The 93,869-nt window shown below is 64.4% G+C and carries 85 protein-coding genes (1 of these 85 only partly in view); 41 read left to right on the top strand and 44 right to left on the bottom strand.

Translation table 11 applies throughout. The features are described from left to right. The first annotated feature begins 469 nt into the window (after positions 1–469). Together AB4097_RS02055 and AB4097_RS02050 are read left to right on the top strand one after the other, a co-directional pair. Positions 470–1,234, top strand: coding sequence for an alpha/beta fold hydrolase (locus tag AB4097_RS02055; protein ID WP_442036751.1), 765 nt, complete (start codon positions 470–472; stop codon positions 1,232–1,234). 13 nt (positions 1,235–1,247) lie between these two features. Continuing rightward, positions 1,248–1,739 carry a class I SAM-dependent methyltransferase gene (locus AB4097_RS02050; RefSeq protein ID WP_442036749.1) on the top strand — a complete coding sequence of 164 codons (492 nt, stop codon included), beginning with the start codon at positions 1,248–1,250 and terminating at the stop codon, positions 1,737–1,739. A gap of 152 nt (positions 1,740–1,891) precedes the next feature. On the opposite strand, the gene AB4097_RS02045 is transcribed toward AB4097_RS02050, so the two are convergent. After that, positions 1,892–2,692, bottom strand: a complete 801-nt coding sequence (locus tag AB4097_RS02045) for an enoyl-CoA hydratase (protein WP_442036747.1) — start codon at positions 2,690–2,692, stop codon at positions 1,892–1,894. Positions 2,693–2,769: 77 nt separating this feature from the next. Here AB4097_RS02045 and cysE point away from each other — a divergent pair, with 77 nt between their 5' ends. The 5 genes from cysE (at position 2,770) to AB4097_RS02020 (ending at position 5,116) form a co-directional block, all read left to right on the top strand. Continuing rightward, positions 2,770–3,606, top strand: a complete 837-nt coding sequence (cysE, locus tag AB4097_RS02040; protein ID WP_442036745.1) for a serine O-acetyltransferase — start codon at positions 2,770–2,772, stop codon at positions 3,604–3,606. A gap of 92 nt (positions 3,607–3,698) precedes the next feature. Then, positions 3,699–3,911: a DUF3126 family protein gene (locus AB4097_RS02035; RefSeq protein WP_040637969.1), complete on the top strand. Its 213-nt coding sequence runs from the start codon at positions 3,699–3,701 to the stop codon at positions 3,909–3,911. Positions 3,912–3,972: 61 nt separating this feature from the next. After that, positions 3,973–4,503 carry a gamma carbonic anhydrase family protein gene (locus AB4097_RS02030; protein ID WP_442036743.1) on the top strand — a complete coding sequence of 177 codons (531 nt, stop codon included), beginning with the start codon at positions 3,973–3,975 and terminating at the stop codon, positions 4,501–4,503. A 96-nt stretch (positions 4,504–4,599) separates the two neighbouring features. Beyond that, positions 4,600–4,845, top strand: coding sequence for a type II toxin-antitoxin system prevent-host-death family antitoxin (locus AB4097_RS02025; protein ID WP_442036741.1), 246 nt, complete (start codon positions 4,600–4,602; stop codon positions 4,843–4,845). Then, the gene (locus AB4097_RS02020; protein ID WP_442036759.1) at positions 4,835–5,116 is read left to right on the top strand and encodes a type II toxin-antitoxin system RelE family toxin; all 282 of its coding nucleotides are present in this window, start codon (positions 4,835–4,837) and stop codon (positions 5,114–5,116) included. The genes AB4097_RS02025 and AB4097_RS02020 overlap by 11 nt, the downstream gene beginning before the upstream one ends. A gap of 50 nt (positions 5,117–5,166) precedes the next feature. Here the strand turns inward: AB4097_RS02020 and AB4097_RS02015 are convergent, their stop codons facing one another. After that, a complete protein-coding gene (locus AB4097_RS02015) occupies positions 5,167–5,850 on the bottom strand; it encodes a transglutaminase-like cysteine peptidase (protein WP_442036739.1) in 684 nt (227 codons plus the stop codon). A gap of 350 nt (positions 5,851–6,200) precedes the next feature. On the opposite strand from AB4097_RS02015, the gene AB4097_RS02010 reads away from it, so the two are divergent. Next, positions 6,201–7,016 (top strand): rhomboid family intramembrane serine protease, encoded by an 816-nt coding sequence (locus AB4097_RS02010; RefSeq protein WP_442036737.1) that lies wholly within the window; start codon positions 6,201–6,203, stop codon positions 7,014–7,016. Positions 7,017–7,267: 251 nt separating this feature from the next. Further along, the gene (locus AB4097_RS02005) at positions 7,268–7,699 is read left to right on the top strand and encodes a CBS domain-containing protein (RefSeq protein WP_442036735.1); all 432 of its coding nucleotides are present in this window, start codon (positions 7,268–7,270) and stop codon (positions 7,697–7,699) included. On the opposite strand, the gene AB4097_RS02000 is transcribed toward AB4097_RS02005, so the two are convergent. The 4 genes from AB4097_RS02000 to folE form a co-directional block, all read right to left on the bottom strand. Then, positions 7,700–8,710, bottom strand: a complete 1,011-nt coding sequence (locus AB4097_RS02000) for a patatin-like phospholipase family protein (protein ID WP_442036733.1) — start codon at positions 8,708–8,710, stop codon at positions 7,700–7,702. An 88-nt stretch (positions 8,711–8,798) separates the two neighbouring features. Next, complete coding sequence (locus tag AB4097_RS01995) at positions 8,799–9,953, bottom strand: MFS transporter (protein WP_442036731.1); 1,155 nt, start codon at positions 9,951–9,953, stop codon at positions 8,799–8,801. An 83-nt stretch (positions 9,954–10,036) separates the two neighbouring features. Beyond that, positions 10,037–10,453 (bottom strand): phosphoribosyl-AMP cyclohydrolase, encoded by a 417-nt coding sequence (gene hisI, locus AB4097_RS01990; RefSeq protein WP_442036729.1) that lies wholly within the window; start codon positions 10,451–10,453, stop codon positions 10,037–10,039. A gap of 9 nt (positions 10,454–10,462) precedes the next feature. Next, positions 10,463–11,098, bottom strand: a complete 636-nt coding sequence (gene folE, locus AB4097_RS01985; RefSeq protein WP_442036727.1) for a GTP cyclohydrolase I FolE — start codon at positions 11,096–11,098, stop codon at positions 10,463–10,465. Between the two features lie 160 nt (positions 11,099–11,258). On the opposite strand from folE, the gene AB4097_RS01980 reads away from it, so the two are divergent. After that, a complete protein-coding gene (locus tag AB4097_RS01980; RefSeq protein ID WP_442036725.1) occupies positions 11,259–11,705 on the top strand; it encodes an iron-sulfur cluster assembly scaffold protein in 447 nt (148 codons plus the stop codon). Positions 11,706–11,710: 5 nt separating this feature from the next. Here the strand turns inward: AB4097_RS01980 and AB4097_RS01975 are convergent, their stop codons facing one another. Then, the gene (locus AB4097_RS01975; RefSeq protein ID WP_442036723.1) at positions 11,711–12,742 is read right to left on the bottom strand and encodes a radical SAM protein; all 1,032 of its coding nucleotides are present in this window, start codon (positions 12,740–12,742) and stop codon (positions 11,711–11,713) included. A gap of 254 nt (positions 12,743–12,996) precedes the next feature. Between AB4097_RS01975 and yidD the strand changes: the two genes are divergently transcribed. Both yidD and thrS read left to right on the top strand, forming a co-directional pair. Next, on the top strand, positions 12,997–13,317 hold the full coding sequence (yidD, locus tag AB4097_RS01970; RefSeq protein ID WP_442036757.1) for a membrane protein insertion efficiency factor YidD: 321 nt from the start codon (positions 12,997–12,999) through the stop codon (positions 13,315–13,317). Between the two features lie 74 nt (positions 13,318–13,391). Continuing rightward, positions 13,392–15,404 carry a threonine--tRNA ligase gene (gene thrS / locus AB4097_RS01965; protein ID WP_442036721.1) on the top strand — a complete coding sequence of 671 codons (2,013 nt, stop codon included), beginning with the start codon at positions 13,392–13,394 and terminating at the stop codon, positions 15,402–15,404. A 187-nt stretch (positions 15,405–15,591) separates the two neighbouring features. Here thrS and AB4097_RS01960 read toward each other — a convergent pair whose 3' ends face one another. The 3 genes from AB4097_RS01960 to AB4097_RS01950 form a co-directional block, all read right to left on the bottom strand. Then, positions 15,592–16,965 carry a CBS domain-containing protein gene (locus AB4097_RS01960; RefSeq protein ID WP_442036719.1) on the bottom strand — a complete coding sequence of 458 codons (1,374 nt, stop codon included), beginning with the start codon at positions 16,963–16,965 and terminating at the stop codon, positions 15,592–15,594. A gap of 220 nt (positions 16,966–17,185) precedes the next feature. After that, on the bottom strand, positions 17,186–18,067 hold the full coding sequence (locus tag AB4097_RS01955; protein WP_442036717.1) for a hypothetical protein: 882 nt from the start codon (positions 18,065–18,067) through the stop codon (positions 17,186–17,188). A gap of 16 nt (positions 18,068–18,083) precedes the next feature. After that, positions 18,084–20,528: a YfhO family protein gene (locus AB4097_RS01950; protein ID WP_442036715.1), complete on the bottom strand. Its 2,445-nt coding sequence runs from the start codon at positions 20,526–20,528 to the stop codon at positions 18,084–18,086. Positions 20,529–20,819: 291 nt separating this feature from the next. Between AB4097_RS01950 and AB4097_RS01945 the strand changes: the two genes are divergently transcribed. Further along, positions 20,820–21,383: a nitroreductase family protein gene (locus AB4097_RS01945; RefSeq protein WP_442036713.1), complete on the top strand. Its 564-nt coding sequence runs from the start codon at positions 20,820–20,822 to the stop codon at positions 21,381–21,383. Positions 21,384–21,408: 25 nt separating this feature from the next. Further along, on the top strand, positions 21,409–22,017 hold the full coding sequence (locus AB4097_RS01940) for a flavin reductase family protein (protein ID WP_442036711.1): 609 nt from the start codon (positions 21,409–21,411) through the stop codon (positions 22,015–22,017). A 106-nt stretch (positions 22,018–22,123) separates the two neighbouring features. Here the strand turns inward: AB4097_RS01940 and AB4097_RS01935 are convergent, their stop codons facing one another. Then, positions 22,124–26,923 carry a hypothetical protein gene (locus AB4097_RS01935; RefSeq protein ID WP_442036709.1) on the bottom strand — a complete coding sequence of 1,600 codons (4,800 nt, stop codon included), beginning with the start codon at positions 26,921–26,923 and terminating at the stop codon, positions 22,124–22,126. Positions 26,924–27,239: 316 nt separating this feature from the next. Here AB4097_RS01935 and AB4097_RS01930 point away from each other — a divergent pair, with 316 nt between their 5' ends. Both AB4097_RS01930 and AB4097_RS01925 read left to right on the top strand, forming a co-directional pair. Then, the gene (locus AB4097_RS01930) at positions 27,240–27,560 is read left to right on the top strand and encodes a 2Fe-2S iron-sulfur cluster-binding protein (protein WP_442036707.1); all 321 of its coding nucleotides are present in this window, start codon (positions 27,240–27,242) and stop codon (positions 27,558–27,560) included. Positions 27,561–27,574: 14 nt separating this feature from the next. Continuing rightward, the gene (locus tag AB4097_RS01925; RefSeq protein WP_442036705.1) at positions 27,575–28,000 is read left to right on the top strand and encodes a universal stress protein; all 426 of its coding nucleotides are present in this window, start codon (positions 27,575–27,577) and stop codon (positions 27,998–28,000) included. A 128-nt stretch (positions 28,001–28,128) separates the two neighbouring features. On the opposite strand, the gene AB4097_RS01920 is transcribed toward AB4097_RS01925, so the two are convergent. The 5 genes from AB4097_RS01920 to AB4097_RS01900 form a co-directional block, all read right to left on the bottom strand. Beyond that, the gene (locus AB4097_RS01920) at positions 28,129–28,698 is read right to left on the bottom strand and encodes a hypothetical protein (protein ID WP_442036703.1); all 570 of its coding nucleotides are present in this window, start codon (positions 28,696–28,698) and stop codon (positions 28,129–28,131) included. Between the two features lie 44 nt (positions 28,699–28,742). Beyond that, positions 28,743–29,918 carry a vWA domain-containing protein gene (locus AB4097_RS01915; RefSeq protein ID WP_442036701.1) on the bottom strand — a complete coding sequence of 392 codons (1,176 nt, stop codon included), beginning with the start codon at positions 29,916–29,918 and terminating at the stop codon, positions 28,743–28,745. Positions 29,919–29,962: 44 nt separating this feature from the next. Further along, complete coding sequence (locus AB4097_RS01910) at positions 29,963–31,810, bottom strand: cation:proton antiporter domain-containing protein (protein WP_442036699.1); 1,848 nt, start codon at positions 31,808–31,810, stop codon at positions 29,963–29,965. A 243-nt stretch (positions 31,811–32,053) separates the two neighbouring features. After that, complete coding sequence (locus AB4097_RS01905) at positions 32,054–33,340, bottom strand: cystathionine gamma-synthase family protein (protein WP_442036697.1); 1,287 nt, start codon at positions 33,338–33,340, stop codon at positions 32,054–32,056. 65 nt (positions 33,341–33,405) lie between these two features. After that, positions 33,406–34,233, bottom strand: a complete 828-nt coding sequence (locus AB4097_RS01900) for a hypothetical protein (protein ID WP_442036695.1) — start codon at positions 34,231–34,233, stop codon at positions 33,406–33,408. 138 nt (positions 34,234–34,371) lie between these two features. Here AB4097_RS01900 and AB4097_RS01895 point away from each other — a divergent pair, with 138 nt between their 5' ends. Continuing rightward, positions 34,372–35,217: an AAA family ATPase gene (locus tag AB4097_RS01895; RefSeq protein ID WP_442036693.1), complete on the top strand. Its 846-nt coding sequence runs from the start codon at positions 34,372–34,374 to the stop codon at positions 35,215–35,217. Then, positions 35,217–35,741 (top strand): SixA phosphatase family protein, encoded by a 525-nt coding sequence (locus AB4097_RS01890; protein ID WP_442036691.1) that lies wholly within the window; start codon positions 35,217–35,219, stop codon positions 35,739–35,741. Before AB4097_RS01895 ends, AB4097_RS01890 begins: the two co-directional genes overlap by 1 nt. On the opposite strand, the gene AB4097_RS01885 is transcribed toward AB4097_RS01890, so the two are convergent. The 4 genes from AB4097_RS01885 to AB4097_RS01870 form a co-directional block, all read right to left on the bottom strand. After that, positions 35,738–36,262 (bottom strand): GNAT family N-acetyltransferase, encoded by a 525-nt coding sequence (locus tag AB4097_RS01885; protein WP_442036689.1) that lies wholly within the window; start codon positions 36,260–36,262, stop codon positions 35,738–35,740. The two genes, AB4097_RS01890 and AB4097_RS01885, sit on opposite strands and share 4 nt — an antisense overlap. Before the next feature lie 74 nt (positions 36,263–36,336). Then, positions 36,337–37,773, bottom strand: a complete 1,437-nt coding sequence (locus AB4097_RS01880) for a M20 family metallopeptidase (protein WP_442036687.1) — start codon at positions 37,771–37,773, stop codon at positions 36,337–36,339. Positions 37,774–38,021: 248 nt separating this feature from the next. Further along, on the bottom strand, positions 38,022–39,875 hold the full coding sequence (locus tag AB4097_RS01875) for an ABC transporter ATP-binding protein (protein ID WP_442036685.1): 1,854 nt from the start codon (positions 39,873–39,875) through the stop codon (positions 38,022–38,024). 152 nt (positions 39,876–40,027) lie between these two features. Continuing rightward, positions 40,028–41,572: a helicase HerA domain-containing protein gene (locus AB4097_RS01870; RefSeq protein ID WP_442036683.1), complete on the bottom strand. Its 1,545-nt coding sequence runs from the start codon at positions 41,570–41,572 to the stop codon at positions 40,028–40,030. Between the two features lie 202 nt (positions 41,573–41,774). Here AB4097_RS01870 and AB4097_RS01865 point away from each other — a divergent pair, with 202 nt between their 5' ends. After that, positions 41,775–42,023, top strand: coding sequence for a hypothetical protein (locus AB4097_RS01865; protein WP_442036682.1), 249 nt, complete (start codon positions 41,775–41,777; stop codon positions 42,021–42,023). A gap of 10 nt (positions 42,024–42,033) precedes the next feature. On the opposite strand, the gene AB4097_RS01860 is transcribed toward AB4097_RS01865, so the two are convergent. Next, positions 42,034–43,536, bottom strand: a complete 1,503-nt coding sequence (locus AB4097_RS01860) for an MDR family MFS transporter (protein ID WP_442036680.1) — start codon at positions 43,534–43,536, stop codon at positions 42,034–42,036. Between the two features lie 265 nt (positions 43,537–43,801). Between AB4097_RS01860 and AB4097_RS01855 the strand changes: the two genes are divergently transcribed. From AB4097_RS01855 to dksA, 6 genes are all read left to right on the top strand, one after another. Continuing rightward, positions 43,802–44,866 carry a hypothetical protein gene (locus AB4097_RS01855; protein ID WP_442036678.1) on the top strand — a complete coding sequence of 355 codons (1,065 nt, stop codon included), beginning with the start codon at positions 43,802–43,804 and terminating at the stop codon, positions 44,864–44,866. Between the two features lie 92 nt (positions 44,867–44,958). Then, positions 44,959–47,547, top strand: a complete 2,589-nt coding sequence (locus AB4097_RS01850) for a calcium-binding protein (protein WP_442036676.1) — start codon at positions 44,959–44,961, stop codon at positions 47,545–47,547. A 129-nt stretch (positions 47,548–47,676) separates the two neighbouring features. Then, on the top strand, positions 47,677–49,125 hold the full coding sequence (locus tag AB4097_RS01845; RefSeq protein ID WP_442036674.1) for a YcjX family protein: 1,449 nt from the start codon (positions 47,677–47,679) through the stop codon (positions 49,123–49,125). Then, a complete protein-coding gene (locus AB4097_RS01840; RefSeq protein WP_442036672.1) occupies positions 49,122–50,108 on the top strand; it encodes a YcjF family protein in 987 nt (328 codons plus the stop codon). Before AB4097_RS01845 ends, AB4097_RS01840 begins: the two co-directional genes overlap by 4 nt. Before the next feature lie 38 nt (positions 50,109–50,146). Further along, positions 50,147–50,946, top strand: a protein-coding gene (locus tag AB4097_RS01835) for an IS5 family transposase (RefSeq protein WP_442036670.1) whose coding sequence is annotated in 2 segments (ribosomal slippage) — positions 50,147–50,480 and positions 50,480–50,946 — 801 coding nt in all. Because the reading frame shifts where the segments join, the coding sequence is not laid out codon by codon here. 247 nt (positions 50,947–51,193) lie between these two features. Beyond that, a complete protein-coding gene (gene dksA, locus AB4097_RS01830) occupies positions 51,194–51,613 on the top strand; it encodes an RNA polymerase-binding protein DksA (protein WP_114945722.1) in 420 nt (139 codons plus the stop codon). A 183-nt stretch (positions 51,614–51,796) separates the two neighbouring features. Here dksA and AB4097_RS01825 read toward each other — a convergent pair whose 3' ends face one another. Next, entirely contained in the window at positions 51,797–53,023 is a 1,227-nt protein-coding gene (locus AB4097_RS01825; protein WP_442036667.1) for a hypothetical protein, read from the bottom strand. 388 nt (positions 53,024–53,411) lie between these two features. On the opposite strand from AB4097_RS01825, the gene cckA reads away from it, so the two are divergent. Next, on the top strand, positions 53,412–55,943 hold the full coding sequence (cckA, locus tag AB4097_RS01820) for a cell cycle histidine kinase CckA (protein ID WP_442036665.1): 2,532 nt from the start codon (positions 53,412–53,414) through the stop codon (positions 55,941–55,943). 171 nt (positions 55,944–56,114) lie between these two features. Beyond that, a complete protein-coding gene (recA, locus tag AB4097_RS01815) occupies positions 56,115–57,209 on the top strand; it encodes a recombinase RecA (RefSeq protein ID WP_442036663.1) in 1,095 nt (364 codons plus the stop codon). Between the two features lie 129 nt (positions 57,210–57,338). Here recA and AB4097_RS01810 read toward each other — a convergent pair whose 3' ends face one another. Together AB4097_RS01810 and AB4097_RS01805 are read right to left on the bottom strand one after the other, a co-directional pair. Further along, positions 57,339–58,667 (bottom strand): PQQ-dependent sugar dehydrogenase, encoded by a 1,329-nt coding sequence (locus AB4097_RS01810; protein WP_442036661.1) that lies wholly within the window; start codon positions 58,665–58,667, stop codon positions 57,339–57,341. Further along, the gene (locus AB4097_RS01805; RefSeq protein WP_442036659.1) at positions 58,664–59,113 is read right to left on the bottom strand and encodes a DUF2231 domain-containing protein; all 450 of its coding nucleotides are present in this window, start codon (positions 59,111–59,113) and stop codon (positions 58,664–58,666) included. Before AB4097_RS01805 ends, AB4097_RS01810 begins: the two co-directional genes overlap by 4 nt. Positions 59,114–59,318: 205 nt before the next feature. Between AB4097_RS01805 and alaS the strand changes: the two genes are divergently transcribed. Together alaS and AB4097_RS01795 are read left to right on the top strand one after the other, a co-directional pair. Continuing rightward, positions 59,319–61,973 carry an alanine--tRNA ligase gene (alaS, locus tag AB4097_RS01800; RefSeq protein ID WP_442036657.1) on the top strand — a complete coding sequence of 885 codons (2,655 nt, stop codon included), beginning with the start codon at positions 59,319–59,321 and terminating at the stop codon, positions 61,971–61,973. 74 nt (positions 61,974–62,047) lie between these two features. After that, positions 62,048–63,151 (top strand): cyclic nucleotide-gated ion channel, encoded by a 1,104-nt coding sequence (locus tag AB4097_RS01795; RefSeq protein ID WP_442036655.1) that lies wholly within the window; start codon positions 62,048–62,050, stop codon positions 63,149–63,151. Positions 63,152–63,271: 120 nt separating this feature from the next. Here the strand turns inward: AB4097_RS01795 and AB4097_RS01790 are convergent, their stop codons facing one another. The 6 genes from AB4097_RS01790 to AB4097_RS01765 form a co-directional block, all read right to left on the bottom strand. After that, positions 63,272–63,736, bottom strand: coding sequence for a GFA family protein (locus AB4097_RS01790; RefSeq protein WP_442036653.1), 465 nt, complete (start codon positions 63,734–63,736; stop codon positions 63,272–63,274). Between the two features lie 125 nt (positions 63,737–63,861). After that, a complete protein-coding gene (locus AB4097_RS01785; protein WP_442036651.1) occupies positions 63,862–64,542 on the bottom strand; it encodes a hypothetical protein in 681 nt (226 codons plus the stop codon). A gap of 145 nt (positions 64,543–64,687) precedes the next feature. Further along, on the bottom strand, positions 64,688–65,071 hold the full coding sequence (locus tag AB4097_RS01780; RefSeq protein WP_442036649.1) for a hypothetical protein: 384 nt from the start codon (positions 65,069–65,071) through the stop codon (positions 64,688–64,690). Beyond that, positions 65,068–65,808 (bottom strand): hypothetical protein, encoded by a 741-nt coding sequence (locus AB4097_RS01775; RefSeq protein WP_442036647.1) that lies wholly within the window; start codon positions 65,806–65,808, stop codon positions 65,068–65,070. Before AB4097_RS01775 ends, AB4097_RS01780 begins: the two co-directional genes overlap by 4 nt. A gap of 240 nt (positions 65,809–66,048) precedes the next feature. Beyond that, positions 66,049–67,263, bottom strand: coding sequence for an NADP-dependent isocitrate dehydrogenase (locus AB4097_RS01770; protein ID WP_442036645.1), 1,215 nt, complete (start codon positions 67,261–67,263; stop codon positions 66,049–66,051). Between the two features lie 110 nt (positions 67,264–67,373). Continuing rightward, positions 67,374–67,757: a phospholipase A2 family protein gene (locus tag AB4097_RS01765; protein ID WP_442036643.1), complete on the bottom strand. Its 384-nt coding sequence runs from the start codon at positions 67,755–67,757 to the stop codon at positions 67,374–67,376. 249 nt (positions 67,758–68,006) lie between these two features. On the opposite strand from AB4097_RS01765, the gene AB4097_RS01760 reads away from it, so the two are divergent. Further along, positions 68,007–68,294 (top strand): hypothetical protein, encoded by a 288-nt coding sequence (locus tag AB4097_RS01760; RefSeq protein ID WP_442036641.1) that lies wholly within the window; start codon positions 68,007–68,009, stop codon positions 68,292–68,294. Positions 68,295–68,407: 113 nt separating this feature from the next. On the opposite strand, the gene AB4097_RS01755 is transcribed toward AB4097_RS01760, so the two are convergent. Beyond that, on the bottom strand, positions 68,408–69,160 hold the full coding sequence (locus AB4097_RS01755) for a hypothetical protein (protein WP_442036639.1): 753 nt from the start codon (positions 69,158–69,160) through the stop codon (positions 68,408–68,410). A gap of 227 nt (positions 69,161–69,387) precedes the next feature. Between AB4097_RS01755 and AB4097_RS01750 the strand changes: the two genes are divergently transcribed. From AB4097_RS01750 to rpsD, 7 genes are all read left to right on the top strand, one after another. Next, entirely contained in the window at positions 69,388–70,254 is an 867-nt protein-coding gene (locus AB4097_RS01750) for an alpha/beta hydrolase (RefSeq protein WP_442036638.1), read from the top strand. A 19-nt stretch (positions 70,255–70,273) separates the two neighbouring features. Further along, the gene (locus AB4097_RS01745) at positions 70,274–71,020 is read left to right on the top strand and encodes an RNA methyltransferase (protein WP_442036636.1); all 747 of its coding nucleotides are present in this window, start codon (positions 70,274–70,276) and stop codon (positions 71,018–71,020) included. A 65-nt stretch (positions 71,021–71,085) separates the two neighbouring features. Then, positions 71,086–72,411, top strand: a complete 1,326-nt coding sequence (locus AB4097_RS01740) for an alpha/beta hydrolase (protein ID WP_442036634.1) — start codon at positions 71,086–71,088, stop codon at positions 72,409–72,411. A 38-nt stretch (positions 72,412–72,449) separates the two neighbouring features. Continuing rightward, complete coding sequence (murI, locus tag AB4097_RS01735) at positions 72,450–73,337, top strand: glutamate racemase (RefSeq protein ID WP_442036632.1); 888 nt, start codon at positions 72,450–72,452, stop codon at positions 73,335–73,337. 92 nt (positions 73,338–73,429) lie between these two features. After that, on the top strand, positions 73,430–74,626 hold the full coding sequence (locus AB4097_RS01730; protein ID WP_442036630.1) for an efflux RND transporter periplasmic adaptor subunit: 1,197 nt from the start codon (positions 73,430–73,432) through the stop codon (positions 74,624–74,626). Continuing rightward, positions 74,623–77,784: a multidrug efflux RND transporter permease subunit gene (locus AB4097_RS01725; RefSeq protein WP_442036628.1), complete on the top strand. Its 3,162-nt coding sequence runs from the start codon at positions 74,623–74,625 to the stop codon at positions 77,782–77,784. Before AB4097_RS01730 ends, AB4097_RS01725 begins: the two co-directional genes overlap by 4 nt. 207 nt (positions 77,785–77,991) lie before the next feature. Further along, on the top strand, positions 77,992–78,609 hold the full coding sequence (gene rpsD, locus AB4097_RS01720; protein WP_009494134.1) for a 30S ribosomal protein S4: 618 nt from the start codon (positions 77,992–77,994) through the stop codon (positions 78,607–78,609). Positions 78,610–78,666: 57 nt separating this feature from the next. Here rpsD and AB4097_RS01715 read toward each other — a convergent pair whose 3' ends face one another. The 5 genes from AB4097_RS01715 to rpe all read right to left on the bottom strand — a co-directional run bounded on the left by AB4097_RS01715 (position 78,667) and on the right by rpe (position 83,341). Next, positions 78,667–79,266 carry a Spy/CpxP family protein refolding chaperone gene (locus AB4097_RS01715; RefSeq protein ID WP_442036626.1) on the bottom strand — a complete coding sequence of 200 codons (600 nt, stop codon included), beginning with the start codon at positions 79,264–79,266 and terminating at the stop codon, positions 78,667–78,669. A gap of 114 nt (positions 79,267–79,380) precedes the next feature. Further along, the gene (locus AB4097_RS01710; protein ID WP_442036624.1) at positions 79,381–79,932 is read right to left on the bottom strand and encodes an RBBP9/YdeN family alpha/beta hydrolase; all 552 of its coding nucleotides are present in this window, start codon (positions 79,930–79,932) and stop codon (positions 79,381–79,383) included. 31 nt (positions 79,933–79,963) lie between these two features. Next, on the bottom strand, positions 79,964–81,217 hold the full coding sequence (locus tag AB4097_RS01705) for a class I SAM-dependent methyltransferase (protein ID WP_442036622.1): 1,254 nt from the start codon (positions 81,215–81,217) through the stop codon (positions 79,964–79,966). A 74-nt stretch (positions 81,218–81,291) separates the two neighbouring features. Continuing rightward, positions 81,292–82,605: an adenylosuccinate lyase gene (gene purB, locus AB4097_RS01700; RefSeq protein ID WP_442036620.1), complete on the bottom strand. Its 1,314-nt coding sequence runs from the start codon at positions 82,603–82,605 to the stop codon at positions 81,292–81,294. 58 nt (positions 82,606–82,663) lie between these two features. After that, positions 82,664–83,341: a ribulose-phosphate 3-epimerase gene (gene rpe, locus AB4097_RS01695; RefSeq protein WP_442036755.1), complete on the bottom strand. Its 678-nt coding sequence runs from the start codon at positions 83,339–83,341 to the stop codon at positions 82,664–82,666. A 253-nt stretch (positions 83,342–83,594) separates the two neighbouring features. Here rpe and AB4097_RS01690 point away from each other — a divergent pair, with 253 nt between their 5' ends. After that, positions 83,595–84,836, top strand: a complete 1,242-nt coding sequence (locus AB4097_RS01690) for an NAD(P)/FAD-dependent oxidoreductase (RefSeq protein ID WP_442036618.1) — start codon at positions 83,595–83,597, stop codon at positions 84,834–84,836. Here the strand turns inward: AB4097_RS01690 and AB4097_RS01685 are convergent. Beyond that, positions 84,833–85,834, bottom strand: a complete 1,002-nt coding sequence (locus AB4097_RS01685) for a P1 family peptidase (protein WP_442036616.1) — start codon at positions 85,832–85,834, stop codon at positions 84,833–84,835. The two genes, AB4097_RS01690 and AB4097_RS01685, sit on opposite strands and share 4 nt — an antisense overlap. 97 nt (positions 85,835–85,931) lie before the next feature. Between AB4097_RS01685 and AB4097_RS01680 the strand changes: the two genes are divergently transcribed. Together AB4097_RS01680 and AB4097_RS01675 are read left to right on the top strand one after the other, a co-directional pair. Next, a complete protein-coding gene (locus AB4097_RS01680) occupies positions 85,932–86,660 on the top strand; it encodes a cytochrome c biogenesis CcdA family protein (protein WP_442036614.1) in 729 nt (242 codons plus the stop codon). 71 nt (positions 86,661–86,731) lie between these two features. After that, a complete protein-coding gene (locus AB4097_RS01675) occupies positions 86,732–87,199 on the top strand; it encodes a DUF1203 domain-containing protein (protein ID WP_442036612.1) in 468 nt (155 codons plus the stop codon). Here AB4097_RS01675 and AB4097_RS01670 read toward each other — a convergent pair whose 3' ends face one another. The 7 genes from AB4097_RS01670 to AB4097_RS01640 form a co-directional block, all read right to left on the bottom strand. After that, a complete protein-coding gene (locus tag AB4097_RS01670) occupies positions 87,200–87,586 on the bottom strand; it encodes an ACT domain-containing protein (RefSeq protein ID WP_442036610.1) in 387 nt (128 codons plus the stop codon). A 266-nt stretch (positions 87,587–87,852) separates the two neighbouring features. Then, complete coding sequence (locus AB4097_RS01665) at positions 87,853–88,980, bottom strand: ABC transporter substrate-binding protein (protein ID WP_442036608.1); 1,128 nt, start codon at positions 88,978–88,980, stop codon at positions 87,853–87,855. 242 nt (positions 88,981–89,222) lie between these two features. Then, the gene (locus AB4097_RS01660) at positions 89,223–89,585 is read right to left on the bottom strand and encodes a DUF6867 family protein (protein WP_442036606.1); all 363 of its coding nucleotides are present in this window, start codon (positions 89,583–89,585) and stop codon (positions 89,223–89,225) included. Continuing rightward, entirely contained in the window at positions 89,585–90,355 is a 771-nt protein-coding gene (locus AB4097_RS01655) for an ABC transporter ATP-binding protein (protein ID WP_442036604.1), read from the bottom strand. The genes AB4097_RS01660 and AB4097_RS01655 overlap by 1 nt, the downstream gene beginning before the upstream one ends. Continuing rightward, positions 90,352–91,194, bottom strand: coding sequence for an ABC transporter ATP-binding protein (locus AB4097_RS01650; protein ID WP_442036602.1), 843 nt, complete (start codon positions 91,192–91,194; stop codon positions 90,352–90,354). The genes AB4097_RS01655 and AB4097_RS01650 overlap by 4 nt, the downstream gene beginning before the upstream one ends. Then, the gene (livM, locus tag AB4097_RS01645) at positions 91,194–92,606 is read right to left on the bottom strand and encodes a high-affinity branched-chain amino acid ABC transporter permease LivM (RefSeq protein ID WP_442036600.1); all 1,413 of its coding nucleotides are present in this window, start codon (positions 92,604–92,606) and stop codon (positions 91,194–91,196) included. The genes AB4097_RS01650 and livM overlap by 1 nt, the downstream gene beginning before the upstream one ends. Positions 92,607–92,620: 14 nt before the next feature. Beyond that, on the bottom strand, positions 92,621–93,541 hold the full coding sequence (locus tag AB4097_RS01640; RefSeq protein WP_442036598.1) for a branched-chain amino acid ABC transporter permease: 921 nt from the start codon (positions 93,539–93,541) through the stop codon (positions 92,621–92,623). Between the two features lie 301 nt (positions 93,542–93,842). Here AB4097_RS01640 and AB4097_RS01635 point away from each other — a divergent pair, with 301 nt between their 5' ends. Further along, positions 93,843–93,869, top strand: the 5' end (the start) of a protein-coding gene (locus AB4097_RS01635) for a flavin reductase (RefSeq protein WP_442036596.1). 501 nt of this gene lie beyond the right edge of the window; only the first 27 of its 528 coding nucleotides appear in the window; its start codon is at positions 93,843–93,845; its stop codon lies beyond the right edge, outside the window.

The following is a 93,869-nucleotide window of genomic DNA, read 5'->3' as shown; positions in this document are numbered from 1 at the left end:
TCATCGCTCGGCTACAAGCCACCCGCACCCGAGGTAGTGCTATGGCCGGCTGCGCAACCCAGACCAGCTCCGCAGGCCACACCCACCGTAGCCCCACGACCCATCATGCACTAACATTAACCCCGGACCACCTCGCGGGGGCTGGCCAGGACTTCAGCCCGGTGAACTCGCTTGTCACGTCCTCCCACCTCATCCTGAGGAGCAGCCGTGAGGCTGCGTCTCGAAGGAGGATTCAGCGCGCACTTGATGATCCTTCGAGACGCCAGCTGCGCAGGCTCCTCAGGATGAGGGCAAAGAGTTGGACAGGACGATAAGTCCGGCCATGACGGTGAGGGTGTCAGTTTCGGCCAGAGCGTCAGCGGAAACACCTCTGGCCTTCGTCCATTCGCATTTTTTAACGGCGAACCGGATCCACTTCTTCGAAAAATGCTTTAGGTTGCGCCCATCCGGCAACCTTCTCCTTGGGTCCATGCGCTATTTCAATTCCGACGGCGTGAGCATCGCCTATATCGACGTTCCGCCTCATGAGGGTCAGGGCGATCCGATCCTCCTCATTCACGGCTTCGCCTCGAACCACGCGGTCAACTGGGTCAACACGCTCTGGGTCAAGACCCTGACGCGGGCCGGATACCGGGTGGTCGCCTTCGACAATCGCGGCCATGGGCAGAGCGAGAAGCTCTACGATCCGGCGGCCTACGATTCCTACCGCATGGCCGAGGACGGCCGCCGGCTTCTCGATCATCTGGGCATCGAGCGGGCCGACGTGATGGGCTATTCCATGGGGGCGCGCATCGCCGCCCATATGGCGCTCGCCTCGCCGGACCGCATGCGATCCATGCTGCTCGGCGGCCTCGGCATCCATCTCGTGGAGGGCGTCGGCCTGCCGCTCGGCATCGCCGACGCCATGGAGGCGCGCTCCCTCGCCGATCTGACCGACCCGATGCAGCGCATGTTTCGCGCCTTCGCGGACCAGAACGGCAGCGACCTGCACGCGCTCGCCGCCTGCATCCGGGGCTCGCGGCAGGTGCTGACGAAGGCGGAGGTCGCCTCCATCACGCTCCCGACCCTGGTCTCCGTCGGCACGGCGGACGACGTGTCGGGCTCCGGCCCGGAACTGGCCGCCCTGATGCCCAATGCGACCGCGCTCGACATCCCCGGGCGGGACCACAACCTTGCCGTGGGCGACAAGGTGCACAAGCAGGGCGTGCTCGATTTCCTGGCCAGCCGGCCATGATGGGGAGGGGCGCATGACCCGGCTCGACAGCGCCATCCGGCGCCTGACCGCCCAGCGCGACCTGCTCGACTGGGCCGTCCGGGAGATCGGTCCCGCCGGGCTCGTGCTGGAAGTCGGCCTCGGCAACGGGCGCACCTTCGACCATCTGCGCGACCGGCTGCCGGGGCGTGAGATCTACGCCTTCGAGCGCTCGCCCGCCGCCCATCCCGATTGCTATCCGCCGGAAGGCTACCTGATCGTCGGCGACCTGTTCGTCACCCTGCCGCCCTTCATCGAGAAGCACGGGCGGGGTTCCGCCGCCCTGATCCACATCGATATCGGGACCGGCGACGAGGACGCGAACCTGAGCCTCGCCCGCCGCCTGGCGCCCTTGCTCGAAGGACTGCTCCAGCCGGGCGGTATCCTGCTCGGGGACCGCGCCTTCCCCATGCCCTCGTGCCGTGACATCTCGGCCGAGACGAAGGTGCCGGAAGGGCGCTATTTCGTGTACCGGCGGGAGGCTTGAGGTCAGCGCATCGCCTGGATCCTTGCCAAGCGATATACTTGTCTCGTCATCACCGGCCTTGTGCCGGTGATCCCGATGCTGTGAAGCGCTGTGCTTTTCCGTACCGAGATGGCCGGGACAGGCCCGGCCATGACGTGGGGGCCGTATCGCGCTCAGCGGCCTTTGAAAACCGGGCTCCGTTTCTCCAGAAACGCGTTGCGTCCCTCGACGGCGTCGGCGCTGTCGAAGCAGAGGTCGGCGAGGGCGACGGGATCGACGTTAGGATGCCCCGCCCCGGCCGCCTCGTCGATGGCCGCTTTGGCGGCCTTGATCGTCAGGGGCGCGTTCTCCGCCATCGTCCGGGCCAGCGCCAGGACGGTCTCCTCCAGCCGGTCGTCGGGGACCACGCGCTGCACCACGCCCAGGCGCGCGGCCTCCTGGGCGTCGATCCGCCTCGCGGTGAAGAACAGGTCCTTGGCGGCCGGGGCCCCGACGGCGGCCGTGACCAGCTTCATGGCGCCGGGCGGGTAGCCGATCCCGAGCCGCGCGGCCGGGATGCCGAAGACGGCGCTCTCGGAGGCGACGCGCAGGTCGCAGGAGAGGGCGAGGCCGAAGCCGCCGCCGAGGCAGAAGCCGCGGATCATGGCGACGACCGGCTTGGAGCAGCGGGCGACGGCCCAGAAGGCGGCCTCGTTCGTGGCCTCGTAGCGGCGTCCGCCTTCCGCATCGGCCCGCAGGGTCGCGAACTCGCCGATATCGGCGCCTGACGCGAAGGATTCCCGACCTGCGCCCCGCAGCACGACCACGCGCACCTGCGGATCCCGGTCGAGTGCGACCATGATGTCCGGAAAGGCCGTCCACATTTCCAGGTCGAGCGCATTGTGCTTGGGGCGGTTGTCGATGGCCAGGGTCGCGATGCCGCCGGACAGGGACACGACAAGCTTGGACGTCGAGGGCGAAAAAGAGTAGGTCATGGCTCGTTGGAACCTATGGTAAGGGGCTTGGGCTTCTTATCTATGAAGACGGTCGAGAAGTCGCCGAGGAGAGTACGATGACACAGACGCGCCTCAAGCCGGGAGCCCCGGACGCCGTGGCCGGCAAGGTCGATCCGGTGTGGAATCGCCTGCGCTCCGAGGCCGAGGCGATCGTTCAGGCCGAGCCGGCGATTGCCGGTTTCGTGCTGAGCGCCATCCTGCACCAGCCGAGCCTGGAGGCCGCCGTCATCCATCGTGTCGCCTCGCGCCTCGGCCATGCCGCCGTCCCGGCCGACATCATCGAACAGATCTTTCTCGAGGCCGTCGAGAACGACAAATCCATCGGCGCGGCCTTCCGGGCCGACATCAGCGCCGTCATGGACCGCGACCCGGCCGTGACCCGGGCCATCGAGCCCGTGCTCTACTTCAAGGGCTTCCACGCCATTCAGACCCATCGCCTGGCCCATTGGCTCTGGACGAGGGGGCGCCAGGATTTCGCCCTCTATCTTCAAAGCCGCTCCTCCGACACGTTCCAGACCGACATCCATCCGGCGGCCCGCATCGGGCGCGGCATCTTCCTCGACCATGCCACCGGACTCGTAGTGGGCGCCACCGCGGTCGTCGAGGACAATGTCTCCATGCTCCAGGACGTGACGCTCGGCGGCACCGGCAAGGAGCGGGGAGACCGGCATCCCAAGATCCGCCACGGGGTTCTGATCGGCGCCGGAGCCAAGATCCTCGGCAATATCGAGGTCGGGCATTGCGCCCGGATCGCCGCCGGGTCCGTCGTGCTCAAGCCCGTGCCCCACAATGCCACGGTGGCGGGCGTCCCGGCGAAGGTCGTCGGCACGGCCGGCTGCGAGGAGCCTTCCCGCTCCATGGATCATTGCTTTTCCGAATCCGACGGAATCTGAGGGGTACTATCCCTCCAGGGACCTAACCCCGCTTGCTCGCGTTTGCCGGGCATGGCAAGTGCACCATCCGTGACATCAAGAAAGGACCTGTAGTGGATAAAACCGAGATGGCTAAAGTCGAGCGCTACCTGCGCCAGACCTTTGCGAACCACTCGATCCGCGTCGTCGGTCGCCCGAAGAAGGCTGACTCGGCGGAAGTTTACATCGGTGAGGAATTCGTCGGCGTGCTCTTCCTCGACGACGAGGACGGCGATCGCTCCTACAATTTCACCATGGCGATCCTCGACACGGATCTCGAGGACTAACCGGCTCTCCCGCAGCAGAACCTCTCCCTCAGGTTCTGCTGTTTTTTCATGTGGACCTGCGATGCCGATCTACAGCCTCGACGACACTGCTCCGATCCTTCCCGAACCCGGGCGCTTCTGGGTCGCTCCGGATGCCCACGTGATCGGCAAGGTGCGACTGGGATCGGATGTGGGCATCTGGTTCGGAGCCGTGCTGCGGGGCGACAACGAGCTGATCGACATCGGCGAGGGGACGAACATCCAGGAAGGAGCATTGCTCCACACGGATATGGGCGCTCCTCTCGCGGTCGGAGCGGGCTGCACCATCGGCCACAAGGCCATCCTGCACGGCTGCACGATCGGCGATAATTCCCTGATCGGCATGGGGGCCACGGTGCTCAACCATGCGCGGATCGGGGCCAATTGCCTGGTCGGGGCCAATTCACTCGTGACCGAGGGGAGGCAGTTTCCGGACAATTCCCTCATCGTCGGAGCACCCGCCAAGGCCATCCGCGTGCTCGACGAGGAGACGATCGAGCGGCTCCGCTGGTCCGCCAGGAACTACGTAGACAACTGGAAGCGTTTCGCGAAAGGACTGAAGCGGATCGGTTGAGCTGTGCTGCAGAATTTGCACTGAAATTCGGACCTGAAAGAGCATTGAAATCAGGTCAAATTTTACTATATTACGTCTCTGCAAGGGAGGCGTTCGATGCAGCGCGTGGAAGCGGAGATCGCAGTGAGCGTCTCCGATCTGAAGAAAAATCCGACAGCAATCATGAATGAAGCCGATGGTTCTCCAGTGGCGGTCCTGAACCACAACCGGGTCATGGCCTATATGGTGCCGGCCGAAACATTCGAGGCCATGATGGAGCAGCTGGACGATATTAGACTGGTGCAAACGATCGAAGAGCGCTCCGGCGAAGTCCCGGTGCCCGTCACGCTTGATGATCTATAAGCTGGAGTTCCTGCCGTCAGCTCTGAAAGAGTGGAGCAAGCTGGGGAGCACGCTTCGCGAGCAGTTCAAGAAGAAGCTTGCGGAGCGGTTGAAGGAACCCCGCATTCCGGCCGATGCGCTCAGAAACATGGCGGATCACTACAAGATCAAGCTTCGGGCGGCAGGCTACCGTCTCGTTTATCGGGTCAATGACGACACCATCACAGTGCTCGTCGTGGCGGTCGGCAAACGTGAGGGGGCCGAAGTTTACAGGTCGGCGAGGAAGCGCTGACGGTCGGCCTCATCGTCCGGGGCATCCGATGTGCGACCCCGGTTTCCGCTTTACCGGTTCGCCGTGGTGGTGGGCGACGAGATGATGCCGCCGAGAGACACCCAGCCGACCACGTCCTGGCTCTCGCGCTTGATGTAGACGTAGCCCGTCTGGTGCCAGGGCAGAATGGCATTCTTCTTGTTGTCGAGGACGAAATCGCCCCGGCTGGTGCGGACCATCAGCACCGCATGACCCTCGCCGAGCTCGTCGATCACGACCGTCATGCGCATGGCGCGGCGAGGCAGGCCCGCCTCGGCCAGGAGCTTGCGCTTCAGGAGTTGGAAGTCCTCGCAGTCGCCTTTGCCGTCATCGGGAAAGCCCCAGATGTCGACGACGCCCCAGTGATCGGCATCCGTCACGGCCTTGATCGTGGAATTCACGCGCTGATTCACGGATACGAGGGCTTTCCAGGCCTCGGGAGTCATCTCGATTGTGTCGGCCTCGGACACGTTCACGGCGCATTCGGACCGATATTTCGCGCAGAACTCCGACCAGCCCTGGAGCGGTCTGGCAGAGCCGACACTCATGATCGGAGCGCTGGACGAGGGCAGGGACGCCAAGGTCTGGGCCTGAGCGCCGGTTCCGCAGAGGAGGAAGGATAGGCCCAGCAGAGCTGCCTTGACGGACGTCCTGAAAGCGACAGACTTCTCATTTGCGCCACAGAAAAGGCTGTTCTTGAAATAATCCTGCCGCATGCCCCACCAGCCGGTTAACGTTCTTTTAACCAAACTGACATGGTTACATTTCAGGCTCAAGGAAAAAGTAAAAGGTGAGTTAACGCGTCGCGGTCCGGGCGGTTCCATCATGGTTAACAAAAAGATCAAGGCACCCGCGAAGACGAAAGAGCACATTCCTCTCAGGCAAGCTTGGCCGTTAAAGCATCGTGCGTACCCAGAGGGGCGCCTCAGGTGATGCGCCAGCTAGGGGAGGGCACCGGATCTTGTGGGTTTTACTCGACGGACGACCCTGATCGGGGCTACTCAAATGAGAAATCGAATGCTGCCGGCTTAAGGATTGAGGTCGGTGGCCAGACAAAAAGCTGTTCATGCCCCCACATCCGCCCCGCGTCCGTGAGCCGATCCTCAACCTGCCGACGGCCATTGCCCTATCCTTGGCTGTGCTGATCGGCATTCATGCCGTTCGGCTCCTCCTGTCCGATGAGACGGATTTCACGCTGATCATCGACTGGGCGGTCATTCCCGCGCGCTGGTCCGTGGCGTTCGGAGGGGTTCGGATCGACGAGGTCATGCAATCCCTTCGGGAGGGCGTGCCGGAGGATACGATTTCCCCCATGATGGCGCTGGCGCAATACGTGCTGGCCAAGGAGGAGGGGCGGCCCTGGACCGCCCTGACTTATGCCTTCCTCCATGGCTCCTGGGCCCATGTCCTCATCAACAGCGTCTGGCTCGCCGCGTTCGGCACGCCCATCGTCAGGCGCGTGGGCGCCGGACGGTTTTTCATCCTCATGGCCGTCTCGGCCGTGTGCGGCGCGATCTTCTACGCGTTCATGAATCCCATGCAGGTCCTGCCGATGATCGGTGCCTCCGGCGCGGTGTCCGGTCTCATGGCGGCCGCATCCTGGTTCATCTTCTCTCCGCCGGCCTGGCACCGGGAGGGGCGTCTCGCGCAGCCGCACGAGAGGCCGCGCGAAACCTTGGGCCATATGGTGCGCAACCGTCAGGTGCTGATTTTCCTCGGCATCTGGTTTGCGGCAAACTACGTGTTCGCCTTCGTCCAACCCGTTGGAATGATGGATGCGAGCATCGCCTGGGAGGCACATATCGGCGGCTTCCTGGCCGGCCTCGCGATTTTCCCTTTCCTGGACCCCTTTCCAGCCCGGCCGAGCCGCATCTCGGCTTGAAACCACCACGGTTTCCTCCAATCATCTTATGGCTGACGTAGGGCTCTCGTCCCAATATCTTTGGGGAGGTTGACCCGGACTTCAGTAAGCGCATCGTGCGGAAAAGCGGATCCGGTTTTCCGCGTCAACGATGCGCCATACTAAAGAATAAGCATCGGATGGATCCCAAAAGTGGAATCCACTTTTGGGTCCGATGCTCTGGCGAACGGAGGGCTGATCGTCCTTCGCGTTCGCACAACGGGAGGGAATGAATGATCGTCAATCGAATCCTTTCGATCAAAGGCCGCGACGTCGCCACCATCGAGCCGAGCCGATCCTTAAGCGAAGCGGCCAAGGTACTCTCAGAGCGAAGAATCGGTGCTCTGCTCATCGTGGACGCGAACCGCCCGGTTTCCGGCATCATCTCGGAGCGCGACATCGTTCGCGCCGTCGCGGTTCACGGTGCCAAGGCCCTGGACGAGCCGGTCTCCCGTTTCATGACCGGGAAGGTGGTGACCTGCACGGGCGAGACCTCCATCAACGACATCATGGAGTTGATGACCCAGCAGAAGTTCCGGCACATTCCCGTCGTCGAGGGCGAGCGTCTTGCCGGCATCATCTCCATCGGTGACGTGGTGAAGCTGCGCCTCGAAGAGGTCGAGGCGGAGACACAGGCGATCAAGGAATATATCGCGACGGCTTGATTATCTCGCCTGCGTCTCCTGCAACAGTTCGAGGATGTCCGGCAGGGCGCGTTCCGTCGCCTGCCGGCCCAGGCTGATGCATTCCTGGGCGCGATGGAACTCGAACAGGCCCATCTTGGCGAGCTTCGGCGCGACCATGATGTCGGGAGGGTCTCCGGCGAGCCGCGAGCGGGCGATACGATCCTGGGTGATGTTGAAGGCATCGACCATGACCGTGGCAAGGCCTGGGGCGTTCGGCTTGCGCGGCTTGTCTCCCCGGGTTCCCGGAAAGATCCCCCAGCGCCGCGGAGCCTCATCGATGGCTTCTTCGATCTCCTGCTCGTCGCTCGTCCCGGTATCGTAGGACTGGATGACCGTTCCGCGCACGCGCACCTCGCCGTTGAGGTTCACGCAAATCACGATGTCGGCGCCGAGAGCCCGGGCGGCCGTGATCGGGATCGGATTGACCAGGGCGCCGTCCATGAGCCAGCGCCCACCGATCATGACCGGATCGAAGATGCCCGGCAGGGCATAGGATGCCCGCATGGCCTGCACCAGGGGGCCGCGGGTGAGCCAGATCTCGTGGCCGCTCACCAGTTCGGTCGCGATGGTGCAGAACTTGACCGGCAGGGTCTCGACCCGGCGGTCCACCAGATCCTGGTCGAGGAGCCGCTGCAGGCGCCCGCCGGCGATCAGGCCCGCGCCGCTGAAATGGAAATCGAGGAGGCCCATGACGCGCCGCTTGGTCAGGGACAGGGCGAAGGCCTCCAGCTCGTCGAGCTTTCCGGCCGCATAGCAGCCGCCGACCACGGCCCCGATGGAGGAGCCTGCAATCACGTCCGGAACGATGCCCGCTTCCGTGAGGACGCGGAGCACGCCGATATGGGACCAGCCGCGTGCCGCCCCGCCGCCCAGTGCCAGGCCGATCCTGCTCTTCGTGCGCGGGTCGCGTTCCGTAGGCTGCTTCACCTCGGTCGCTCCTCCGCCACCCCCTGATCCGGCGCTGCGCCGGGCAATCCCGTCCCACAACATTGATCGCTCCAAGGCCTTGCTTTCCTTTCATACGGTCCCGGCATGAAGACCGCATGAAAGATGCCCTTAAGTTTCAAGTAGGACTGGTTCAGGAAAACTGAACAGTGGCGCGCTGCAATGCCCGCTGCGACAAAATGATGATGACGAAGGCGAGGCCGATGAGCACGCCCAGCATCGCACGAAGGCCGAAGATTTCCCCCCCGAACCCGATGAGCGGGGGGCCGAGTAGCAGGCCGCCATACCCCAAAGTTGCCACCATGGCGACGCCCATGCTGGGCGGAAAGTCCTTCATCTGCCCGGCGGTGCTGAACAGGACCGGCACCGTGTTGGCGAGACCGATCCCGACCAGAGCAAAGCCGAAAGCGGCAGGCAGGGGCTGCGGCAGCAGCAGCGCCAGGGCCAGGCCGAACGCCGAGAGCAGTCCGCCGAGCTGCAGGGTGCGGACGCGGCCGAGATGCCGGACGACGAAGTCGCCCATGAAGCGGCAGACCGTCATGGCGAGGGAGAACGCCGCGAAGCCGGTGACGGCGGTCTCCAGGCTCGCGCCGGCAACGGTCTGGAGATAGATCGCCGTCCAGTCGACCATAGCGCCCTCGACGAGGAAGCAGAACATGGCGAGCACGGCCAGGATGAGGACACTCCCCCGCGGCCAGGCGAAGCCATGTCCCTCCGTCGCCCGTTCCGTTTCCCCGAGCATCCCGAAGGAGGCGATCAGGAAGAGCAGACCCATGCCGAGGCAGGAGATCAGAAGCGTCGGGACAATGCCGACATCGAGGGCGATGAGAAGGCCGGAGGCTCCGGCTCCCGCCAGTCCGCCAAGGCTGAAGAAGGCATGAAAGGAGGACATGATGGCCGAGCCCCAGGCCTTTTCGACCACCGTGGCATTGGTGTTCATCGCAATGTCCATGGTGCCGTTGCAGGCTCCGGCCACAAGGGCGGCCGCCACGAAGAGGCTCAAGTTCGGCGCAAAGCCCGGGAGGGACAGGGCCGCCGCGAAGGTGAAGGCGGCGATCGTCGTCATGGTGCGGCTGCCGACCACCGCCACGGCCCAGCCGATGATGGGCATGAGCGCGACCGCCCCGAGGGAGAAAGCCAGGAGGCCGAGGCTGAGCTGGCCGTCGGAAAGCCCGAGGGATTCCTTGAACCGGGGAAGCTGGGCCGCCCAGGTGCCGATACCGAAGCCGTTGCCGAAGAAGATGGCGCTGGCGGCGAGCCGCGCGGGGAGAAGGTCACGTCGCATCATCGGGTCTTCCTAACCCGAATACCGGGAAACTGCATCCGCCTATCGGACGATGGCAGCCCGACAGTTCGGGAGGGCTGCCGGTCTCAATCGATCACGAGGCGGGCGGGGCCGTCCGCCGTTTCGACCTTCCGGTAGAAGCAGGAGCGGCGCCCGGTGTGACAGCAGCCGCCGTCGCCTGCGACCTGAACCTTCAGCAGCAGGGCGTCCTGGTCGCAGTCGATCCGCAGCTCCCTGACCGTCTGGATCTGCCCGCTGGTCGCACCCTTGTGCCAGAGTTCCCCGCGCGAACGGGACCAGTACCAGGCTTCGCCCGTCTCGATGGTCCGCGCCAGGGCTTCGGCATTCATGTGGGCGACCATGAGGATCTCGCCGGTGGCGGCATCGGTGGTGACGCAGGTGATCAGCCCATCCGGCCCAAAGCGCGGCGACAGGACGGTCCCTTCCTCAAGTTCGGTCTTGGAGCCAGGGGGAGGGAAGGGACTGGACGGCGATACGCTCATGGGAAGTCTTTAGCTCCGGCTGTTCCGCACGAGCGTCAGGAAACGCACCTGCTCGGCCGGATCTTCCTTGAAGATTCCCGTGAACTGTGTGGTGAGCGTCAGGGCGCCTGCCTTCTGGATGCCGCGCATGGACATGCACATGTGCTCGGCCTCGATCATCACCGCCACCCCGCGCGGCTCCAGGGCGTCGACCATCGCCCTGGCGATCTGGGAGGTCATCGTCTCCTGAGTCTGCAGCCGGCGGGCATAGGCGTCCACGAGACGGGCGAGCTTGGACAGCCCGACGACGCCCTTGGTGGGGTAATAAGCCACATGCGCGACGCCGTAGAACGGCACCATGTGATGCTCGCAATGGGAGTAGAAGGGGATGTCGCGCACGAGCACGATGTCGTCGTAGCCTTCGACCTCGGCGAAGATCTTGTCGAGAATTTCCGAGGGATCCTCGCTGTAACCGGAGTAGAATTCGCGGAATGCCTTGACGACGCGCTTGGGCGTATCCTGCAGGCCTTCACGGCTCGGATCGTCACCTGCCCAGCGAAGCAGGGTGCGAACGGCCGCTTCTGCTTCTTCCCGGGTCGGAGATGTCACGGGCTTGTCGGCAGCGGTCGTCAGCCGCGTGGACAAGGACTTAACCACATCACTCACGTGGAGCCTCTTTTCTCAACGTTGCACCGAGGAAGCTTGGCTGCCCGGCAGTTTCTAATTTCTTTCCAACAAGCGCCAAACCGGCCAATGTCGCAGAACTTTGTCACAGCGCTTATATAGACATATGAGCACATTCCCAACCGTCATGTCATGAGACGAAATGCTGAATGAGATCTACAGCCGGCGCATTCTCGAACTGGCCGCCGATATCCCGCATCTGGGGCAGCTGCCCGCACCCGATGCGTCCGCGACGGCACGATCCAAGCTATGCGGCTCGACCGTCACGGTCTACCTCAAGCTTGACGGCAATGTCGTGACGGCTTTTGCCCATGACGTAAAGGCCTGCGCCCTCGGCCAGGCTTCGTCGTCTATCATGGGGCGGAATATAATCGGCGCGACCATAGAGGAGCTTCGCGAGGTCCGCGATGCGGCAAGTCGTCTGCTGAAATCCGACGGAGAGGCCCCCCAGGGGAAGTGGGAAGACCTCAAGGTCTTGGAGCCCCTGCGAGACTACAAGGCGCGCCACGCCTCGATCCTGCTCACATTCGATGCGGTCGTCGATGCGCTCAAACAGATCGAGGCCCGGCGGACAGAGAGCGCTGGATAGATGCTTCAGGCCGGGAGCAGCACCGGCTGCCCGCGCCGCGCAATTCGCTCGCGGTCGTCATGAGAGCCGTAGTGGCGATCCAGGGTCCGGGCCGCGCTTGCCCAGTCGGCCATGGTCTGGATCGCTTCCATCTGGCCGGCGACGAACGGATCCGAACGCCACGCCCGTACCCGTGGCCAGAGAACGTCCAGGGGCTCGTCGAGAATATTGCCGACCTTCGCCTCGTAGATCGGAAAAGCGCGAAGCGCTCCATCGGGCTCGATATGAAGGATATCCAGATCGACAGCGCTCACATCCGGCTGGGGCAGAAAATATCGTACGTCCGTTACGGAGATATCGATGCCGCTGCCTTCACGGGCGGCAAGGCGACGACCGACATCGATCAGATCGACCAGTTCCTGGATGGACAGAAGCTCGGTCGCTTCAAATTCCGGCTCGGCGGCCAGACCCGACGGAATGACCGCCCCGAAGCGAATGAAGTCGAGGTTCGGGAACCGTTTGACGGCGGCCGATACGAACCGCTCCAGATCCGCCTCATTCGCGCCCGAGCGGGTCAGGGTATAGTCGATCCCGAGCGTGTAGCTGGCCTGCCCGGCTGCCTTGCGCTCATCCTTCACGCGATGAAGAATGTCCAGCGCTTTCATCCCACGTTCGAATGCGCCGTCCCGCCCGCGGATCGCATCGTGGATGGCCGCGTCCGCGCCATCGATGCTGACCGCCACGCTCGAGACCGCATCCGCGAGCGCGAGGGCCGTCCGCTCCGGCATAGACCAGCCGCTCGTGAAGACCGTCACGGCAACACCCGCATCATGCAGCCGCTTCATGGCATCGACGGCCCAGCGAACCGACAGGGGTTCACCGCCGCTGATTGACACTTTCTTCGCTTGCGCCGAGAGGATCGTGTCGATGACCCGCATGGCGTCATCCCGATCGAGGGTGCGAGCCGGCCGCCGTCCAGATTCCGTATAGCAATGCGTGCATCTCAGCGGGCAGGCATAGGTAATATCCCAGATGAACTTTCCGATCTTCACCGTCATTGTATGGGCCCAAACTGCCGCTATGCGGCTTGGCAAGCATCTTTGAAATACAATGAAGTATCATTGCGTCGGCATTCTCGTACAACGGAGCACAGGTTGCGTGTCACAAGGCATTTTAAGCGTCGTGATTGTTGCTCTTTCTGGATGAAACGTTGCGTGAACGGCACGTTATGATTGCAGATGCTGTTTGAGTCAGGTTGTCAGGTCGAGAGGTAAAGGTGAAAGGCAGTCCACACAGGGCAACGGAAGGGCATCTGTCCCGCAGGGTCGCTCACGTGGCGATCCGCTCCTATCAGCTCACCCTTTCGGGACTGATCGGCCGTCAATGCCGGCACCTGCCGTCCTGTTCGGAATACACCGACGAGGCGATCCAGCGGCATGGCTTCTGGCCGGGCGGGTGGATGGGGCTCGCCCGCATCTGCCGCTGCGGTCCCTTCGGGACCCATGGGCTCGATCTGGTGCCCGAAACATTGCCCGAAGGCTCCGCCTGGTATAAGCCCTGGGCCTATGGTCGGTGGCGGGGCGTCAACGCTCCCCCGATTACATGCGATCCGGTCGAACCTGACGGCGGCTGATTTCGCCTTGTCCAACAAACCGTCGGCCCCGCTTACCTGCTCCGTTGGCAGGAGTGAGCCAGGAGAAACATTCGATGATCACCCTGACATTTCCCGATGGCGCCCAGCGCCAGTACGAATCCGGCATCACCGGCCGCGAGATCGTGGACGGCATCGCCAAGTCGCTGGCCAAGCGCACAATCGCCATGGCGCTCGACGGGACGGTCGCCGATCTCGCCGATCCGATCACCCGCGATGCCAAGATCGAATTTCTGAACCGCGAAGATCCCCGCGCCCTGGAGCTGATCCGGCACGATGCCGCGCACGTGCTCGCCGAAGCCGTGCAGGAGCTGTTTCCCGGCACCCAGGTGACCATCGGTCCCGTGATCGAGAACGGTTTCTATTACGACTTCGCCCGCAACGAGCCTTTCACGCCCGAGGACTTCCCGGCCATCGAGGCGAAGATGCGCGAGATCATCGCGCGCGACAAACCTTTCACCAAGGAAGTCTGGAGCCGCGACAAGGCCAAGCAGGTGTTCGCCGAGAAGGGTGAGGCCTACAAGGTCGAGCTCGTGGATGCGATTCCGGAAGGCCAGGATCTCAAGATCTACTTCCAGGGCGACTGGTTCGACCTCTGCCGCGGCCCGCACATGAGCTCAACAGGCAAGATCGGCAACGCCTTCAAGCTCATGAAGGTGGCGGGCGCCTATTGGCGCGGCGACTCGAACAACGCCATGCTGACCCGCATCTACGCGACCGCCTGGGCGAACCAGGAGGACCTCGACAACTATATCCGCCAGCTCGAGGAAGCGGAGAAGCGCGACCACCGCCGCCTGGGCCGCGAGATGGACCTGTTCCATTTCCAGGAGGAGGGGCCGGGCGTCGTGTTCTGGCACCCGAAGGGCTGGACGGTGTTCCAGGAACTCATCTCCTACATGCGCCGCCGCCTGAAGGGCACCTATCAGGAGGTCAACGCGCCGCAGATCCTCGACAAGGCTCTCTGGGAAACCTCGGGCCACTGGGGTTGGTACCGCGAGAACATGTTCGCGACCCAGACCGAGGACGAGCGCGTCTTCGCCATCAAGCCGATGAACTGCCCGGGCCACGTGCAGATCTTCAAGCACGGCCTGAAGTCCTATCGCGACCTGCCGCTGCGCCTCGCGGAGTTCGGCAACGTGCATCGCTACGAGCCGTCGGGCGCGCTGCACGGCCTCATGCGCGTGCGCGGTTTCACGCAGGACGACGCGCACATCTTCTGCACGGAAGACCAGCTCGCCGCCGAGTGCCTGAAGATCAACGACCTGATCCTCTCCACTTACGCCGATTTCGGCTTCGACGAGATCGTCGTGAAGCTCTCGACCCGTCCCGAGAAGCGCGTCGGCACCGACGAGATGTGGGATCACGCGGAAGACGTGATGACCCGCGTCCTCAAACAGATCGAGGACCAGTCCGGCGGACGCATCCAGACATCGATCAATCCGGGCGAGGGCGCGTTCTACGGGCCGAAGTTCGAGTACGTGCTGCGCGACGCCATCGGCCGCGACTGGCAGTGCGGCACCACGCAGGTGGACTTCAACCTGCCGGAGCGGTTCGGCGCGTTCTATGTCGATGCGGACGGTCAGAAGAAGACGCCCGTCATGGTGCATCGCGCGATCTGCGGCTCCATGGAGCGCTTCACCGGCATCCTGATCGAGCATTTCGCCGGTCACTTCCCGCTCTGGCTCGCGCCGGTGCAGGCGGTGGTCGCCACCATCACGTCCGAGGGCGATGAATACGCCATGGAAGTGGTGCGCGCCGCCGAGGCTGCGGGCCTTCGCGTGGAGGCGGATCTTCGCAACGAGAAGATCAACTACAAGGTCCGTGAGCATTCGCTCGTGAAGGTGCCGGTGCTTCTCGTGGTGGGCCGCAAGGAGGCCGCCGAGCGCACGGTCTCGATCCGCCGCCTGGGCAGTCCCAACCAGCAGACCATGACCCTCGAAGAGGCCCTGAAGGTTCTCGCCGCCGAGGCCGTCACTCCCGACCGCCGACGCCAGGCGAAGGCCGTGTCGGAGCCGGAAGGCCACGCCACGCTCGACGGTCATCACGTGGTCGAGCGGACGGTGGCGTAAAATCTGATCGCATGATTGAAAGGCGGCGCTTCTGAAATGAGGCGCTGCCTTTTTTGATCGTTCGATTTTTCTCAAGTCATGGCCGGCCTTGTGCCGGCTATCTCAATAAGGTGAAGCTCGGCGCTTCATACAATCGAGATCACCGGCACAAGGCCGGTGATGACGAAGGTGTGCATGTTCAGACGGATCAGCTCGTCTGCCGCTGTCGTCCCGTCGTGCGTCCGCCCGGAGCCGTACCGGCCGCTGTTCCCGCCGTGCCGCTGCCGGGATTGCCTGTCGCCGCACCTGCGTCACCGGCCTCTGTTCCCGTGGCATGAGCTCCCTGACGCTGACCGACGCGCAGGTTGTTCTGCACATGGCTCACGCCCGATACGGATTCCGCCAGATCCTCGGCGCGCCGCTTCTCGTTGCGGTCGCGGACGGTGCCGGTGAGGGTCACTTCCCGGTTCTGGACCTGAATCTCGATCTCGGAGGCATCGATCATGGCATCGTCGGTGAGGCGCTCGCTGATGTCTTCGCGGATGCGCTCGTCCGAGCGCTGATAGCCTTTCGGGCCACGCCCCTGATGCTCGCCCCGGCGAACCTCGCCGCGGCTGGCGGTGGCGTCGTTGCCGAAGCGGGTGTTGCCCGGGCCCATGCCGTAATTGCTGTGATCCCGCGGCTCGTTCACGAGGCTCCAGGTGCGTTCGCGGCCCTGCATGCGGCGATCGTCCTCGTTGCTGTCGTCGCCCGGACGCGCACGTTCGCCGGTGATCGTGGAAGCACCGAAGCGCTTCGGATGGTAGCCCCGGCCGGCGGAGCCGCGTCCCGCATATTCGTCGCCGTAGCTCTGGTAGCCCTCGCCGCCGAAGCCGCCGCGCATGCGGGCGTTGCGGGCACCTTCCTCGCCGGGATAGCCGAAGCTTCCGAAGGCGGCACGCACATCGTCCTCCTCACGGAAGCGGAATGCCTCGCGGCCAGGATTGCGGGAGCGCTCGTCGCGTCCGCGCCTGTCGTCGTGGTAGTCGTGCGGGCGATGTCGCCAGTCGTCATCGTCGTTCCTCAGCCGACGATCCAGCTCGCGGCGCTCGTCGCCCGTCAGACGGGCTTGTCCGCCGCCTCGGGTCTGGTCGGCCCGGGCGGATGTCGGGGTGCCGGTCCGGTCCGGTTCGGAGGGCGTGGAGATGCGGTGCAGCGCACGGGAAGCATCGCCTTCGCGATCCGTCGCGAGATCGCCCAGCGCCACGATGCCGACGAGGTGCTTGTCGTGATCGACCACCGGCAGGCGGCGGATCTGGTGGTCGCTCATCAGCTCCACGATGTGGCCGACATCGTCGTCATCGAAGCACCACCAGATATTATCGGACATGACATCCCGCACGCGGGTCGTGTCGGGAGGGAGGCCGGCGGCCGTCGCCCGGACGGTGATGTCCCGGTCGGTCACCATGCCTTGCAGGCGCCGTCCGTCGCAGACGGGCAGCACGCCGACATTCATCTCGTCCATGAGACGCGCCGCTTCCTGGATGGTCCTGTCCGGACTCACCACGCGGACGTTGCGGGTCATGATCTCTGCGATTTTCATGAGCTTCCTCTCCAGCAAGGTCACGCCTTGGGAGTTCAGGCTCATGGGCGGCGCGACCGGTGACAAAGCCTCGGACCCAAAAGTGGACACCACTTTTGGGATTGATCCGATGCTTCTATTTTAAACTTGCGCATCGTTCGGGCCGGAAAACCGGGTCCACTTTTCCGCACGATGCGCGAGCTTCCGGTCAATGCCGCCGGGAGGGAAAGGTTCAGCGATCTCAAGGAGTGGCGATGATCTCGATATCGCGGTCGAGGCCGCTCTCGACCTTGAACTCGCGGGTATAGACCTTGCCCTCGTGGCGAGCGATCAGGACGTATTCGCCTTCCGCCAGAGTGACGGAGGGAAAGGCGCCGATGGCCTCGCGGATCACGTCGCCGCCCGGGGTGAGTACGCTGAAGGCCGTGCCGGCGAAGGCCTCGCCGCCGGCGGATCCGACGAGCTTCAGCGTCACGGTGGCGGCGCGATGGTTGAGGGTCGCTTCCGTGACGCGCCCCGATTCCACCTTCAGGTCGCTGCGCATGATGGCGTTGGCATCGCCGTAGGTGGAGACCACGTGATAGGTGCCCTCGGGCAGGCGGATCATATCGTTGGCCTTGGCATCGGCGATCACGAGACGGCCTTCGGAATTCTGCGCCTCCGGCACGTAGACGGAGAAGGAGAGACGGTTCGTCGGAATGGGGCTTCCGCTCACGGCGCCCTTGAGCTGAAGGGCTCCGGCATTGATGACGAGCCGCTCGTTGAGGTTGCCCCGCTGCACGCTGATCCGCTTCGAGGCGCTCGCGAAACCGTAAGCCACGTGGATGATGTAGTTGCCGGGCGAGAGGGTGAAGCTCGGCATGGGACTGGTGGAACGGGCGATGATATTGGGCTGGGACGCATCCCCGCGATCCTCGAAGATGCGCCACACCAGCCCCGAGCGGATCGGCTCGTTGCTTCCCGCGAAGGCCGCCCCGGTGTTCAGCATCACCTGCCCGAGGGAGAGCGCAGGGAGGTTCTGCGACATGGACGGCACGGCGGGGGACTGGGCCAAGGCCGGACCGGCAGCGATCAAGCTGAGCAGGCCGAGGATGGAAAAGAGTTGTCTTGCAAATAGAGGCATCGGCTGAAATGGGTTCTCATGGGAGCGGCGAAGCAATCGCCGTCTGAATCCGCTTCTCCTCGCTTTTGACGAGATCGGAGGCGGCCGCAACCAGATTCTCGAGCGACATCGGCCGGAAATGAAACTCGACCCGGTGGCGTCCGGGACCGACCTCGACTCCTCGGAACAGGAGATTGGCGCGCAGGATCGGCCGGCGCTCGCCATCGACCCAGGCCTCCCAGCCGGGATAATTGATGTCGTGCAGCACCAATATGCCGTTGTCGCTGCTCTCGACATCGAGCGCGACCGAGTTCCGCATGTAGCTGATGATGCGCGCTTCTCCCTTGGGTTCATCGGGAGCGGTACCGGCCGCTTGGTAAGAAGCCTTGAGCCGCGGCATGCTGTCGGTGTCGATGAGGGCTTCCGTCTCGCGGTTGAACTCCGGCAGCTCGTCCTCGCCCAGCACGGCCTCGGAATCAACGGGCGTGGCATGATGGGCCACATAGGCGCGCGGAACGGAGGTGTTCAGGCGGTAGATCCACATCCGCCCGGTGCCATAGACGATCTCGGCATCGGTCAGGCGCGGGAAATGGCGCGGCAGCTTCTCCACGGGCCGGTCGAGCACGACATAGTCGAGGCCCAGAAGGCTGGCGAGCTCACAATTGTAGCCCCTGAAGCTCGTCGGGAAGCTGCGCAGGTTGGGATCTTCCGCGTTCTCGCCGGGACCGATGGCGCGCTCGTAATCGGCAAGACGCAAGGGGTTGTAGCCGATGGTGTCCTCGATCCCGAGAACCATAGAGGCGTTCTGCCAGGCTCCCTGCAGGCCGAGGATCTCGACGCGGGGATACTCGCCCCTCGCATGCCGGTCGGCGAGCTCGCGCTTGAGGATCTGCAGGCCCTGCAGTTGCTCCGGCGGGAGCTTGGTGAAGATCGTGTAGCGCTCGGCGGGCTCCGCATTCAGGGCCGACGCCGCATGACGCCCGATCAGCTCCGCGCCCGTCAGGGTCACCAGCACGAGGGCGATGGCCTCGCGCCAGCGGGACGCGCCGCTCATCCTCGTGATGGCCACGATGGCCAGTGTCGCCACGGCAAGGCTGACACCGATCTCGGTCAGGGCCGGGGAGACGAACCCGCCCTTGATGGCAAAGGCCATGGCGCTGGCGGCGGCGGCGACCACCAGGCCCATGGCCAGGAGCGGCAGGGCCGCCCAGAGCCGGCCGAGGGTCGCCCGCTTCCATTGCGGCACGCCTTCCGTCGCGTAGCGGTGGACGAGATAGCCAGCCGCGAAGGCCAGGGCGATGTTGATCAGGAAGGTCGCGTCGGCCGGCCGGCGGTAGAGGTCCACGCCCGGCAGGTGATCGAAGATCACGACGAAGCCCGGTGTGTAGCGCCCGAGCGCATAGAGCGTCGCCGCGATACCCATGACGAGGAAGAAGCGGAACTCACGGCCGAACAGGCGCCCGCCCGCCACCCCGTGCCAGAGCAGGAAGAGGGCCGGGATCGTGCCGATGAACAGGTAGTTGGTCGCCCGGTCGGTCCAGGTTCCCTCGGAGAGGCTATGCCAGTCCGGTCCCCAATAATCGTAGGTCCAGCGCAGGGAGCCGAAGACGTTGCCGAACACGATCGTCGCCAGGCTCTCCGGCGGCAGGGACCCCATGGCCGCCACGCCGAACCCGAAGGAGGGCCGGGTCGAGGTGGCGAGGAACTGCATCGTCAGCACGATCGGGACGGCCAGAAGCGTGCCGCCGATCAGCCCCATGAAGAGCAGGAGACCGAGGCGGGATTGGAGATAGGCCAGTGATCGAGGCGCCGCCCAGATCCGCTGCGCGGCCAGCGCGATGAGCGTGAGGCCGCAGAGGAAGGCGACCTGATCGCGCCCGATGACCATCATGGCCGCGCTGAGGGCGAAGAGCAGACCGTAACGGTAGGAGCGGCGGTCCAGGGCTTCCTCCAGGAGCCAGAAGGCGAGCGGGAAGAACCCGTAGCTGAAGATGATGCCGGTATGCTGGAGCCGGGCCGTGGCCGAACCGCCGAGCATGAAGACCAGGGCGGCCACGACGGCGCCCGCCGGATGCCATCCCCGGCGGCGGAACAGGGGCACGAAAGCCAGGGCCCCGGGGAGGAAATGGGCGAAGACGACTACGTCGAAGAGCTGCATGGACGGCTCCGGGACGAGCCATCCGAACAGAAGCATAGTGGGCGTGAACAGCAGGGATTGAGGGTCGGCCGCCGAGGGATGCCCGCCGAAATGGTAGGGGTTCCAGAGGGGCAGCTCCCCATGGGCGAGTGCGCTGCCCAGGTAGCGCAGGGTCGGATAGAACTGGTTCTTCGAGTCCCAGGGAACGACGGTCCCGGTCAGGGGCCAGATGGACATTGCGAGCGCCCAGGCCGCCAGGATCAGGGCGAATGCCGTGAGCGTCCGGCGCTGCGACCAGGTTGGCAGGGAAGCTGGACTATCCAGTCCTGAAATCGATGTCTGCATTGCTCTCAACGCGGCGTCCCGCCAACCCATTTCTCGTCATGGGACCCATCAGCCGGCCTGCCTGCGCATGCCCCTAGGTCCGCCATGGTTTGAAACCTGCTTGGCGTCTGACCGCACTCCCCCTATACATCCGCTGCTGTTTCTTTTGTTCAGCGATGCTTCTTCGGGATGCCCGCGCTTCCTCAAACGCAGCAAGACGGCGAGACGATGGCAAGCCGGGGCTTTCCTGACCTGCCGCCTTTAGGCATCCATCTACATTGTTCCACATTATTCAAGCCGGATGAAGATCCCATGAATGATAGTATCTCCCGCCTTCTGCAGCGCCGCTCCGTCCCTCCGCGCTGGCTGGGCGAGCCGGGGCCGTCCGAGCAGGAGGTCGAAACGCTTCTTAAGGTCGCATCCCGGGTCCCGGACCACGGCAAGCTCGTTCCCTGGCGCTTCATCCTGATCCAGGGCGAGGGGCGCGGGCGCCTCGGCGAGGTGCTGGCTGCCATCTTCCAGGCGGACAATCCGGGTGCCGGCGCCGAGCAACTCGCAGTCGAGCGGGAGCGCTTTACGAACGCCCCCCTGGTCGTCGCGGTGGTGTCCCGCGTGGTGCCGCATGCGAAGATCCCGGACTGGGAGCAGGTTCTCTCCGCGGGGGCGGTCTGCATGAACCTTCTCGTCGGGGCCACCGCTCTCGGCTATGGCGCATCCTGGCTCTCGGGCTGGGCCGCGTTCGACCGGCGCGTGCTGGATGCCCTGGGGCTCAAGCCCCATGAGCGGATCGCAGGCTTCGTCCATATCGGCACGGCCAAGGAGACGCCGACCGACCGCGACCGGCCCAACCTCGCGGACATCGTGACGCGGTACTGACACATCCGCCGGGGAATCCCACTTCATGTTTTACGAAACCTCGACCAACGCCCACGGCCTTCCGCACGATCCGTTCAAGGCCATCGTCACGCCCCGGCCCATCGGCTGGATCACCACCATGAGTGCGAAAGGGGAGGTGAACCTTTCGCCCTATTCGTTCTTCAATGCCGTGTCGGAGCGCCCGCCCATGGTGGCGTTCTCGTCCGCAGGCAGGAAGGATGCGCTCACCTTCGTCGAGGAGACGGGCGAGTTTGTCTGCAATCTGGCGACCTATGACCTGCGCGAGCAGATGAACGCCACGTCGGCCGCTCTGCAGCGCGGGGAGAACGAGATGGACCATGCGGGCCTGAAATCCGCCCCCTCCCGACTCGTGAAGCCGCCACGGGTGGCCGACGCCCTCGCGGCGCTCGAATGCAAGTGGCTTCAGACCGTGCCGCTCAATCCTCTCGGCGGCGGCGACCCGTCCTATTACCTCGTGATCGGGCAGGTCGTCGGAATCCATATCGACGACCGCTACGTCGTGAACGGCCTCGTCGACACCGCCGCCATGCGCCCCATCGCCCGCTCGGGCTACCGGGACTACTTCGTGGCGACGCCGGAGACCAAGTTCGCGATGACGAGGCCTGGGGGCTGAACCCGGCGCATCGCGCGGACCCGATGTTCGCGCTGAGCCAAATCCCAAAAGAAAAAAACGCGGCCCGGAGGCCGCGTTTTCATGTTGGCGTGAAGTTCAGATCGCCTCAGTCGAACCTGCCGCTCGCATGGGCCAGCATGGTGTAGACCTTGCCGGTCTCCGACGTGAGATAGGTCTTCGTCAGCATGGAGTCGCGGTCGTCGCGGGAGACTTCCGACAGCAGGCGCTCGAACTCTTCCACGTACCGGTCCACGGTCTGCCGGAACTCGTCGTCGCGACGGTACTTGCGGCGGATCTCGTCGAAGGTCTGCTGGCCCTGCAGGGTGTAGAGGCGGCGGGTGAACACGTTGCTCTCGCCGCGGCGATAGCGGTCCCACAGCTCGACGGCCGCGTCGTGATCGATCATCCGGGCGATGTCGACCGAGATCGAATCCAGGGATTCGAGGCTGTTGGTGCGGGCGCGGTCGGCACGGGCCGGCGCGCGGGCGGGCTCCATGGCCTCCTCGTCGCGGGAGGCGCGGTTCAGGAGATCCGACAGCCAGCCGCCGCGATTGGCGGCGTCGCGGGCGGGCGCCTCCTCCCGGCGCGGAGCCGGACGCTCGGCCGCGGGCTGAGCCGGGCGGGCGGGGGCCGGAGCCGGGGCGGGCGCAGGCGCAGGGGTCGGAGCAGGAGCAGGAGCAGGCTTGGGCTCGGCCTGACGGGCCACCGTCGGGGCCGGGGCAGGCGCGGGGGCCGGATTCTGCGCGATCCGCTGCTCGACCGCAGCCGCGACTGCCGCCATGGTGGCGGCGACCGGCGTCTCGTTGACGGCGGCCTTGCGCGGCTGGGCAGCGGGTGCTGCATCCACCAGGCGGTTGGAGCGCGACACCAGGGCGGACAGCTCGTTGAGAGCCTTGATCTGGTCGGCGACGACGCGGCGCATGTTGGCGCTGGCTTCCTGCGTCTCCTGCGGCAGTTCCACGACGCCGCGGCGGAGTTCGGCGCGGGTGGCTTCCAGCTCGCGCTGGATCTGGCCCGTCATGCCGCGCAGATCGCCCATCGTGTCGCGGAACTTCGCGGTGGCGTTGCCGAGCGCCTCGGCCATTTCGGCCGCGGCCTGCTCGTAGCTGGCGCGCAGAGCAGCGGCCGTACGGGCGCTTTCCTCGCCCGTGCTGGTGCGGATGCGCTCGAACTGCTCGCCGATGGCGTTCGTCGCCGTATCCGCGGTCGCGGCCAGGATCGAGCCGAGCTGGCGCGCCTTCGCGTCGGCGTTCTCGAGGGAACCTTCCAGCAGGGTCGTGAAGGAGCGGGTGACGGATTCCAGATCCTGCGACCGCTCGGTGATCCGACCGAGAAGCTCATCCAGGGCCTGCTGGCGGCTGGACAGGGCGTCGCTCATGCGGGCCTCGACACGCTCCAGCGCGCTCGTGGCCTCGGTGAGGGTGCGCATCTGCTCAGTGGTGGTGTCTGTCAGCGTGCGACCGCGCTCCTCGAGGCTCTGGGCCAGGTCCATAGCCTGCTGGATGGCCCCGGAGGACACGCTGCGCAGGGCGTCGACCTGATCGGCTACCTGGTCGGAGGCGCGTCCCGTCTGGGTGGCGATCTCCGCGAGCAGCGACTCGATGTGCTGGACGCGTCCGGCAAGCCCATCCTCGACGGCGCCGAGATTGCTGCTGGCGGACGCCGCGACCTGCTGGAGCAGCCGGTTGGCATCCTGCAGGCGGCCGAGCACGTCGGTGAGTTCGCCGCGCAGACGGTCGCTGGTGCCGGTGAGGGTTGCGACGGTCTGTTGAGTGCCCACGTCGAGGGCGCTGCGCATCGCCTCCGTCGACTGCATGTAGGAGGCGGTCAGCTCCATGGTGCGCTCCTGGAGAGAGGAGAGCAGGGTGCTGCTGCGGTCCTGCAGGCTGTCGATGACGGCCGTGCTGCGCTCTTCGAGGGTGCGCAGGGTCGTGTCGCTGATGGCGGCGACTTCGCGGCCGATCACCTCGCCACGGTTGCCGAGGTTCTCGACGAGGGACGCGCCTTCCGTATCGAAGATCGAGCGGATCTCGCCGATGCGGCTGGTGAGCGAGCCGAGAACGGCCTGTCCGCGCTCGTCGATGGTCTCGGCAACGCCGCTGAGGCGGTTCACGACCCGGTCTTCAAGCATCGTGACGCTCTGGTCGAGAGCGTTGGCGATTTCCTCGGCGCGGCTTCCCAGGGTCTGGTTGATCTCAAAAGCGCGGGCGCCCAGGGTTTCCGTGATCTCGTCGGAGCGGCTGCCGAGAACCTCGTTGATCGTCGCGATCCGGCTGTCGAGGGTTTCGCCGATCTGCTCGGCCCTGGAGGACAGTGTATCGGCAATCGCGTTGGTCTTGGCGGTGATCGCCTGGCTGATCTCGTCGACGCGCTCCTGGAGGGCGGTTGCCACGTCGCGTCCGCCTTCGGCCATGACGCGGGCCATCTCGCCAGTGCGAACGACCAAAGCCTCGTTGAGGGCCGTGGAGCGGGCACCGAGAACGGTGTCGACCCGCTCGACGATGGTGTCGAAATTGACCGTGATCTCAGAGCTGCGCCGCGAGGCGTGCTCTTCAAGGGCGGTGAGCTGCGTCTCGATGGCGGTGGTCGCTTCGCGGGCGCGCTCGGCGAATGTTTCGGCCACGACCCGGCCCTGCACCGTGATGAGACGATCCATCTCCTCGAAGCGGCCGCTGATCGTCTCGGTCAGGCTGCCCACGTCGCGGGACATGCGCTCGGCCATCTCGCCGCCGCGGGCCATGACGCCCTCCAGAGCCGTGAGGCGAGAGCCGAGGACCTCTTCCATCTCCCGGGTGCGGGTATCGACCGTGGTGGACAGGGTTTCCGCCGTGCGGCTGAGCACATCGTTGACGCGCGATCCTTGGGACGCGATGGCGAGAACGATGTCCTTGGCGGTGGTTGCCAGACGGGTCTGAGCCTCGTCCGTGTGGAGGGAGAGCGTCTCCGAGAATTCCTTGCCGCGCGTTTCGAAAGCGGTGCGGAATTCCTCGACCTGGTTGCCCATGAGCAGCGAGACGCGCTCGCCGGCCTCGGTGAGGCTGGTCTCCAGGGCCTGTCCCTGAACGGTGACGGATTCGCTGACGCGCTGGCTCGCGGTCTCGAGGCGGCTCGCCAGATCCTCGACGCGGCTGCCGATGGATTCGTCGGCAAGGCGCACGGCACTCTCGAGCTGCTCGCGCACTTCACCGCCGCGCTCGCTGATCTCGCGCGTCACGTCGGCCGCCGTCGTAGCCAGGCGCTCGCGGAATTCGCTGCCGCGCAGCACGATCTCGTCGACGACGCCCGTTCCGGTCGTGGCGAGCTGCTCGCGCAGGGTGCTGCCGCGGGTCGCCAGCTCCTCGATCAGAGAGCCTGCCGTCAGGGCGAATTCCTCGCGCAGGGTGCTGCTGCTGGCCGTGAGCTCCTGAACGAGCGTGGCGCCGGTGGTCGAGAGCTGCTCGCGCACCTGCGTGCCACGGGTCGCGATCTCCTCGCCCACCAGGGCGCCTGCCGTTGCGATCTGGTCGCGCATTTCCGCCGTGCGGGCCGAGATGTCGTCGGCGATCACGCCGCCCGTGGCGGCCAGCTTCTCGGTGATCTCAGCTCCGCGCTGGGCGAAGCTGTCCTCGAGGCTGCGGGCCGTGTGTTCGAAGGCCTCACGCACATCGTTGCCCTGCTGGGCGAGGGCGTCGATCACGCCGCGGCCGGTTTCGGCGAGCGTGCGGGTGACTTGGCTCGCGCCGTCCTGCAGGTGGCGGGTCAGGAGGTCGCCGGTGCGCTCGAACGCGCCCGTGATGTCCTGTGCTTTGCTCTCAAGAGCGCTCGTGATGGTGGTGCCCACCTCCGAGATGCCGTTCTTGATCTCGTCGCTGGAGCCCGAGAGGCGCTCCACCAGTTCGACACCGCGACTCGCCATTTCCTCGACGACGCGCTCGCCGGCGCGGCCGAGAGCCTGGGTGATGTGATCGCCCTGCTGTTCAAGCGAGGCGGTGACTTTGTCGCCCGCGCCGCTGACGGCCGAAACGACACGCTCGCTGGCGCCGTCGAGATCTTGAATCAGGCTCTGGTGCACGCCCGTGATGGAGCCGCGCACGCGCTCCGCGTTCGACACGATGGCCTCGCGCTGCGCGACGAGTTCGTCGATGAGGGAGCGGATGCGGATCTCGTTGTCGGAATAGGCGCGCTCCAGCGTGGAGATCTCGCTGCGCACAAGGGTTTCGAGTTCGCCCGCGCGGGCCAGGGCCCGCTCGACGCCGTCGCCGACGGCGGCCACTTCACGGCGCACGGCCTGCGAAACGGACAGGACCGCATCGGTGGAGAAGTTTTCCGGCTGAGCCAGGCGCACGGCGACTTCGCCGACCGCACGGGCGACCAGCTTCATCTCCTGCGAGCGGACCGTGAGCATCGCGGCGATGAAGAACAGGAAGAGGGGCGCCACGAGACCGACGGCGCCGAGGGCCAGCTGCGAAGTCGAGAAGGTGGCGAGCAATTGCTCGGGGGTGGTGATGCCCTGCGTATAGACCAGGGCTCCAACTCCGCCGAGCCAGAGCAGGGAGGCGAGGGCGGCCATCCAGTAGGCGCGGCGGGAGGGGCGAACCTGAAGGGCCTGCAGCATCACGCCCACGTTCTGTCGATCGTCATTGGCAACGGCGCTCCGGTCGGGGGCGATGAAACCGGAGCGGGCCATGTCGTCGAGCCTGGGATCGTGGTCGTCGGCCTGGGCGGACAGGGAATCGGAACCGAGACCGAAGGGACCCCTGGTGAAGTCGTGATCGTCGATATCGGGCAGCTTGGGCTCTTCATAGGGCTTGTTGCCCGAGCGCTCCGGCGTGTGGATCACGAATGTCTCTTCGAGGTTGAGTGCCTGCTCGACAGCCGACAGGGCCGCCTCAGCCGGGTCCTTCATCTTCTTGTTCTCGGTCGCCATGATCCGCCCTCGTGACGCAACTGATGATGGTTGAAGCCGCTTCATTCCCTGAGAAACGAGGTGAATGCGTGGCCTCAACCGGCGCGGAACCCCATTCAAGGAATACCGCACGGTAATCTGTCATTTACCAAGCAAGTCTAGCGGCCGATCTGAAACAAGGAAACCCAATGTCCCCTGCCATCTGTGAACGTCGTTAACGGCTTGGTAACCTGCTCTACCAGGGAAAATTACGGCGAAAAGACGGCAGGTTTCGCGCCCATCTCTCGTCTTCCGGTGCAGTCTGTCATAAGTATGCGCCGACAAGCAGAGGTCCGCAATGATCAATATTACGTTCATCGATGCCGAAGGCACAGCCCGCACCGTCGAGGCGGAGGAGGGCTCCACCGTCATGGAAACCGCGATCCGCAACGGGATCCCGGGCATCGAGGCGGAGTGCGGGGGAGCCTGCTCCTGCGCGACCTGTCACGTCTATGTGGCCGAGGAATGGGAGGTTGCGACCGGCCAGCCTCAACCGATGGAAGAGGACATGCTCGACTTCGCTTACGACGTGCGCCCCAATTCGCGGCTTTCGTGTCAGATCCGTGTTCGGCCCGAACTCGACGGCCTCGTCGTTCATACTCCCACCCGCCAAGGCTGAATCTGGAGAAAGCCATGTTCAAGACGATCCTGGTCCCCGTCGATCTCGGTGAAGTGGAGGCGGCGCAGCCCGCCATCGGCAAGGCCGTCGAGCTTGCGAATGCGTCGGGCGGCACCCTGCGCCTGATCTATGTGCGCGCCATCGTGCCCGTCACCTATATGGAATTCATGCCGCCGACCTTCGACGACGAGCAGCAGGGCGAGGCGGAGAGGAAGCTGGCCGAACTCGCCGCCAAGGTGGCCCTCCCGGCCGAACGCGTCTCCGCCGTCGTGCGGCTCGGTTCGGTCTACAACGAGGTTCTGGACGAGGCCGAGAAGACGGGCGCCGATCTCGTGGTGATCGGCTCTCACCGGCCGACAATGGCGACCTACCTCCTCGGCTCCAACGCCGCCACCATCGTGCGACACGCCAGGTGCTCGGTGCTGGTGGTGCGGGCCTGAGCTACAATTCTCACGCTGTCATGGTCGGGCTTGTCCCGGCCATCCCGTTGCCATGAAATGCCGTGCCTTTCCGATCGAGATCACCGGCCTTGTGCCGGTGATGACGCGGGGAGCGGAACGTCTCCTCCTTAAGGAGCCTTCGGCAAAAGCTCCGCCGGCAACTCTCCGGCCCGGAAGGGGCGGGGCTTGTTGAGACGGATCATCGGCTCGATCTGCCAAATCCCCACGACGGCGAAGAGCGCGCCCAGCAGGGCGACGCCGGTCGCTCCCATCCGAAGGGCCTGCCAGATCATGACGGCCATGGCCAGCAGCGACGCGACGGCCAGGGCCGAGGTGGGCAGCCAAAGTCCCATGGGCTTTCCCGCCAAGAACCGCGCCTGCGGATTGGCCCGTGCGATGGCCTCGCAGAGAGCCTGGGTGAAGCCTCGGTATTCCTGGGTCAGTTCCCGCGCCTCGACCAGACTCTTCCAGTTCAGCGAACTGAACGTGAAGGCCTTGCCGTCCTTCATGGTCACTTTCGTGCGGAACGACTTTTGCGCCAGCCGGCCGGGTTCGAAGGTCATGCGCACGGTTTCGACGGCGCCGAGCTGGACCTCGCGTACCTTGCGGCCGGAATCCACCGTGAGCTTTTCGCCCTTGAGCAGGAAGGAAATCGGTCCGCCGAAGGGCTTGGGGCTATGGGTGTAGGTCTGGGTCATGCGGCTTCTTAGCTGCGCACTGGTGTTTCGGCAAACGATGAAACCTACCGCACCAATTCGCGCATCGCGTGATCGATGCCTTCGAGGTTGAGCGGGTACATCCGCTCGCCGAAGACCTGCCGGATCAGGCCGATGGAGTGGGTGTAGCCCCAATGCGGCTGCGGCACCGGGTTCAGCCACACGGCTTTCGGGAAATGGTCGAGGATGCGCCGGAGCCAGGCTTGGCCGGGCTCCTCGTTCCAGTGCTCCACCGAGCCGCCGGGATGCGTCACCTCGTAGGGACTCATGGAAGCGTCACCCACGAAGACGACCCGGTAATCGGACGGATAGGTGCGGATCACGTCGAGGGTGGGGATCACCTCGTTGAAGCGCCGGCGGTTCTCCTTCCACAGGTTCTCGTAGACGCAGTTGTGGAAGTAAAAGTGCTCGAAATGCTTGAACTCGAGCCGTGCCGCCGAGAACAGCTCCTCGGCGATCTCGATGTGCCAGTCCATCGAGCCGCCCACGTCGAGAAAGAGCAGCACCTTCACGGCATTGCGGCGCTCCGGGCGCAGGCGCACATCCAGATAGCCCTTGTGGGCGCTCTCGTGGATCGTCTCGTCGAGGTCGAGCTCTTCCGCCGAACCGGTGCGGGCGAAGCGGCGCAGTCGGCGCAGGGCGATGCGCATGTTGCGCACGCCGAGCTCGACGCTGTCGTCGAAATCCTTGAACTCGCGCTTGTCCCACACCTTCACGGCGCGGAAATTGCGGTTCTTGTCCTGACCGATGCGGACGCCTTCCGGGTTGTAGCCATAGGCGCCGTAGGGCGAGGTTCCGGCCGTGCCGATCCATTTGTTGCCGCCCTGGTGGCGGCCCTTCTGCTCCTTGAGGCGCTCCTTCAGGTTCTCCCAAAGCATCTCCCAGCCCATGGCGTCGATCTGCTTCTTCTCCTCGTCCGTGAGGTAGCGCTCGGCGAGCTTGCGCAGCCATTCCTCCGGAATCCCGGTGGCGTCGACCGCGTGGCCCATGCTCTCGATGCCCTTGAACACATGGGCGAAGACCTGGTCGAAACGGTCGAAATGCCGCTCGTCCTTCACGAGGCAGACGCGGGAGAGATAGTAGAATTCCTCGACTCTCTTATCGGCGAGGTCCCGGTCGAGCGCCTCCAGCAGGGACAGGTATTCGCGGAACGAGACCGGCACCTTGGCCGCGCGCAGTTCTGTGAAGAAGGTCAGGAACATCGGGTCAGTGTCCGACAAACCCTAGGAAGGTCAAGACGCCGAATTCAGGTGTCGACCTGCGTCGTCTCCTCGGCCACGGTCGAAGGGGCCGGCTTGCCGACACGCCGGCGCGCCTGGAAAACGACCCGGTCCGGATCGCGCTTCGGGTTCTTCTTGCGGAGGATTTCCCGGAACTCGTCCCGCCTTTCGTGGATCGACGCGATCACGAGGCCCATGGGAACCCCGATATCGCTCAGGACCGCTTCGGTGAGCTGAAGGGACGCCTCGATGGTTTCCGGCACAGCATCGTCCACGCCGAGCTCATAGAGCTGCATCGCATGCCGCGCATCCCGGGCCCGGGCCACGATGGTGATGTCCGCGCATTCCTGCCGGGCCGCGGACACCACGCCCTCGATGGAGCTCAAGGTATCCAGGGTGATGACGAGGGCCAGAGCCCGATCGATGCCGCAGGCCCGCAGGAACTCGGGATAGGTTCCGTCGCCGTAAAAGACCGGCTTCCCGGCCTTGCGCTCCGATGCGACGCGGGCAGGGTCGAGGTCGATGGCGAGATAGGGCACCTTGTGCCGGTCGAGCATCTCGGCGACAAGCTGGCCGACGCGGCCATAACCGGCAATGATGACACGGCCGACCTCGTCCGTCGGCGGCGCGACGGCCACGAGGGGATCGAGCGGCCGGCGAACCTCGAGCTTGCGGCCGAGGCGCTGTCCGAGGCGGGCCAGGAGCGGGATCGCCACCATGGTGAGGGTCGTCACGAGCAGGAGGTTCTGGCCAATCCCGGCGGGAACGAGACCGGCCATCATCGCGGCGCCCAGGATCACGAGGCCGAACTCGCCGCCCGGCCCCAGCAGAAGTCCCGTCTCGGCCGCCTCGGCGGTGTTGAGGCCGTAGGGGCGTCCGATCACCACGATGGTGAGGCCCTTGATGACGATGACCGTGGCCGCCAGCGAGAGGATCAGAAGCGGCGCTTCAAGGAAGCGGAACAAGTCCAGGCTCATGCCGACCGACACGAAGAACACGCCCAGGAGCAGCCCCTTGAAGGGCTGGATGGTGACGTCGATGGCGCGCCGGTATTCCGTCTCGGACAGGAGGATGCCGGCGATGAAGGCGCCCAAGGCCATCGACAGGCCGCTGACAGCGGCGATCAGGCTGGTCACCATCACGACGAGGAGGCAGGCCGCCATGAACAGCTCCGGGCTCTTCGTCACCGAGACGAACTGAAAGAAGGGCCGCAGAATGAGGCGGCCGAGGCCGATGATCAGGACAAGCGCGACGACCGCCTGCAGAAGCAGGATGGCAAAGGACGACAGGGTCACCTCGGGCCTGCTCGTATCGAGCACCGCGATGGTGAACAGGATCGGCGCCACCAGGAGGTCCTGGAACAGGAGGGCAGAGAAGCTCGCCCGACCGGCCGCCGTATTGAGGCGCTTCCGCTCGGCCAGAACCGGAATCACGATGGCCGTGGACGACAGGGCGAGGGCCAAGCCGATGACGGTAGCCGCAGTGATCGTCTCGACGGTTTTGAGCGCGTAGAACGCTAGACCCAGAACCAACGCGCCCAGCAGTACCTGTAGCGATCCGAATCCGAAGACGAGGCGCCGCAGGGTGCGAAGGCGCTGCCACGACAGTTCGATGCCAATCGTGAACAGGAGGAACACGACCCCGAACTCGGCCAGGCGCGAGGTCCCCTCCGGATTGGTGAAGGTGATCCAGTTGATCCAAGGATGGCTCGGCATAAGCCGCCCGAGCCCGTAGGGTCCCAGCAACGCGCCTGCCGCCAGAAACCCCAGGACCGGGCTGATTCGGAGCCGGTGAAACAGGGGGACGACGATGCCGGCCGTTGCCAGAAAAAGAATGGGTTCCTGATAGGACTGCAGGTCTATCGCAGCGGCCATTGCTTCCTTCCGGTTGAAACCATCTTCGTTCTACCGGCCGGGAATGCGCAAGCGGTTAATGCCGCGCGAAGCGGAATGGCGGGCGCGACATGAGCGCATGGGCGAGATGGCCCTGCCCATCTCGCCTTTGCCAGACAAAGCGCTGGTATCCCCTCTCTCCTTGTGGGGGAGAGGGCTTGTTGCGCTCTATTCTGAAAGCCATTGCGGACTGTCGCTGCGCTTTATCCGCGATGGCGGGTCCGCTCAACCCAGTGTCGACAGCGCCTGCGCCAGATCCGCCACCAGATCGTCCGGGTGCTCGATGCCGATGGAGACGCGGATGGTGGCGTCTGAGACGCCGAGGCGGTCGCGTGTGGCCTTCGGCACACCCGAATGGGTCGTGGACGCCGGGTGCGAGATCAGCGATTCCGTACCCCCTAAGCTCACCGCCAGCTTGAAGACCTGGAGCGCATTGAGAACCCGGAAGGCCTCGGCCTCGCCGCCCTTGACGTCGAAGGAGAAGGTGGAGCCGGGGGCGTCCGACTGTGCCTCGTAAACCGCCTTCGCCCGCGAGCCTTCCGGCAGATAGGCGAGGTGATGCACCTTCACCACGCTCGGGTGCTCATGCAGGAACTTGGCGACGATCTCCGCATTGCGGTTCGCTGCGTTCATGCGCAGGGCGAGCGTTTCGAGCGAGCGGCCGAGCATCCAGCAGGAATGCGGGTCGAGCTGGGTGCCGATGGCCGAGCGCAGCAGGCGCACGGTCTTCATCAACTCCTTCGATCCGAGCGCCGCGCCGGCGATCAGGTCCGAGTGGCCGCCAACGTATTTCGTGAGCGAATAGACCGAGATGTCGGCGCCGTCCTTGAGGGGCTTCTGGAAGAGGGGGCCGAGCAGGGTGTTGTCGCAGACGATCACCGGGCGGTGGCCTTGAGCCTGGCCGATATCGTCCGCGATTCTCTTGATCAGGGCGACGTCCACCAGGGTGTTGAGCGGATTGGAGGGCGTTTCGATCATGATGACCGATACGCGGCCCTTTCCTTGAGCCTCCTTGGCGGCAGCCCGGATTCCGGCCTCGTCCACGCCGTCGCCGAATCCGACCGCCCCGATGCTCATGTTGGCGAGCGTCTTCGCGATCAGCGTCTCGGTGCCGCCGTAGAGGGGCTGCGAGTGGAGGATCACGTCGCCCGGCCGGGCGAAGGCCAGGATCGTCGTCGCGATGGCCGACATGCCGGAGGAGAACAGAAGGCCGGCCTCGGCCTCCTCGAAGACGGCGAGCCGGTCCTCGACGATCTCGGAATTAGGATGGTTGAACCGGGAATAGACGAGGCCCGCCGCCTCGCCCTGCGGCGGCTCCCGGCGGCCCGCCACGTAATCGAAGAATTCCTTGCCGTGTTCGGCGCTGTTGAACACGAAGGTGGACGTCAGGAACACCGGCGGCTTCACGGCCCCTTCCGACAGGGTCGGATCGTATCCGTAGCCCAGCATCAGGGTTTCGGGGTGCAGCTTGTGATTTCCGATTCGGTCCTTGTGATAGCGATTGTAAGCCATAGGTCATTATCCTCCCGTTTTATGTTTCCTTCGACCCGATTGGCAGCCGGAACACAAGGCCCTTCTTAAAGCGACGGCCCATCGCCTCGGCGCTCACTCGCGTTTAACTGTCGTTTCGAGGCTGCAGACTCCCCCGACGGAAGGAAAAGGACGGGCCAGCGTCTGTCTCCCGCCGTGCTGAGGCTCGAATCGATCGTCACCAAGCTCCATAGGCTCTGATTGCGGGGTGAAACCCACGTCATGCTGCTGAAGGGCGTCTGCAGGATGGTCACTGCGATACGAAGGTCGATTCCCATCGATTGAAGATAGCTCAGATAATCTGCTGTCTGGCGATGGATTTCCCCAACGACACCCTGGCTGAGCTGCGGGGGCGCCACTTTCTTTGCATTCGGCTGGCCCAGATCCAGCAAAGGAATCGGCATCCAGCTGTGGGCACCGAGCCTGGAATTCTTCGGCATGCTTCGTGTGGTGCCGCCGGCAAAGGCAAACAGACAGGCCGAGGCGCAGGTTCCGGGCTCGATCTCGACTTCGCCATTGCGGATATAGGCCCGTCCAACAATGGTGTTGACCTTCAGGTTTCGAAGGATCCTGCCCAGTTCCATCGCCGCCTTCATGCTGCCGCCCGGCGAATGGAAGAGGAAGTAGCTGTTTTTCTTCAAACGCGCTCGCCAGACCAGATCGCGATAGGCTGCGATCGTTTCCGATCCGAACGTACCCGTGGCCTGTACGATGCTGCAATCCGTGCAGAGCGACGAAGTGTCCAGGGCGACGAAGGTCATGTCGCCGCGGGTCTGGTCCTTGGTTTTCTCGGCTTGGGATTTCTGGGCGTGAGCCATGGCGGGGAGAAGAAGCAACGACAGAAGAGCCAGAATCCGGGGGAGCAACGCGGCCATGAGGTTTTCTCGATCAATGAGAAAACCATGTTCGCGCAATGGGCAAGAAATTGAAAGATAGTTTCATTTTCTGAAAGACGGCTTGTTTCGGCCGCGCACTTTCCGCATCTTCACGGGCAATGCAGGAAGGATTGTTGGATGCGTTTTGCCGGAACGGAATCGTATGTGGCGACCGAGGATCTCACGGTGGCGGTCAATGCCGCCATCACCCTGGAGCGCCCGCTCCTGGTGAAGGGCGAGCCGGGGACGGGCAAGTCGGTTCTGGCGGAGGAAATTGCCCGGAGCGTCAATGCCCCGCTCCTGACCTGGCACATCAAGTCGACCACCAAGGCCCAGCAGGGGCTTTACGAGTATGACGCCGTCTCACGCCTGCGCGACAGCCAGCTCGGTGATCCGCGCGTGTCGGACATCCGGCACTACATCAAGCGCGGCAAGCTCTGGGAAGCCTTCGCGTCCGAGGTGCGGCCCGTGCTGCTGATCGACGAGATCGACAAGGCCGACATCGAGTTCCCGAATGACCTTCTGCTGGAACTCGACCGCATGGAGTTCTTCGTCTACGAGACGGGCGAAACCGTGAAGGCGGCCCGGCGGCCCATCGTGATTATCACGTCGAACAACGAGAAGGAGCTGCCGGACGCCTTCCTGCGCCGTTGCTTCTTTCACTACATCAAGTTCCCGGATGCCGAGACCATGGCCCGGATCGTCGAGGTGCATTACCCCGGCATCAAGCACCGTCTGGTCGAGGAGGCACTGAAGATCTTCTTCGATGTGCGCGATGTGCCGGGGCTGCGCAAGAAACCGTCGACCTCCGAGCTGCTCGACTGGCTCAAGCTCCTGCTCTCCGAGGATATCGGCCCCGAGCAGCTGCGCGAGCGCGACACCCGCAAGCTCATTCCGCCACTCCACGGAGCGCTGTTGAAGAACGAGCAGGATGTGAGCCTGTTCGAGAAGCTCGCGTTCATAGCCAGACGGGAAGGCCGCTGATGCTTCGTCTCCTGCTTCTCCGCCATGCCAAAGCCGCCTGGCCCTCGGGCACCCTGGACCTCGACCGCCCGCTCGCCAAGCGGGGGCAGGAGGCGTCCCTCGTCATGGGGAGCTACCTGAAGAGCGAACGGCTCGAGCCGGATCTCGTCGTCGTCTCGCCGGCGCGGCGGACGCAGGAGACCTGGGAGCGGGTCCAGCCGTTCCTCGGCGAGATCGAGATGCGCCGGGACGGACGGATCTACGAGGCGCCCGTCGGGCGCCTGCTCGACATCCTGCGCGAGGTGGAGCCCGAGGCCCGCACCCTTCTGCTGATCGGCCACAATCCCGGCTTCGAGGAACTGGCAAAGCTCCTCATCGGCGAGGGCGACATGGACGGGATTTTACGCCTCGGTCAGAAATACCCGACTGCGGGTCTGGCCGTCATCGATTTCGCGGTGAGCGATTGGGCCGATGTCGGGCACAAATCCGGAAGGTTGGAGCGCTTCGTCACGCCGAAATCCCTCGGAAGCGGCGAGGACGATTAAGCTCCCTTGGGCTGCGGAAGATCCAGATACAGCAGCTCCTCGTCGTGGAAGACATCACTGACGCGGATCGCCTTGCGTTCGATGCCGTAGGGCTTGAAGCCGAGGCCGTGATAGGTGCGCCGTGCGCTCTCGTTCGTGAGACCTACGGCCGCCTCCAACATGATCACATGCCGGGAAGCGTGGTCGATCACCTGCCGGACGAGGGCCTGCCCGACGCGCTGCTTGCGCCATTCCGGCTTCACGAAGACGCCCCACATGACACCCTTGTGCCGGGTCTTCAAGCGCTCGTAGACGGCAAAGCCCGCCATGCCGATGAGCACGTCCGCAGCGAAGGCGCCGAAGATCGCATTCGGGCCGGATGTGGGAGTACGTGCCGCGATCGTCTCCAGCGACAGCGGCGCCTCTTCCTCGTAGCTGGACCCGAAGGCCTCCGGGCTGCTTTGCAGTGCCTCCAGCCTCAGATCCCGATAGGCGGGGGCATCCGATGGCCGGAGAGGTCGGATTGAAAAGCTGTCGGACATGAGTTCCTGAGGGGCAATTGCGTGAGTGCCCTCCAACGTCGCCCCAACCGGACGACGAGGAGGGTAGTCCTTAACTAGGCCGCCTTGGCGCGCAGGTCGTCGGGCGTGACGTCGTCCGGGATCGGGCAAAGGTAATCGCGGCCGCCGTTGCGCTCCTTCAGCTCCGCCTTGGCGCGGGCGACAAGATCGGGATTGCGCAGGCAATCGGCGGCGGTCGCCGCCATGGCCTTGGCGGCGAGCACCATGCCCTTATGCGCGGCGGGCAGGTTGCCCTGGGTGACGAGCTGCCACGTGTGGAACGGGGTGCCGATGGCGAAGCAGGCCGCGTGGCATTGCACCGTGGGCACGATCCAGCTCACGTCGCCCACGTCCGTGGTGCCCATCATGACCTCTTCGCGGACCGGCATGGCGAGCACGCCGTCGTGCAGTACCTTGGTCTTGAGAGAGAGATCGTGTGGCTTGACGCTTGCGAGGATCTCCTCGTTCGTCAGGGCGGCCTTCTGCAGCTTTTCCGCGAAGGCGAAATCGGCCGCGTCGAAACCGGGCGGGCCGAGGCGGCGCATGTTCTCGTACATGGCCTCCTGCAGCGCCTTGTTGGGCAGCACATTGGAGGTGGCATCCGTGATCTGCACCGTGACGGTGGTCTCCGTCATCAGGGCTGCGCCCTCGGCGATCTTCTTCACCCGCTCGAACAGGCGCTCCGCATCCGGCAGATGGGGCGAGCGCACGAGATAGAGCGACTCCGCGAAGGCCTGGACTACGTTCGGCGCATTGCCGCCCGTATTGGTGGTTGCGTAATGCACGCGCGCATCCGACGGCATGTGCTCGCGCATGTAGTTCACGCCCACATTCATCAGCTCGACCGCGTCGAGGGCGGACCGGCCCACATGCGGAGCGGCCGCGGCGTGGGCCGCGCGGCCCCTGAAGCGGAAATAGGCCTGGATGCAGGCGAGCGACGACGAGGTCTGGACCTCGTTCACCACGCTCGGATGCCAGCAGAAGGCGGCGTCGAGATCGTGGAACAGGCCGGCGCGGGCCATGAAGGTCTTGCCCGACCCGCTCTCCTCCGCCGGGCAGCCGTAATAGCGCACGGTGCCGGCGATCCCCTCGGCCTCGAGCGCGTCCTTGAGGGCGACGGCCGCCAGCGCGGAGCCCGCCCCCAGCAGATTGTGGCCGCAGCCATGGCCCGGCGTTCCCGTCACGGTCGGACGGTGCTCGGTCCGGCCGGATTCCTGCGCCAGATCGGGCAGGGCATCGAACTCGCCGAGGATGCCGACGATGGATCCGCCCGAGCCCCATTCCGCCACGAAGGCCGTCGCCATGCCGCCGACGTTCTTCGTAATGCGAAATCCCTCGCGCTCCAGCATGGCAACCTGCTCGGCCACGGCGCGATGCTCCTCGAAGGCAAGTTCCGGCGCGGCCCAGATGCGGTCGCTCAAATCGCAATAAGTGTCGGCCTTGGCATCCACATGGCGGGCGATGGCCTCAATGCTCAGACGGTCGTTATGCATAATGTTATCTTGTCTCAAAAATGGATCGGCGCACCTTATCAGGTTCGTGCCGATAGGGAAGGGAGGGGTCGTTCACGTTTCGCGGGGTAGGGATTTCCGTCGTCATCACCGGCTTTGTGCCGGTGATCTCGATCCGAAGAGCGCGGCGCTTCACGAAATCGGGGTGGCCGGCACAAGGCCGGCCATGACGTCGGGCGGTATCTTCTCCCGGGCCAGACCTTATGGGACCGGGCAGAACCGTCAGGCCTCTAAACCGCCTCGTCCGCCACACCCCTGCGCGCGGCAAGAAATCCGCCGGACTGGCGCGACCACAGGCCGGCATAGAGGCCGCCGTTCTCCAGAAGCTCCTCGTGCGTGCCTTCCTCGACGATGCGGGCATCGTCCATGACGATCAGGCGGTCCATCAGCTGCAGGGTCGAGAGGCGGTGGGCGATGGCGATCACCGTCTTGCCCTCCATGAGGGTCGCGAGCGATTCCTGGATCGCGGCCTCCACCTCGGAATCGAGCGCCGAGGTCGCCTCGTCCAGGATCAGGATCGGCGCGTCCTTGAGGATCACGCGGGCGATGGCGATGCGCTGGCGCTGGCCGCCGGAGAGCTTTACGCCACGCTCGCCCACATGGGCATCGAAGCCGCGCCGCCCGCGCCCGTCGACGAGGCGCTCGATGAACTCGATCGCATGCGCCTGGCGCGCCGCCTCGCGCATGGCCTCTTCACCCGCCGCAGGCCGTCCGTAGAGGATGTTCTCCCGGATCGAGCGGTGCAGCAGGGAGGTGTCCTGCGTCACCACCGAGATCTGCGAGCGCAGGCTTTCCTCGCGCACGTCGGCGATGTCCTGGTTGTCGATCAGGATCCGGCCGCCTTGAGGCTCGAAGAAGCGCAGGAGTAGGTTGACCATCGTCGTCTTGCCGACGCCGGAGCGCCCGACAAGGCCGATCTTCTCGCCGGGCCGGATGGTGAGGTTCAGCCGGTCGATGACCTTGTCGCCGTCCCCGTAGGAGAAATCGACATGATCGAAGCGGATCTCGCCCCGGGTCACCGTCAAGGGGCGGGCGGTCGGCTTGTCCTGCATGGTCAGCGGGCGCGAGATCGTCTTCATGCCCTCCTGCACCGTGCCGACATTCTCGAAGATGCTCATGACCTCGAAGGCCACCCAGCCCGACATGGAGACGATCTGCGTGGAGAGCAGCAGGGCGGTGGTCAGGGTGCCCGCATCGATGCGGTTCGCGCTGAAGAGCCACATCGCCATGGCGCCGGTGGCGACCAGGAAGATGGCGTTCAGAAAGGTGAGGCCCGCCACATAGAGCGTGTTGAGGCGCTGCTGGCTCATGAAGGCATCGTTGAGCCAGCGATAACCTTCGCTGATGTAGTCGTCCTCATCTTTCCGGCGTCCGAACAGCTTGACCGTCATGATGTTGGTGAAGCTGTCCACCACTTTGCCGGTGACGGCCGAGCGCGCCTCGCTCGATGTGCGGGAGAGCTTCTGGATGCGCGGCAGGGCGACGACCAGCAGGATCGCGTAAAGGCTGAACCAACCGGTCATAGGCAGGGCGAGGCGCCAGTCCTGCGTTCCGAGGAGGCCGATGGAGGCTGCGCCGAAGATCAGGATCTGCCAGACGGCGCGGGCCACCGACAGGATCGTCTCGCGCAAGGGGCGGCCCGTCTGCAGCACCCGGTTGGCGATGCGGCCGGCGAAATCCTCCTGGAAGAAGCCCAGTGGCTGGCGCACCACGTGCCAGTAGTTCTGCCAGTGAACCATGGTGGTGAAGGAGACCGCCAGGGAATGGTTGACCAAGAGACGGAACAGGATCGTCCCGAGCGGCCGCACCAGGAGGATGATCGTCCCCATGGCGATCAGCAGCGGTCCGGCCTCATGGAAGATGCCTTCGGGCGAAGTATGCGAGATGGCATTGACCAGACGGCCGATGAGCCAGGGCACGAGCGCCTCGACCACGGCCAGCACGAAGCCGAGGGCGAAGAGCGCCACGAAGAGCCCTTTCGCCTGGGCGATGAAGTGCCAGTAAAACCCCCAGAGATTATCCGGCGGCGATTCCTCCGGCGGCTTTCTGGTGAAGTCAATCCGGGTCTCGAAGAAGCGGAACATCAGTACGTCTCATCGGCTTTGGCCCGAATCAACGGGCCAAGGAGGCGCAATGATGCAGCGATCTTTGTCCGCGGGGTGACGGATGGCCGACAAATTAATTGATGAATGCCATCACGGGGCTTCCGTCGCTTTGAAACCGGGCGGTTGATGCCCTATCCCATCGCGAACAGATCCCGCGCCTCCGGCGCCTGCGGTTCCTCGAAGGCGTTGGGATCGCCGGGGCCGGTTTCCCATCCGAGATCGGGGAGGGCGATGATGCGCAGGCCGCGTGGGTCGTTGCGGGTCACGACGATGTTGCGGCTTTCCATGTAGGCGATGAGGCGCCGGGCGCGGCCGGGCGAGCGGCTGCCGCAGGCGCGGGCGATCTCGCCGTCGGGCGGGCAGGGCGTGCCTTCCATGGCCGCGCGGGCGATGAGCAGGAACACGCCCTGGAGGTCCTCCGCCAGATCGGCCGCGAAGGCGACCGCGCGGTCCCATTCCGAGCCTTCGGCCGTGGCCGTGTCGACGCCGGCGCGGGCGACCGCCAGGCGGCGGCGGAAGGCGTTGAGGTTCAACGGCTCGCCGGAGACACGGCGGATGCGGCAGCGGACCAGGAAGTCCTGATAGAGCACGGCCACGGAGCGGAAGGCGGCTTCCGGGTCGTCGAGGATCTCGCGCAGGATCGCATCGAGCGTGGCATCGCGCTCGGCCTTGGACTGCTCGGTTTCCTCGACTTGCGGCTCCGGCGCGGCGGCTGGTCTCGTGCGGGCGAGCTGGGCCAGGAGATCGTTCGTGGTCGGAGCCGGAGGCGGCGGGGGCGCGCGGCGCGGCATGACCGGGCGGGCGGCAATCTCGTCCTCACTGGCCTTGAAGATGAGGTCTCGGGCTTCTTGCCTAGGCTGCTCAGGCAGGGGCATGAGCTTGAAGGTGCCGCTGCGGGTCGAGGTCTCGACCGTGCCGATGCGGATCGGCAGCGGGCGGCGCGACAGGGCAGGGCCGAGGGCGACGAAATGGCCGCGTTCGAGGTCGCGGAACATCTCGGCCTGACGGCGCTCCATGCCCAGGAGATCGGCCGCGCGGGCCATGTCGATGTCTAGGAAGGTGCGGCCCATGAGGAAGTTCGAGGCTTCCGCCGCCACGTTCTTGGCGAGCTTCGCGAGGCGCTGGGTGGCGATGATACCGGCCAATCCGCGCTTACGACCACGGCACATGAGGTTGGTCATGGCGCCGAGGGACACTTTTCGCGCTTCGTCGGAAACATCGCCTGCGGCGGCGGGGGCGAAGAGCTGCGCCTCGTCCACCACCACGAGCATGGGATACCAGTAATCGCGCTCCGCATCGAAGAGGCCGCCCAGGAAGGCGGCCGCGCAGCGCATCTGCGCTTCGGAGTCGAGACCTTCCAGGCTGAGAACCACGGAGACCCGGTGCTGGCGGACGCGGGCGGCGATGCGCTGCAGGTCGCCTTCGCTGCGGGAGGCATCGACCACCACATGGCCGAACTTGTCGGCCAGGGTGACGAAGTCGCCCTCGGGGTCGATGATGGCCTGCTGGACGAGGTTGGCGCTCTGCTCGAGAAGGCGGCGCAGGAGATGCGACTTGCCGGAACCGGAATTGCCTTGGACGAGCAGACGCGTCGCCAGAAGCTCTTCCAGATCGAGCAATGCCGATTGTCCCCCTGGGGCGGTGGACGCCAACCCCATGTCGATGCCGACCTTCATCAGCCTCCCTCTTGCGATACTCCAAAACGATCGGGCACGGTCCTAACACGGCAAGGCTTAAGGAAGTGCCGGGGAACGTGAAGTCCTCCACAGGCGAAATAGGCTTTCCCCAGCCATGACGCCGCAGGTTCGGCGAAACCGGGGCGCGTCCAGGCCATTAACGTTCAGGAGACCCGCCGCCCTTCGATGAAGGAGAGGATCGATGCCCGTCGAGCCTTCCGTCCGGCCTGCCTTCCATGTCCTCCCGGCCACATCGGGCGAGGGAGGAGCGCCGAGGATCCTCACGGTTGCGGCTGGGCGCTCCGCCATCCAGCAAGACTCCGATGGACTGATGCTCCCGCCAGCCGGGGCTTCCCGGGCCGATGCGGTCTTCACGACCGTCGGCGCCATCCTGCTGCTGATTCTCGCCGGTTCGCTCCTCTGGACGCTGCTTCGCCAGCGTCGGCGATGAGAGCAGACGTTCAGTCCGCGACCGCCGCCTCGGCGGCCTTGACCGCGCTGCCGCGCAGGGGGCGCTCCTCGAGGGCGAGAAGGAACGCCAGCGCGAGTCCGAACCCGACGACGGCGGCCATGAACACGTAGCTGAACACATCGCCCAGATCGACGCCGCTCTGGGCCGCAGCCGCCCCCAGGGTTTCGAAGCTCGAGGCTCCACCCAGGCCCGATGCGCCGAGCACGATGGCACCGAAGATCGCCACGATGAAGGCGCCGCCGAGCGAGCGGAAGAAATTGGCAGTGCCCGTCGCGGTTCCCATCTGGTGCGGCGCGACCGCATTCTGAGTCGTCACCATGGTGACCGGCAGGACAGTGCCCAGGCCGATGCTGATCACCGCCAGGATGATTTCCACGGTCACGATGGAGAGCGACTGGCCGTATAGGGCAAGCACGGCCGTGGTCGCCATGGCCACGATGAGGCCCACGGTCGGAAGCCGCTTGTAGTGCTTCACCTTCGCCATGCTCCGGCCCGACATCGTCGCGCCGACCACGGTCCCCGCCATGAGCGGGATGAGCGCGAGACCGGACAGGCTCGCCGAGAGGCCGCGCACGGCTTCGAAATAGACCGGCAGGTAGATGGTGAGGCCGATATAGGTGCCCATGCCGAAACAGGCGGCGAGCACGGCCATGCGCACCACCGGGTTATGCAGCACGCCGGGCGGGATCAGCGGTTCCGGCGCCAGACGCATGCGAACCGCGAACAGCACCCAGAGCGCCGCGGAGGCGGCGAAAAGCCCGAGGATCGGCAGGGAGGCCCATGGGTAGCGCAGCCCGCCCCAGCTCAGGGCCAGCAGCAGTGCGACGGTCGCCGCCACGAGGAGAAGCGCGCCGAGCACGTCAAGCTTGTGCGGGCGCTCGAAGCGGGGAAGCTTCTTCAGGGAGTGGAACGCGATGGTCAGGGCCAGGAGGCCAAGGGGCAGGTTGATCCAGAAAATGACCGACCAGTGCAGATGCTGGGCGAAGAAGCCGCCCAGGACCGGGCCGAGCAGGCTCGACGTCATGAACACGCTGGCGAAGTAGACCTGATAGCGTCCCCGTTCGCGCGGGGCGACAATGTCGGCGATGATGGTCTGGGCCAGCGCGATCAGCCCGCCGCCGCCGATGCCCTGCAGGCCGCGCGCCAGGATGAGAACGATCATGTTGGGTGCGAGCGCGCATGCGATGGAGCCGATGATGAAGATCACGATGCCGATCAGCATGGTGACGCGGCGGCCGTAGGAATCGCTGAACTTGCCGTAGAGCGGGGTCACGGCCGTGGAGGTCAGGAGATAGACCGTCACGATCCAGGGCAGGTGCTCCAGGTCGCCGAGTTCTCGGCCGATGGTCGGAAGAGCCGTCGCGATGATGGTCTGGTCGAGAGCCGCCAGGAACATGGACAGCATGACGCCGAGAATGATCGTGCGGATTTCGGTGTGGCTCAGGGCAGGTGCCGGGTTCTCCCGCACGCTCTCGTTCGTTCGTTGATCCATCGTGTCCATCGCGTTCCGGGAAACCCCATCTAGAGGAGAACCGGCCATTCTGTCCGGACTTCCGCTGCAAGTCAGATATGCTCTGGGATCAGGTTCGTTCCATAGTCGGGATTGATCGGCGGATTCGCGCCGGCCGCCGATTGTCCCATGTGTCTCCGGTCCGGGAAAGGCGGGATCAGGCCTTGAGACTGAACCTCGCGGCTCCATCATCGTTTGTGCCTGAAAGCTTTTCCATCGTTTTCGGCCGAAGCGGGGCCCGACCATCATGACTCCACAAACGATTCTGATGCTCGCCCTCGCTGTGCGCGGCCTGCTGCCGGGCGATGTCCGCGAGGCCCGTGAGGCCGCGTCGAAACACGGGCATGATGCTCCGGCCGTCCAGGCGCGCTACGAGCCGGACACCCGCGAGGTGAGCAACTGGCGCCGCGAGGCCATGGATGCCCTGGAGCCGAAACCCGTCGTCGCCATGGTGGCCTTTCTCCGGGCCGAGCGGCCCTTCGTGACCCGTTGCGTGAAGCTCAACAATTACTGGTGCATCAAGAGCGCCCGCTGGAACGGCGAACTCGCGACCGACAACGAGGGCCATGTGGGCTTCGTCTCCGCCGATCACGGGGCCGATGCCGCCGCCATCCTGCTGCGGCGCTACTATCTCGAGTTCAACCGCAAGTCCGCTCTCGACATCGTCCGCCGCTGGGCGCCTGCCGAGTGCAACATCGCGACCGGCATCGGCGGCATCGCGATGCTGGCGGTGAGGGGCATCGGCGGCACCGTGCGGGCGCAATATCTCGCTTCTCACCGCCGGAAGGGCGGGGCGATGCGCTACACGGCGAAGGCCGGCCCAGGCGGCAAGCCAGGCCGGGTCTCCATGGTGATCTCGATGGCGCCGAAGACGCCGCAATATCGGGTGCCGAGCATTGCCGAGGGCATGGGCGAGAAGCCGAAGCCGTCTCTGCCGGCTGCCGCCGTCGCCCGCCGCAAACCTGCGAAAGAACCTGCGGCCACCGCCTCTGCGGCCCCCAAGGCCGTCCCGAAGGTTCAGGTGGCCTCCGCCTGTCCGTCCGAGGATCAGCGCCACCGCAATTATGCGAGCCGGATGGTCGAGGGGCTGGGTCTCGGTCCCAGTGACGACCTCAAGCTCTTTTCCCCCGACGGCAAGCCGCTCCCGAACCTGGCGCACGTGATGCTGGCCATGTCGTCCTTCGAGCTGGGGGCCTTGCGGGCGAGCCCGGATCTGGTCGAGGAGGCCGTTCAGCGGGCGGTCGAGAGGGTAGAGGTTAGCGCGAGGACGAGCCAGACGCAGGAGCAGTCGAGCAGTCGATCCTTACGCTGAGGTGCGTATAGGCTCCATGTAACTTATTTCATGGAGTCATGTTGTAGTCCCATATTCGTTACGTTACAATTTTACAAAATATGGGGGCGACTATGGCGATTTACGATCCGCTGACGAAAACTTGGACGCTGGAAGGCGAGGCAGACTACGCTCTGGTAGAGAGCGACGGCGATGCCAACGTGGTTGGGAACGATCAGAACAACACGATCACAGGCAATGCGGGCGGTAACGTCCTCGATGGCGGTCAGGGAGCGGATACCCTGCGCGGTGGCCTCGGTGATGACACGTATATCCTCTCCGATGGAAACGATGTCATCGAGGAAGAGACCGCTGACGGCGGAACGGATACGATCCAAAGTCAGTCTTCGGTCGATTTGACCCTCGTCGAGCAACCGGCTCTCGCTTTCATCGAGAATGTCGTTCTGACCGGCACCACAGATATTGATGCGATTGGCAACGATATCGACAATCACCTTCTCGGCAATGATGGGGTGAATAGGCTGTCCGGCGGTCGTGGCGACGACGTGCTCGACGGTGGTGTGGGCGAGGATACGCTCGCCGGTGGGTTAGGGAATGACACATATTATGTCGATAGTGTCGACGAGCATCTGGATGAGGATCCGGGTGCGGAAGCAGGACACGATATCGTGTACGCTTCAGTTTCCTTCGATCTCAGCGGATCAAATCGAGAAAATATTGAGGATCTGTTCCTGACGGGGACAACGGACCTCGACGGAACGGGCAATGCCCTCGACAACAAGATCGTCGGCAATGCGGGTGCAAACCAGCTTTGGGGCCTGGATGGCGATGATACTCTCGATGGCGGGGCAGGTGCTGATTCCTTGGATGGTGGTGACGGCAACGACACCTACTATGTCGATGATGCTGGAGACATCATCGTGGAAGGGGATGACCTGAACTCCGGCAACGATACGGTGATTGTTGGCTACGGGACAAACTTCACCTTAGTCGGGACGAACATAGAGAATGTCGTTCTCACCGTCGCAGGCACGGCAACTGGGAGCAATGTGAGCAACCGCCTTACGGGCAGCAACGGCAACGACGGGCTTGATGGGGGTGATGGGAACGATACCCTCGATGGCGGCCGGGGAGCCGATGGTTTGGTCGGTGGTCTTGGTGATGACGATTATTATGTCGATGACCTCGACAGCATCACCGAGGGCGCTGGTCAGGGTTATGACAAGGCTTTTGCATCGACGAACTTCAGCCTTGCTATGCAAGGATTGAACGTCGAAGAGCTGCACCTGATCGGCACAGCCAATATCAACGGCACAGGCAGTGCCATCGCCAACATGCTCTTCGGCAATGACGGCAACAATACTCTCGACGGCCTTGAAGGCAATGACACCCTCGAGGGTGGCAAAGGCGCCGACGTACTTAAAGGCGGAGCAGGCACGGATGAACTCAAGGGCGGGCTTGGCGACGATACGTATGTGATTGACGCCGATGACACGCTGGTCGAAGCCGAAGGCGAAGGCCGCGACACCGTGCAGGTGGATTTCGGCAACTACGCGCTTCTTGCCAACTTCGAAGACCTTACGCTGACGGGCTCTGCGAACCTCTCCGGCACCGGCAACGGCGTGGCGAACTTCATTCGCGGCAATGGCGGCAACAATACGCTGATCGGCCTCGAAGGCGACGACTCGCTCATGGGCGGGGCGGGGGCCGATCGGATGGAAGGCGGAGCCGGCAGCGATCTCTACTGGGTCGACAACGCGGGCGACGTGATCGTCGATTCCGGTGCGGGCTTCGACCGGGTGCTCGCCTCGGTCAGCTACACGCTGGGCGCCAACATCGAGTACCTCGCCTTCGAGGGTTCCGGAAACTTCGTCGGGACCGGCAACGACCTCGACAACACCATGTACGGCAATACCGGCGCGAACACGCTCGACGGCGGCGCCGGGCGCGACCAGCTCGATGGCGGCGAAGGCAACGACAAGCTCCTCGGCGGTGCGGGCGACGACACGATCACCGACTGGAAGGGCGACGACGTGCTCGATGGCGGCGCCGGCAAGGACGATCTGCGCGGCGGCGTCGGCAACGACACCTATCTCGTCGATGGTCTCGACACGGTGACGGAACTCGCGGGCCAGGGCTTCGACACGGTAATAGCGTCGCAGAGCTTCACGCTCGGGGCTCTGGCGGATGTCGAGATGCTCCTCGCGCAAGCTGGCTCTGCGGCGATCAATCTCACAGGTAATGATATCGCGAACACGGTCACCGGCAACGATGGCGCTAACCAAATCAATGGTGGAGGCGGCAACGATGTCTTGAATGGGGGCCTCGGCAACGACACCATTTCCGGCGGTTTCGGCAGCGATGTCCTAACCGGCGGCAAGGGCAAGGACCGTTTCGTGTTCGACAGCCTGCCCGATGCCAAGATCAACCTGGACAGCATCCTCGACTTCAAGGCGGCCGACGACACGATCGCGCTGGAGAATGCCGTCTTCACGAAGTTCGGCAAGAAGGCCGGTGCCCTCAAGGCGTCCATGTTCTACGCCGGCAAGAAGGCGCACGATAAGGACGACCGGATCATCTACGATAAGAAGACCGGCTCCCTTTATTACGATGCCGACGGCACGGGGAAGGTCAAGGCGGTCAAGTTCGCGACCGTGAAAAAGGGCACCTTCCTCGACTATCACGACTTCCTGGTGATCTGATCCCGCCTTCAATGGATCGGCTTGGGCCGGGGCGCAACCGCCTCGGCCCGGGCTTGTGAACCGGGAACTGGAGCCCCATCTTCCCGTTCACAAGCAAGCTTGGCATCACCAGGAACCAGACGGAGTCCCGTGTCTGTCATCACCGATCTCGCCTCCCGCGCCGGATCCGCCGCGCAATCGATCTGGGAGGTTTCCGGGCAGCTGATCCAGCCCTCTCTCCGCCTCGGCGTCACAGGTCTCGCGCGATCCGGCAAAACCGTTTTCACCACGGCCCTCGTGCATCATCTCACGCGCGGCACGAACCTGCCGGCCTTTCGCGCGTCGGCTGAAGGGCGCATCCGGCGGGCCCATCTGGCTCACCAGCCTGACGACGTGGTGCCGCGCTTTCCCTATGAGGAACATATGGCGGCGCTCACCGAGAGCCGCCGCTGGCCGCAATCCACCAACCGCATCAGCGAGTTGCGGGTGGATGTCGAGTACGAGCGCAAGTCCGGCTGGCGCACGGGGCCGGCCTCGCTCGCCCTCGACATCGTGGATTATCCCGGCGAATGGCTGCTCGACCTCGCGCTCCTCGATGCCGGCTATGCCGAGTGGTCCCGCCAGACCATCGAGGCGAGCCGCAAGCGCGACAGGGCAACTGTGGCGGGCCGTTGGCACGACACGCTGAAAACCCTCGATCCCGCAGGCGGTTCCGACGAGATGCTCGCGTCGCGGGCGAGCGATGCGTTCAAGGATTATCTCACGGTCCTGCGCGCCGATTCCGAGGCGGTAGCCACCACGCCGCCGGGCCGCTTTCTCATGCCGGGCGATCTGGCAGGCTCGCCCGCGCTCACCTTCGCGCCGCTCGATCTGCCCCAAGGGCAGCCGATTGCTCCGGGCAGCTTCGCGGCCCTCATGGAACGGCGCTTCGAGGCCTACAAGACCCATGTGGTTCGCCCCTTCTTCCGCGATCATTTCCAGCGCATCGACCGCCAGATCGTGCTCGTCGACGTGCTGGCGGCCATAGATGCCGGGCCGGTGGCTCTCGCCGAGCTGGAGGAGGCGCTCGATCAGGTGCTCATGGCGTTTCGGATCGGACGCAACACGCTCCTGTCCCGCCTGTTCTCGCCCCGCGCCGACCGGGTTCTCTTCGCCGCGACCAAGGCCGATCACATCCACCATACCGATCACGACCGGCTTGACGCGATCCTGCGCCTTCTCGTGAACCGCGCGTCGCGCCGAACGGAGGCCGCCGGTGCGCGGGTCGGAACCGTAGCGCTTGCCTCCGTGCGCGCCACGCGCGAGACGACCATCCGCGAGGGGCGTGAGACCCTTCGCGCCGTCGCGGGCATTCCCGAGGCGGGCGAACGGGTCGGCGACGAGATCTTCGACGGCGAGGCCGAGGCGGCGATCTTTCCGGGCGAACTGCCGGAGACGCCGGAGGCGGTGTTCCAGGGGGCCATTCCACCGGGCTCGTTCCGATTCCCCCGTTTCCGCCCGCCGAAATTGCCGATCGATGCGGCGGGCAGCACGGCCAGAATGCCCCATATCCGCCTCGACCGGGCCCTTGAATTCCTGCTGGGGGATCGTTTCGCATGAGCCGCCCACCTCGCGCCTATCGTCTCGACGATCCGAACGTCACGGCCGGTGCCGTGCAGGTGACGGAGGAGCCGTTCGACGCCATCGAGGCCGCGGACGGCATCGTTGTGCCCATGGGCGAGAAGCGCCGCGCGCCCTGGCTCGGCATCCTGCTCTCCGCCCTGTCGGGCCTTCTCCTGCTGGGGCTCGGGCTCGCGGTGGAGAAGCTGATCGTCGATCTCTATGTCATTGCGCCCTGGCTCGGCTGGGTGGCGCTGGTGCTCGCAATCCTGGCCGTTCTTGCTTTCCTCGCCATCATCGGCCGGGAGGTGGCGGGCATCTGGCGCGAGCAGAAGATCGAAAGCCTGCGCGAGGCCGCCATCGACGCTCTCGCGGTCAAGGACCACAAGGCCGCGAAGGGGATCGTGGCCGACCTCCTGAGCCTCTACGGCGGCCGGGCCTCGGCGGCTCACGGCAGCGCGCGCCTGCGCGGCCTGACCGACGAGATCATCGATGCGGACGATCGACTCGCCTTTGCGGAGCGAGAGCTCCTTGCGCCCCTCGACGCCCAAGCCAAGCGGGCGATCGCCGGCGCGGCGAAGCAGGTCTCCCTCGTGACGGCGGTGAGCCCCCGGGCCATTGTCGACGTGGCCTTCGTGATCTTCGCGGCCGTGCGGCTCCTGCGGACGCTCTCGCGCATCTATGGGGGGCGGCCCGGCCTGTTCGGCTTCCTGCGGCTGGCGAAGGCCGCCTTCAACCACCTCGCGGTGACGGGAGGCATGGCCGTGGGCGACAGCCTCATGCAGCAGGTTCTGGGGCTGGGGTTGGCGGCACGGATCTCGGCCAAGCTCGGGGAGGGGGTCCTGAACGGGCTGATGACCGCCCGGTTCGGCCTCGCGGCCCTGTCCGTCTGCCGTCCGCTCCCCTTCATCCGCGAGGAGACGCCGAAGATCGGCGACGTAGCCAGCGAGCTGATCAGCCGGGCCGAGGCGGCAGCCTCTTAGAGCGCCTAACAAAACTGGGGCGAGCGCGTTGGTTTGGCATGGCCAAAGCTCTTGTTCCCTATGCTCTGTGGGCGGTGATTGAGCCGCTTCTTCCATCTGAACCGGCCAAGCCTAGAGGTGGCCGGCCGCGGGTCGATGATCGGGCTGCGCTGGCCGGGATTATCTTTGTCCTGCGCTCGGGCATTCCCTGGGAGATGCTGCCTTCTGAGATCGGCTGCTCGGGCATGACGTGCTGGCGCCGCCTGCGGGACTGGCAAGCTGCCGGTGTGTGGATGCGCTTGCATCGCATCCTGCTCGAGCGTCTGGCCGATGCCGACAAGCTCGATTGGAGCCGGGCCGCACTCGACTCCTCCTCCATCGCGGCAAAAAGGGGGGCGCGGCCACCGGCCCGAACCCGACGGATCGGGGCAAACCGGGCACGAAGCGCCATGTTGTGGTCGACAAGGCGGGCACACCGCTCGGGATCAGCCTGAGTGGGGCTAACCGGCACGACAGCCTGATGCTCGCACCCACTCTCGATGCCGTGCCGCCGGTGCGACATGGGCGGGGTCGCCCGAGGCGTAGGCCGGACAAACTCCATGCCGACAAAGCCTATGATCATCGCCGCTGCCGTGCGGAATGCCGCCAGCGCTCCATCACGCCCAGAATTGCCCGCCGCGGCGTGGACATCAGCGAGCGCCTGGGACGATATCGCTGGGTGGTGGAGCGCACCCTGGCTTGGCTCAACCGCTTCCGCCGGCTCACGATCCGCTACGAACGCCGTGAGGACATCCATCTGGCTTTCACCACCCTCGGATGCGCTCTCATCTGCTTCAACCAATGCAAACGGTTTTGTTAGGAGTTCTTAGAGCATCGTGCGGAAAAGTGAACCCGGTTTTCCGCGAAGAACGATGCTCCCGCCAAGATGAAGAGCAGCGGCGTCCCTGCTACTTTAGAGGTGCGGCAAATCGTTCTGCCTGGGCTTTCCAAGGTGCAAAAGAGGTGCCTGGCGCTGTTAGACAAATCGATGACACTTAATCTCGTTGTCCCCGATCCTGCTTGCCTATATAGGGGCGCCACAGTTCATCGGGGAAGAACGGCTGAACATGACAGACATCGTGATTGATGAGGGTTACCGTCCGACAGAAGACGAGCCCTTCATGAATGAACGGCAAAAAGAGTATTTCAGGCGCAAGCTGATCCGCTGGAAGCACGATATCCTCAAAGAGGCCCAGGAAACTCTCGCCACCTTGCAGAGCGAGAACGAGAACCATCCTGACCTTGCGGATCGCGCCTCCTCGGAAACGGATCGCGCCATCGAGCTTCGTGCCCGCGACCGCCAGCGCAAGCTCATTGCCAAGATCGATGCCGCGCTCGCGCGGATCGAGGACGGTTCTTACGGCTATTGCGAGGAGACCGGGGATCCGATCTCTCTCAAGCGCCTGGAGGCGCGCCCCATCGCGACGCTTTCGCTCGAGGCTCAAGAGCGCCACGAGCGAAACGAGCGGGTCTACCGGGACGACTAAAGCATCGGACCCAAAAGTGGACTTGCACTTTTGGGGGGAATCCGATGCTTTCCTCTTGAATGAGAGCATCGGTCGAGACGGAAAACCGGATCCACTTTTCCGTCCGATGCTCTAAGACCTTCCATTGTCCAATAAAAAGGGCTCCGCTTGCGGAGCCCTTTTTCTTTACCGATTAAAAAGCGCTCAGCCCTTCTTGTTCGGATCCAGCGGGCGTCCGAGAAGCCGGGCGAACTCCGCTTCGATATCCTCGACGGAAAACGGATCCGTCGGCTTCTGCGAAGCGGCCGGCGTTTCCTTCGCCTGCGGCGGAAGCGGAGCCGACACGGGCGGGGGCGCCGGCACGGCACGGAGAGGCTCAGGAGCCGGAGCCGGCCTGGGCGGCGGAGCAACTTCCGGCTCCTCGTCGACAGGCTCTTCCTCCTGACGCCCATCGTCAGCCGCGACCGGTTCGGCATCGTTACGAGCCGGCTCGCGAACCTCCTCTTCGTCCCTGACAACCTCAGCGGGCGCTGCCGGAGAAGTCATCGAGGGCGGCGGAACCGGGCTCGCCGGGCGCTTCAGGGCCTCTTCGAGCTGTTTGGCCATATCCGACAGGAGACCGGCCTCCGATGCCGGACGCGGCGACGCGGCCTGCTGTTCAACCGGTGCCGGCTCCGGCGGACGGACCGGCTCGGGCTGCACCGGAGGGGCCGGGGGGACCGGCGTCGCCCGGGACTGGAACGGCGGCGGCGTAAAGGACGGACGCGGCTCAGCGCGCTCCACGGCGGGCGCGGGAGCGGGCGGAGCGTTCTGGAAGGAGGGCGTTCTCGCTTCGGCGCGCAGGCCCTGGATGGTCGGGGTGGCGGAGACGGCAACGGCGTCGGGCTTCAGCACCGGCTCCGGATGGGCCGGAACCGGGGCGCTCATCGAGGCGACCGGGGAGAGTTCCTCGTCGACGTCCGATTCCTCCGAGGGACGCCGCACGAAGGCGCCGAGCTGGGCCGCGAGCTGGCTCTCGATGGATGGGCGGCCGGTGGTTTCCACCTGCGGCGCGCGGGACGGCTGATCGAGGGTTGGCTCGAAGCGCTCGACGCCGGCGTCGCTGGGCTGCGCGGGAATGCGGGCGCCTGCGACCCGGACGATATTCGTCTCGATGACCACATCGTTGGGTCCGCCGATGAGAAGCAGGTGCTCGACATTGTCACGGCGAAGAAGAAGCAGCTGCCGCTGCCGGTCGAGGTCGTAGACGTCGACGATGCCGAGCCGGGGTTGACGGCTGCCGCGGCCGCGATCGCTGCCCGGCATCATCAGGCGGGCGCCCGTCAGCTTGCGGAAGACCACACCGAAGAGCACGAGGAGGATCAGAATGATCGCAAATGCAATCGCGAACTGGACTGCACGTGACGCTTCGATACCGAAAAGAGATGACACGATGTACTCTCAAGTGTTTGCAGGCCCGTGCAGGCCCGTTCTGTGTTGGTTGTACCACATTGACCGTCGAAGCCAGCGACAAGGTTAACAGATGGTTAACGGTCCATGGTTTCGGCACGCGTCATGTGGATGAGGATCGGTCCTCAATGATGGGACCAAAATGGGTCCGATTGCCTTTTCATCAAGGAAAATAGGGATTTCCTATGGCGAAATCGTATGGCTGCGCCTGTTCATGAGTTGTCGAGACCTTGCGTCGGCTCATCGCTCCGCCTTAGAGGTCGATCAATAATTGGCGCGTAGAATGAGCGACGAAGATCGAGCGGCTGGTTGCAACGTTGCAACTCGTGCCTCAAGGCACATCCGTCTCCATTGAGGAAGTTGACACTCCATGGCTTACGAGGGCGACACGCCGAAGAGCGCGGCCATCGACCGTTCCGACCGTCCCGGCCACATCGGATGGGTGCTGCTTCTCGCCGGCGTTCTGGTCGGCGCGACCCTGAGCCTGCGCTTCCTGGACATCGAACATACCCAGCCGCTGATCCTCGGGCTTCTCGCCTTCTTCGCCATGGCCGGGGTCTTCTTCCTCTTCGCCATGGCCATCGGGGTCGTTCAGTTTTCCGGTCAGTCGGCGCGAAACGATATCACCAAGCTCATGGCCGACACGTCCGGCGACGGTCTCGTGGTGATCGAGGACGATGGTCGCATCACCTATGCCAATGAATCCTACCTTTCCATCGCAGGGCTGCAGGGCGGGGAAGTGCGTCCCGTGGAGCGCCTGTTCATGGGCGCGCCCGACGTCTCGGAGGCGATCTATCGGCTGGCTCAGGCCGCGCGCGAGCATCGCACGGGCACGGAGGAAATCCGCCTCTCGCCTTCGTTGAGCGGCGCTCAGGAATTCGGCTGGTATCGCGTGCGCGTGCGCCCGGTGCCGCGCCCCAGCGGCCGTCAGGCGGCGCTCTGGACCATCAGCGAAGTGACGCATGAGCGCGAGCGGCAGGAGAACGTCTTCCAGGAGCTCCAGCACGCCATCGATTATCTCGATCACGCCCCGGCGGGATTCCTGTCAGTCGATCCCGAGGGCTCGATCATCTATCTCAATGCGACCCTGGCCTCGTGGCTCGATTACGACCTCGCCCAGGTCGGCTCCGGTGGGCTGAGCCTCACCGACATCGTGCCCCGCGATGTCGTGTCCTTGATGACGTCGTTCTCCGGAGAGCCGGGCAGCGTCCGCACGGAGACCTTCGATCTCGACCTGCGCCGCCGCAACGGCCAGTTCCTGCCCGTGCGCCTGTATCACCGCATCGCCTTCGGGCAGGACGGCCGGATGGGCCCGTCCCGGACGCTCGTCCTCAACCGCTCGGCAGGAGGAGAGGTCGACGAAGGGCAGCGCGCGGCCGAAGTGCGCTTCGCTCGCTTCTTCAACAACACGCCCATCGCCATCGCGACGGTCGATCGGGCCGGGCGGATCGTCCACGCCAACGCACCGTTCTCCAAGCTGTTCGGCGCCCTGACGCGCGTGGCCGAGAGCGGGGCCGCCGGGGCATCCATTCTCGACACGTTCCGCGAGCGCGGGCCGATGGAGGCCGCCCTCAAGGCGGCCGCGGAGAACCGCGGCGACATCCCGCCCCTGGAGCTGCAGACCACGGGAGACAGCGGCGGTTCCGTCCGGGTCTGGGTGACGCCCGTGGGCGATACGGGTGCGGACGGCGAGACGGCCATTCTCTATGCCCTCGACACCACCGATCTCCGGAAGGTGGAGGAGCAGCTCGCACAATCGCAGAAGATGAACGCGGTGGGCCAACTCGCCGGCGGCGTCGCGCACGACTTCAACAACGTGCTTCAGGCCATCATCGGCTACAGCGACCTGCTGCTGGCCAATCACCGGCCGACCGACCCGTCGTTCCAGGACATCATGCAGATCAAGCAGAATGCGAACCGGGCCGCGAGCCTGGTGCGCCAGCTGCTCGCCTTCTCACGCCGCCAGACCCTGCGGCCGGAAGTGCTGAACCTGAACGACCGGCTCTACGATCTCTCCATGCTGCTCAAGCGCCTGCTCGGCGAGCGGGTGGAACTCGATCTCAGCCATGGCCGCGACCTGTGGTTCGTGAAGGCCGACGTGAACCAGTTCGAGCAGGTGGTGGTGAACCTCGCCGTCAATGCGCGGGATGCCATGCCCAACGGCGGCAAGCTTGCGATCCGTACGGGCAACATCTCGGCCGCGGAAGCCGCCGGGCTGAACGTGAGCGCCATGCCGCCGGCCGATTACGTATTCGTCGAGGTGTCCGATACGGGATCGGGCATGACGCCCGACGTCGTGGAGAAGATCTTCGAACCGTTCTTCACCACCAAGGAAGTGGGGAAGGGCACAGGCCTCGGCCTCTCCACGGTCTTCGGCATCGTCAAGCAGTCGGGCGGTTATATCGACGTGGATTCGAAGCCCGGCGAAGGCACGACCTTCCGGATCTACCTGCCGCGCCACATCCTGGAGATCCAGGAGGCTCCCGAGGAAGCAAAGGCCGACGCGCCCAAGAAGCCAGCCGCCGACATGACCGGGCAGGGGACCATTCTTCTCGTGGAGGATGAGGACCCGGTCCGCGCCGTCAACGCCCGCGCGCTTTCCGCCCGCGGCTATACGGTGCTGGAGGCCGCCTCCGGCATCGAGGCGATGGAGATCATCCAGGAGCGCGGCGCCCCGGTCGATCTCGTGGTCTCGGACGTGGTCATGCCGGAAATGGACGGCCCGACCCTGCTGCGCGAATTGCGCAAGCTCTACCCCGACCTCAAGGTGATCTTCGTCTCCGGCTATGCCGAGGAAGCCTTCCGCAAGAACCTTCCCGAAGGGGAGGAATTCAACTTCCTGCCCAAGCCCTTCAGCCTGCGCCAGCTGGTCGAGACCGTGAAGCAGACGATGGCGCGGTAAGCTGCTGAATTAATTATATTTTAACCCTGCGGCATCGTGCCCTGCATATGGCTTGTGGATCCTCGAATGAGAACGAAAAAAGAACTTGCGGGCAGGAACAAAGTGAGTACATATATTCTCTCAACACCGCGTTGAGATTCACTCTTCCTCCTGCCATAAGGATGTTAGGTCATGTCACAGTCCTCCCTGAGACTGGTGGAAAGCTCATCAATGGATAAAGACAAATCGAAAGCTCTCGACGCGGCGCTCTCTCAGATCGAGCGTGCCTTCGGCAAGGGCTCGATCATGCGGCTCGGCAAGGGCCAGCAGCCGGTGGAAATCGAAACCATCTCGACGGGTTCGCTCGGCCTCGACATCGCGCTTGGCGTGGGCGGACTGCCCCGCGGCCGTATCATCGAGATCTACGGGCCGGAATCGTCGGGCAAGACCACGCTGGCGCTGCACACCATCGCCGAAGCCCAGAAGAAGGGCGGCGTCTGCGCCTTCGTGGACGCGGAACACGCGCTCGATCCCGTTTATGCCCGCAAGCTCGGCGTCAACCTGGACGATCTCCTGATCTCCCAGCCGGACACCGGCGAGCAGGCCCTCGAGATCGCCGATACCCTCGTGCGCTCCGGCGCCGTGGACGTGCTCGTCATCGACTCGGTTGCGGCGCTCACCCCGAAGGCAGAACTCGACGGCGAGATGGGCGAGGTCCAGCCGGGCCTCCAGGCCCGCCTCATGAGCCAGGCCCTGCGCAAGCTCACCGGTTCGATCTCGCGCTCGAACACGATGGTGGTCTTCATCAATCAGATCCGCATGAAGATCGGCGTCATGTACGGCTCGCCGGAGACGACGACGGGCGGCAACGCCCTGAAGTTCTACGCCTCCGTGCGCCTCGACATCCGCCGCGTCTCGACGCTGAAGGATCGCGACGATCCGATCGGCAACCAAGTGCGCGTGAAGGTCGTCAAGAACAAGGTCGCTCCGCCCTTCAAGCAGGTCGAGTTCGACATCATGTTCGGCGAGGGCGTGTCCAAGGTGGGCGAGCTCATCGATCTCGGCGTCAAGGCCGGCATCGTCGACAAGTCCGGCGCCTGGTTCTCCTACGACAGCCAGCGCCTGGGCCAGGGCCGCGAGAACGCCAAGCAGTTCCTGCGCGACAACCCGGAGGTCGCCAACAAGATCGAAGGCCTCATCCGCCAGAATGCCGGCTTGCTCGCCGAACGCATCCTGGAGCAGGCGACCCCGACCGCCGACGACCTGGACGAGGGTTCCGCCGAATAATGCATGGCTCGGATAAGTGGGATCCGGTTATTCGATAAGACCATGCACGAAAGAGTTTTTGCTCTCCTTCAAGGGCAAAGAGAGGCCGTCGCGAGAGATCGCGGCGGTCTTTTTCGTACGGGGTCCAGCTTACTGCGCGGCGGTAACACGCCAGACGGCGTTGCCCAGATCGTCTGCGATCAGGAGGGCCCCGGTCCTGTCCACCGCGACGCCCACGGGGCGACCATGGACGCTGTCCTCGCCGGCAAGGAAGCCTGTCACCACGTCCTGCGCCTTGCCGCTCGGCTTGCCGTTCTGGAAGGGCACGTACACGACCTTGTAGCCGTTGAAGCGGTCGCGGTCCCAGCTCCCATGTTCGCCGATGAAGGCGCCGCCGCGATAGGATGCCGGCAGGTTGTCCGCCGTGTAGAAGGTGAGGCCCAACGGAGCGACGTGCGAGCTCAAGGCATAATCCGGCACGATGGCGCTCGCGACGAGATCGGGCCGCTGCGGCATCACGCGCGGGTCGATGTGCTGGCCGAAATAGCTGTAGGGCCAGCCATAGAAACCACCGTCCTTCACGGAGGTCAGGTAGTCGGGCACGAGATTAGGGCCCAGCTCGTCGCGTTCGTTGGCCACGGCCCACAGGACCTTGGTCTGCGGTTCGAAGGCAAGGCTCGTCGGGTTGCGGATGCCCTCGGCGTAGATCCTCGATCGACCTGATGCCCGATCCACTTCCCACACGGCGGCGCGGCCCTTTTCGGCCTCCATGCCGTTCTCGGTGATGTTGCTGTTCGAGCCGACGCCCACATAGAGCAGCGACCCGTCGGGGTTCGCCGTGAGGGCTTTCGTCCAATGGTGGTCGATAGGCCCGCCCGGGAGGTCGCACAGCTTGGTCCCCGGCTCCGTGATCTGCGTCTGGCCTTGGGTGTAGTGGTACCGCATGATCGCGTCGGTGTTGGCGACGTATAGGTCCTCGCCGACGAGAGCGACGCCATAGGGCGAGTTGAGATGGTCGATGAAGACGGTCTTCATCTCGGGCACGCCGTCGCCGTTCGCGTCGCGCAGGAGAGTGATGCGGTTGCCGGCTTGCGTGTCGCCATGGGCGTACGACATGATCCAGCCCATGATGAGGTCCTTCGGACGCTGGGTCGGCTCCACGCCGGGACCGCCGGATTCGACCACCAGCACATCGCCGTTGGGCAGGGGATAGACGACCCGGGGATTGGCCAGATCATTGGCCATCGCCTGGATCTTCAGGCCGCTGGCGACCGTCGGGGTCTCGTTCGCGCCCCAGCCCACCGGCTTTGCCAGGTGCATGGGCGGCACGAAATATTGCTTCGGCTCGGGCAGAACCGGATTGGGGCCGATCTGGCTTTGTGTGTCGAAGGATCCTTCGTCCTCGCAGCCGGCGAGCGCCAGCACGGACAATCCGACAAGCGCGATCCATCTGCGAGCGATTCGGGGCGACGCCGTCATGACAGGACTCCTACCCGGTGGCGGTAGACCATCGACCAGCCCAGCCAGCCCGTCACGCATATGAGGAGCACGACGACGGCGGAGAGGACCAGTCCCGTCGGGACGACCGAAGTCCAGGCATCGCGGCTATGGACGAAGGCGTTGAGCAGGGACAGTCCCAGGACCAGTACGTTGCCGAGCAGGTGGGGCCATGCGGGCGCCTGGGCCCGGATCGAGCGGCTGCTCAGGAAATCTACCAGTCCCGCCAGGGCTGCCAGGCCGCCCATGATGAGGCCGACGGTCAGAAGCCAAGCGGAAAAGTTCGACCACATGATATCGGCCGTCTGCCAGTAAACGATGTCCGTCACGAGCGCGCCGGTGAAGCAGACGATGGGGAAGGGCACCAGCATCGGGTGGATCGGGTGACCCGCAATACTGGCCTTTGATGGTGGGTTACGTTCGCTCATCGCGACCTGTCCTCGGTATATTCTCCGGAGTTGACGGCGGCAGGGGGTGAAGGTTCCCGGACCGCGCCCTCACGACAGGGGGCCTCAAGGTCGCACTTTGGACGAAGCGCCACCTCGACAGGGAAAGCCGGGACGTCTAGAAACGGCCGAAACATGAGCACTATGGGCGATCGAGCCCCTTACCCTTACTCGAGCTAAGAGTTCCATGAGCGGCGTCAACGAAATCCGGTCGGCCTTCCTCGATTACTTCGCCAAGAACGGCCATGAGGTCGTGGCCTCGAGCCCCCTCGTGCCGCGCAACGACCCGACCCTGATGTTCACGAATGCCGGCATGGTGCAGTTCAAGAACGTCTTCACGGGAGCCGAGAAGCGCCCCTACAGCACGGCCGCGACGGCGCAGAAATGCGTGCGCGCGGGCGGCAAGCACAACGATCTCGACAATGTGGGCTACACGGCGCGCCACCACACCTTCTTCGAGATGCTCGGCAACTTCTCTTTCGGCGATTACTTCAAGGAGCGGGCCATCGAGCTCGCCTGGGGGCTGATCACCAAGGAATTCAGCCTGCCGAAGGACAAGCTGCTGGTCACCGTCTACCACGACGACGACGAGGCGGCGAACCTCTGGAAGAAGATCGCCGGGTTCTCGGATTCCAAGATCATCCGCATCCCGACCTCGGACAATTTCTGGCAGATGGGCGATACCGGTCCCTGCGGGCCGTGCTCGGAAATCTTCATCGACCAGGGCGACAAGCTCTGGGGCGGCCCTCCCGGCAGCCCGGAGGAGGACGGCGACCGGTTCCTCGAGTTCTGGAATCTCGTGTTCATGCAATACGAGCAGATCGAGCCCGGCAACCGCATCGGCCTGCCCAAGCCCTCCATCGACACGGGCATGGGGCTCGAGCGCATCTCGGCGATCATGCAGGGCGTATACTCGAACTACGATACGGACCTGTTCCGCACCCTGATCGAGGCCGTGGCCCATGCCACCGGCGTGGCGCCGGAGGGCGACCGCAAGGCTTCGCACCGCGTGATCGCCGATCACCTGCGCACCTCGTGCTTCCTGGTCGCCGACGGCGTGCTGCCGTCGAACGAGGGCCGCGGCTACGTGCTTCGCCGCATCATGCGCCGCGCCATGCGCCACGCCCAGCTGCTCGGCGCTCGCGACCCGCTCATGTACCGTCTCGTGCCGGTTCTCGTGCGCGAGATGGGACAGGCCTATCCTGAGCTGATCCGCGCCGAGGCGCTGATCACCGAGACCTTGAAGCTGGAGGAAACCCGCTTCCGTAAGACCCTGGAGCGTGGCCTGTCGATCCTCGACGAGGAAAGCCGCCTGCTGACCAAGGGCGAGAACCTGTCCGGCGAAACCGCCTTCACCCTCTACGACACCTACGGCTTCCCGCTCGATCTGACGCAGGACGCCTTGAAGCCCCGGGGCATCGGCGTCGATACGGACGCCTTCGATGCCGCGATGCAGCGCCAGCGCGAGATGGCGCGCGCCGCCTGGTCCGGATCGGGCGAAGCCGCCACGGAGACCGTGTGGTTCTCCGTCAAGGAGCGCACGGGCGCGACCGAGTTCCTGGGCTACGACACGGAAACGGCCGAGGGCATCGTCCTGGCGCTCCTGAAGGACGGCCAGGAGGTGGCGGAGCTCAAGGCCGGCGAGACCGGCCTCGTGGTCCTCAACCAGACGCCGTTCTACGGCGAATCCGGCGGTCAGGTCGGCGATACCGGCGTGATGCAGGGCGAGGGCGCGCGGGTGTTCGTGACCGGCACCGAGAAGAAGCTCGGCGATCTCTTCGTGCACCATGTCACCGTGGAGCACGGTCCGCTCAAGCTGAACCAGTCCCTGGAGCTCACCGTCGATCATGCGCGCCGTTCGGCCGTGCGGTCCAACCACTCGGCCACCCATCTCCTGCACGAGGCGCTGCGCCAGGTGCTCGGCGACCACGTGGCCCAGAAGGGCTCGCTGGTGGCGCCCGACCGCCTGCGCTTCGATTTCAGCCATCCGAAGCCCATCGAGGATGCGGAGCTTAAGGAGGTCGAGGAGATCGCCAACAGGGTCCTGCTCCAGAACGAGCCGGTGGTCACCAAGCTCATGGCCGTGGACGAGGCCATCGAGTCCGGTGCCCGCGCCCTGTTCGGCGAGAAGTACGGCGACGAGGTCCGGGTCGTGTCCATGGGCAAGGGTGAGCCCAACAGGGCGTTCTCGGTGGAGCTCTGCGGCGGCACGCATGTGAACCGCACGGGCGATATCGGCGTCATCACCATCGTGGGCGAGGGTGCGGTCGCCGCGGGCGTTCGCCGCCTCGAAGCCATGACGGGCGATGCCGCCCGTCGCTACCTTGCCGATGAGAGCCGTAAGCTGCGCGAGGTCGCAAGCCTTCTCAAGACCCCGGTGGACGAGGTTTCGGCCCGCCTATCGGCTCTCCTGGAAGAGCGCCGCAAGCTGGAGCGCGACCTCGCCGAGGCGCGCCGCAAGCTCGCCATGGGCGGCGGCGCTGCGGGCGGCGGCGATCCGGTCAAGGACGTGGCCGGCATCAAGCTCATGGCCCGCGCCGTCACCGGCGTCGAGATGAAGGACCTGAAGAGCCTCGCCGACGAAGGCAAGAAGCGCCTCGGCTCCGGGGTCGTCGCCATCGTGGGCGTGGCGGAGGACGGCAAGGCGGGCATCGTCGTCGGCGTGACCGAGGACCTGACGGGCAAGGTCGACGCGGTCGCCCTCGTGCGGGTCGGCTCGGAAAAGCTCGGCGGCAAGGGTGGCGGCGGACGTCGCGACATGGCCCAGGCCGGCGGACCCGACGGAGCGCAGGCCGAGGCGGCCCTGGCGGCCATCGAGGCGGCGCTCTCCGACGCCGCATGAGGTGAGGCGCCGTGCCGAGGGTTCATTCACACCCAACACGGCGCAGGATCTACGAAATTCTTGAACGCAGCAGCGTGAACGACCCCGTCGTTCACGCTGTTCATTTTGGCCTGATCCTGTTGATTGTCGTGAATGTCGCGGCCGTCGTCTTGGAAAGCGTCCCGTCGATCCGGGAGGGGCACAGCATTCTTTTTCTCGGGATTGAGATCGTCAGCGGATTCATCTTCACCGTGGAATACATGGCGCGTCTCTGGTGCGCGCCCGAAGACCCGCCATTCCAGCACATGAGGCCATGGCGGGCACGCCTGCGATGGGCCATGCATCCGCAATCCATCGTCGACCTTCTGGCCATCCTGCCGTTCTATCTCGCCTATTGGAACGTCGAGGGCCTGCGGACCTTGCTGCTGCTGCGGCTGTTTCGGTTCTTCAAGCTCGCGCGCTATTCGCCGGGCCTCGCGAGCCTCGCTGAAGCCATCTATGCTGAGCGGCGGGCCCTGCTCGCCTGCGGGATCATCCTCATCGGCGCCATGCTGCTTGCGGCCTCGGTCATGAACCTCGCCGAGCGGGAGGTGCAGCCCGACAAGTTCGGCACGATCCCGGAGGCGATGTACTGGGCCATCGTCACCCTGACCACGGTCGGCTACGGCGACGCGGTGCCGGTGACGCCCATCGGACGGGTGATCGCGGCCGTGACGGCCGTCATGGGCCTGATCATGCTGGCTTTGCCCGTCGGCATCGTGGCGAGCGCCTTCTCGCGGGAGATCCATCGGCGCGATTTCGTGGTGACCTGGAGTATGGTGGCCCGCGTGCCGCTCTTCGCCGATCTCGACGCGCATGACATCGCCACGGTGATGCAATGCCTCCGGTCGCGGAGCTGCATTCCGGGAGAGGTCATCGTCCGTAAGGGGGATGAAGCGCATTCCATGTACCTGATCGCCTCAGGAGACGTGGAGGTCGTGCTGCCGGGCGAGCCTGTGAGGCTCGGCCCGGGCGACTTCTTCGGCGAGATGGCGATCCTGAGGCGCCGCCGCCGCTCCGCCACCGTGAAGGCATCGACCCATTGCCGCCTGCTCATCCTCGATGCGAACGACCTTCATGAGCTGCTGGAGGCGAACCCTTCCATCGCGGAGCATATACACAAGGTCGCCCAGGCCCGCGGCGGGCGGAAGACCTCTTAAAGCATCGGATGTGAATTCGAGTTCACATCCGATGCTTTAAGGTTTTGGTTTGACGTATCTTTGCACGCGAAACCGGTTCCTACTTTTGCGTCCGATGCTTTAGCGAAACCTCGGCTGGCCTCAATCGTGGTCGGGATGCTGGCGCGAGGCCATTTTCTTCAAGTCATCCGGGGTTGCGTAATCCTCCGTCCGCTGGCCGGGCAGGCTGTGCAGCGTATCGAAGGCAGGGAGTTTGCTCTCGAGGCCATATTGGATTTCCGGCGCGACACGGCCGGGCTCGTCGAGGCTGCCGATCGAGACGGTGATGCGGTCCTGCTCCACATAGGAAAAGGTCAGCGGCGTGCCGCAATCCCGGCAGAAGCCCCGCTCCACGGCCTCCGAACTCTTGAAGATGCCCGGCCGCCCCTTCGTCCAGACCAGATCCTTTCGAGGAACGCCGGTGAGCGCGGAGAAGTAGTTGCCGAAAGCCTTCTGGCACATGCGGCAATGGCAGATGCTGGCATGGGTCGGCTCGGACATGAGTGCATACCGCACTGCGCCGCATTGGCAGCCGCCGGTCAGGGTGGATTTTGTGGAGTTACTCATCGTTGATCCTTTCGGCACTTAATGAGCTTTGTGCATCGACCAGGTTTCAATAGGTTTTGAGAAGGGAAGTAGGTTGCTTATCGATCTCATGAAGTCCTTCCCCCGCATTTGTCGCCGAAGCTCGATCAATGTCTCGCCGGCTCGACCATTCCCTCGTGAATCTTGTGCCCGTTGCGGATGACGGGATGATTGGTTTGAATGATGTCGATCGTCTTGAGATTCTGCGCACGTACACGAAGGCCAAAGAAGGATCCCTCAGGTTGGCGAAACCACAGACCGCGGTAGGTCGGCGGAGTCGGTGCCTCCTGAATATCGATACAGCTGCTTTCCAGAATGTGCTGGAACTCCGAAGACGTGACGAGGCGCGTATTGAGGGAAAGTACCCCTAGCGGCGTTCCTGCAACCTCACTGTATTCCGATGGGAGCCAGTAGACACCCGGTAAAGCGAACCATAATCCTCCCGGGTCTTCATCTTTCGCGCCGTTGGAGAGCCATTCCTGCAAGACGTTCTCGACGATGTCTTCAGGTTTGGAACCATACTGAAGCTGCGCAATCCAGCAGACGCCGTCCGGATCGTCACCACCACCGCCGATGACGGGAACCGCACAGTAGTCAAGCAAGCTGACAAGACAGCGGCGCACATAATCGGTCAGCGCGTCGCCCTCAAGGCCGAAACCGTAGCGGCCGCCCGGCACGATCTGCCATAGGCCCACTCCGTCGAGAGGCAGTTCATTGGTGACCTGTCGAATGTAATCACTCAATGTATCGCCGAAATGTTTGTGTCTGGGTTCGCCGTCCGTCGTCATCGTCTCTACCGTCTCTTTGCAGTTATGAAGGATCGCGCTCCTTCGGCAATTTCCGGATCTCGCGCGAAAGTTGCTTGCGACTGTCCTGAAGCCCTGCGCAGGCGATGTGCCATCTTCCGGCACAGCACTTGCGCTTCGACATGTTTCAATCCGGCGGCATCCAGGCGTATTCCCGCAGTGCGAACCAGAGCCCGCCGGGATCCTCATCCTTTGCGCCGTTCGCCAGCCACTCGCGCACGACATTGTCGATGATTTCTTCCGGCGTGGAACCGTATTGCCGCTGCGCGATCCACTCATGCTCGCCGTCAAGTCCGCCGCCGACCACCGGCACGGCGCCGCGCGAGAGAAGCTCAGCGATGCAGCGGCGCACGAAATCGGTCAACGCCTCGCCTTCGAGTTTAAACCCTTGTCGCCCTCCAGGTACGATCTGCCACATGCCTACGGCATCAATCGGCAGTTCGTCGGCGACCCGCTTGATGTGTTCGCTCATCGGGGTGCCATAATACCAATGCTTCGGCTCCTGGGTCATTTCTGATGCACCTTGTATCCGTTGGGGACGAGAGGATTATTGCTCCTGATGACGTCGAGCGTTACGCCATATCGCTCGCTCCATCGAATGCCGAAAATGGAGCCGTCCGGCTGCAGATACCATTGGCCTCGGTAGCCGACGGGAGACGAAATAATCTGTGAACCAGGTGTGACTGTTATCAGCATTTCTCGGAATTCTGATGTCGGAACGGTGTAAATGCCATCCGACGAACCCCCGCGTGAAAGTGGAGAAGTCTCCCCTAACGGTCGGCAAACAGGCTCTTGTGCCCTCAATTCCCGCAGGCGCGCGGTGGCTTGCATGGCTGTGGCCTGATGGGCCAGGATCTCGCCTTCGACGCCTTCGTAGAGGTTAGGCCGTGGCTTCCAGTTCGGATCGCGGCGCTGCACTTCGCGCACAAGCGCCGTTGCATGCGCTTCCGTCGCTGCAAGAAGTGTTTCCTGAGTGGGAGAGGTTTCGTAGGTCCGCCCGCGAATGGTGCGGATTCCTCCACTTCGACGGGCAGGCCAATTGACGGTCTCGACACGAGCCTCGCCATCATTGCCGCCTTCTCCCACCCATTGCCCGCCATTGGGACTTCCAGCCGGAACTCGCGGCTGGTTGGGGTTGAAGAGCTTAGGTGCGAGGGCGAGGCGCAGGCTGCGGAGTTCAAGCTGTGCGATGGAGAAGGCTCTTCGGGCGCCGAGCAATTCGCGCTGAAAGGAGGGTGTTGAGGACATAAACCATCCATAAGTTCTCAAATATGGATGAATTCCTAGAACAAAATAAGAACATTATCAAGCTTGCCGAAAGCCACCCGCGCAACAAAAAAGCCCGGCATGAGCCGGGCTTTGGGTCGGTCGCTGTCTCTCGTTCGTCATGCCAGGACTTGTTCCGGGCATCCTGTCTTCGGCCGGAAAGCCGCCGAGGACGAGTCGCGGATGGCCGGGACAAGGCCCGGCCATGACGATGAGGTGGCTTTACGCCGCCATCGCTTTTTTAAGGTTCTCGTCGATCTTGTCGAGGAAGCCGGTGGTGGAGAGCCACTTCTGCTCGGCGCCGACCAGGAGGGCAAGGTCCTTGGTCATGTAGCCGGCCTCGACCGTGTCGACGCAGACCTTCTCGAGGGTCGAGGCGAAGCGGGCGAGTTCCGCGTTGTCGTCGAGCTTGGCGCGGTGCGCGAGGCCACGGGTCCAGGCGAAGATCGACGCGATGGAGTTCGTCGAGGTCTCCTTGCCCTTCTGGTGCTCGCGGTAGTGGCGGGTCACAGTGCCGTGGGCGGCTTCCGCCTCCACCGTCTGGCCGTCCGGCGTCATCAGCACGGAGGTCATGAGGCCGAGCGAGCCGAAGCCCTGCGCCACCGTGTCGGACTGCACGTCGCCGTCGTAGTTCTTGCACGCCCACACATAGCCGCCCGACCACTTGAGGGCGGAGGCGACCATGTCGTCGATCAGGCGGTGCTCGTAGGTGATGCCGGCGGCGTCGAACTTCGCCTTGAACTCGTTCTGGTAGACTTCCTCGAAGATGTCCTTGAAGCGGCCGTCATAGGCCTTGAGGATGGTGTTCTTCGTGGAGAGATAGACCGGGTACTTGCGCATCAGGCCGTAGTTCATGGACGCGCGGGCGAACTCGCGGATCGAGTCGTCGAGGTTGTACATCGCCATGGCGACGCCGGCGCCCGGGAACTTGAAGACTTCCTTCTCGATGACCGTGCCGTCCTCGCCCTCGAACTTGATCGTCATGCGGCCCTTGCCCGGCACCTTGAAGTCGGTGGCGCGGTACTGATCGCCGAAGGCGTGGCGGCCGACGATGATCGGCTGGGTCCAGCCGGGAACGAGGCGCGGAACGTTCTTGCAGATGATGGGCTCACGGAAGATCACGCCGCCGAGGATGTTGCGGATCGTGCCGTTGGGCGACTTCCACATTTCCTTGAGGTTGAACTCCTTCACGCGGGCCTCATCCGGCGTGATGGTGGCGCACTTCACGCCGACGCCGTACTTCTTGATGGCCTCGGCGGCCTCGACGGTGACCTTGTCGTTGGTGGCGTCACGGTGCTCGATGCCCAGGTCGTAGTACTTCAGGTCGATGTCGAGATAGGGGTGGATCAGCTTCTCTTTGATGAAGTGCCAGATAATGCGGGTCATCTCGTCGCCGTCGAGTTCGACGACCGGATTGGCAACCTTGATCTTCGCCATGATCTCACCTTGCGCTTGTAGGGCTGGAACGGTCCTGCCCTGCGGCAGGATGGTTGCGGGGGCTATAGCGCGGTTGAGGCCGGGGGGGAAGGTGGGGGCGGGTGAGGAATTCAGCGCTTTCCGGCGCGCGGCGGCATTTTCGGCGTCTCGGTGCACAGGGCGGCGCTGAACAGCGAGTTGACGGTCGCCGCCTTGCTCCGGATCGTCTCGGGAACCCGAGGGCTTCTGACGATGGATGCCGTCGCTTTGAGGATGGCCCTGTCGCAGGCGCAAGTGCCGCGGCCGTACTGCTCGTAGCAGAGATCGTGCGCCCGGCAGGCGGCATCGAGGGCATCAACGGGCGAGGCCCGGTTCGCATCGCCCGCGCCGCACCAGTTTCCATGAAACAGCGGAGGCGCCGGTTGGGCCGGGATGGCGGAGGGCGCCGCGAGGGTTGGGCTCAAGAGGAAGGGCATCAGGCAGAGACTCGTCGCAAGAGGACGCAACAGGGGCACTCGATACTCCATGGCGGCAGGCAATGTGACGCTATGACGTCAATGTCGACAGGAAATAAGGCACATCCATGGGTCTGAGTTCCCTTGAAGAGAAAACTCACCACGCCACGTGTGCTGCCGCACGGAAACGCAAGCTTATCCGTAGTTCAGATCGTGTCGTTCCGGCGGCTCCCCTAGAGGCATCTGGTCCGACCATTCGGATTTGGGGCGCCGTTGGAAGAATTTTGTTGAACATCAAGGGGAGCTGACATGCGTCTTGCTATCATTCTCGGAACTGCGGCCCTGGTTCTGGCCGGCTGCCAGACCGCCGAGCAATCCATGGCCAATGCCGATTCCGTCTGTGTGGAATCCGGCCTCAAGCCCGGCACGAAAACCTTCGAGCGCTGCCGGAATGCCAACTACCGCAACAACGTCGCGCAATCGAACGCGGCCGCCAGCCAAGTGGCCGTCGGTACGGCCGTCGGCGTCGTCGGCGGCGCCGCCCTCGGGGCTGCTTCGGCTCGCCCGTATTACCATTGCGGCTGGGGCTGCTGGTAAGCATCGGACCGAATTGCTTCAGAAAAGAGACGGTAAGCTGTCGTTGTGCTTAGAAAGGCTCCTTGGGATGTTCTCAAGGAGTTCTTTTGGTGTATAAAATCGTATTGCGCAAATTATTGGTATAGATACTTCTCGCATTTTTTGTCGATAGTATCTCCAGAGGACAATTTAAGTGCAGCCTCTATGGCTTCGCGAATTTCTTTATCGTTGAGATAAGAAAGTTCCATTTCGGAACATATGGCAGATGCTTGTGGAGAACGATGCCCGAATACATCCCGGGGGCTATACCAGCTTTCAGATGAAAGAGCTCTTAGAACCCTTCTCCTATCACTCGATACTAGGTCGTTATGTCGGAGGCCGTCTCCTATTAGCTCGATAGTCATGGCACCTGCTATAGTGACAAGGGCAAGATTTATTCCAGTTATTAGATGCTTACGAGATTGACCTTCTAAAAGTCTAATCGCTTTAGAGCGAAGTAAAAGTCGGTGTCCGGCTAGAAGGGGAACTAGGCTAAATACCACAGCCGCAAAGCCATATCTGCCAAACATCGCGAATGCAAAAAGCGATGGTAGGAGTAGGGCTATACCAACTAGATAATATCCGATGCCCGTTACGATCAAAACACCGCTCACGATTTGTTGAGAAGTTTCGTCGCTTAGAAACCTTGGGAGAGCGTAGGCAATCATTGCTCCGACAACGCATGTAGAAAACGTGAGCGGATAGTAGAGCCACACGAGACCTCCGCCAATAAAATCTCCCGTGAGATAAATCATCGGAAGCAGGTATATCACCAATGTATCAAGCAATTTGCCTCGCCAAGATTCACGAGGCGGCTTGACCCGATTCAATTCGAGTGCGTCTTCCATCGAATGTAGCCAGATGTCCGTATGTTGAAACAATGAAACACTTTATCATCATCTTCTTGGAACTCTAACCGGCCAAGAACATCGGCATGGTGGCCAGGGCCATGGCCGATTTCGGTTTGTCGGAGCTGCGCCCTGATGCGGCGTCAGCGCGGCTTTCATTTGCAGACAAACGGATTGGGTTGGCTTAAATCGACAGAGTTGCCCATCGTGCCTGCCGGGTCCGATCCATGCATAGACGAAGCTTTCTCGCCGCGACCTCCTTCATCGCCGGGTTGTCTGCCCTCCGGTCACGATCGGCGCTCTCGGAAACCAGCTCGCCGACCCATCGCCTCGCGCAGAGGCGGTTCGATTCGGCGGACGGGCAACGCCATTACCAGGTATTCGTCGCTGTTCCAGTCGCCGATCCGCCCGCTGAAGGTTGGCCCGCCATCTATATGCTCGACGGCAATGCGGCCTTCGACGCTCTCCAGCAAGCTGACCTCGATCTTGTGCGGGACCATGCCCTCGTCGGGATCGGTTACGAGGAGGGACGGAACGACCCGGACAACCGGGACCTCGATTACACGCCACCCTTTTCCCTGGATGGGATGACCTTTCCGGCCGATCCACCCTCGATGGAAAAGGCCGGAGGAGGGGATGTCTTCCTGGCTCTCATGGCAGAGCGCATGCTTCCCCAACTGGCCAAGGAATTCTCCCTCGATCCCACACGGCGGATGCTGTGGGGCCATTCCTATGGCGGGCTCTTCGCCGTCAACGCCCTGTTCAAGCAGCCCGATCTGTTCCGGTCCTATTACGCCATCAGCCCCTCGTTATCGTGGCATGCGCCGCTGATGCTGCACGCCGAGGGCGTTTCGCAGCATCGCGCGGTGGGACAGTCGGAGCTGGTGATCCTCTACGAGGTTGTGGAGGCGGGCGGCGATGAGCGTCGGCGGGCTCGGTTGCAGCGGAGGCGGATGATCTTCGACGAAATGTTCAAGCGGCTTGGCGCCCGAGCCGATATCGCCCTGACGCATCGCGCTTATCCTGGAGAGAATCACGGTTCCATGTTTGGAGTGGGCATGAGAGCAGCTCTCGCCCGTGGCGTCCCGAAGTGATCCGATCCGTAGCCCATCCATGACCGACCTTCCGCAAAAGCCCGTCATCATCCTCGTGGAACCCCAACTGGCCGAGAACATCGGCATGGTCGCTCGGGCCATGGCCAATTTCGGCCTGTCGGAGCTGCGCCTCGTGTCGCCGCGCAACGGCTGGCCCAAGAAGGGTGCGCATTCGGCCGCCTCGGGCGCGACCCATGTGCTGGAAGGAGCGGTGCTCTACGACACGGTGCGCGAGGCCATCGCGGATCTGAGCTTCGTCTTCGCCACCACGGCTCGCGAGCGTGGGCAGATGAAGCGCGTCTTCGCGCCTGACGATGCGATGAAGGAGGCGCAAGGGCGCCTCGGGGCGGGGCAGGGCGTCGGCATCCTGTTCGGGCGTGAGCGCACGGGGCTGGAGAACGACGAGGTGTCGCTGGCGGACGCCATCGTCACCTTCCCGGTCGACCCGAAATTCTCCTCGCTCAATCTCGCGCAGGCGGTCCTGCTCGTGTCCTACGAATGGTACAAGCTCGCCACCGGGGGCGCGCTGCCCTTCGAGGGTGGCCGGCAATCGCCTCCGGCTCCGCGCGAGATGGTGACGTCGTTCTTCGACTACATCGAGACCGAGCTCGAGGCCGTGAACTTCTATCCCGAGGACAAGAAGCCGACCATGACCCGCAACATGCGGGACATCTTCCACCGGCTGGAAATGACCGAGCAGGAGGTGCGCACCCTGCGCGGGGCGATTCGTGCCCTCGCGGAAGGCAGACGATTGAGAAAACCTTAATCTAATCGTGGCCTTATACCGGTTGGGCCCTATCTGGCCGGTTGTGAAAAGAGTTCGAGACGACGATGCGCCGCTCCCTGCTGCCTGCTCTGCTCCTTGGCGCCTCACTCGTTGCCCTGCCGGCTCACGCGGCGACGCCGCCGCAACAGCCCGCGCAAGGGCCGGGCGGGCGCGACTACACGTCGACCGAGGTGGTGAAGCGGGCGCTCGGCACCGCGAGCAGCGGGACGTTCGTATTCCATGGAAATGACGAGCCCTCCACGCGGCGTCCCGTGGTGGTGTTCCTGCATTCCTGGGGAGCCGTGAATCCGGGTCTCTATGGCGGCTGGATCGATCACTTGGCCCGCAAGGGCCACCTCGTGCTCTTCCCCCGTTTCCAGGAGGTGAACCGCTCCCGTCCCGCCGATGCCTCGAACTTGGCCGAGGACCTGATCCAAAATGCTCTCGCGGAGCTGGCGGACGATCCGAAGGCCAAGCCCGACAAGGAGCGCATCGCCTTCATCGGCCACTCGGCGGGCGTACCGATCGCGCTCAACCTTGCGGCCGGGGCGAGTTCCGGCAAGGTCCCGGCGCCGAAGCTGATCTTCGGCCTGATGCCGGGCGGCATCGCATCCAACGAGAAGGAGCGCGGCATTCTCCTGCGCGATCTCTCGGCGGTCGATCCGGCAACCATGATCATCACCATGAGCGGCGACAGGGACTACCTGCCGAGCGATCGTGCGTCCCGCCTGCTGCTCCAGCAGGCCAGCGCCGTTCCCGCGTCCCGCAAGCTGTTCATGCGGGCCCCGTCGGATGACCACGGCTTTCCTGCCCTGACGGCGACACTCGCATCGCCCGGGTCGCCGAAAGCCGATTACGACGCTTCCGCCATCAAGCTGCCGCCCGATCCGCCTCGCGATCCCAAGCAGCGGAACACCTGGCGCTGGAGCGCCGACATGTCGCTCAGCGGGCCGCAGACGATCCTGACCCAGCAGCTCGGGACCAACGGTACCGATGCTCTCGACTTCCTCGCCTTCTGGAAAACCTTCGACCTTGCTTCCGACGCGGCCTTCGCCGGCAAGGAAGCCTCGGCTCTCCTGCGCGATCCCAAATTCGTCGACATGAGCACCTGGAGCGACGGCTGGCCCGTCAAGCGTCTCTTGGCGCAGATGCCCAAAGGAGAAGGGCCGGCGGACAAAGGTGAGCCGGCGCCGCGCCGCAAGCTGAACATGGCGCCTCCGGAAACCAAGCAGGGCCTCGCGCATCGTGCGGACCCAGCGGGCCGCGCTAGCGAAAAGTGGTCCCGGTTTTCGCTGACGCGGCCCTCCGGGTCCGCGCCGAACGATGCGCAAGCTCAAGAGTTGAGCATCGGACCCAAAAGTGCAAGTCCACTTTTGGGTCCGATGCTCTAGCGGATTTTCTGACCAAGTCGCGTTCGTAAGGGTTGGTTATGCGTGTCGATCTTCTGGCGGGGGCAACCTATAATCCCGCCGTCATGCCGTCTCCCGTTCCCACCATCCTCGTCTTCGATTCCGGTCTCGGCGGCCTCACGGTGTTTGCCGAGGTACTGAAGGCGCGCCCGGACGCGCGCTATGTCTATGCGGCTGACGATGCGGGCTTTCCCTATGGCCGGCTGAGCGAGGCGGTGCTGGCGGAGCGGGTCGTCGCCGTGATGGAGCGATTGGTCGCCCTGCACGATCCCGACATCGTCGTGGTGGCGTGCAACACCGCATCCACGGTGGTCCTGCCGCATCTGCGCAAGCGGTTCTCCATTCCGTTCGTCGGCACCGTCCCGGCGATCAAGCCGGCCGCGCGTACGACGCAAACCGGATACATCTCCGTTCTCGCCACCCCGGGCACTGTGGCGCGGGATTATACCCGCGACCTCATCGAGACCTATGCGGCGGGCTGCAAGGTGAACCTCGTCGGCTCGCGGCGTCTCGCGGGCTTTGCCGAGGCGGAGCTCGCGGGCGATCCCGTGCCGGATCAGGACTTGCTGGACGAGCTTCTGCCCTGCTTCATCGAAGGCCCGGACGGCAGGACGGACGTGGTGGCCCTGAGCTGCACCCACTACCCGCTGCTGCTCCAACGGTTTCAGGCCCTGGCACCCTGGCCTGTCACCTGGATCGACCCGGCCCCGGCCATCGCCCGCCGGGTGACCCAGCTCATCGGCGGGCCCGTGCCCGGCCATGAAGCCGACGATGACGAAGCCATCGCGGTCTTCACCGACGGGGCAGGGATCGGAGTCCCCTTGCGGACAGCGCTCCATACGCGAGGACTGTCGCAGGTTGTCGTGGAATCCTGGCCGATGCGGCTTCCCGTGCCTCAGCCCGAATAAGAATCGGTGCACGAAAGTGTGTAGGGCTTCGCTCTAACGCTCCCGGTGGTGCTTCCTAGATACGGAGGTGAGTCCACGCGCGGGAGACCTCAATGGTCGAGCCGAAGCCGACGTCAGGGCGCAAGTCCCGAGGCCTCATTGCCGTTCTTCTCTTCCTCGTCCTTGCTGCGGGAGGCTGGGGAGCCTGGCATTGGCATGAGGCCCAGACGGCGCAAAGGGCGGCCGCCGCGCGGCCAGCCGCACCTGCTCCCGTTCCCGTTCAGGTTGCATCCGTAGAGGCGAGCGACATCCCCATCTACCTGACGGGGCTCGGTTCCGTGCAGGCACTGAATACGGTGACCGTCCGAAGCCGCGTCGACGGCCAGATCGATAAGATCGCGTTCCAGGAGGGGCAGATGGTCAAGGAGGGCGACCTCCTGCTCCAGATCGACCCACGTCCGTTCCAGGCCGCCCTGGACCAGGCCGTCGCCAAGAAGGCGCAGGACGAGGCTCAGCTCGTGAGCGCCAAGGCGGATCTCGAACGAACCCGTCAGCTCATCACCCGCGACTTTGCGTCCAAGCAGCAGTTCGACGTCCAGCAGGCGAACGTGAACTCGCTCAACGCCCAGATTCAGGCCGATCAGGCTGCCATCGACAATGCAACCACCCAGTTGAGCTATACGACGATCCGGGCGCCGCTCACGGGCCGCACGGGCCTGCGGCAGGTCGACCAGGGCAACATCGTCCATGCCTCCGACACGAACGGCATCATACAGATCGCCCAGATCGAGCCGATCGCCGTCATCTTCACCGCTCCCGAGGCGGAGCTTTCCGGTATCCTGAAGGCGAAGGGCCAGGGGCCGCTCAAGGTCTGGACACTGTCCTCTAACGGCAAGGAACCCCTGGCCGAAGGTGAGCTCACCCTGGTGAACAACCAAGTTGATTCCGCCACGGGGACCGTGCGCCTCAAGGCGGAATTCGCCAACAAGGATCATAGCCTCTGGCCCGGCATGTCGGTGGATGCGCGCCTGCTCGTGCGCACGCTCAAAGGGGTCGCGGCCGTGCCGAGCACGGCGGTCCAGCGCGGGCCGCAGGGTCTCTACGCCTATGTCGTCAGGAGCGACAGCACGGTCGAGATGCGGCCCCTCAAGGTCGGGGTGATCACGGGCGACCAGGCGGTGATCGAAAGCGGATTGAATGTCGGGGAAAGGGTCGTTACGGCAGGGCATTACCGTCTCCAGCCCGGAGCTCCCGTAAAGGTGACGAATGCTTCGGAAGAGCATGTCGCCGCCGGAGATCCCGTGAGATGAGTGCGGCATTCCCAGGCGGCGGCGTCTCGGCGCCCTTCATCCGCTATCCAGTGGCCACCACGCTGCTGATGATCGGGATCCTGTTCGCGGGCCTTGCGGCCTATCCCTTCCTCCCGGTCGCACCGCTGCCCCAGATCGACTTTCCGACGATCCAGGTCTCCGCGACGCTGCCGGGCGCGAGCCCGCAGACCATGGCCTCGTCCGTCGCCCAGCCCCTCGAACGGCAGTTCGGACAGATTCCAGGCGTGACCCAGATGTCGTCCGCGAGCGCGCTCGGCTCGACCTCGATCACGATCCAGTTCGATCTCGACCGGAACATCGACGCGGCGGCCCAGGACGTCCAATCGGCCATCAATGCGGCTGGCGGACAACTGCCGAAGAATCTGCCGAGCCCGCCGACCTACAGGAAGGTCAACCCGGCCGACACGCCAATCCTCATCGTCTCCGTGACCTCCGACACCCTGCCGCTCACGGAGGTCAGCGATAACGCGGACACCAAGCTCGCCCAGCAGGTGAGCCAGATCTCGGGCGTGGCCCAGGTGGTGATCGGCGGCCAGCAGAAGCCCGCCATCAGGGTGCAGCTCGATCCCACGAAGCTGGTGAACAAGAACCTGTCCCTGGAGGACGTGCGCGCCAAGCTCGCCATCTCCACGGTCGATGCGCCCAAGGGTTCCATCGACGGGGAGACCCGCAGCTTCACCATCTATGCCAACGATCAACTGGTCCAGGCGGAGGAGTGGAACGACGTCATCGTGGCCTATGCGGAGGGCGCTCCCATCCGGGTGCGGGATATCGGCCGCGCGGTGGCAGGCCCCGAGAACACCAAGCTCGCCGCCTGGGCCAACGGAAAGCGCGGCGTGTTCCTCATCGTCTTCAAGCAGCCCGGCGCCAACGTGATCGAGACGGTGGACCGGGTGAAGGCCCAGCTGCCCCGACTCGAAGCCGCGATGCCTCCCGCCATCAAGATCGGGGTCCTGAGCGACCGGACCCAGACCATCCGGGCCTCCGTGGCCGACGTGCAGTTCACCCTTCTGATCACCATCGCCCTCGTGGTGCTCGTGATCTTCGTTTTCCTGCGGCGGCTCTGGGCGACGGTCATTCCAAGCGTCACGGTTCCCCTGGCTCTGCTCGGCACCTGCGGCCTGATGTATCTCGCAGGTTACAGCCTCGACAACCTGTCCCTCATGGCGCTGACGATCTCCGTGGGCTTCATCGTCGACGATGCCATCGTCATGCTCGAAAACACCGTCCGTCACGTCGAGAGCGGCGAGACGCCCATGAGGGCGGCCTACAAGGGGGCCGGGGAGATCGGCTTCACCATCCTGTCCATCAGCGTGTCCCTGGTCGCCGTCTTTATCCCGCTCCTTCTGATGGGCGGCATCATCGGCCGGCTGTTCCGCGAATTCTCCATCGTCATGACCATGACGATTGCGGTGTCGGCCATCGTGTCGCTGACGCTGACTCCCATGATGGCGTCGCGTCTTCTCAAGCCGCACGGGCCCGAGGAGAGGCACGGCCGGCTCTATCGCTGGCTCGAAGCAGCGTTCACGGCCCTGGAGCGCGGCTACGAGCGGGGTCTCGATGCGGTCCTGCGCCACCGGTTCCTGACGCTCCTCGTGTTCTTCGCGACGCTTGCAGCGACTGTCGCCCTGTTCATGGCGATCCCGAAGGGCTTCTTCCCACAGCAGGATACGGGCTTCCTCGTCGGCACGTCGGAGGCGGCCCAGGACATTTCGTTCAAGGATATGTATGAGCGCCAGCAGGTGCTCGGCGAGATCGTCGGGAGCGATCCCGACGTTGCGACCTACGCCATGTCGATCGGGGCGGGAAACGGCGCATCCACCCTCAATACGGGCCGGCTCTACATCAGCCTGAAGCCCCGGTCGGAGCGGAGCGCGTCCGCCACCGAGATCATCGCCCGCCTGAGGCCGCAGATAGACAAGGTCGAGGGCATCCGCCTATTCCTGCAGGCTTCGCAGGACATCAACGTCGGCGGGCGCCAGGCGCGCACCCAGTACCAGTACACCCTCCAGGACGCGAACCTGGACGAGCTGAACGACTGGGCTCCGAGGGTCCTGGAGAAGCTCAAGACCCTGCCCGAGCTGCGCGACGTTGCCACCGATCAGCAGGTGAGTGGCACGACCCTGACCCTGACGATCAACCGGGACCAGGCCTCCCGCTTCGGCTTCACGCCGCAGCAGATCGACGACACGCTCTACGACGCCTTCGGGCAGCGGCAGGTCACCCAGTATTTCACCCAGCTCAACAGCTACAACGTGGTCATGGAGGTTCTGCCGGACCTGCAGGGCGATACGGAAACGCTCGGCAAGATCTACCTGAAGTCTCCGATCTCCGGCCAGCAGGTCCCGCTCTCGACCTTCGCGAGCTGGACGACGCGCAAGATCGCGCCGCTTGCGATCAATCACCAGGGGCAGTTTCCCGCGATCACGATCAGCTTCAACCTCGCGCAGGGCACCGCCCTGGGCGAGGCGACACAGGCCATCCAGCGGGCCGTGGCCTCGCTCAACCCGCCCGGGTCGCTCGCCGGGACGTTCCAGGGCAATGCGCAGGCCTTCCAGGCCTCGCTCGCGACGGTGCCGCTCCTCATCGCCGCAGCTCTCGTGGTCGTCTACCTGATCCTGGGCATCCTCTACGAGAGCTACATCCACCCCATCACGATCCTGTCGACGTTGCCCTCGGCGGGGCTCGGGGCCATCGCGACGCTCATGCTGTTCGGGTTCGACTTCAGCCTGATCGCCTTCATCGGGGTGATCCTGCTGATCGGCATCGTGAAGAAGAACGGCATCATGATGGTGGATTTCGCCATCAGCGCCGAGCGGGACGAGGGGCTTAGCCCCCGCGATGCCATCCGGAAGGCGGCGATCCTGCGGTTCCGCCCGATCATGATGACCACCATGGCGGCGCTTCTCGGCGGCGTGCCCCTCATGCTGGGCCACGGAACGGGCTCGGAGATCCGCCAGCCCCTCGGCTACGCCATCGTGGGCGGTCTTGTGGTCAGCCAGGCCCTGACGCTGTTCACGACGCCGGTGGTCTACCTCTATCTCGACAGCCTGTCCTTGGCCGTCCGCTCCTGGTGGTCCGGGCGCCATCCTGAAGCCGAGGAGCAGACCGAAGCGACCGCCCAGGCGGCCGAATGAGGCATCTTCCTTGACAGGGTAGACCTTCTCGACTAAGGCAATCCCGTTCACGCGGTCCTCAGGGGCCGCGTAACTTTTTACGCTCCCGTGGCCCGGTTCCGGCCGGCCTGTCGTCCCGTCCCCTGAGACGGCCCCTTGGGCCTCATCAGACATGAGGGGAAGAGGAGGGCGCGTTCCTCGCAGATTCGACAACAAAGAGGAACAGCGATGTCGAAGCGCATTCAGGCCAAGCATAAGCTTGACCGCCGCATGGGTCAGAATATCTGGGGCCGCCCGAAGAGCCCCGTGAACCGCCGCGAATATGGTCCGGGCCAGCACGGCCAGCGCCGCAAGGGCAAGATGTCCGACTTCGGCACGCAGCTGCGCGCCAAGCAGAAGCTCAAGGGCTACTACGCCAACATCACCGAGAAGCAGTTCCGCCGCTACTATGCGGAGGCGATCCGCCTGAAGGGCGACTCCGGTGAGAACCTGGTCGGCCTGCTCGAGCGCCGTCTCGACGCGGTCGTGTACCGCGCGAAGTTCGTCGCCACCCCGTTCGCGGCCCGTCAGTTCGTCAACCACGGTCACGTGAAGGTCAACGGCCGCCGCGTCAACATCCCGAGCTATCAGGTGAAGGCCGGCGATGTGATCGAGGTGAAGGACAAGTCGAAGCAGCTCGAGGTCGTCGTCGTGGCGTCCCAGCTCGCCGAGCGCGACGTTCCGGACTACATCGAGGTCGATCACTCCAAGATGACGGCCCGCGTGACGCGCATCCCGACCCTGTCGGAAGTGCCGTACCCGGTCCAGATGGAACCGAACCTCGTGATCGAGTTCTATTCGCGCTAATCCGCGAAAGCCGATCCAAGAATGCAGAAGGCCGCCCGTTGGGCGGCCTTTTTGTTGTTACTGCTGCGGGGCAGGAGCGGGGCCACGAGGGCCGGGGCCCATTCCTCCGCCATGCTCCATCATCATCCCGGCACGGCGGCCGTGATGGCCGCCCCGTCCGCGACGCTCGCCCCAGCCGCCGTTGATGGCTTCGCGCATGAGGCGCGGGGCGATCCGCTTCTGGTCCTCGCTGAAGCTGTCCCAGAGCGGGCGAAGGGCCGTGGTCAGCGCCGCCGAGCGCTGAGCGCTTTGATTCAACATCGTGCTGCGCTGCTCCAGGCGCTGCATCAGGTCCATGGACCGGCGCTGGTCGCGGTTCTCACGAAACTGCTGCATGCGGGTGTAGCGCTCCGAGGCCGATGTCCGGATCGCGGTTTCCACCGGACCCCACAGGCGATCCTGATCGGCGGACAGCTTCAGGCCGGCCTTGATCGCCGCAATGCGGGCATCCACGAGCCGGTTGTAATCGTCCTGGCTCATGCGGGGACGCCGGTTCTGCTGACCCTGGTCCTGGGAGGCCGCCGGCGCATTCGGCGCAGGATTCTGCTGCTGTGCGAACGCGTAAGTCCCGGAGCCGGCCAGCAGGGCGGCGAGGGCGGCGGTTGCAAAGGTCTTCATGGGTATCCTCCGTTGTGGCGATAGGATTAGATTGCTCCGATCCTGCTCTCGCTCAGGTGAAGGCCGCATGAACTTTTCGTCATGTGGATAAGGTTAGAGCGAGGCTCCGAACCCTCACAACCGCTTTAGGAACCCGGCGAAACGCATCAGGCCTTCCGGCCAGGGGCCGTGGCCGCTTTCGGTGTTCAGGTGGCCGGCATCGCCCGCGTCGACGATCGCCGAGCCCCAGGCATAGGCGATGTCCTCCGCCTTGGCGTAGTCGCAATGCGGGTCGGTCCGGCTGGCAACGAGAACCGAGGGGAAGGGAAAAGGCTCGCGCGGAATAGGCGCGAAGGCCCGGTCGATGGCCGGGATGAAATCGGGCCGTTCCACGTCCGGCAGGCTGACCAGAAAGGCGCCCCGGGCCTTGCCATCCGCGAGCCTCGGGGCCGCGTGGGCGATGGCCAGCACGCCGAGGCTATGCCCGACGAGCACGACCGGCTTCGTGGCGCGCTCCACGTCGCGCACGATGCGCTCGACCCAGGCGTCCTTGTTAGGGGCATCCCAGTTCTCCTGCTCGACCCGCCAGGCGGTCGAGAGCTGGCGCTCCCACCGGCTCTGCCAATGGTCTTCACCGGAATTCGTGTGGCCGGGAACGATGAGGATTTCGCAATCGGAGGTTTTCATGAGCCGGAGATAAAGACCCGTGCCGGCAGGTTCAAGCGCTCTGCTTCATCTCCATGTTCTGCTCCGCCTCCTTCAGGACAGCCTCCCGTTCCGCGATGTAGTCGCGGGTCAGGGGCAATACGTCGTTGCGGCGGGCGAGCTGAAGCTGGAAGACGACCGCATCCTGCCAGCGGAAGGCGGATTCCGACATGGCGAGATAACACTCCCACATCCGGCAGAAACGCTCGTCATAGAGGCGCAGGACCTCCTCGCGATGGGCCATGAAGCGCTCGCGCCAAGCCTTCAGGGTATAGGCGTAGTGCAGCCGCAGGACCTCGATGTCGGCGACCACCAGCCCTGCGCGCTCGACGGCAGGCATCAGCTCCGACAGGACGGGCAGGTGGCCGCCGGGAAAGATGTATTTCGTGATCCAGGGATTGGTCGGGTAGGGCGTGCCCGTTCGTCCGATGGTGTGGAGGAGCATAACGCCGTCCGGCTTCAGGAGGCTCCGACAAGCCTGGAAATAGGCATCGTAGGCGGACACGCCCACATGCTCGAACATGCCGACCGAGACGATCCGGTCGAAGGAGCCTTTCGTGTCGCGGTAATCCTGTAGCTCGAACCGCACCCGGTCCTGAAGGCAGGCGGTGGCGGACCGCTTGCGCGCAGCCTCCAGCTGCTCCTCCGAGAGTGTGATGCCCTTGACGGAGCCTGCTCCGGCAACCTGAGCCAGATAGAGCCCCATTCCGCCCCACCCGGAACCGATGTCCAGCACGCTGTGGCCCGGATCGACAAGCAGCTTGGCCGCGATGTGCCGCTTCTTGGCCATCTGCGCCTCTTCGAGGCTCGCATCGGGGTGGTCGAAATAAGCGCAGGAATACTGGCGGTCGCTGTCGAGGAAGAGGGAGTAGAGACGACCGTCGAGGTCGTAATGGTGGGCGACGTTGCGCTTCGATCGGATCGCATCGTTTTCCGCCCGGCGCAACATCCAGGCGCGGATCTTGCGCAGGCGATGGAAGGGAAGCTCGTCGAGTTCCCCATGAGTATCCTGGAGGAGAAGCTGAAGCAGGTCGAGGATATTGCCCTGTTCGATGAGGAGGCGGCCATCGACGAACAATTCGCCGAGCTTCAGTTCCGGGTGAAGGCAGAGGGCCATCTGGGCCGCGGCATCCGTAAACCGGATCGAGACCCGCGGCTCGGCCCCGTCGCCGAAGGTGGAACGCTTGCCCCTGGCCGTCGTCATCTCCAGGGTGCCGTGTTTAACGGCCCGCGTGAACGCAAGATCGAGAAGCTTCTCCGACAGCATGGCAACAATCCCCGCGCCGTTGATCTCCTAATCGGGGATTGTCGCTCACTCTGGAAATTTTTCCACCCCTTAAGCTATGCGCCGCTCGCGCCGAAGACCCGCGTGAAGATCGTATCCACATGCTTGAAGTGGTAGCCGAGGTCGAAGCAGGCCGCGATCTCGTCCGCGGACAGGTATTTCGTCACATCGGGATCGTTCTTCAGGAGGGTCAGGAAGTCGCCTTCGCCGCGCCAGACCGGCATGGCGTTGCGCTGGACGAGCCGGTAGGCATCCTCGCGGGACGCGCCCTTCTGGGTCAGGGCCAGGAGAACCCGCTGGGAATGGACGAGGCCGCCGAGGCGATCCAGGTTCTTCTGCATGTTCTCCGGATAGACCACCAGCTTGTCGATGACGTTGGTCAGGCGGGCGAGGGCAAAGTCCAGGGTCACGGTGGCGTCGGGGCCGATCATGCGCTCGACGGACGAATGGGAGATGTCACGCTCGTGCCAGAGCGCCACGTTCTCCATGGCCGGCAGGGCATAGGCCCGGACCATGCGGGCAAGGCCCGTCAGGTTCTCGGTCAGCACCGGGTTGCGCTTGTGCGGCATGGCGGACGAGCCCTTCTGGCCGGCCGAGAAGAACTCTTCCGCCTCCAGGACCTCGCTCCGCTGCAGGTGCCGTACTTCCGTGGCCAGTCGCTCGATGGAGGAGGCGATGACGCCGAGCGTGGCGAAATACATGGCGTGCCGGTCGCGGGGGATGACCTGGGTCGAGACCGGCTCGACCTGGAGGCCCATCTGCTCGGCCACGTATTCCTCGACGCTCGGGTCGATATTGGCGAAGGTGCCGACCGCGCCCGAGATGGCGCAGGTGGAAATCTCCCGCTGGGCCTCGATCAGGCGGACCTTGCAGCGCTCGAACTCCGCATAGGCCTGGGCCAGCTTGAGCCCGAAGGTGGTGGGCTCGGCGTGAATGCCGTGCGAGCGGCCGATCGTCGGCGTCATCTTGTGCTCGAACGCGCGGCGCTTGATGGCCGCGAGCAACGCGTCGAGGTCCCGCAGCAGAAGGTCGGACGCGCGGGCAAGCTGCACGTTGAAGGTGGTGTCCAGCACGTCCGAGGAGGTCATGCCCTGGTGGACGAAGCGCGCCTCCGGGCCGACGATCTCGGCCAGATGGGTCAGAAAGGCGATGACGTCGTGCTTGACCTCGCGCTCGATGGCGTCGATGCGCTCCACGTCGAAGGTGGCCTTGGAGCCCTTCTCCCAGACCGTTTCTGCTGCTTGCCTAGGCACGACGCCGAGATTGGCGAGCGCCGTCGTGGCATGGGCCTCGATCTCGAACCAGATGCGGAACTTGGTTTCCGGCGACCAGATGGCCACCATCTCGGGACGGCTGTAACGGGGGATCATGGCTTTCCACTTCCACGCGGGTGATGTGCCCGCGCGGTAGCACGATAGCCCTGTGATCTCAACGCGCCTTTGCGGCCGCCTCGCGAATGGCCGCCATGTTGGCCGCGTAGGCCGAGGGTCCGCCCTTGAAGGTTGCGGAACCGGCGACGAGCACGTTGGCCCCTGCTTCCGCCACCAGCGGCGCGGTCTCGGGCGTCACGCCGCCATCGATCTGGATGTCGATGTCGCGGTCCCCGATCATGGCTTTCACCCGGCGTACCTTCTCGCAAACGGAGGGGATAAAGGCTTGGCCGCCGAAGCCGGGATTGATGGTCATGATCAGCACCATGTCCACCATGTCGAGCAGGGGTTCCACGGCAGATTCATGCGTTCCGGGGTTAATCACCACGCCCGCCTTCTTGCCGAGTGCACGGATGGTCTGAAGCGAGCGATGGACATGCGGGCCCGCTTCGGTATGTACTGTGATCATATCGGCGCCGGCCTTGGCGAAGGCTTCGAGGTAGGGATCGACCGGTGCGATCATCAGGTGCACGTCGAACACCTTGGAGGTATAGGGGCGGATCGCCTTCACGATGTCCGGCCCCAGGGTGATGTTGGGCACGAAATGCCCATCCATCGCGTCGATATGAATCCAGTCGCCGCCCGCGGCGTCGACGGCGCGGACTTCCTCGCCGAGCTTGGCGAAATCGGCGGCGAGGATGGAGGGGGCGATGAGAATGGGGCGTGGCTCTGTCATGCCGCGCCGGTAGCACGAGCCCTTTCCGGCCGCAACGGGACATTGAGCCACCGGCGCATCATGCTGAAAAGTGGCTCCGGTTTTCCGCACGATGCTCCAGCTCCAACCAATTGAAGACCACTTGGCTGGGGAGAGGTCCGTTTGCGACAGGAAAGTCATGGACTGCCTCGATCCAACGGGAGTAAAGATGGCCACGTCACAAGGATACGATTTCGCTTCTCAACGGAAGCGACTTTAAGGGGGCAAGGCCTTCATGCGTAAGGATGTGGTTGTTCTTGGAGCCGGCATTGTCGGCGTGTCGATTGCCGTGCACCTGCAGAAGCGTGGACGGTCGGTCCTCCTGGTCGACAAGCGCAAGCCCGGTGAAGAGACCTCCTTCGGCAATGCAGGACTGATCCAGCGCGAAGGCGTCTATCCTTACGGTTTCCCGCACGATTTCGGCGCCCTGCTGCGCTATGCCCTGAACAATACCATCGACGCCCATTACCACTGGTCCGCGATTCCGAAGCTCGCGCCCTTCCTGTGGCAGTACTGGATGCATTCCCGTCCTGCCCAGCACAAGGCGATAGCCCGGATGTACGCGCCTCTCATCGAGCGCAGCGTCACCGAGCACATGGCGCTGGCGGAGGAGTCCGGCTCCACCCACCTGATCCGCCCGACCGGCTGGATGAAGGTGTTCCGGGACGAGAAGAGCCGCGACGAGCAATTCAAGGATGCGGAGGACGTGAAGCGCGACTTCGGCGTCAACTTCGATGCGCTCGACACGCGGGCCGTGGCCGAGCGCGAGCCGCATCTCAAGGTGGAGACGAAGGGCGGCATCCATTGGACCGATCCCGCCTCGGTGTCCGACCCTCACATGCTGACGATGGGGTATGTCGGGTTGTTCGAGCGCCTCGGCGGCGAGCTGGCGTCGGGCGATGCCCGAACCCTCGAGCAGATTCCCACGGGCTGGCGCATCCAGACCGAAAAGGGACCGGTCGAGGCCGGAGACGTCGTCATCGCCCTGGGGGCCTGGGCCGACGTGGTGACGACGAAGCTCGGCTACAACCTGCCGCTGGCGGTCAAGCGCGGCTACCACATGCATTACAAGCCCGTGGGCAATGCGGTTCTCAACCGGCCGACGCTCGATTTCGATCGGGGCTATTTCCTCGCTCCGATGACCAAGGGCATCCGTCTCACGACCGGGGCCGAGTTCGCCAACCGGGACGCGCCGAAGACGCCGGTCCAGCTGGAGCGGGCCGAGCCCATCGCCCGGGACTTCTTCCCCCTGGGCGAGCGGGTCGATCCCGAACCCTGGATGGGCATGCGCCCCTGCACGCCGGACATGATGCCGATCATCGGTCCTGCGCCTCGGCACAAGAACCTCTGGTTCGGCTTCGGCCACGCCCATCACGGCCTCACCCTCGGCCCGGTGACGGGGCGGCTCCTGGCCGAGATGATCACCGGCGAAACGCCGGTCGTCGATCCGAAGCCGTATCGGGCGGATCGGTTCTAGGCTCGCGAGAACTTGTCCCGCCACGCCGGCTGCGCGTCGGGATAGGGCAGGGCCGTTGCCTCATAAATACCGCGCGCGATGGCGCGGGTCAGCGCATCGGCGGCGAGCGCCGTGAGTTCCGTGAATTCCGCCGCTTCGTCCTGGAGCGGCCTTCGACCCGTGGCGGCGGTGAAGATGGTGTCGCCATCGAACAGGGCGTGAGAGAAGCGCAGCGCCCGGGCGAGGCCCGCATGGGACGCGATGGCGAGACGCTTCGCCTGCGCCTTCGTCAGGACCGCATCTGTGGCCACGAGTGCAATGGTCGTGGCCGGCTGCGGGCCGCCTTTCCAGATGAGCCTGCGGTGCTCGCCGTCGACGCGTTCGGGATGCCCGTACCCGCCGAACTCGTCGCCTTCCTCAAGGGCACCGGCCCAGAAATGCGGACCGGCGCCGATGACCGCCGAGGCGATGCTGTTCACCACCACGAGCGCACCGATAGTGTGTCCGGCCGAGGTGACGGCGCTGGCCGAGCCGAGGCCACCCTTGAAGTTCGCCGTCGTAGCGCCGTACCCGCCCCCGGACGTGCCGAGTTCGAAGTTCAGGCCGGCTTGGCATGCCGCTTCGTAGCCGAGTTCCCGATAGGGCGGATAACGGCCCCAATCCTTGTTTCCGCCGTTGATGAGGTCGAAGATGCAGGCCTGCGGGACCAGGGGCACGAGCGCATCCCGGACGGCAAAGCCGATTCCCTGTTCCCTTAAGTAGGCCTGGACGCCGCTCGCCGCATCGAGGCCGAAGGCGGAGCCGCCGGAGAGCACCACTCCGTGGATGCCGGGGGCCATTTTGTCCGGGTCGAGCAGGTCGGTCTCGCGGGTGGCTGGAGCCCCGCCCATGACGAAGGCCGACGCGACGGCCGGCTCGTCGAAGAGCGCGACCGTCACGCCGGAGCCGAGGGCGGAATCCTGGGCATTGCCGATGCGAAGGCCCGGGACGTCGGTGATGAGATTGCGGCGCTGTATCATGAGCTGAAGCAAACCGAATTTCGGCGGTCTTCACAAGCTGGAGAACCGGCGTTTCACCGCCTTTCTCAAGCCGCCGCGACAGGATAGAAGGCTTTCCATGCTCAGTGTTTCCTATCCGGCCGCCGCGCTCGGCGGTCTCATCAGTTTTTTAAGTCCCTGCGTCTTGCCGCTGGTGCCGCCCTACCTGTCGTTTCTCGCCGGCACCACCTTCGACCGGCTGAGCGCGGGGGACGACCGGGCCGTCCGGCGGCGGGCCATCCTGGCCGCCTTGCTGTTCGTAGCGGGCTTCTCGACCGTCTTCGTGCTGCTGGGCGCCACGGCTTCGGCCCTGGGCCAGGCGATCCGGCAATATCTCGATATCCTGAGCACGGTGGCGGGGATCGCCATCATCGTGATGGGCCTGCATTTCCTCGGGCTCTTCCGCATCGGCCTGTTCTACCGCGAGGCCCGGTTCAACGTCTCCAAGCCGGTGGGGCTCTGGGGCGCCTATGTGATGGGCCTCGCCTTCGCCTTCGGCTGGACACCCTGCATCGGCCCTGTCCTGGCCGCCATCCTGACCGTGGCGGGCTCGGAGGACAGCGTCTCGTATGGGGCTCTTCTGCTCGCCGCTTATTCGGCCGGCCTCGGTATTCCCTTCCTGCTCGCCGCCTTCGCCATGAAGCCGTTCGTGGCCCTCCTGAAGCGCATGCGCTCCCGCTTCGCCATGGTCGAGAAGGTGATGGGCGTCCTCCTCGTCCTCACCGGAATCGCCTTTCTCACCGGCTGGATCGGCAACATGTCGTTCTGGCTGCTGGAGACGTTCCCGGCACTTGGGCGGTTGGGGTAAAGCCCCACAGGAATCGGGTCGTCCAAGGGCGTCCTGTTTGCCATTCATGTGATCTCACACGGAGATCGCCCATGTCCTTCCAGATCCTCGGCCTCGACGCCAAGCCTTTCGCGCCCCTGTTCGAACTCGATGACGCCGACCTCAGGGCCATCGGCGCTCGGCGGGTCCATGCCGATGAGGCCGATGCCTATCCGTGCCGCGTGTCCCTGACCCGGGTCGCGGTCGGGGAGGAGCTGCTGCTGCTCAACCATGCCCACCAGACGACGGCGACCTCGCCTTATCGCGCGGCCGGGCCGATCTTCGTCAGCCGAACCGCCAAAACGGGGCTGTATCGGGGCGAGTTGCCTCCGATGATGCGGGACCGGCTCCTGTCCCTGCGAGCCTATGATGCCGCAGCCTTCATCGTCGATGCGGACGTGGCCGAGGGCGGGGATGTTCTGCAGGTGATCGAACGGTTCTTCGCTGATCCTCAGGTCGCGCATATCGACGCTCATTTCGCCCGGCGCGGCTGCTTCGCGGCCCGGATCGAGCGGGCCTGATCACTCCTCGTTCCGAACCATATGGCCGGCATTCCTCAGCGCCCCCGTAGCCCTGTCCGCGTCGTCCGCCTTCACCAGCACATAGTCGGTACTGAAGGTCGAGGTGGCGAAGATGCCGATGCCGGCGCCGGCCAGCGGGGCAAGCACGGAAGCGAGGATTCCCGGGACGCTGAAATCGAAGCTCTGCTCGATCCGGAAGCAGCGCCAGCCGGCATCAATCTCGGCTCCCGGCGGAGCATGGTCGAGCGGACAGACGAGCGTCGTTTCCTCGACGGCCTGGACGACGAGCGAGAAGGGGCCGGGTGCAGGAGCCGCGACCGGCGTGCCTGCGGGAAAACGGCAGACCGCGTAGGCATCCTTGAGCAGGGAAAGGTTGAGAGCGGGCATTGTCACCAATTTCTGAGCGGCTGGCCGGAAGTCCCATTCGCTCGTCATCACCGGCCTTGTGCCGGTGATCTCGATCGGAAGGGCACGGCATCCCACGGCATCGGGATGGCCGGCACAAGGCCGGTGATGACATGTGAGTCATGTCATCGGAAACCTGAGAAGCCTCAACTTCCTGTTTTTGGCTCAACCCTTGAATAAGATCTCCATAAGAAAACCCGCCCTGTCGCCAGGGCGGGTTTCCGCATATCGGCTTCGAGGCCGGTCGATTACATGGCGAGTTCGTTGCCGGTGTAGTCGATCTTGCCGTCGGCGCCCTTCTTCCAGACGTACATGACGTAGTCCGGACGGGTGATGTCGCCCTTCTTGTCGAAGGAGAGATCGCCGATGACGGTCTTGAAGGGCTTGCCGGCCTTCATGACGTCGGCAACCTTCTTGCCATCGGTGCTGCCCGCCTGCTTCGCGGCCTCGGCCAGGATCTGGGCCGCGGCGTAGGAGTAGAGCGTGTAAGCCTCGGGCTCGTAGTTCTTGGCCTTGAACTTGGCCACCACGTCCTTCGCGTTCGGGTTCTTGCGCGGATCCGGCGAGAAGGTCATCAGGGTGCCTTCGGCGCCCGGGCCGGCGATCGAGACGAACTCGGCCGACACGATGCCGTCACCCGACATGAGCGGGGCGTTCAGGCCCTGGTCGCGCATCTGGCGGATGATGAGGCCGGCTTCCGTGTGGAGGCCGCCGAAATAGACGACGTCGACGCCAGCCTGCTTCAGCTTCGACACGAGAGCGGAGTAGTCCTTCTCGCCCGGGTTCACGCCTTCATAGACGACTTCCTTCAGACCCTTGGAGTTCATGGTCTTCAGGGTTTCGTCGGCAAGGCCCTTTCCGTAGGGGGTCTTGTCGTGAATGACGGCGACCTTCTTGCCCTTGAACTTGTCGGCGAGGTAGCTGCCGGCCACGAGGCCCTGCTGGTCGTCGCGACCGCAGGTGCGGAAGGTGTTCCACAGGCCGCGGTCGGTGAACTGCGGGTTCGTCGAGGCAGGCGAAACCTGGACGATGCCGGCTTCCTCGTAGACGGAGGAGGCGGGGATCGAAACGCCGGAGTTGAAGTGGCCGACGACGAACTTCACGCCTTCAGCGGCGAACTTGTTCGCCACCGACACGCCCTGCTTCGGATCGGACACGTCGTCGCCGACGACGACCTGGAGCTTCTGTCCATTGATGCCGCCAGCGGCATTGATGTCTTCGACAGCCTGCTCGACGCCGTTCTTCAGCTGGGCGCCGAAGGCCGCGTTCGGGCCGGTGATGGGGCCAGCGACGCCGATCTTGATCTGGGCGCTGGCGGCGCTGGAGAAGGCGAGGCCAAGACCAAGCGCCACGCCGGTCAACAGCATTTTTTTCATGAGGTCACTCCTCTGGGTGGTTTTATAGGCCCCCTTCCTTTGTGGGGCCGGTTTGACGGGTGTTCCGTCATCCGAGGTAACATCATGCTGTTTTTTAAGCGGATGTCACCTGGGAATCTTTTGTGCCGGAGCATCGGACCCAAAAGTGGAAACCGCTTTTGGGATCAATCCGATGCCCCGTCTTCTTCATGCAGCGCATCGTCTTGTGCGGAAAGCCGGGGCCACCTTTCCGCACGATGCGCTTAGCCCTTGGTAGCAGACGCCTTTTCCCGCCAGGAGAAGGGGCCGCTCCGCTCGTAGAGCCAGCGGTATTGGGTGGTCATCATGCGGGCGCGGCGGTACTGGAAACCCAGCGCCCCGACGATCAGCAGAACGATGGTGTCGACCGCATAATAATGGATCGACAGCAGCGTCCCCCCGAACAGGGCGAAGTGGATGAAGCGCACCGCGGCGCCGAGGATGAACAGGTAGAGGACCAAGGTCCAGAAGGGACGCCAGGTGAGGGCGATGGCCCGCCCGGTCATCCAGGCCGCCCAGCCGCCCATGATCACGGTGATGAGAAGGAAGAGCCCGAACGACGGCTCTTCGTAGAGGATGCCCTGCATCAGTGATGCCCCCCTTCGAGATAGGCTGCCCGCACCTGCGGATTCTCGAGCAGTTCCTTGCCGGTGCCGCTCATGGTGATGTTGCCCGTCACCATCACGTACCCGCGATGGGCCAGCCTGAGGGCATGGTAGGCGTTCTGCTCCACGAGGAAGACCGTCATGCCGTCCTTCTGGTTCAGCTCCTTGATGATCTCGAAGATCTGCTTCACGATCAGGGGCGCGAGACCGAGCGACGGCTCGTCCAAGAGGAGAAGCTTCGGGCGGCTCATGAGGGCCCGGGCGATGGCCAGCATCTGCTGCTCGCCGCCGGACAGGGTGCCGCCGCGCTGCTGCAGGCGTTCCTTCAGGCGCGGGAAGAGGGTGCAGACCCGTTCCAGATCCTGGTCGAAATGCGCCATGTTGTGCAGGGACGCGCCCATCTGCAGGTTCTCGAACACCGTCATGCGCGGGAAGATGCGCCGTCCCTCGGGAGACTGGGCGATCGACATGCGGGCGATCTCGTGGGTGGCCATCTTGGTGATGTCCTGGCCCGCATAGGTGATCTTGCCCTCGCGACAGCGCGGGTTGCCGAAGATCGTCATCATCAGGGTAGACTTGCCGGCCCCGTTGGCGCCGATCAGCGTGACGATCTCGCCTTCATGGACGTCCATGTCCACGCCCTTGAGGGCGATGATGTTGCCGTAATAGGTCTTCACTCCGCGGACGCTGAGAAGAGGCTCGCGGCCCGCGTCGATGGCGGCCTGTTGAATGCTCGTTGCAGCGGTACTCATGCGCCGACCTCCGCCTCGACCTTTTCGACTTCGTCATCGGCCACGCCGAGATAGGCGGCGATGACCTTGGGATCGTTCCTGACCTCGACGGGGGCGCCGTCCGAGATCTTGGTGCCGTAATCGAGCACCACCACGTGGTCCGAGATCTGCATCACCACCGACATGTCGTGCTCGATCAGGAGGATCGACGTGCCATTGTCCTTGCGGATCGACAGGAGCAGCTCGTTGAGCTCGTGCGACTCGCGCGGATTGAGGCCGGCCGCCGGCTCGTCGAGGCAGAGCAGCAGCGGGTCCGTGCACATGGCGCGGGCGATTTCCAGGCGGCGCTGGTCGCCGTAGGGCAGGTCGCCGGCCGGGTCGTCCGCCCGGTGGATCAGGCGCGCCTTCTCCAGCCAGTACTTGGCCTTCTCGATAGCTTCCTTCTCGGCCTTGCGGTAGCCCCCGATCCCGAGAACGCCCAGGAAGGTGAAGCCCGAGGCGATCATGAGCGGGTTATGCTGGGCTACCAGCAGGTTCTCGAGCACGGTCATGCCGGAGAACAGGCGGATGTTCTGGAAGGTACGGGCGACCTTGCCCTTCCAGTTGATGTCGAAGCCCGGCAGCCGCTCGAGGAGCAGGTGCGAGCCGTCGGGCTTGCGGAGGGCGACCATGCCTTCCGTCGGCTTGTAGAAGCCGGTGATGCAGTTGAAGACGGTGGTCTTGCCCGCTCCGTTAGGGCCGATCAGCGCGGTGATGTCGCCGCGCCCGGCCTGGAAAGAGAGGTCGTTGACGGCGACGAGGCCGCCGAAGCGCATCGTGAGATGCTGTACGTCGAGGATGGGATCCTGCAGCCAGCGCATTAGCCGTGTCCTTCCTTCACGAGCGAGCCGGAAATGGCCTTGCGCTCTTTCAAGATCACCGAGGGTTCACGTTCCGAGATCAGGCCGCGCGGACGCCAGACCATCATCGCCACCATGCCGGCGCCGAAGAGAAGCAGGCGGTACTCGTTCGGGTCGAAGCCCGATCCGAAGATAGCCTGGAGGAAGGTCAGGTTGCGCAGCATCTCGGGGCCGCCGACCAGCACGACGGCCGCGATGGCGACGCCGATCTGCGAACCCATGCCGCCGAGAACCACGATGGCCAGGATGATCGCCGATTCCAGGAAGTTGAAGCTTTCCGGAGAGACGAAGCCCTGGCGGACCGCGAAGAACGAGCCCGCGAAGCCGCCGAACATGGCCCCGATGGCGAAAGCCGTCAGCTTGGTGTTCGTGGTGTTGATGCCGAGCGACCGGCAGGCGATCTCGTCCTCGCGCAGGGCCTCCCAGGCGCGTCCCACGGGCAGCTTGCGCAGGCGCATGGTCACGAAGTTGGTGATCAGCGCCAGCACCAGGATCAGATAGTAGAGGAAGATGATCCGGTGCATGCCGTTGAATTCGAGGCCGAATGTTTGCGCGAATCCGCCTTCGCCCGCCGTGAAAGGAATGCCGAAGAAGGTCGCGCGCGGGATCGACGAGATGCCGGCGCCGCCATTAGTCAGGTCTACCCAGTTGATGAGAACCAAGCGGACGATCTCACCGAAGGCCAGCGTGACGATGGCGAGATAGTCGCCGCGCAGGCGCAGCACCGGGAAGCCGAGGATCATGCCCCAGAAGGCCGCCAGGATGCCGGCCAGCGGCAGGCAGATCCAGAACGACAGGCCGAAGGTGGTCGAGAGCAGGGCGTAGGAATAGGCCCCGACCGCGTAAAACGCGACGTAACCCAGATCGAGCAGGCCCGCGAGGCCCACCACGATGTTCAGGCCCCAGCCGAGCATCACGTAGGTGAGGATCAGGATGCCCAGATCGACCCAGTAACGCGACTCGTTCAATCCGCCCTGGATCAGGTAGATGATGGCCGGAAAGAGCAGCGCCACGCCGAGGAAGAAGGGAATGGCGAACTTGGAGACGTGCTGGAAGGCGCTCGGCTCGGCGTGAACCGGCTCCGTCGCCTGATGCGCGCTGGGCGTCGCCTGGCGATAGGCCCTGGAGGCCGTGAAGGCGTGCAGCGCGAGGCGCATGCCGAACACGATGGCGCAGATGATCGCCACCAGTCCCCACCGGGGGGTCAGGTAGAGGTCGGCGCCGGACTGGTCCGTCTTGTAGGCCAGGATCGGGATCGAGAGGCCCAGCATGATCAGCGCGGTCTTGAAGGAATCCTTCAGGGCGGCGCTCAGGTCGAATTTCCGCGTCACGGCCTGGGTCTGGCCCGCGGTGGTGATGGAAGGAGCGTTCATGCTCTTCAGGCTCCTTAAACCTTCTCGACCTCAGGCCGTCCGAGGATGCCGGAGGGCATGAAGATCAGGACGATGGCGAGGATCGAGAACGCGGCCACGTCCTTGTACTCGATCGAGAAATAAGCCGACCAGAAGGTCTCGATGAGGCCGATGATCAGCCCGCCGAGAACGGCACCCGGCAGGGAGCCGATGCCGCCCAGAACCGCTGCCGTGAAGGCCTTCACGCCCGGCACGAAGCCGTCGTTGAAGCTCACCACGCCATAATACAGCAGATACATGGTGCCAGCGACCGCCGCGAGCGAGGCGCCGATCACGAAGGTGAGGGAGATCGTGCGGTCCACGTTGATGCCGAGAAGGGCGGCCATCTTGCGGTCCTGCTCGCAGGCGCGCTGGGCGCGGCCGAGCGAGGTCTTCTGGACCACGTACCAGAAGATCGTCAGCAGCACGGCCGTGACGACCATGATGATGATCTGCTTGTAGGAGAGGGCGACGTTGTAGCCGCTCGCGCCCTGGAAAAGCACGATCACGTCCTGCACCATCGGCGGGGTCGGCTTGTTGCGCGCCCCCTGAGCGACCTGGACGAAGTTGGACAGGAAGATCGAGACGCCGATGGCCGAGATCAGCGGCGCCAGGCGGAACGAGCCGCGCAGGGGCCGGTAGGCGATCCGCTCGATGGCCCAGCCCCACAGGGAGGTGAGCACCATCGCGATGATGAGAACGAAGAACAGCGCCAGCACCACCGACGAGATCCCAAGCCAAGTGGTCAGGATCAGGAAGAAGATCAGGGCGATGAAGGCGGAGAGCATGAAGACGTCGCCGTGGGCGAAGTTCACCATGCCGATGATGCCGAAGACCATCGTGTAGCCGATGGCGATGAGGCCGTAGATCGACCCCAGAGTCAGCCCATTGATGAGCTGCTGCACAAAGATTTCCATGTCCTACCCTTGCCCCTCTGGATCGGGGTCATTCTTGGGAAACGCCTCAGGAAAGCACGATGCCTGAGCAACGCCAAGCCTGTCGTAAGGCGCTGGTGTCTCTAGCAAACGGATTTTCGTTCGACAACTTTCTGTTAAGCTTCCTATTCCCGCTCATGATGGAATAAGCGGCAGGGGCCGATGCAATACTGGGCAAGTTCCGTTCTGACTACCGCTTCCAAAGGCTAAGATCAGGAACCATATGGAGCCGAACAGCCTTGTGCTCTGCCCCGAAAGAGTGGAAGAGGCTGGTCGGAACATCATGTTGAAGTCTCAAGCCACTCCCGAT

It is taken from the genome of Microvirga sp. 2MCAF35 (assembly GCF_052115545.1).
Taxonomy (GTDB): Bacteria; Pseudomonadota; Alphaproteobacteria; order Rhizobiales; family Beijerinckiaceae; genus Microvirga.
The sequence above is the reverse complement of the archived record's forward strand: the minus strand, read 5'-3'. Positions and strand labels throughout refer to the sequence as shown.

What these genes read in the sequence shown, in the direction of transcription:
- AB4097_RS01890 (WP_442036691.1), top strand. Translation starts at nt 35,217, where the DNA reads ATGCTTCGTCTCCTGCTTCTCCGCCATGCCAAAGCCGCCTGGCCCTCG.
- AB4097_RS01690 (WP_442036618.1), top strand. Translation starts at nt 83,595, where the DNA reads ATGCGTAAGGATGTGGTTGTTCTTGGAGCCGGCATTGTCGGCGTGTCG.
- purB (WP_442036620.1), bottom strand. Translation starts at nt 82,605, where the DNA reads ATGATCCCCCGTTACAGCCGTCCCGAGATGGTGGCCATCTGGTCGCCG.
- AB4097_RS01870 (WP_442036683.1), bottom strand. Translation starts at nt 41,572, where the DNA reads ATGAAGGTCGGCATCGACATGGGGTTGGCGTCCACCGCCCCAGGGGGA.
- AB4097_RS01710 (WP_442036624.1), bottom strand. Translation starts at nt 79,932, where the DNA reads ATGAAAACCTCCGATTGCGAAATCCTCATCGTTCCCGGCCACACGAAT.
- AB4097_RS01895 (WP_442036693.1), top strand. Translation starts at nt 34,372, where the DNA reads ATGCGTTTTGCCGGAACGGAATCGTATGTGGCGACCGAGGATCTCACG.
- AB4097_RS01750 (WP_442036638.1), top strand. Translation starts at nt 69,388, where the DNA reads ATGCATAGACGAAGCTTTCTCGCCGCGACCTCCTTCATCGCCGGGTTG.
- AB4097_RS02045 (WP_442036747.1), bottom strand. Translation starts at nt 2,692, where the DNA reads ATGACCTACTCTTTTTCGCCCTCGACGTCCAAGCTTGTCGTGTCCCTG.
- AB4097_RS01945 (WP_442036713.1), top strand. Translation starts at nt 20,820, where the DNA reads ATGAATGATAGTATCTCCCGCCTTCTGCAGCGCCGCTCCGTCCCTCCG.
- AB4097_RS01920 (WP_442036703.1), bottom strand. Translation starts at nt 28,698, where the DNA reads ATGACCCAGACCTACACCCATAGCCCCAAGCCCTTCGGCGGACCGATT.
- AB4097_RS01900 (WP_442036695.1), bottom strand. Translation starts at nt 34,233, where the DNA reads ATGGCCGCGTTGCTCCCCCGGATTCTGGCTCTTCTGTCGTTGCTTCTT.
- alaS (WP_442036657.1), top strand. Translation starts at nt 59,319, where the DNA reads ATGAGCGGCGTCAACGAAATCCGGTCGGCCTTCCTCGATTACTTCGCC.
- AB4097_RS02025 (WP_442036741.1), top strand. Translation starts at nt 4,600, where the DNA reads ATGCAGCGCGTGGAAGCGGAGATCGCAGTGAGCGTCTCCGATCTGAAG.
- AB4097_RS01885 (WP_442036689.1), bottom strand. Translation starts at nt 36,262, where the DNA reads ATGTCCGACAGCTTTTCAATCCGACCTCTCCGGCCATCGGATGCCCCC.
- AB4097_RS01770 (WP_442036645.1), bottom strand. Translation starts at nt 67,263, where the DNA reads ATGGCGAAGATCAAGGTTGCCAATCCGGTCGTCGAACTCGACGGCGAC.
- AB4097_RS01960 (WP_442036719.1), bottom strand. Translation starts at nt 16,965, where the DNA reads ATGAAAATCGCAGAGATCATGACCCGCAACGTCCGCGTGGTGAGTCCG.
- AB4097_RS01730 (WP_442036630.1), top strand. Translation starts at nt 73,430, where the DNA reads ATGGTCGAGCCGAAGCCGACGTCAGGGCGCAAGTCCCGAGGCCTCATT.
- AB4097_RS01660 (WP_442036606.1), bottom strand. Translation starts at nt 89,585, where the DNA reads ATGCAGGGCATCCTCTACGAAGAGCCGTCGTTCGGGCTCTTCCTTCTC.
- AB4097_RS01910 (WP_442036699.1), bottom strand. Translation starts at nt 31,810, where the DNA reads ATGGCCGCTGCGATAGACCTGCAGTCCTATCAGGAACCCATTCTTTTT.
- AB4097_RS01875 (WP_442036685.1), bottom strand. Translation starts at nt 39,875, where the DNA reads ATGTTCCGCTTCTTCGAGACCCGGATTGACTTCACCAGAAAGCCGCCG.
- AB4097_RS01785 (WP_442036651.1), bottom strand. Translation starts at nt 64,542, where the DNA reads ATGACGACGGACGGCGAACCCAGACACAAACATTTCGGCGATACATTG.
- AB4097_RS01955 (WP_442036717.1), bottom strand. Translation starts at nt 18,067, where the DNA reads ATGCCTCTATTTGCAAGACAACTCTTTTCCATCCTCGGCCTGCTCAGC.
- AB4097_RS01905 (WP_442036697.1), bottom strand. Translation starts at nt 33,340, where the DNA reads ATGGCTTACAATCGCTATCACAAGGACCGAATCGGAAATCACAAGCTG.
- AB4097_RS01855 (WP_442036678.1), top strand. Translation starts at nt 43,802, where the DNA reads ATGACTCCACAAACGATTCTGATGCTCGCCCTCGCTGTGCGCGGCCTG.
- murI (WP_442036632.1), top strand. Translation starts at nt 72,450, where the DNA reads ATGCGTGTCGATCTTCTGGCGGGGGCAACCTATAATCCCGCCGTCATG.
- AB4097_RS01810 (WP_442036661.1), bottom strand. Translation starts at nt 58,667, where the DNA reads ATGACGGCGTCGCCCCGAATCGCTCGCAGATGGATCGCGCTTGTCGGA.
- rpe (WP_442036755.1), bottom strand. Translation starts at nt 83,341, where the DNA reads ATGACAGAGCCACGCCCCATTCTCATCGCCCCCTCCATCCTCGCCGCC.
- AB4097_RS01640 (WP_442036598.1), bottom strand. Translation starts at nt 93,541, where the DNA reads ATGGAAATCTTTGTGCAGCAGCTCATCAATGGGCTGACTCTGGGGTCG.
- livM (WP_442036600.1), bottom strand. Translation starts at nt 92,606, where the DNA reads ATGAACGCTCCTTCCATCACCACCGCGGGCCAGACCCAGGCCGTGACG.
- AB4097_RS01865 (WP_442036682.1), top strand. Translation starts at nt 41,775, where the DNA reads ATGCCCGTCGAGCCTTCCGTCCGGCCTGCCTTCCATGTCCTCCCGGCC.
- AB4097_RS01790 (WP_442036653.1), bottom strand. Translation starts at nt 63,736, where the DNA reads ATGAGTAACTCCACAAAATCCACCCTGACCGGCGGCTGCCAATGCGGC.
- AB4097_RS02000 (WP_442036733.1), bottom strand. Translation starts at nt 8,710, where the DNA reads ATGTTGTGGGACGGGATTGCCCGGCGCAGCGCCGGATCAGGGGGTGGC.
- cysE (WP_442036745.1), top strand. Translation starts at nt 2,770, where the DNA reads ATGACACAGACGCGCCTCAAGCCGGGAGCCCCGGACGCCGTGGCCGGC.
- AB4097_RS01935 (WP_442036709.1), bottom strand. Translation starts at nt 26,923, where the DNA reads ATGGCGACCGAGAACAAGAAGATGAAGGACCCGGCTGAGGCGGCCCTG.
- cckA (WP_442036665.1), top strand. Translation starts at nt 53,412, where the DNA reads ATGGCTTACGAGGGCGACACGCCGAAGAGCGCGGCCATCGACCGTTCC.
- AB4097_RS01680 (WP_442036614.1), top strand. Translation starts at nt 85,932, where the DNA reads ATGCTCAGTGTTTCCTATCCGGCCGCCGCGCTCGGCGGTCTCATCAGT.
- AB4097_RS02030 (WP_442036743.1), top strand. Translation starts at nt 3,973, where the DNA reads ATGCCGATCTACAGCCTCGACGACACTGCTCCGATCCTTCCCGAACCC.
- AB4097_RS01760 (WP_442036641.1), top strand. Translation starts at nt 68,007, where the DNA reads ATGCGTCTTGCTATCATTCTCGGAACTGCGGCCCTGGTTCTGGCCGGC.
- AB4097_RS02055 (WP_442036751.1), top strand. Translation starts at nt 470, where the DNA reads ATGCGCTATTTCAATTCCGACGGCGTGAGCATCGCCTATATCGACGTT.
- AB4097_RS01655 (WP_442036604.1), bottom strand. Translation starts at nt 90,355, where the DNA reads ATGAGTACCGCTGCAACGAGCATTCAACAGGCCGCCATCGACGCGGGC.
- AB4097_RS01925 (WP_442036705.1), top strand. Translation starts at nt 27,575, where the DNA reads ATGTTCAAGACGATCCTGGTCCCCGTCGATCTCGGTGAAGTGGAGGCG.
- AB4097_RS01950 (WP_442036715.1), bottom strand. Translation starts at nt 20,528, where the DNA reads ATGCAGACATCGATTTCAGGACTGGATAGTCCAGCTTCCCTGCCAACC.
- AB4097_RS01880 (WP_442036687.1), bottom strand. Translation starts at nt 37,773, where the DNA reads ATGCATAACGACCGTCTGAGCATTGAGGCCATCGCCCGCCATGTGGAT.
- AB4097_RS01665 (WP_442036608.1), bottom strand. Translation starts at nt 88,980, where the DNA reads ATGAAAAAAATGCTGTTGACCGGCGTGGCGCTTGGTCTTGGCCTCGCC.
- AB4097_RS02005 (WP_442036735.1), top strand. Translation starts at nt 7,268, where the DNA reads ATGATCGTCAATCGAATCCTTTCGATCAAAGGCCGCGACGTCGCCACC.
- AB4097_RS01650 (WP_442036602.1), bottom strand. Translation starts at nt 91,194, where the DNA reads ATGCGCTGGCTGCAGGATCCCATCCTCGACGTACAGCATCTCACGATG.
- AB4097_RS01915 (WP_442036701.1), bottom strand. Translation starts at nt 29,918, where the DNA reads ATGTTCCTGACCTTCTTCACAGAACTGCGCGCGGCCAAGGTGCCGGTC.
- AB4097_RS01840 (WP_442036672.1), top strand. Translation starts at nt 49,122, where the DNA reads ATGAGCCGCCCACCTCGCGCCTATCGTCTCGACGATCCGAACGTCACG.
- thrS (WP_442036721.1), top strand. Translation starts at nt 13,392, where the DNA reads ATGATCACCCTGACATTTCCCGATGGCGCCCAGCGCCAGTACGAATCC.
- AB4097_RS01860 (WP_442036680.1), bottom strand. Translation starts at nt 43,536, where the DNA reads ATGGATCAACGAACGAACGAGAGCGTGCGGGAGAACCCGGCACCTGCC.
- AB4097_RS01670 (WP_442036610.1), bottom strand. Translation starts at nt 87,586, where the DNA reads ATGCCCGCTCTCAACCTTTCCCTGCTCAAGGATGCCTACGCGGTCTGC.
- AB4097_RS01995 (WP_442036731.1), bottom strand. Translation starts at nt 9,953, where the DNA reads ATGATGCGACGTGACCTTCTCCCCGCGCGGCTCGCCGCCAGCGCCATC.
- AB4097_RS02020 (WP_442036759.1), top strand. Translation starts at nt 4,835, where the DNA reads ATGATCTATAAGCTGGAGTTCCTGCCGTCAGCTCTGAAAGAGTGGAGC.
- AB4097_RS01740 (WP_442036634.1), top strand. Translation starts at nt 71,086, where the DNA reads ATGCGCCGCTCCCTGCTGCCTGCTCTGCTCCTTGGCGCCTCACTCGTT.
- AB4097_RS01715 (WP_442036626.1), bottom strand. Translation starts at nt 79,266, where the DNA reads ATGAAGACCTTTGCAACCGCCGCCCTCGCCGCCCTGCTGGCCGGCTCC.
- hisI (WP_442036729.1), bottom strand. Translation starts at nt 10,453, where the DNA reads ATGAGCGTATCGCCGTCCAGTCCCTTCCCTCCCCCTGGCTCCAAGACC.
- AB4097_RS01725 (WP_442036628.1), top strand. Translation starts at nt 74,623, where the DNA reads ATGAGTGCGGCATTCCCAGGCGGCGGCGTCTCGGCGCCCTTCATCCGC.
- AB4097_RS01675 (WP_442036612.1), top strand. Translation starts at nt 86,732, where the DNA reads ATGTCCTTCCAGATCCTCGGCCTCGACGCCAAGCCTTTCGCGCCCCTG.
- AB4097_RS01775 (WP_442036647.1), bottom strand. Translation starts at nt 65,808, where the DNA reads ATGTCCTCAACACCCTCCTTTCAGCGCGAATTGCTCGGCGCCCGAAGA.
- AB4097_RS01930 (WP_442036707.1), top strand. Translation starts at nt 27,240, where the DNA reads ATGATCAATATTACGTTCATCGATGCCGAAGGCACAGCCCGCACCGTC.
- AB4097_RS01805 (WP_442036659.1), bottom strand. Translation starts at nt 59,113, where the DNA reads ATGAGCGAACGTAACCCACCATCAAAGGCCAGTATTGCGGGTCACCCG.
- AB4097_RS02010 (WP_442036737.1), top strand. Translation starts at nt 6,201, where the DNA reads ATGCCCCCACATCCGCCCCGCGTCCGTGAGCCGATCCTCAACCTGCCG.
- AB4097_RS01975 (WP_442036723.1), bottom strand. Translation starts at nt 12,742, where the DNA reads ATGACGGTGAAGATCGGAAAGTTCATCTGGGATATTACCTATGCCTGC.
- dksA (WP_114945722.1), top strand. Translation starts at nt 51,194, where the DNA reads ATGACAGACATCGTGATTGATGAGGGTTACCGTCCGACAGAAGACGAG.
- AB4097_RS02050 (WP_442036749.1), top strand. Translation starts at nt 1,248, where the DNA reads ATGACCCGGCTCGACAGCGCCATCCGGCGCCTGACCGCCCAGCGCGAC.
- AB4097_RS01940 (WP_442036711.1), top strand. Translation starts at nt 21,409, where the DNA reads ATGTTTTACGAAACCTCGACCAACGCCCACGGCCTTCCGCACGATCCG.
- recA (WP_442036663.1), top strand. Translation starts at nt 56,115, where the DNA reads ATGTCACAGTCCTCCCTGAGACTGGTGGAAAGCTCATCAATGGATAAA.
- AB4097_RS01980 (WP_442036725.1), top strand. Translation starts at nt 11,259, where the DNA reads ATGCTGAATGAGATCTACAGCCGGCGCATTCTCGAACTGGCCGCCGAT.
- AB4097_RS01745 (WP_442036636.1), top strand. Translation starts at nt 70,274, where the DNA reads ATGACCGACCTTCCGCAAAAGCCCGTCATCATCCTCGTGGAACCCCAA.
- AB4097_RS01755 (WP_442036639.1), bottom strand. Translation starts at nt 69,160, where the DNA reads ATGGAAGACGCACTCGAATTGAATCGGGTCAAGCCGCCTCGTGAATCT.
- AB4097_RS01685 (WP_442036616.1), bottom strand. Translation starts at nt 85,834, where the DNA reads ATGATACAGCGCCGCAATCTCATCACCGACGTCCCGGGCCTTCGCATC.
- rpsD (WP_009494134.1), top strand. Translation starts at nt 77,992, where the DNA reads ATGTCGAAGCGCATTCAGGCCAAGCATAAGCTTGACCGCCGCATGGGT.
- AB4097_RS01850 (WP_442036676.1), top strand. Translation starts at nt 44,959, where the DNA reads ATGGCGATTTACGATCCGCTGACGAAAACTTGGACGCTGGAAGGCGAG.
- AB4097_RS02015 (WP_442036739.1), bottom strand. Translation starts at nt 5,850, where the DNA reads ATGCGGCAGGATTATTTCAAGAACAGCCTTTTCTGTGGCGCAAATGAG.
- AB4097_RS01705 (WP_442036622.1), bottom strand. Translation starts at nt 81,217, where the DNA reads ATGCTGTCGGAGAAGCTTCTCGATCTTGCGTTCACGCGGGCCGTTAAA.
- AB4097_RS01780 (WP_442036649.1), bottom strand. Translation starts at nt 65,071, where the DNA reads ATGACCCAGGAGCCGAAGCATTGGTATTATGGCACCCCGATGAGCGAA.